The sequence below is a fragment of the Bradyrhizobium sp. 26S5 genome, from assembly GCF_036923295.1.
Taxonomy (GTDB): Bacteria; Pseudomonadota; Alphaproteobacteria; order Rhizobiales; family Xanthobacteraceae; genus Bradyrhizobium; species Bradyrhizobium septentrionale.
In genome coordinates, this window is sequence record NZ_CP145948.1 from 8,626,396 (window position 1) to 8,740,701 (window position 114,306).

General features: G+C 60.7%; 105 protein-coding genes, 2 tRNA genes and 6 pseudogenes (1 of these 113 only partly in view). 50 read left to right on the plus strand and 63 right to left on the minus strand.

The window, feature by feature from the left end:
* Positions 1-27 precede the first annotated feature (27 nt).
* Positions 28-1,071, minus strand: a complete 1,044-nt coding sequence (locus tag V5279_RS40830; protein ID WP_166073103.1) for an IS110 family transposase — start codon at positions 1,069-1,071, stop codon at positions 28-30.
* Positions 1,072-1,719: 648 nt separating this feature from the next.
* On the opposite strand from V5279_RS40830, the gene V5279_RS40835 reads away from it, so the two are divergent.
* Positions 1,720-3,255, plus strand: a complete 1,536-nt coding sequence (locus V5279_RS40835; RefSeq protein WP_338692445.1) for a hypothetical protein — start codon at positions 1,720-1,722, stop codon at positions 3,253-3,255.
* Positions 3,256-3,291: 36 nt separating this feature from the next.
* Here the strand turns inward: V5279_RS40835 and V5279_RS40840 are convergent, their stop codons facing one another.
* The 4 genes from V5279_RS40840 to V5279_RS40855 all read right to left on the minus strand — a co-directional run bounded on the left by V5279_RS40840 (position 3,292) and on the right by V5279_RS40855 (position 9,562).
* Positions 3,292-4,011 (minus strand): hypothetical protein, encoded by a 720-nt coding sequence (locus V5279_RS40840; protein WP_338692446.1) that lies wholly within the window; start codon positions 4,009-4,011, stop codon positions 3,292-3,294.
* A gap of 1,027 nt (positions 4,012-5,038) precedes the next feature.
* Positions 5,039-6,373, minus strand: a complete 1,335-nt coding sequence (locus V5279_RS40845) for an ATP-dependent helicase (protein WP_338692447.1) — start codon at positions 6,371-6,373, stop codon at positions 5,039-5,041.
* Positions 6,370-8,202 (minus strand): ATP-dependent nuclease, encoded by a 1,833-nt coding sequence (locus V5279_RS40850; protein WP_338692448.1) that lies wholly within the window; start codon positions 8,200-8,202, stop codon positions 6,370-6,372. The genes V5279_RS40845 and V5279_RS40850 overlap by 4 nt, the downstream gene beginning before the upstream one ends.
* A gap of 76 nt (positions 8,203-8,278) precedes the next feature.
* Positions 8,279-9,562: a DUF2130 domain-containing protein gene (locus V5279_RS40855; protein ID WP_338692449.1), complete on the minus strand. Its 1,284-nt coding sequence runs from the start codon at positions 9,560-9,562 to the stop codon at positions 8,279-8,281.
* A 137-nt stretch (positions 9,563-9,699) separates the two neighbouring features.
* Here V5279_RS40855 and V5279_RS40860 point away from each other — a divergent pair, with 137 nt between their 5' ends.
* Genes V5279_RS40860 through V5279_RS40885 form a run of 6 tightly spaced genes read left to right on the plus strand, consistent with a single transcriptional unit; the run spans position 9,700 to position 19,275 of the window.
* The gene (locus V5279_RS40860; protein ID WP_414645878.1) at positions 9,700-10,557 is read left to right on the plus strand and encodes a WYL domain-containing protein; all 858 of its coding nucleotides are present in this window, start codon (positions 9,700-9,702) and stop codon (positions 10,555-10,557) included.
* Positions 10,554-13,949 (plus strand): DEAD/DEAH box helicase family protein, encoded by a 3,396-nt coding sequence (locus V5279_RS40865; RefSeq protein ID WP_338692451.1) that lies wholly within the window; start codon positions 10,554-10,556, stop codon positions 13,947-13,949. The genes V5279_RS40860 and V5279_RS40865 overlap by 4 nt, the downstream gene beginning before the upstream one ends.
* Before the next feature lie 2 nt (positions 13,950-13,951).
* A complete protein-coding gene (locus V5279_RS40870) occupies positions 13,952-15,475 on the plus strand; it encodes a class I SAM-dependent DNA methyltransferase (RefSeq protein ID WP_338692452.1) in 1,524 nt (507 codons plus the stop codon).
* On the plus strand, positions 15,472-16,644 hold the full coding sequence (locus V5279_RS40875; protein ID WP_338692453.1) for a restriction endonuclease subunit S: 1,173 nt from the start codon (positions 15,472-15,474) through the stop codon (positions 16,642-16,644). The genes V5279_RS40870 and V5279_RS40875 overlap by 4 nt, the downstream gene beginning before the upstream one ends.
* Positions 16,568-18,355 (plus strand): AAA family ATPase, encoded by a 1,788-nt coding sequence (locus V5279_RS40880; RefSeq protein WP_338692454.1) that lies wholly within the window; start codon positions 16,568-16,570, stop codon positions 18,353-18,355. The genes V5279_RS40875 and V5279_RS40880 overlap by 77 nt, the downstream gene beginning before the upstream one ends.
* On the plus strand, positions 18,355-19,275 hold the full coding sequence (locus tag V5279_RS40885; protein ID WP_338692455.1) for a hypothetical protein: 921 nt from the start codon (positions 18,355-18,357) through the stop codon (positions 19,273-19,275). Before V5279_RS40880 ends, V5279_RS40885 begins: the two co-directional genes overlap by 1 nt.
* Before the next feature lie 708 nt (positions 19,276-19,983).
* Here the strand turns inward: V5279_RS40885 and V5279_RS40890 are convergent.
* Genes V5279_RS40890 through tnpA form a run of 4 tightly spaced genes read right to left on the minus strand, consistent with a single transcriptional unit; the run spans position 19,984 to position 22,969 of the window.
* Positions 19,984-20,586 (minus strand): plasmid pRiA4b ORF-3 family protein, encoded by a 603-nt coding sequence (locus tag V5279_RS40890; protein WP_414645972.1) that lies wholly within the window; start codon positions 20,584-20,586, stop codon positions 19,984-19,986.
* Positions 20,583-22,148 (minus strand): IS66 family transposase, encoded by a 1,566-nt coding sequence (gene tnpC, locus V5279_RS40895; protein WP_338692457.1) that lies wholly within the window; start codon positions 22,146-22,148, stop codon positions 20,583-20,585. The genes V5279_RS40890 and tnpC overlap by 4 nt, the downstream gene beginning before the upstream one ends.
* 51 nt (positions 22,149-22,199) lie before the next feature.
* Entirely contained in the window at positions 22,200-22,553 is a 354-nt protein-coding gene (tnpB, locus tag V5279_RS40900) for an IS66 family insertion sequence element accessory protein TnpB (protein WP_091968098.1), read from the minus strand.
* Positions 22,547-22,969 carry an IS66-like element accessory protein TnpA gene (gene tnpA, locus V5279_RS40905; RefSeq protein WP_338692458.1) on the minus strand — a complete coding sequence of 141 codons (423 nt, stop codon included), beginning with the start codon at positions 22,967-22,969 and terminating at the stop codon, positions 22,547-22,549. The genes tnpB and tnpA overlap by 7 nt, the downstream gene beginning before the upstream one ends.
* Positions 22,970-23,175: 206 nt before the next feature.
* On the opposite strand from tnpA, the gene V5279_RS47140 reads away from it, so the two are divergent.
* On the plus strand, positions 23,176-23,391 hold the full coding sequence (locus V5279_RS47140) for an HNH endonuclease (RefSeq protein WP_414645973.1): 216 nt from the start codon (positions 23,176-23,178) through the stop codon (positions 23,389-23,391).
* Between the two features lie 99 nt (positions 23,392-23,490).
* On the opposite strand, the gene V5279_RS40915 is transcribed toward V5279_RS47140, so the two are convergent.
* Complete coding sequence (locus V5279_RS40915; RefSeq protein ID WP_338692460.1) at positions 23,491-24,234, minus strand: HNH endonuclease signature motif containing protein; 744 nt, start codon at positions 24,232-24,234, stop codon at positions 23,491-23,493.
* Between the two features lie 446 nt (positions 24,235-24,680).
* On the opposite strand from V5279_RS40915, the gene V5279_RS40920 reads away from it, so the two are divergent.
* Positions 24,681-25,199, plus strand: a complete 519-nt coding sequence (locus tag V5279_RS40920) for a hypothetical protein (protein WP_338692461.1) — start codon at positions 24,681-24,683, stop codon at positions 25,197-25,199.
* Positions 25,200-25,687: 488 nt separating this feature from the next.
* On the opposite strand, the gene V5279_RS40925 is transcribed toward V5279_RS40920, so the two are convergent.
* The 5 genes and pseudogenes from V5279_RS40925 to V5279_RS40945 form a co-directional block, all read right to left on the minus strand.
* Complete coding sequence (locus V5279_RS40925) at positions 25,688-26,851, minus strand: hypothetical protein (RefSeq protein ID WP_338692462.1); 1,164 nt, start codon at positions 26,849-26,851, stop codon at positions 25,688-25,690.
* A gap of 1,670 nt (positions 26,852-28,521) precedes the next feature.
* The gene (locus V5279_RS40930) at positions 28,522-29,556 is read right to left on the minus strand and encodes an IS110 family transposase (RefSeq protein WP_338692463.1); all 1,035 of its coding nucleotides are present in this window, start codon (positions 29,554-29,556) and stop codon (positions 28,522-28,524) included.
* 417 nt (positions 29,557-29,973) lie between these two features.
* Positions 29,974-30,870, minus strand: coding sequence for an IS110 family transposase (locus tag V5279_RS40935; RefSeq protein ID WP_338692464.1), 897 nt, complete (start codon positions 30,868-30,870; stop codon positions 29,974-29,976).
* A complete protein-coding gene (ltrA, locus tag V5279_RS40940) occupies positions 30,867-32,183 on the minus strand; it encodes a group II intron reverse transcriptase/maturase (protein WP_338701670.1) in 1,317 nt (438 codons plus the stop codon). Before ltrA ends, V5279_RS40935 begins: the two co-directional genes overlap by 4 nt.
* A 491-nt stretch (positions 32,184-32,674) precedes the next feature.
* Positions 32,675-32,923: pseudogene (locus V5279_RS40945) on the minus strand (IS110 family transposase); the annotation flags it as partial.
* Positions 32,924-33,189: 266 nt separating this feature from the next.
* Here V5279_RS40945 and V5279_RS40950 point away from each other — a divergent pair.
* From V5279_RS40950 to V5279_RS40970, 5 genes and pseudogenes are all read left to right on the plus strand, one after another.
* Positions 33,190-33,861 (plus strand): recombinase family protein, encoded by a 672-nt coding sequence (locus V5279_RS40950; RefSeq protein ID WP_338692465.1) that lies wholly within the window; start codon positions 33,190-33,192, stop codon positions 33,859-33,861.
* Positions 33,862-34,131: pseudogene (locus V5279_RS40955) on the plus strand (recombinase family protein); the annotation flags it as partial.
* 6 nt (positions 34,132-34,137) lie between these two features.
* The gene (locus V5279_RS40960) at positions 34,138-34,830 is read left to right on the plus strand and encodes a hypothetical protein (RefSeq protein WP_338701897.1); all 693 of its coding nucleotides are present in this window, start codon (positions 34,138-34,140) and stop codon (positions 34,828-34,830) included.
* A gap of 50 nt (positions 34,831-34,880) precedes the next feature.
* Positions 34,881-34,964, plus strand: a pseudogene (locus V5279_RS40965) (IS5/IS1182 family transposase); the annotation flags it as partial.
* Positions 34,965-35,319: 355 nt separating this feature from the next.
* Positions 35,320-35,943, plus strand: a complete 624-nt coding sequence (locus tag V5279_RS40970) for a tyrosine-type recombinase/integrase (RefSeq protein WP_338692466.1) — start codon at positions 35,320-35,322, stop codon at positions 35,941-35,943.
* Positions 35,944-36,030: 87 nt separating this feature from the next.
* Here V5279_RS40970 and V5279_RS40975 read toward each other — a convergent pair whose 3' ends face one another.
* Positions 36,031-36,999, minus strand: coding sequence for a serine protease (locus tag V5279_RS40975; RefSeq protein WP_338692467.1), 969 nt, complete (start codon positions 36,997-36,999; stop codon positions 36,031-36,033).
* A 7-nt stretch (positions 37,000-37,006) separates the two neighbouring features.
* Positions 37,007-38,515, minus strand: a complete 1,509-nt coding sequence (locus tag V5279_RS40980) for a lipase family alpha/beta hydrolase (protein ID WP_338692468.1) — start codon at positions 38,513-38,515, stop codon at positions 37,007-37,009.
* Positions 38,516-38,682: 167 nt separating this feature from the next.
* On the opposite strand from V5279_RS40980, the gene V5279_RS40985 reads away from it, so the two are divergent.
* The gene (locus V5279_RS40985) at positions 38,683-38,904 is read left to right on the plus strand and encodes a hypothetical protein (RefSeq protein ID WP_338701899.1); all 222 of its coding nucleotides are present in this window, start codon (positions 38,683-38,685) and stop codon (positions 38,902-38,904) included.
* A 400-nt stretch (positions 38,905-39,304) separates the two neighbouring features.
* On the opposite strand, the gene V5279_RS40990 is transcribed toward V5279_RS40985, so the two are convergent.
* The 4 genes and pseudogenes from V5279_RS40990 to V5279_RS41005 all read right to left on the minus strand — a co-directional run.
* Positions 39,305-39,475, minus strand: a complete 171-nt coding sequence (locus V5279_RS40990) for a hypothetical protein (RefSeq protein ID WP_338692469.1) — start codon at positions 39,473-39,475, stop codon at positions 39,305-39,307.
* A 120-nt stretch (positions 39,476-39,595) separates the two neighbouring features.
* Positions 39,596-40,165, minus strand: coding sequence for a hypothetical protein (locus V5279_RS40995; protein WP_338692470.1), 570 nt, complete (start codon positions 40,163-40,165; stop codon positions 39,596-39,598).
* A gap of 32 nt (positions 40,166-40,197) precedes the next feature.
* A complete protein-coding gene (locus V5279_RS41000; RefSeq protein WP_338692471.1) occupies positions 40,198-40,881 on the minus strand; it encodes a hypothetical protein in 684 nt (227 codons plus the stop codon).
* A 34-nt stretch (positions 40,882-40,915) separates the two neighbouring features.
* Positions 40,916-41,029, minus strand: a pseudogene (locus V5279_RS41005) (IS1595 family transposase); the annotation flags it as partial.
* A 540-nt stretch (positions 41,030-41,569) separates the two neighbouring features.
* Between V5279_RS41005 and V5279_RS41010 the strand changes: the two are divergent.
* From V5279_RS41010 to V5279_RS41020, 3 genes are all read left to right on the plus strand, one after another.
* Positions 41,570-42,535: a hypothetical protein gene (locus V5279_RS41010; protein ID WP_338692472.1), complete on the plus strand. Its 966-nt coding sequence runs from the start codon at positions 41,570-41,572 to the stop codon at positions 42,533-42,535.
* A gap of 114 nt (positions 42,536-42,649) precedes the next feature.
* Positions 42,650-43,159, plus strand: a complete 510-nt coding sequence (locus tag V5279_RS41015) for a hypothetical protein (protein ID WP_338692473.1) — start codon at positions 42,650-42,652, stop codon at positions 43,157-43,159.
* Between the two features lie 60 nt (positions 43,160-43,219).
* The gene (locus V5279_RS41020) at positions 43,220-43,576 is read left to right on the plus strand and encodes a DUF3768 domain-containing protein (protein WP_338692474.1); all 357 of its coding nucleotides are present in this window, start codon (positions 43,220-43,222) and stop codon (positions 43,574-43,576) included.
* A 160-nt stretch (positions 43,577-43,736) separates the two neighbouring features.
* Here the strand turns inward: V5279_RS41020 and V5279_RS41025 are convergent, their stop codons facing one another.
* The gene (locus tag V5279_RS41025; protein WP_338692475.1) at positions 43,737-43,946 is read right to left on the minus strand and encodes a helix-turn-helix transcriptional regulator; all 210 of its coding nucleotides are present in this window, start codon (positions 43,944-43,946) and stop codon (positions 43,737-43,739) included.
* A 107-nt stretch (positions 43,947-44,053) separates the two neighbouring features.
* Between V5279_RS41025 and V5279_RS41030 the strand changes: the two genes are divergently transcribed.
* Together V5279_RS41030 and V5279_RS41035 are read left to right on the plus strand one after the other, a co-directional pair.
* Positions 44,054-44,968: a DUF4339 domain-containing protein gene (locus V5279_RS41030; RefSeq protein WP_338692476.1), complete on the plus strand. Its 915-nt coding sequence runs from the start codon at positions 44,054-44,056 to the stop codon at positions 44,966-44,968.
* A gap of 124 nt (positions 44,969-45,092) precedes the next feature.
* Complete coding sequence (locus V5279_RS41035) at positions 45,093-45,548, plus strand: hypothetical protein (protein WP_338692477.1); 456 nt, start codon at positions 45,093-45,095, stop codon at positions 45,546-45,548.
* Between the two features lie 32 nt (positions 45,549-45,580).
* On the opposite strand, the gene V5279_RS41040 is transcribed toward V5279_RS41035, so the two are convergent.
* From V5279_RS41040 to V5279_RS41055, 4 genes are all read right to left on the minus strand, one after another.
* Entirely contained in the window at positions 45,581-45,817 is a 237-nt protein-coding gene (locus V5279_RS41040; RefSeq protein WP_338692478.1) for a hypothetical protein, read from the minus strand.
* Positions 45,818-46,188: 371 nt separating this feature from the next.
* A complete protein-coding gene (locus V5279_RS41045) occupies positions 46,189-47,952 on the minus strand; it encodes a DUF927 domain-containing protein (RefSeq protein WP_338692479.1) in 1,764 nt (587 codons plus the stop codon).
* Positions 47,953-48,216: 264 nt separating this feature from the next.
* The gene (locus V5279_RS41050) at positions 48,217-49,101 is read right to left on the minus strand and encodes a hypothetical protein (protein ID WP_338692480.1); all 885 of its coding nucleotides are present in this window, start codon (positions 49,099-49,101) and stop codon (positions 48,217-48,219) included.
* Complete coding sequence (locus tag V5279_RS41055) at positions 49,094-49,360, minus strand: transcriptional coactivator p15/PC4 family protein (RefSeq protein WP_338692481.1); 267 nt, start codon at positions 49,358-49,360, stop codon at positions 49,094-49,096. Before V5279_RS41055 ends, V5279_RS41050 begins: the two co-directional genes overlap by 8 nt.
* A gap of 124 nt (positions 49,361-49,484) precedes the next feature.
* Here V5279_RS41055 and V5279_RS41060 point away from each other — a divergent pair, with 124 nt between their 5' ends.
* Together V5279_RS41060 and V5279_RS41065 are read left to right on the plus strand one after the other, a co-directional pair.
* Complete coding sequence (locus V5279_RS41060; protein WP_338692482.1) at positions 49,485-50,357, plus strand: hypothetical protein; 873 nt, start codon at positions 49,485-49,487, stop codon at positions 50,355-50,357.
* Between the two features lie 414 nt (positions 50,358-50,771).
* On the plus strand, positions 50,772-51,809 hold the full coding sequence (locus V5279_RS41065) for a tyrosine-type recombinase/integrase (protein WP_338692483.1): 1,038 nt from the start codon (positions 50,772-50,774) through the stop codon (positions 51,807-51,809).
* A gap of 65 nt (positions 51,810-51,874) precedes the next feature.
* On the opposite strand, the gene V5279_RS41070 is transcribed toward V5279_RS41065, so the two are convergent.
* From V5279_RS41070 to V5279_RS41110, 9 genes and pseudogenes are all read right to left on the minus strand, one after another.
* Positions 51,875-51,950: transfer RNA gene (locus V5279_RS41070), tRNA-Phe, on the minus strand.
* Positions 51,951-52,093: 143 nt separating this feature from the next.
* Positions 52,094-52,273, minus strand: coding sequence for a DNA gyrase inhibitor YacG (gene yacG, locus V5279_RS41075; protein ID WP_338692484.1), 180 nt, complete (start codon positions 52,271-52,273; stop codon positions 52,094-52,096).
* A 241-nt stretch (positions 52,274-52,514) separates the two neighbouring features.
* Positions 52,515-53,144: a Maf-like protein gene (locus V5279_RS41080; protein WP_166301471.1), complete on the minus strand. Its 630-nt coding sequence runs from the start codon at positions 53,142-53,144 to the stop codon at positions 52,515-52,517.
* A gap of 187 nt (positions 53,145-53,331) precedes the next feature.
* On the minus strand, positions 53,332-53,793 hold the full coding sequence (locus V5279_RS41085; protein WP_166301468.1) for a low molecular weight phosphatase family protein: 462 nt from the start codon (positions 53,791-53,793) through the stop codon (positions 53,332-53,334).
* 51 nt (positions 53,794-53,844) lie between these two features.
* Entirely contained in the window at positions 53,845-54,354 is a 510-nt protein-coding gene (locus V5279_RS41090; protein WP_166301465.1) for a UPF0262 family protein, read from the minus strand.
* A complete protein-coding gene (gene hisD / locus V5279_RS41095) occupies positions 54,351-55,646 on the minus strand; it encodes a histidinol dehydrogenase (protein ID WP_338692485.1) in 1,296 nt (431 codons plus the stop codon). The genes V5279_RS41090 and hisD overlap by 4 nt, the downstream gene beginning before the upstream one ends.
* Positions 55,647-55,878: 232 nt before the next feature.
* Entirely contained in the window at positions 55,879-56,307 is a 429-nt protein-coding gene (locus tag V5279_RS41100; protein ID WP_338692486.1) for a DUF2948 family protein, read from the minus strand.
* A 97-nt stretch (positions 56,308-56,404) separates the two neighbouring features.
* On the minus strand, positions 56,405-57,064 hold the full coding sequence (locus V5279_RS41105; protein ID WP_338692487.1) for an epimerase: 660 nt from the start codon (positions 57,062-57,064) through the stop codon (positions 56,405-56,407).
* Positions 57,065-57,104: 40 nt separating this feature from the next.
* A pseudogene (locus tag V5279_RS41110) lies at positions 57,105-58,042 on the minus strand (SDR family oxidoreductase).
* A gap of 113 nt (positions 58,043-58,155) precedes the next feature.
* On the opposite strand from V5279_RS41110, the gene V5279_RS41115 reads away from it, so the two are divergent.
* Positions 58,156-58,806 (plus strand): TetR family transcriptional regulator, encoded by a 651-nt coding sequence (locus V5279_RS41115; RefSeq protein WP_414645652.1) that lies wholly within the window; start codon positions 58,156-58,158, stop codon positions 58,804-58,806.
* A 176-nt stretch (positions 58,807-58,982) separates the two neighbouring features.
* Here the strand turns inward: V5279_RS41115 and V5279_RS41120 are convergent, their stop codons facing one another.
* From V5279_RS41120 to V5279_RS41140, 5 genes are all read right to left on the minus strand, one after another.
* Positions 58,983-59,807: an alpha/beta hydrolase gene (locus tag V5279_RS41120; protein ID WP_338692488.1), complete on the minus strand. Its 825-nt coding sequence runs from the start codon at positions 59,805-59,807 to the stop codon at positions 58,983-58,985.
* Between the two features lie 142 nt (positions 59,808-59,949).
* Positions 59,950-60,450 (minus strand): hypothetical protein, encoded by a 501-nt coding sequence (locus V5279_RS41125; RefSeq protein WP_338692489.1) that lies wholly within the window; start codon positions 60,448-60,450, stop codon positions 59,950-59,952.
* A 175-nt stretch (positions 60,451-60,625) separates the two neighbouring features.
* Positions 60,626-60,934, minus strand: coding sequence for a UBP-type zinc finger domain-containing protein (locus V5279_RS41130; RefSeq protein ID WP_166301447.1), 309 nt, complete (start codon positions 60,932-60,934; stop codon positions 60,626-60,628).
* Between the two features lie 169 nt (positions 60,935-61,103).
* Positions 61,104-62,801, minus strand: a complete 1,698-nt coding sequence (locus V5279_RS41135) for an FAD-dependent oxidoreductase (protein ID WP_338692490.1) — start codon at positions 62,799-62,801, stop codon at positions 61,104-61,106.
* 52 nt (positions 62,802-62,853) lie between these two features.
* Positions 62,854-63,063: a hypothetical protein gene (locus V5279_RS41140; RefSeq protein ID WP_166301441.1), complete on the minus strand. Its 210-nt coding sequence runs from the start codon at positions 63,061-63,063 to the stop codon at positions 62,854-62,856.
* A 317-nt stretch (positions 63,064-63,380) separates the two neighbouring features.
* On the opposite strand from V5279_RS41140, the gene V5279_RS41145 reads away from it, so the two are divergent.
* The 4 genes and pseudogenes from V5279_RS41145 (at position 63,381) to V5279_RS41160 (ending at position 67,695) form a co-directional block, all read left to right on the plus strand.
* Positions 63,381-63,455 (plus strand) — tRNA-Thr (locus V5279_RS41145).
* 648 nt (positions 63,456-64,103) lie between these two features.
* The gene (locus V5279_RS41150; RefSeq protein ID WP_029079852.1) at positions 64,104-65,195 is read left to right on the plus strand and encodes a peptidoglycan-binding protein; all 1,092 of its coding nucleotides are present in this window, start codon (positions 64,104-64,106) and stop codon (positions 65,193-65,195) included.
* 252 nt (positions 65,196-65,447) lie between these two features.
* Positions 65,448-65,788: pseudogene (locus V5279_RS41155) on the plus strand (winged helix-turn-helix transcriptional regulator).
* Positions 65,789-66,267: 479 nt separating this feature from the next.
* The gene (locus tag V5279_RS41160; protein WP_338692491.1) at positions 66,268-67,695 is read left to right on the plus strand and encodes a hypothetical protein; all 1,428 of its coding nucleotides are present in this window, start codon (positions 66,268-66,270) and stop codon (positions 67,693-67,695) included.
* A 42-nt stretch (positions 67,696-67,737) separates the two neighbouring features.
* Here the strand turns inward: V5279_RS41160 and V5279_RS41165 are convergent, their stop codons facing one another.
* Complete coding sequence (locus V5279_RS41165; protein ID WP_338692492.1) at positions 67,738-67,863, minus strand: hypothetical protein; 126 nt, start codon at positions 67,861-67,863, stop codon at positions 67,738-67,740.
* Positions 67,864-67,964: 101 nt separating this feature from the next.
* Here V5279_RS41165 and V5279_RS41170 point away from each other — a divergent pair, with 101 nt between their 5' ends.
* From V5279_RS41170 to V5279_RS41195, 6 genes are all read left to right on the plus strand, one after another.
* Positions 67,965-68,285 (plus strand): hypothetical protein, encoded by a 321-nt coding sequence (locus V5279_RS41170; RefSeq protein ID WP_029079854.1) that lies wholly within the window; start codon positions 67,965-67,967, stop codon positions 68,283-68,285.
* Positions 68,286-68,514: 229 nt separating this feature from the next.
* Positions 68,515-69,249 (plus strand): outer membrane protein, encoded by a 735-nt coding sequence (locus tag V5279_RS41175; RefSeq protein WP_338692493.1) that lies wholly within the window; start codon positions 68,515-68,517, stop codon positions 69,247-69,249.
* A 237-nt stretch (positions 69,250-69,486) separates the two neighbouring features.
* On the plus strand, positions 69,487-71,631 hold the full coding sequence (locus V5279_RS41180) for a methyl-accepting chemotaxis protein (protein ID WP_338692494.1): 2,145 nt from the start codon (positions 69,487-69,489) through the stop codon (positions 71,629-71,631).
* A 307-nt stretch (positions 71,632-71,938) separates the two neighbouring features.
* A complete protein-coding gene (locus V5279_RS41185; protein ID WP_338692495.1) occupies positions 71,939-73,003 on the plus strand; it encodes an MBL fold metallo-hydrolase in 1,065 nt (354 codons plus the stop codon).
* Between the two features lie 191 nt (positions 73,004-73,194).
* The gene (gene hemA, locus V5279_RS41190) at positions 73,195-74,424 is read left to right on the plus strand and encodes a 5-aminolevulinate synthase (RefSeq protein ID WP_166301420.1); all 1,230 of its coding nucleotides are present in this window, start codon (positions 73,195-73,197) and stop codon (positions 74,422-74,424) included.
* A gap of 113 nt (positions 74,425-74,537) precedes the next feature.
* A complete protein-coding gene (locus V5279_RS41195) occupies positions 74,538-78,047 on the plus strand; it encodes a PAS domain-containing hybrid sensor histidine kinase/response regulator (protein ID WP_338692496.1) in 3,510 nt (1,169 codons plus the stop codon).
* 63 nt (positions 78,048-78,110) lie between these two features.
* Here V5279_RS41195 and V5279_RS41200 read toward each other — a convergent pair whose 3' ends face one another.
* Positions 78,111-78,647, minus strand: a complete 537-nt coding sequence (locus V5279_RS41200) for an REP-associated tyrosine transposase (protein ID WP_166301414.1) — start codon at positions 78,645-78,647, stop codon at positions 78,111-78,113.
* A 63-nt stretch (positions 78,648-78,710) separates the two neighbouring features.
* The gene (locus V5279_RS41205) at positions 78,711-79,385 is read right to left on the minus strand and encodes a response regulator transcription factor (protein WP_338692497.1); all 675 of its coding nucleotides are present in this window, start codon (positions 79,383-79,385) and stop codon (positions 78,711-78,713) included.
* A 356-nt stretch (positions 79,386-79,741) separates the two neighbouring features.
* Between V5279_RS41205 and V5279_RS41210 the strand changes: the two genes are divergently transcribed.
* Entirely contained in the window at positions 79,742-81,367 is a 1,626-nt protein-coding gene (locus V5279_RS41210) for an MFS transporter (protein WP_175619786.1), read from the plus strand.
* 111 nt (positions 81,368-81,478) lie between these two features.
* Here V5279_RS41210 and V5279_RS41215 read toward each other — a convergent pair whose 3' ends face one another.
* The 3 genes from V5279_RS41215 to V5279_RS41225 form a co-directional block, all read right to left on the minus strand.
* Positions 81,479-81,952 carry a secondary thiamine-phosphate synthase enzyme YjbQ gene (locus V5279_RS41215; RefSeq protein ID WP_338692498.1) on the minus strand — a complete coding sequence of 158 codons (474 nt, stop codon included), beginning with the start codon at positions 81,950-81,952 and terminating at the stop codon, positions 81,479-81,481.
* Between the two features lie 184 nt (positions 81,953-82,136).
* Entirely contained in the window at positions 82,137-82,649 is a 513-nt protein-coding gene (locus V5279_RS41220; RefSeq protein WP_166301405.1) for a hypothetical protein, read from the minus strand.
* Between the two features lie 31 nt (positions 82,650-82,680).
* Positions 82,681-83,304, minus strand: coding sequence for a 2-hydroxychromene-2-carboxylate isomerase (locus tag V5279_RS41225; protein WP_166301402.1), 624 nt, complete (start codon positions 83,302-83,304; stop codon positions 82,681-82,683).
* A gap of 275 nt (positions 83,305-83,579) precedes the next feature.
* On the opposite strand from V5279_RS41225, the gene V5279_RS41230 reads away from it, so the two are divergent.
* The 5 genes from V5279_RS41230 to V5279_RS41250 all read left to right on the plus strand — a co-directional run bounded on the left by V5279_RS41230 (position 83,580) and on the right by V5279_RS41250 (position 86,174).
* A complete protein-coding gene (locus V5279_RS41230; RefSeq protein ID WP_166213672.1) occupies positions 83,580-83,951 on the plus strand; it encodes an AtpZ/AtpI family protein in 372 nt (123 codons plus the stop codon).
* 71 nt (positions 83,952-84,022) lie between these two features.
* A complete protein-coding gene (locus V5279_RS41235; RefSeq protein ID WP_166301396.1) occupies positions 84,023-84,772 on the plus strand; it encodes a F0F1 ATP synthase subunit A in 750 nt (249 codons plus the stop codon).
* 55 nt (positions 84,773-84,827) lie between these two features.
* Complete coding sequence (locus tag V5279_RS41240; protein WP_016847054.1) at positions 84,828-85,058, plus strand: F0F1 ATP synthase subunit C; 231 nt, start codon at positions 84,828-84,830, stop codon at positions 85,056-85,058.
* A gap of 59 nt (positions 85,059-85,117) precedes the next feature.
* Positions 85,118-85,684 (plus strand): F0F1 ATP synthase subunit B, encoded by a 567-nt coding sequence (locus V5279_RS41245; protein ID WP_166301393.1) that lies wholly within the window; start codon positions 85,118-85,120, stop codon positions 85,682-85,684.
* Positions 85,685-85,688: 4 nt separating this feature from the next.
* Positions 85,689-86,174, plus strand: a complete 486-nt coding sequence (locus tag V5279_RS41250) for an ATP F0F1 synthase subunit B (RefSeq protein WP_338692499.1) — start codon at positions 85,689-85,691, stop codon at positions 86,172-86,174.
* A gap of 111 nt (positions 86,175-86,285) precedes the next feature.
* Here the strand turns inward: V5279_RS41250 and V5279_RS41255 are convergent, their stop codons facing one another.
* The 6 genes from V5279_RS41255 to V5279_RS41280 form a co-directional block, all read right to left on the minus strand.
* A complete protein-coding gene (locus V5279_RS41255) occupies positions 86,286-86,924 on the minus strand; it encodes a hypothetical protein (RefSeq protein WP_338692500.1) in 639 nt (212 codons plus the stop codon).
* Positions 86,925-87,073: 149 nt separating this feature from the next.
* Positions 87,074-87,661, minus strand: a complete 588-nt coding sequence (locus V5279_RS41260) for a GNAT family N-acetyltransferase (protein WP_029079870.1) — start codon at positions 87,659-87,661, stop codon at positions 87,074-87,076.
* A gap of 189 nt (positions 87,662-87,850) precedes the next feature.
* Positions 87,851-89,140 carry a pitrilysin family protein gene (locus tag V5279_RS41265; RefSeq protein ID WP_338692501.1) on the minus strand — a complete coding sequence of 430 codons (1,290 nt, stop codon included), beginning with the start codon at positions 89,138-89,140 and terminating at the stop codon, positions 87,851-87,853.
* Complete coding sequence (gene thrC, locus V5279_RS41270; RefSeq protein ID WP_338692502.1) at positions 89,141-90,556, minus strand: threonine synthase; 1,416 nt, start codon at positions 90,554-90,556, stop codon at positions 89,141-89,143.
* 1,122 nt (positions 90,557-91,678) lie between these two features.
* Complete coding sequence (locus V5279_RS41275; RefSeq protein WP_338692503.1) at positions 91,679-92,305, minus strand: glutathione S-transferase family protein; 627 nt, start codon at positions 92,303-92,305, stop codon at positions 91,679-91,681.
* 392 nt (positions 92,306-92,697) lie between these two features.
* A complete protein-coding gene (locus tag V5279_RS41280) occupies positions 92,698-93,291 on the minus strand; it encodes a GNAT family N-acetyltransferase (RefSeq protein WP_338701675.1) in 594 nt (197 codons plus the stop codon).
* A gap of 151 nt (positions 93,292-93,442) precedes the next feature.
* Between V5279_RS41280 and V5279_RS41285 the strand changes: the two genes are divergently transcribed.
* Positions 93,443-93,724, plus strand: a complete 282-nt coding sequence (locus tag V5279_RS41285; RefSeq protein ID WP_338692504.1) for a hypothetical protein — start codon at positions 93,443-93,445, stop codon at positions 93,722-93,724.
* Between the two features lie 198 nt (positions 93,725-93,922).
* Here the strand turns inward: V5279_RS41285 and V5279_RS41290 are convergent, their stop codons facing one another.
* The 5 genes from V5279_RS41290 to V5279_RS41310 form a co-directional block, all read right to left on the minus strand.
* Positions 93,923-96,367 (minus strand): penicillin acylase family protein, encoded by a 2,445-nt coding sequence (locus tag V5279_RS41290; RefSeq protein ID WP_338692505.1) that lies wholly within the window; start codon positions 96,365-96,367, stop codon positions 93,923-93,925.
* 245 nt (positions 96,368-96,612) lie between these two features.
* Positions 96,613-98,115: a glycerol kinase GlpK gene (glpK, locus tag V5279_RS41295; protein ID WP_338692506.1), complete on the minus strand. Its 1,503-nt coding sequence runs from the start codon at positions 98,113-98,115 to the stop codon at positions 96,613-96,615.
* A gap of 249 nt (positions 98,116-98,364) precedes the next feature.
* Complete coding sequence (locus tag V5279_RS41300; protein WP_338692507.1) at positions 98,365-99,357, minus strand: SGNH/GDSL hydrolase family protein; 993 nt, start codon at positions 99,355-99,357, stop codon at positions 98,365-98,367.
* 14 nt (positions 99,358-99,371) lie between these two features.
* Complete coding sequence (locus V5279_RS41305) at positions 99,372-100,136, minus strand: SGNH/GDSL hydrolase family protein (protein WP_338701677.1); 765 nt, start codon at positions 100,134-100,136, stop codon at positions 99,372-99,374.
* Positions 100,136-101,401, minus strand: coding sequence for an OpgC domain-containing protein (locus tag V5279_RS41310; protein WP_166299386.1), 1,266 nt, complete (start codon positions 101,399-101,401; stop codon positions 100,136-100,138). The genes V5279_RS41305 and V5279_RS41310 overlap by 1 nt, the downstream gene beginning before the upstream one ends.
* Positions 101,402-101,688: 287 nt before the next feature.
* Between V5279_RS41310 and apaG the strand changes: the two genes are divergently transcribed.
* The 4 genes from apaG to V5279_RS41330 all read left to right on the plus strand — a co-directional run bounded on the left by apaG (position 101,689) and on the right by V5279_RS41330 (position 104,569).
* Entirely contained in the window at positions 101,689-102,087 is a 399-nt protein-coding gene (gene apaG / locus V5279_RS41315; RefSeq protein WP_029079882.1) for a Co2+/Mg2+ efflux protein ApaG, read from the plus strand.
* A gap of 348 nt (positions 102,088-102,435) precedes the next feature.
* Complete coding sequence (locus V5279_RS41320) at positions 102,436-102,714, plus strand: hypothetical protein (protein WP_338692508.1); 279 nt, start codon at positions 102,436-102,438, stop codon at positions 102,712-102,714.
* A 133-nt stretch (positions 102,715-102,847) separates the two neighbouring features.
* Complete coding sequence (locus V5279_RS41325) at positions 102,848-104,062, plus strand: radical SAM protein (RefSeq protein ID WP_338692509.1); 1,215 nt, start codon at positions 102,848-102,850, stop codon at positions 104,060-104,062.
* 183 nt (positions 104,063-104,245) lie between these two features.
* Entirely contained in the window at positions 104,246-104,569 is a 324-nt protein-coding gene (locus tag V5279_RS41330) for a hypothetical protein (protein ID WP_166299388.1), read from the plus strand.
* Positions 104,570-104,884: 315 nt separating this feature from the next.
* Here the strand turns inward: V5279_RS41330 and V5279_RS41335 are convergent, their stop codons facing one another.
* Positions 104,885-105,145 (minus strand): DUF1488 domain-containing protein, encoded by a 261-nt coding sequence (locus V5279_RS41335; RefSeq protein WP_084518382.1) that lies wholly within the window; start codon positions 105,143-105,145, stop codon positions 104,885-104,887.
* A gap of 335 nt (positions 105,146-105,480) precedes the next feature.
* Positions 105,481-105,687, minus strand: coding sequence for a hypothetical protein (locus tag V5279_RS41340; protein ID WP_338692510.1), 207 nt, complete (start codon positions 105,685-105,687; stop codon positions 105,481-105,483).
* Positions 105,688-105,999: 312 nt separating this feature from the next.
* Between V5279_RS41340 and V5279_RS41345 the strand changes: the two genes are divergently transcribed.
* From V5279_RS41345 to V5279_RS41365, 5 genes are all read left to right on the plus strand, one after another.
* On the plus strand, positions 106,000-106,383 hold the full coding sequence (locus tag V5279_RS41345; protein ID WP_338692511.1) for a response regulator: 384 nt from the start codon (positions 106,000-106,002) through the stop codon (positions 106,381-106,383).
* A gap of 94 nt (positions 106,384-106,477) precedes the next feature.
* Entirely contained in the window at positions 106,478-107,257 is a 780-nt protein-coding gene (locus V5279_RS41350) for a sensor histidine kinase (protein ID WP_166307580.1), read from the plus strand.
* A gap of 780 nt (positions 107,258-108,037) precedes the next feature.
* Positions 108,038-108,532: a hypothetical protein gene (locus tag V5279_RS41355; protein ID WP_338692512.1), complete on the plus strand. Its 495-nt coding sequence runs from the start codon at positions 108,038-108,040 to the stop codon at positions 108,530-108,532.
* Positions 108,533-108,559: 27 nt separating this feature from the next.
* Positions 108,560-108,931, plus strand: coding sequence for a signal transduction histidine kinase (locus tag V5279_RS41360; protein WP_338692513.1), 372 nt, complete (start codon positions 108,560-108,562; stop codon positions 108,929-108,931).
* A 23-nt stretch (positions 108,932-108,954) separates the two neighbouring features.
* Positions 108,955-109,182, plus strand: a complete 228-nt coding sequence (locus V5279_RS41365) for a hypothetical protein (protein ID WP_224741321.1) — start codon at positions 108,955-108,957, stop codon at positions 109,180-109,182.
* A 37-nt stretch (positions 109,183-109,219) separates the two neighbouring features.
* On the opposite strand, the gene V5279_RS41370 is transcribed toward V5279_RS41365, so the two are convergent.
* The 3 genes from V5279_RS41370 to V5279_RS41380 all read right to left on the minus strand — a co-directional run bounded on the left by V5279_RS41370 (position 109,220) and on the right by V5279_RS41380 (position 112,552).
* On the minus strand, positions 109,220-110,224 hold the full coding sequence (locus tag V5279_RS41370; protein WP_338692514.1) for an Hsp33 family molecular chaperone: 1,005 nt from the start codon (positions 110,222-110,224) through the stop codon (positions 109,220-109,222).
* A gap of 193 nt (positions 110,225-110,417) precedes the next feature.
* Positions 110,418-111,344 carry an ornithine carbamoyltransferase gene (argF, locus tag V5279_RS41375; protein WP_338701679.1) on the minus strand — a complete coding sequence of 309 codons (927 nt, stop codon included), beginning with the start codon at positions 111,342-111,344 and terminating at the stop codon, positions 110,418-110,420.
* Positions 111,344-112,552 (minus strand): aspartate aminotransferase family protein, encoded by a 1,209-nt coding sequence (locus tag V5279_RS41380; RefSeq protein WP_338692515.1) that lies wholly within the window; start codon positions 112,550-112,552, stop codon positions 111,344-111,346. Before V5279_RS41380 ends, argF begins: the two co-directional genes overlap by 1 nt.
* A gap of 496 nt (positions 112,553-113,048) precedes the next feature.
* Between V5279_RS41380 and V5279_RS41385 the strand changes: the two genes are divergently transcribed.
* Complete coding sequence (locus tag V5279_RS41385; RefSeq protein ID WP_029079894.1) at positions 113,049-113,561, plus strand: GcrA family cell cycle regulator; 513 nt, start codon at positions 113,049-113,051, stop codon at positions 113,559-113,561.
* A gap of 238 nt (positions 113,562-113,799) precedes the next feature.
* On the opposite strand, the gene phoB is transcribed toward V5279_RS41385, so the two are convergent.
* Positions 113,800-114,306: the 3' portion of a phosphate regulon transcriptional regulator PhoB gene (gene phoB, locus V5279_RS41390; protein WP_029079895.1), read on the minus strand. The gene runs 204 nt beyond the window's last position; 507 of the gene's 711 nt are visible here — the last part of the coding sequence; its start codon lies beyond the right edge, outside the window — the gene reads right to left on this strand; its stop codon occupies positions 113,800-113,802.

Genomic DNA, 114,306 nt, shown 5'->3' on the forward strand with positions numbered 1-114,306 from the left:
AGATATCTTTGACAACTGCTGTATTCATCAAGCGGCAGCCGTAGTCGTCGCTAGCGTCTCCGGATGCCGATAAATCCCGCCCCTGTTCAAGAGCGCCCAGGCAATTCGCGCTGTCTTGTTGGCCAGTGCGACCGCTGCCACCTTGTACGGACGTCTGGCGAGCAACGACTTCAACCATGGCGGCGCCCGATCAGCCTTCCGGGCAATTCGCAGGACGGATGTCGCCCCAAGAACGAGGAGGCTCCGAAGTTCGGGGTTTCCCATCTTCGAGATTCGCCCCATCCGCTCCTTGCCCCCACTCGAATGCTGTCGCGGCGTCAGTCCCAGCCAGGCAGCAAAGTGACGAGCGGATTTGAAGCCGCCGGGATCTGGCACCAGCGCCTTGATGGTCGCCGCTGTAATGGCTCCAATGCCGGGGATGGTAGTCAGTCGGCGCATGTCCTTGTCGGTCCTTGCCGCGGCAACAATGGCTCGCTCGAGCTTGTCAATCTGGTCCGCCTGAGCCTCGATCTGATCGGCAATTGCCGTCAGCGCGAAGCGCGCTGCCGCAGGCAAGCGGATATCTGCTACATCCCGTACGATTGCAACCAACGCCTCGACCTTTGTCCGGCCGGCGGCGGCAATGATGCCCAACTCAGCCAGATGCGAGCGCAGGGCGTTGATCGTCTGCGTTTGCTGTTTCACCAGAAGTGCGCGACTCTTCAGGACCATCATTCCGGCTTGTTGCTCGGCCGTTTTGATCGGAACGAAGCGCATGGTCTTGCGAGTCACGGCTTCGCTGATGGCCTCGGCATCCGCCGCATCCGTTTTTCCACGCTTCACAAACGGCTTGACGTAAGCTGGTGGGATCAGCCGCACTTCATGGCCGAGAGTTGCAATCTCGCGTGCCCAATAGTGAGCGCTGCCACAGGCTTCTATTCCGACAAGGCAGGCCGGCTGCTTCGAGAAGAAATGCAGGACCTCGCTGCGCCGTAGTCTCCGGTTGAACACCGGCGAGCCATCGGCACCCGCGCCGTGAACTTGAAAAATGTGCTTCGCCAAATCCAACCCGATGGTGCTAACCTGCTTCATGGAACGGTCCCTCCTTGTGGCGTTCGAACAACGACCACGTTTTAGCACGATGATGCTGTCGGAGCGGGCCGTTCCACCACATCAATCAGGATTTGAGCATTTCATTCCAACCCGTTTCGCCAGCCTCTCGACGATTGGTTTGCTGAAGTCATCCCTAGCCAAGCTGTCACCCCCTGTTTGCCGGATGCGTTGCGAGCCTTCGGCTGCTGATAGCTCGCAAGAGATGGGAAAGTCCGATCATTGCGGGCATAGGTTTTAGGTACTGTAACTATCCGACTAGTGCGGTGCGCGCTTGCGCGCTTCGGTTGCCTTGGGATGGAATTTTTGGAGGGGGTTGATATTAACTTCCAAATCAGAGCCAGTTTTTGTAATTATGTTGTTGCGGGCCATAGCCATCCTAGGCGCTAGGGATGGTGGGCGCGCAAGTGCGACCCGCATTTGCTAGGGACGACAGGACCCAAAACGGCCGCCCGCTCGGCACATGCAACTCTTCTGCAATCCTTGGTGGCTTGTGAATAGCGCGTATAGCGTGCAAACGAAGGATAGTTCGCGCAAGCGCCTGTGGATGGCTTGAACACGCCGCCCTCCAGCTTTCCAATGTGTCTCCCGAACTGCAATCCAATCCGTGCGCGGAGAGAAATTGAAGATATGCCGAAGCACACCCGGACCTTTCTTCCTGACTATGCCGAAGCGATCTTTCAACTGGCATGCGCCGAAGTCGGCGCTACCGCACAGCCAGTACCGCGAGATCGCCACGGCTGGGACTTCCTGGTCGAGTTTCCCGCAAAGGATGATCCCCGCTCAGCCGATCTCCATGATCCGATTTTGAAAGTGTGGGTTCAAGTAAAATCCAGTGAGAATGATGGCCGTAGCTGTAAGGTAACGCTGTCAAATCTGAAGAAGAGTGCTGCATCACGCGAACCTTGGTTTATCGTTTCGGTCGCGAAGGATGCATCGGGGCAGGCCAAAATCTACGCGACGCATGTATGGACCGACCTGATCGAGCGGACACTCAAGGCAGTTCGCAAGCATGACTTACAGGGTCATCGGTTAAACAAAACATTACTCACCATCGCGTTTACGGACGAAGACGAGCGCAGCGTGGGCGATCTGCTGGATTGGATGCGTGCTTGTGCCGAAGCCATGTCTAACTATGAGGAAGAAAAGAAGCGGATTTACACTTCCGTCGGCTTCGACGACGGAACAGCAGTCGGAACAATCAGTTTCGAGAATGTAAATCCGCGTACACTAGCCCGCGAATTTCTTGGCCTTGGCGATGGGCTGACAGCAAGCGGAACGATAACACCCAAGCGCTTCAACATGCTTGATAACGACAGAAAACAATCGTTCAAGAACGGCACGCTGTTTATCACGCCGACCTCACATCAGAATGTTGAGATTAGACTTCGAGGACGAAGTAGTTCGCGACCGCTTGTGATTTCCGGAAAAGCATTCGCTGTCGCCATATTTGCGGATAATCCATGGTATCGATTTTCAGGTGGCGGCATAGAGGTTATGACCTCCGAGAAGGAAGGTGGCACATTCGAACGCAGTTGGTCTAACGTGGGGCGCGAAAGCCTAGCGGACCTCCAAGGGCTTGGTGTCCTAAACAGTTGGCTTTCGGAAGGCTATGTCGATCTCCAAATTTGGTCGGACAAGGGAAGAGTTCTCGCATCGACGATCAGCGTCGATATTGATCAGGACACTCGCGGATGGTGGAAACTGTTCGCTGACGTGACGACAACCTTGGTCGAATTGGCCGGCGCGCGCAGCGATAAGATTGAGTTAACCGTCGGTGATATCGTCAACACGGATGAGCTTGTTCTTTTCCATCACATGATGACTGCACCATCTGTGCGCATATTATTTCAGCCACTCCTTCCAATATCGAAGGGTCTTCGTGCGGGGATATACTATGCGTGGGCCGATTTCGGAGAGGCAACTGCATATTGCCTAGTCGAGCGCAAATTGCACCGATCCAACCCTTTGGAAAGCGGAGAGATTGCGTTGGACTTCGGCCGTCCCCGAATTATCGAAAGTTGGATTGTCACAAACGCTGATGACCGGCAGCGCGCGACGATGCAAAAAGACTACGAAAGAGCAATACGAAAATTGGAAAACGGCTCGGTCATCGAGCTTGGCGACATCCGCAACTTTTGGTTCGCTCAATTGCAGGAAAAATGACCATGAGAGCGCGGCCTGTAGGCCACGCCGCAGCTTTCAAATGATGTCTCTAGATGCGGCTAGAGCAGCAAATCTTTCGAGTATCATACGCAAATCAGCCTGTTCTCGCTTCAGGTGGGGGTACACCTTGGCAGCTTCGAGATCGAACTTTTGCCAATCCGGCACGTCGAGCAATTTTAACGAGCGGATTGCGGGATCGAAGCAACTGAGCAATCGTCGCTGGATCATTTCAACGCGTTGGCAGCGGATTGCTTCGCTCGTGTCGGGGGTTCCGGAAACAAGCTCGATTGCGTCTCGCAGAACCGAGAGACGAAAATAAAACTGTGTCACTGCCAGCAGAATATCTGCGTCGAGCAGTCCAAGCTTCCCCGCAACAGCCGAGAATACCAACGGGAGTGACGGCATGAATTTGGCGTCTTCACTTACGATCTTCCTCGCGCCCCAATTCCTCCATGGTTCGATGTAGTCGTTCGCGCATCGTGCAACCCGATCAACGATCTCAGCATAGAGACTTGCTCTCATAGCTTCGATCTCTTGTTTCTGACGCCTATTATCGTGATACGTGACAGCGCCGAAGCTAATGGCGCTGCCCAAGATTGTACCCGCCAATCCAATCCAGCCAGCGCTGACACTGCTACCGGAGAGAAATATGACCAGCGCAGCGGTCGCTGCTCCCGCCAAAGATGCCAAGGCGGTAAAAAGAATTATGTCTTGCCGATACGGGCTCGGCGCTCTCGTTCCGAGATTTGAAATCATGTGCCGGTCGCCCTAATCGATGTGATGATGACAGGGTAAATCGGTTAGGCACTCGGCATCAAACCTTAAACGGCTCCGTGCGACCATTACGGTAGTTAGTCACAATTTCACTCGTAAATTCAATGCGGTTTTAGTCCTGCCGGGCCCACCAATGAGATCAATTGCTTGCAATGACGGGCGATTTTTCCGGGGACCGCTTCACCACCTTGCTCGTTGCTGCAAGCAATATGCGGAAATCGGCTCAGTCATGATCGCTAGGCGAAGGCCGCCGACATGCCCCAGCTAAACACTGGCCAGGAGCCGTTGGCTCCGTCCTCGACGGTGAAATGAAGATCCTTTAGGCGTTTCGCCTCCAGCATCCCTAGCATGTCTGAAAACTGCCCACGCGTGACCTGAAGCGAGAGGTGGAGACAAGGAAGGTGCTCGGCCTTTGAACAGGTGGCCAGCGTCCGGGAATTCCGTTTTCATGGGAGTCGGCGTCATGATCATTATCATGCCGGGCCAGGTGAAGCGCACGTCAGGCATCGTGAAGACTGCGGACATTATCACATAAGTGAACTCGACGGACTGCCTTGGTGGACCGGGCTGAACGACTTGTCCAAAGTTAACTGTGCAGCCTCCAAGGATTTCACCCCGCCAGCCGCCCGGCCTTACAGGAGGCAGTTTGAGCGAGGGCTTTGTCTTTGCGTCGCGCGCCATCTTGCTTCTCCTCCAATCGTGCTGCTCGGGGGAGAACGTCGATCTGCATCTTCAAGACTTCAAGAACGCGAGACTCTCATGACGGGTATGTCGCTGCCTGTCCCGCCCGTCTGCGGCTCAATCTCTTGATTAGACGGGCTGAACCTGACGGCCGATCAAAGCGGGTTCGAGCCCATCGATCTCTTGAGGAGCCTTAACTGCAATGCCTTGCAAATCACCATACATGCCGACGGTGGCTTCGATAACGCCCGGATCGGCCTTTCGCTTCGCTCATAAATGGGTATTCCAGCCGACGACCAATCTTGTGGCGAGTGATTTTAGGCGACTGTCAAGGAGCGAATGGCGCTCCTTTTAATCGCCCCTGCCCCAGCACAATCACCGTACAGTGCACTTGAGCGCGGGTGATGGCGTTATAGAGCAACCGGCGCAGGTGATCGGAACTGCCCACAGCGGTATGCGGCCAAAGCACAATGACGTTTGGAAATTCCCGATTCTTGGCGCGTTGGATGGTCATGGCAAGATGCCCCCGGTGCTGCCGGAAGCCCAGACGCGAACGGTTGCGCGCGGACTCCCGCACGAACTCGGTCACTTGCGCAGCGGTGAATACCGCGTGGCCGTGCACCCGGCGTAATCGGTCCATGCGGCTGATTGCCTGCGCGACGGGTGCGTATTCGGTCAGCGGCGTCAGAAGCGCGCGGAGGTCGGCGCAAGAGGCTGCTTCTGGCAAGACGATGTCAGCGAGCAACGCGTCGGCTTCTTCGTCATCGTGACGGTCCCATGTATGAGGATACGGACCGAAGGTCACGCCACTTTTTTTGTAGATTTGCTGTTTTGTCTGCACAGTTTGCAGTGCCGCACGAATAACCTGATTGTTTGAGTCCGGAGTAAGAATAACCACCGAACCTTGCCGTTGATTTATGTCATTGGCGATCACCCATGCCAAAAGACCGGAATTGTTGTTCTTAATAGATGCTTCTACGAGTCGAAAACCCGCGCCACTCCAAGATGTCCCGCTCTGAGCCGCCCGGGCCGTGAGAACCGCCCTCACATCCCGACCTTCGCGCACCGCTAGGGCGGCGGCAAGAAGCCCCTGTTGCGTCGTGCGCCGAACCTTCGTGAGACGATGTGTTTCTCCTGCGCCTTCAAGCCAGCCCATGAGAGGAGCCGTATCACGTCCCTTGTGAAGGCACTGGAAGGCGTCTGCCGCCGCGACGATCCGGCAAGACCGCGAAAGTCCTTGGAGAATGCGCATTCGGTGTTCGTCGAGGTCTTGCGCTTCATCGACCAGAACCAACGGGAATCTTCGCGCCACCCATCGGCGGACAGCTTCTTGTTCCAAGAGCGCAGCCGCCAGAGCGCACGGCTCATCAAACTCGTTTAGGAAGTTGGCCTGCTCCTGCATCTCCGGCGTAATCAGACTCCTGCGCCGCGCTGCCAGCATCCGGGCGAACACATCGAATGTCTGGCAATCAAAGCGCCTTCGGAAAGCCGAGTTATCGCCAAGGCGCGCGTCAAGACGACGGCGCGCGCCGTTCATAAAGGTAAGCGCCAAGAGCTTATGCCCGTCGCCAAGCACGCCGCCCTCAGCGAGTTCTCCCGCACGGTTCACGAGATTATGGGTTTTGCCCGTTCCGGCCGCGCCCTCGAAAAAATCGAATGTCATGGGGATGCAAAGCGAAAAACGTACATAGCGGCGGTCGATTCCGCCTGAATTCGTGTAAACAGCGGAACATTCGAGTTCGCTGGATCGCGCAATACCTCACACAGGGCATTGAGCAACTGCGCGGCGCGAGTCCGGCAAGCGGCATTGGCCATGAGCGTGACAGCGACGCTCTCATGAGTTGGTGCATAGGATTTCTGGGTGAGCAAATAGGAGGCGAGCGCCTGACGGTCGGCGAAAGGCATCCCGAGCAAGGTCCCAAGGGCGGGCAGCGTCTCGGCTTCGTCTGCGCCTGCAATCCATGAAACAACGTGCTCCATCGACCAGCCCTGTGGCCAGAACACGACGCAGCGTGGGGGCGGATTGCCAACCCTCACGGCGTCGAAATAGCCGCGCCCGTCGTTGTCCCCGTCAACGAGAATGCACGGGCGCGCATGAACGGCACTGACCAGCGTAAACGTGTCGGCGATCTTGGCGTCTATGGTCGGCACAACGCCAACGAATGTGGAGAGACGCGACGCTCCATCTCCGGCATCCTGCCACCCCTGATGCAGCTCAAGGGCGGTTTGCAGCGCCTCAAGCCACGCCACGTCCGAAACCCCTTCGGGGATCAACACACATTCGTGCATGAGCGCGGCCACCAGTTTCTGCCGCCATGCGTAAAGCAAATGCTGCTGGTGATTGGTCGGCTGCGCGGGGACGGCGTTCAGCAATGGCTTGGCCTTCAAGACGCCCTCCCGCGTTTCGATGAAAAGCGTATTGGGCGCAGGAAACAAGGCCGCCACGATGGGCGAATGCGTCGTGACAATCGTTTGGTCACAGAGCGCGTTAAGGCGGTGGACCAGCCGCTTTTGCTGCGAGGGCTGGATATGAAGCTCGGGTTCCTCAACGGCCAGCACAAAAGACTGTCCCGTTTCGGCCCGCGCCTTGCCAAATTGCATGAGCAGAAGAAGGCTTTGCAGGGAGACAAGACCCGTACCATGCCGTTGCGAGGGAAGGGTCGGTCCCGTTCCCTGAACGAAGTGCGGCATGACACTTTCCAGAACGGACTCGCTGTCAGTGCTGGTCAGTCGCAGTTGAAGCTTGGGCGCGCTGGCCATGAGCGAACGCAACTCATCGTTGGCTGCGCCAACGATCTCAGAAAGTCCCGGCTGAGTTTCGAGCCGCGCCTCTTCGGGCGGCGCCCAGAGGCGCTGCCGTTCGGCGCGCACGGCCTGCGCGGGCATCTCCCCGCGCGTTGCCACTACGCGGCGGAACAACTCCGAAGAAAAGGAAATCCAGCGATCCCATGTGCGCGAAGCCGGAACCAGAAAGAACCCCAATTCCTGTAGCGCTTTTGCGCGAATCGTGCGCAAGTTCGCGTCCTCTGCGAACGGATCGCCGAGCGTGGCTTCGTCATCTACGAAGAAGCGGATCGTTTCAGCTTCCAGTTCGTCCAGATCGAAACGCGCGGCAAACCCGATTTGCACGGCTAAGTCCGTATGCCGCGCGTCCGCGGTCGCGCTCAACGTCTTAGCGTTCGGATCGAACCATTTTTCAACGCCGCGCTCGGGGCTGAACCAAGAGGCGTGGTGATGCGGGTCATTGGGCGTGAAGCCCGTCACGGTGGCGATGCACAAGATTCGCGCCGTTTCATCCGGCGCGCTGCCGTGAAAATCATGTTCGGTAAGACGGCGCACCAGACGGTCACGCCCGAAAAGCAACGCCAACGCCTCTATGATCGTGGTCTTGCCACTATTATTCGGCCCAACCAGAACGGCGTGACGGCCCAGCGCAATATCAGCCGAGCGCGCTCCGCGAAAGCCAGATATTTTTAGGCGGATTATGTGCATCTTAATTCCTTCCCAAATCCGCCTCTACTCGATTGCCCGCGCAAGCGTTCGCCATCGCACCGTGTGGGACGAGCTTTTAAGAAATTTGCGAAGTGACCTCGACCTGGGCCTCGATCAGAGGGAGTTCGAGCCCATCGATCTCTTGAAGCGCCTTACCTGCAATACCTTGCAGATCACCATACATACCAACCGTAGATTCGATGACGCCCCGGATTTGGGCTTCGCGCTTTGCCCATAGACGGGTCATCGCTTTTCTTTCCTTGTCGAGGTCATCCTTCATTTCGGAAAATTTCTCGACAATTGCCTCAACTCGATGCCTGAATTTGGGACCCGTCAGATACTGATAGATCAACCCCATCTTGGTATTCTGGCCGTCCTGAGCCTGCCTCACCGCACCAGCCTCGATGAGCGATTGTCGCAAGGCTAAAGCCAACGGGACGGCATAACGAAAATCAGTAACCCAGATACCATCAACATAGCCAAAGGTTTCCACATTCTTTGGCAATGCCGTCGATACGAGGATAGCCAATTCAGCGCCTGCTGCGCGTTGATCCGCTCGCAATTTGGAAAGCCAACCATCCACCCAATTCTTGGTTCTCTTAGTTTCCCACAGCATGGCTCCGCATGTTTGTCCAATCGGCGTGGAGACACGCTGCACGACATCACCACCAAATTCTCCTTTGCGGACGGGCTCAATCGTATCGTGGGGAAAATTCGTGCGCAGAGTTGATTCCAATTCAAGCTCAAGAACCTCGCCTTGCAGTTGCTGCGATCCCTGCTCAGCCTTGCGCTTGAGGTCTTCGATCTGTCGTTGCAACGAAGAGATTAAATTGTCCTTTTCGGCAACCTTCAGCCGCTCGCCTTCCTCAGCTTCTGCTTTTGCCTTCTGTCTAATTTCAAGAATGGAGGCATTCACTCGCTTCTCAATTGTGAGGTCGAGTTCGCGTTTTGCTTCGTCAATCTCGCGCTGCTTGCGCATCACCTCAGCCTGAAGCTTTTGAGCCGCCTTTAGCTTCTCATCTCGTTGAGCGAGGAGCACTTGCAGTTCACTGACTTCTTTCTGCTTCGATTGCAGGTCGTCCGCCGCCGCATCCTTCGCCTTGAGCGCCTCTTCCGCAGCAATGGCCTGACGCCCTTCCCTGAGCTTCACCGCAACTAGTTGATCGACCGCCTGGCGAGCTTTCTCAACGGCGGCCAATTGCTCCTTGATGCTCGCCTCGCGCCGCAACACTTCGGCGTCCTTACGGGCAATCCTTGCCTCATACTCCTCTCGCGTTGCGCGAATCAGAGGTGCCGCGAGAGACTCAGTCAGCTTGATCTCGGTCGAACAAGACGGGCACGCAATTACCGGTTCAGTCATATCTGCCCCCTTCTGGGCCGCCTGGCCTGCTCGCGGGTGCGCAAAGCTCTTGACAAGGCAACATGAGGATAATAACTATATGGGAATAGTTCCAATGTCAATATAGAAACTATACGTATTTGGGGAGCTGGTCGGTTATGCGCTGGGGAGTCGAAAAGCGCTTGGAATTCATTGAGTTTCGCCTTTTTTGGGAAGGCGGAATCAATCGCGCCGATATTATGGAGCAGTTTGGCGTGTCCGTTCCCCAAGCTTCCAAGGACCTCAGCCTTTACGAGGAGAAAGCGCCTGGGAATCTTCACTACGACAAGCAGCAAAAACGGTATTTCGCCTCTCCCACCTTCAAGCCGTTCTTTTTGAAGCCCGCGGCAGACCGCTACCTGATGCAACTAGGATCCGTGTCGAGCCATGTGATTTCTACGGATGAAACCTGGCTCTCCGATATGCCAGACACTGACGCGATGCCGGTTCCGCATAGGCGCGTCGATGTGAACGTCCTGCGCGCGATGCTGGCCGCCGTAAGGAAGAGCCGGGCAATCGAGATTCTCTATCAATCAATGAACCGGACACGGCCCGAGCCAACGTGGCGATGGATAACGCCTCACGCCTTCGGCAATGACGGCCTGCGTTGGCATGTTCGGGCCTATTGCCACATCGATTCAAAGTTCAAGGACTTCCTTCTGTCCCGATGCCTCGATATTCGCGGTGATGGTGAGGCTGGCGCTGCGGCCGAGGACGATGCTTTCTGGAATGAAACCTTTCCCGTTGTATTGTCTCCAAATCCGGCACTCAGTGAAAGTCAGCAAGCTATCGTGGCGCAGGACTATGCGATGACCAGCGGCAGCGTGTCGGTCCCAGTGCGCAAAGCCCTTCTCTACTACTTTCAGAAACGGCTGCGGCTTGATGGGGTGGGCACCTTAGATAGACCACAAGAAACTCCGGTTGTTATTTCGAATCGTAAGGAATTTGCCCATGCCTTGGCGGAGGCGATGGCATGAAATCCGTGAACTTTGAAATTCTTCGTCCGCGATGGCCCGAGCTCGCAGAGCTTGGCGGCTTTGCTGAAGCCTACGCGCATGCTGATCCAGCGAGCGCCATGGTTAAGCTGCGCCTGTTTGCGGAGAACCTAACAAAAGACATCTATCGCGACCTGCGGCTTCCCAAGCCCGACCAGCCGACGTTTGTCGATCTGCTCAAGAACGCTGCCTTTGCGTCAGTAACGCCCAAAGTCGTGCTCGACAAGCTGCACGCCCTTCGCATCCACGGCAACAAGGCTGCTCATGGCGACGAGGCCAGGACGCAGAACGTGCTGTGGCTACTCAAGGAAGCGCACGATCTGGCTCGCTGGCTCCTCGTCCAGTATGGGAAGGCCAAGGCCAGCGACATTCCAGTCTTTAAGCAGCCGCAAGAACCCCAGGCGGCCGAAACGCGTGAGCGCCGCCAGGTACTAGAGAGGCTCGCCGCGCAAGAAGCGCAGATGGAAGCTCTGCTGCGTGAACTCGATTTGGCGCGGCAGGCGGTCACAGTCGCGGAAAAGAAAGCTGCGGAGCTGCAGGCGATTTCGGCGGAAGCACAAGCGGCGGCCGATGCGCTTGCCTTCGACGAAGCCACAACGCGCACCCGACTGATCGACAGCATGCTCGCGAGTGTCGGCTGGAATGTCGGGCCCGGACTGACTAGCACTGAACAAGTCGGCAAGGAGGTTGAGGTCAAGCATCAGCCAACCGACTCCGGTATCGGCTATGCCGACTATGTGCTCTGGGACGATAATGGAAACCCGCTCGCGGTCATCGAGGCAAAAAAGACTTCCGTTGAACCCGAGCGCGGCCGCCAACAGGCGAAGCTCTACGCCGACGGCCTCGAAAAGGCTTTTGGCCATCGCCCGGTCATTTTCTACACGAATGGTTTTGACATCTGGATTTGGGATGATGCGCAGGGCTTCCCACCTCGCCGTCTATTCGGATTTTACTCGAAGGACAGTCTGCAACACCTCGCCAACTACCAGCGCAAGGAGCGCAAGCCGCTCGATACGGTCGAGCTCAACGAGCAGATCGTTGACCGCCTCTATCAAGTCGAAGCTATCAAGAGAGTGGCCGAGCGTTTTGAAGGCAAGCACCGCAAGGCCCTCGTCGTGCTCGCAACGGGCACGGGTAAAACCCGCATCGCAATCGCCCTCACAGATTTGCTGATCCGCGCGGGATGGGTCAAGCGTGTACTGTTCCTTTGCGACCGGCGCGAACTCCGGAAGCAAGCCAAGAACGCCTTCAACGACTTCCTATCGGAGCCCATCCGAATCATCACCTCGCGCGTGCGATCCAACGCAAGCGAGCGCGTTTTCCTTGCTACATACCCGGCAATGCAGAAGGTCTTTCAATCATTCGATCCTGGATTTTTTGACCTCATCATCGCGGACGAATCCCATCGCTCGATATACAATGTCTACGGCGACATCTTCCGCTATTTCGACTGCCATCAGATCGGCCTGACCGCAACCCCCGTCGATTTCGTTACCAAGAGCACCTTCCGGCTCTTTGATTGCGAGGGCCAGTTGCCGACAGCGAACTACGATCTCGAACAGGCGGTCCAGGACGGCTATCTGTCCCCCTTCGAGGTATTCGAGCACACGACCCAGTTCCTGCGCGAGGGCATTAAGCTCGATATCCTGACGAGGGAGCAGATCGAGGAGCTTGAAGAGCAGGGCGAAGATCCTGCCCAGTATGATTTTTCCTCCGAGCAGGTCGATAAGGTCATCTACAATAAGGACACGAACCGCGCGATACTGCGCAATCTGATGGAAAATGGTCTTCGCGATGCTACCGGCCAGTTGCCCGGCAAGAGCATCATTTTCGCGCGCAACCATCAGCATGCGATCCTGCTTGCCCAACTCTTTGACGAGATGTACCCGCAATATGGCGGCAAGTTCTGCCAGGTTATCGACAACTACGATCCGCGCGCGGAGCAGCTAATCGATGATTTTAAGGGCGAAGGCACTAACAACGACCTGACTATTGCGATTTCCGTGGACATGTTGGATACCGGAATCGATATCCCGGAGATCCTCAACCTTGTCTTTGCGAGGCCGGTCAAATCGCCTGTCAAGTTCTGGCAGATGGTCGGGCGCGGTACGCGGCTTTGCAAAGACCTGTTCGGCACCGGTCAGCACAAGACGATCTTCCGCATATTCGATCACTGGGGGAATTTCGAGCGGTTCGAAGCGGGTTATCGCCCGGCTGAGCCTACGCAAAGCAAATCGCTCCTTCAGCTCGTCTTTGAGGAACGTCTGCTGCTCGCCGAAACCGCGCTCCAGAAGAGCGAGATTTCGGTCTTTGACATCGCCATCGATATGATCGCCACCGACATCGAGGCGCTTCCCGAGGAATCAATCGCAGTGCGCGAAAAATGGAAGGAGAAGCGAGCGCTCGCGCAGCCGGCCACATTGAAGACCTTTGCGCCGACGACCGTAGAAAGGCTGCGCCAGGATATCGCGCCGCTGATGCAGTGGCGCAACATACGCGGCCGAGCGGACGCATACGCGCTCGATCTGTTGATCGCTCGCATTCAGAACGCAGTCCTACGCAAGTCACCGCAGGTCGCGGATCTGAAGATCGACCTGATGGACCGCCTTGCCGCATTGCAGATGCACCTCAATCCCGTGCGCGAGAAGGCCGAGATTATCAAGCGCGTGAAGTCGGATGAGTTCTGGAATGGCATCAACGCCCAGGCCCTTGAGGAGGTGCGCGGGCCGCTCCGCGAGATCATGCACCATCGCCAGCGTGGCGGCGGCCAAGCGCTCCCGCCTAAGATCATTGATGTCACCGAGGCGGCCTCGTCGATTCAGATCAGTCGCCGCTCGGCGAGTCTGAAGGCGGTGGACATGAGGGCTTATCAGCAGATCGTTGAGGCAGAGCTGAAGAGGCATTTCGACACGAATCCAACGTTGAAGAAGATTCGTTCCGGCGAGCCAGTTTCGGAGGCTGACCTCAATGCGCTGGTATCACTCATCCTCACACAGAGCCCGAACGCGAGCCGTGATGTCCTGGCCGAATTTTTCAGCGCGACGGCGGAGCCCCTTCAATTTGCTATCCGCTCGATCATCGGCATGGACGCAAGTGCAATCCAAGCCAAGTTTGCAGAATTTGCACGTAAGCACCCGACGCTGACCGCGAAGCAAACGCGCTTTCTCGCACTGCTTCAAAACCATATCGCCCGCTTCGGATCGATCACGATTGAGAAGCTCTACGAAGCTCCCTTCACGGTCGTCGATGCCGACGGTCTTGATGGCGTGTTCGAGGACGAGACTGAAGTCAGCGACCTTCTCAACGTCATCCGGGCGTTTGGCCCGCCAGCCGAAGATGCAGCGGCGACCAATCCTAACGAAAGGTCCGAATAAATATGGTCACGGGTGAACTCAAGAGGCGCGTTGATGCGCTCTGGCTCGAATTTTGGCAGGGCGGCATCACTAACCCGCTGACGGTGATCGAGCAGATCACTTTCCTGATGTACGCGCGTCTGCTGGATATCAACGAGACACGCGACGAAAATCGCGAGAAGCGGACGGCCAGGTCGTTCCAGCGTCGTTTTAAGGATGACGAACAAAGCCTGCGTTGGTCGCACTTTCGGCATCTGGGAGCCGAGAAGATGCTGCCCGTTGTACGCGACCGAGTATTCCCCCATTTCAAAACGACCGCCGCAAGCGGCACGGCATTCGCAGAGTTCATGAAGGACGCGCAGTTGATGATCCAGAAGCCGAGCCTTCTGGTCAAAGCCGTCAACATGATTCACGAACTGCCGTTGACGGAGGGCGACACCAAAGGGGACCTGTATGAATATCTCCTTAGCAAGCTGACAACGGCGGGGATCAACGGGCAATTTCGAACACCTCGCCACATCATTCGCCTAATGGTGGATATGCTGGAGCCCAAGCCGACTGACGTTGTGGGCGATCCGGCCTGCGGCACCGGCGGGTTCCTGGTCAGTGTAATGCAATATCTTTTGGAGACAAACAGCTCGCCGCAAGGGATCATCGAAGAGAGCGATCCAGAAACCGGCGCAACCCAAAAAGTCTACACTGGTGACCTGCTCGAAGAGCACCGGGAGCACATTCGTAGCAGCATGTTCCACGGCTTCGATTTTGACGCGACAATGCTACGCATCGCCGCCATGAATCTAATGCTTCATGGCGTTGATGATCCGGATATCCATTATCAGGACACGCTCAGCGCCGGATTCACGGATCGCTTCCCAAAGGCGGCGACCGAAGGATTTGATCTTATCCTCGCAAATCCGCCCTTTAAGGGCAGCCTCGATTTCGAGGACGTTCACGCCTCGCTGCTGCGCCAGGTGAAAACGAAGAAAACTGAACTTTTATTTGTCGTCCTGATCCTGCGGATGCTTAATACGGGTGGTCGCTCTGCGACAATCGTCCCCGATGGCGTTCTATTTGGCTCTTCGGGCGGCCATCAGGCTCTGCGCAAGCTGCTGATCGATAGTAACCAACTTGAGGCGGTGATCTCCCTGCCGAGTGGCGTGTTCAAACCTTATGCGGGGGTTTCAACCGGCATCCTCGTGTTCACCAAAGGCGGTCGCACCGACAACGTGTTCTTTTACGACATCGAGGCTGATGGCTTTTCGCTTGACGACAAACGCGACCCAGTGGCCGAAAATGACCTCCCCGATTGTCTCAGCCGTTGGCGAGCACGCGACCCCAAGAAGGACACGGACCGGACCGCAAAAGCCTTCTTCGTCGCGGCCGAAGAGATTAGGGAAGCGAACTACGAGCTATCACTGAGCCGATATCAGAAAACCGTCCACGAAATGGAGGAGTATGATCCGCCACAGGTTATTCTAGACCGCATGAAGTCATTGAATGACGAGATTGCCGCTGAGCTCGCTGAGCTGCAGGAGATACTTGGATGACCTGGCGGCGCTCAGTGCTCGGAGACCATCTAGATATCTTGTCAGGCTTTGCATTCAAATCGCAATGGTTTAACGCGGATGGACGTGGGCTCCCCCTTATCCGAATCCGCGATGTCGTGCCGGGTAAATCCGACACATACTATAGTGGGCCATATCAGGAGCGCTATGTCATCACAGACGGCGATCTCCTGATTGGTATGGATGGGGAGTTCAATCGAGCCCGATGGCGTGGCGGGCGCGCCCTATTAAACCAGCGAGTGTGCAAAGTTTCCCCATCAAATGGCTCGCTGGACGAGCGATATTTATTCCACGTGCTTCCACAGGTTCTGAAAGCAATAGAGGATAAGACACCGTTCGTTACTGTTAAGCATTTGTCGGTTAACGACCTCCGCGAAGTGGAACTGTTTCTTCCTCCGATCAGCGAGCAAGGTCGCATCGCTGCCATTCTGGACAGAGCCGATGGGATCCGTCGCAAGCGCGTACAGACCCATGCGATGGCCAATGAATTGTTGAGATCGGCATTCCTTAATCTATTCGGCGATCCGCTCGCGAATCCCCACGGATTTCCTACCGAAGAGATCGCCTTTCACCTTAGCAAGCAGCGCACAGGCACTCAGTCCGGACCATTTGGCTCGGCTTTAAAGAAACACGAATATACTCGGGCAGGAATTCCTGTTTGGGGAGTAGACAACGTTCAGCAGAATGAGTTCGTTAACAATGCAAAGCTGTTCATATCCGAAGGAAAGTTTGACCAGTTGCAGCGATACGCGGTCGAAGCCGGCGATATTCTCATATCACGCGCTGGCACAGTCGGACGAATGTGCATTGCGACTCCGACAGTCGCGAAATCTATCATCAGCACAAACCTAATCCGAGTAGTTCTCGACAAGTCATCTTTGTTGCCGGAATATTTCGTGGCGCTGTTCACATACTTTCCTCATCGTCTTGGCGCGCTCAAAGCGAACAACAAAGACAATGCGTTCACGTTTCTCAATCCGAGAACTCTGAAAACGATTGAAATTCCGATCCCACCGATTGAGTTGCAAGAGAAGTATAGGCGTTTCAGTCAAGCGGTGGAGCGTCAGATGTCCCTTGAACGAGAACACCTGGCTGGACTCAAAACTCTATTTGCATCGTTGTCTCAGCGGGCCTTTGGCAACAACTTGTGAAGGTATTCTGATGCGATTGAACCGGATCGAGATAGAGAACTTCAAGGGTATTGGTGAGCGCCAGACCATCGATCTAAAACCAATCACGCTCCTTTTTGGACCAAACAGCGTCGGCAAGAGCACGATCCTCCAAGCCCTGCACTATCTGCGCGAGATTCTAGAGCGCGGCAACATCGATCCTGATGTGACGATTGCCGGTGGCCTCATCGATCTCGGCGGCTTTGCCACGCTTGTTCATAACCACGAGCTTCACCGCGCCGTCCACCTCAAAGTCACAATGGATTTGACGGACGAGCAAGGGGCAGAGGAACTCGCGCTCAATTCAGGCACCTCATTGAGCGATCCTGAATTCTCAGAACTTCCGATTCGCTACCTTGTCGGCGAAAGCGACAAGCATCGGGACTATGCGATTGTTCAGTCTGCGGCGCTTGAGGTCGAAATTCGCTGGAGTGAGCAGGAGAAGGCCCCGTATGTGGCACGGCTCTCGATAGAGCTTGACGGCGTCCCGTTCGGGGCAATTTTGTCACCACCTCAGACAGGGCGGGCGCAACTGACTGATTTCAATTTTGATCATCCATTAGTGAGGCCCGCACTTTATCGCGATGAGTATGAGGATGAGGACGCCTACAAACTCGCCGCTAGCTTTTCCCCGCTCGAAGAAGAGATAACTAGCCTGGCGCGCGAAGCCGCGGCGGACCGTTCGACACTGGATACACCGGACGACAAGCTGCGCATCGCGGTGAGAACAATTGCAGGCGCTCTGCCGAACCTAGATGGGGACCTTGCGCTCGATATTCGCGATCCCGATGCGAAAAAGGCGGAAATCGAAGGACACACGCTGCGCGTAATCGGGCTGCGCTCACTCCTTTCGGAAATGATTCTTGGGCCGGCCCGGATCATTCGTAATTATCTCGGGCGGATGACCTATATCGGGCCACTCCGTGAAATTCCAACACGCAGCTATCGGCCGCAGGTGACGCCGGATGAGGCGCGGTGGGCGCAAGGACTTGCCGCGTGGGATCTCCTTTACGCGGATCGCAAGGGTGACCTTATGCAGGAGGTTAATCTCTGGATCGCCGGCGAGACCCTTCTCCACACCGGCTACCGGCTTGAGCGCGTCGAGTTCAAGGAAGTGCCGGTGCCGAGTGTCTTTCATCAGATATTTGAACGCGGCCTCAACGACGACGATATCGGCGATCTTCAAGAACTCTATCAGAGCCTGACAGCTAGGACAGAGATAGCATTACGTGATTTCCAGAAAGGGATTTTGGTTGCGCCCAGTGATGTTGGAGTTGGAATATCGCAGATGGTGCCAGTCGTAGTGGCGTCGCTACGCAAGAACGAAGACATCTTAGCCATTGAACAACCGGAACTGCACATTCACCCGGCCATCCAGGTGGGAATTGGTGACTTGTTCATACGAGCCATACAACCGGATCTCGAGGGCCTACCGTTCGGTGGCAAGACTCTCCTTATTGAGACTCACAGCGAGCACATACTGCTCCGGCTGCTACGTCGCATCAGGGAGAAGACTGATGATGAACTGCCGCCCAGTCTAGCGGGACTTACGGCTGAGGAGCTATCGGTCATCTACGTCGAGAGCGACGGACAAGGCGTTCGCTTCCGACCGTTGCGTGTGGATGCAGAAGGAGAATTTCTCGATCAGTGGCCTAGCGGCTTTTTCGAGGAGCGGGCCGGGGAGCTCTTCTGATGCTCTACGAATATGCGGTAGAGCCTGCAGCGATTGGATCAAGCTGGCAGAACTTCCGCTATCTTTTCGAGAAATTTGGTTTCGACCGGGGACGGTTGATTTCGCGCTTTCCCGGAAAGTGGGAACGCGAAGTTTACGCCGCAGCAAATGCAATGAAGCCCCTTGAGCGCGCACGCTTGGAACTCGCCCTCAGGGAGGGGAAGCAAACGAAGTTCATCCGGTCTGGACGACCATACGATCCTGCGCTTGGAACCTGGTTTCAAAACGCTGTCGCCCAGCACGCTGTTGCACCCTTTCATGCCATAATCTCGGAACACAGCCCGGCCGCAGTGTCAGGCGTGATCACCGTCGATGAGGTGGACGAACATCATCCACTCATGATGTCGTCGCATACTTGGGAAGTCGAACGTGTCGGTATCACACTTGCCGCAGCCATGCGTCCACTCCTGACATCCGCCAAAACTATCCTATTTGTTGATCGGTTCTTTGATCTGAGTAAGGCCCCTTATCAGGAGACGTTAAGGGCTTGCCTTGACGTGATCAGCGCCGCTGGTGGGAACGAGGTGCGCTGCGAGATTCACTTTTGCGATCACGACAAGAGGCCGCCACCTGAAATTATCGCGCGTGAGGCCTGGATTGGTGGCATGTTGCCTGCAGGGATGTCGCTGCTGCTCTTCGGATGGAAGGAACGACCAGGCGGCGAAGACTTCCACGCGCGAAATTTACTGACCGACATCGGCGGGATAAGCGTCGAAGCCGGATTCTCAGCAGAAGGCGCACATCAAAAAGTCCAACTCGGTCTACTTACACCTGATCTCGTCAAGAGCAAATTGGATGCTCTGGTGCGAACGTCCGCCGTGTACGAGTTGGTTCAGCCCGTGCTGCAAATTCGTTCCGACGGCAGCGTTCACAGTGCCTGATCTCAACTGTCGCAGCCGCAATCTAAGGCGGCATTCGAAGAGCGGGCCGTAGTTCAATGGCACGACACTTTGCATAGACATTATTTATTGTTTGGAATACGCATGTCATCAAAGTCGAAGCGACCGCATGATCGGAAATGGCTGCTGGCCACCGCTAGAGCTGTGGCCGAGCAACTGAAGCAGCAAGGCAGAGGAACGCGACTTAAAATCCGTCTTCCACGCGGTACTGCGAGAACCAATACTGACGGATGGAGCGTGATCCTGGGTAATCTCGCAAGCGGTCAGCCCAAGTTGGAGATATGGTTAGACCGTTTCTCTGGATACCCTGATCGCAAATTGTGGGCGTGCTTCCATTCAGAGTCGCGGCAGCAGATAACCTCTATCACTAAACGCGTCTCACGAAAGTTATGGCCGGTTCGTACCGTCACGCCTGATGACACAAATGGAACTGCACACCTGTCCTTAATGGACCGATTGCGAGGCTCAGAGTTTGGGGTGCCAATCCTTGAGAAGTACCAAGGAGGGCGCACCTTCTATGGAGTTTACGACCCCACACGGGAGACAAGCGAGCGGGTAAACCCCCATTTTTGTGCAAGCGCTGTTGCTTTTTTCCAAGATGTCGCGGGGACCTTGCCACGCACGAAAACTACCGATGATGAGCATGATGGTAAGCGTAGCTCTGAGGCCCATTTGATTGACGCTTGACGTCTATTTTGAGCGAGTGGTGTGCCGGCGCGGCTTCCATATGTCGGACAACGCGTTGACAGCGGCCTCAAGCGCCTTCAGGTCGACGACGTTGGGATCGAACTGCTCCGGGCCCCAGAGGCGCATATGTTCGTGCTCCGGATGGGTGGCGTCGCTGATGGCGTCGAGGTATTCGGCGTAGCCTGGCGCACCGCCGACATCTTCCGGAGGACAACGGCCGGCGGCCTCGAGCAAGAACGGAAGTCCCTCTGTTGTCGTGTTGTCGAACCACTTTTCGAGCTTGATCACGTGATCCCAGCTGTCGCCGAAGTCGTAGAGATAATGGATCGTCTTCGCGCCGGTCTCTTGAACGATATTGGAGAGCCGCGTCTTGCGAGCATCGATGGGCTGAGGGCCAAAATCTCCATCGGGATCAGGGATACCCCAACGGCCGTCGCCAGCCAGGAACTCGAAGAGATGGCTATTCGTCCAACCAAACGCCGCCTGAAGCGTCAGATGCAGCCGATCAAGGCGCAGCGTGAGCGGCACGACAAGGCATCGCATCACCTCCGGTTTTACATCCTTGAGGGTCACCTTGATCCGGACCGCGGTCGTGTTCAGGCTCATGCCGCCAGCCTCGGATCGTGTGCATGCATCGTGTAGATCGACGCCCAAGGGAGCAGTTCGTCCAGTCGCGCCGCAGGCCAACCATTGACGAGCTTCGCGAGAACATCAGCGAGCCAGTGCTCGGCAGTGACGCCATTGAGCTTACAGGTCTCGATTAACGAAGCCAGAACTGCCCAATTCTCGGCGCCCTCGTCGCAACCGGCAAAAAGGGAGTTCTTGGCGTTGAGCTTGATCGGTCGCATCGCTCGCTCGACCGCATTGGTGTCCATCTCGATGCGCCCGTTATCAAGGTAGAGCGTCAGGCCGTCCCAATGGCGCAGCGCGTAACGTAAGGCCTTCGCCGTGTCGCTCTTCTGTGCAAGGTGATCAAGCTTCGCCTCAAACCACTGCTTCAAGGCTGTAGCCAGAGGTCGGGCATGCGCCTGCCTGCCAGCACGGCGCTCGGCATCCGATCGGCCGCGGAGCGCTTTCTCGACTGCGTAAAGCGCAGCGATGCGTTCAAGAGCCTCGCGGGCAACCGGAGCTGGCGCCGGAGCAGCCTCGCGCTCGATCTTCACAAACTGGCGCCTCAGATGCGACCAGCAGAATGCGAGCGTCCCGGACAGGGCGTCCGCACGCGTCTCTCGGGTCATGGTCTTGTAAGCCTGATAGCCGTCGCAATGGATGATGCCGCGATAGCCCTCGAGCAAGCGCAAGCCATGAACGGCCCCACGGCCCGGTGCATAGGCATAGACCACCCCAGGTGGGTCAGGTCCGGCCCAGGGCCTGTCATCGCGCGAGAGCGCCCAGAAGTAGCCGGTTTTGGTCCTGCCGCGCCCCGGATCCAACACCGGTGCGGGGGTCTCATCGACACAGAGCTTCGAAGAGGCGAGCAGAAGCTGGCGCAGACGATGCCACAAGGGCTTCAATTCCTGGGCGGCATACCCGACCCAGAAGGCGAGCGTGGAACGGTCCAGCGCTATTCCGTACGTCGCCAGCATCTGCGCCTGGCGGTAAAGCGGCAAATGCCAATGATACTTGGCATCGATCACATGCGCGACCAGTCGCTCGGTCGGCAATCCTCCCCTAATCAGTCGCTCGGGAGCGGCGTGCTGGAGGACGACGCCGTGACAGGCGCGGCAGGCCAGTCTGGGTCGGCGGGTAACGATGACGCGATACTGCGCCGGTACGACGTCCAGCCTCTGGCTCTCATCGTGACCGATCTCAAAAAGGGCGCCTTCGCAGCACGGGCAGCAGGTTGCAGCCGGCATCAGGGTTTCGACGATGCGCGGCAAATGCTCCGGCAACTGACCACGATTGGCTCTGCGCTCGGCAGCTCTCTTCTCGCATGTTTTGGGATTGGCACCATCTTCGGCTGCTTCGAGAGCCGCGACGGCCTGATCGATATCCTCCAGAACAAGCTGGAGCTGATCAGCGTCCAGCTTTTCCGAGGATCGACCGAACTGCGCATCTTTTGCAAGCTTGAGCAACCGCTCGAGCCTGGCGCAGCGATCCAGCAGAGCCGCGGCAAAGATACGCAACTCGGCCGGATCGCTCGGCAGCTCATCAGGCAAATCACTCATTGGCCCAAGTCTGCCATGCTTCGCGCCCCGATGCAGCGAAGATTTTACGTCCTACGCAAGTGCTTTCGGCTGCAGGATTCGAGGCGCGTGCATCCGCGTCCAATCCATGCCGGCCAGAAGTGCGGACAGCTGCGCGGCATTCATCCGCATCACGCCGGCTACGATGGGAGGCCATTTGAAGCCGCTGCCATCGAGCCGCTTCCAATACATCACAAGGCCGCTGCCATCCCAGACGACAATCTTCACCCGATCGGCGCGCTTCGCACGGAACACCACCGCCACGCCCTTCATCGGGTCATGGCCCAGCGTCTCCTTCGCCAACAGCGCCAAGCCCTCCGCACCTTTTCTGAAGTCCACAGGTTGCGTCGCCACGTAAATCATGAGGCTCGCGGGCGGCATCAGCATGAACGTGTCCGTCGAAGCGCCAAGAACACATCATTCAACACAGCAAGGCCAGGCGTCCCTCGCACCTCCACTCGTGCCCCCTGGAGTTCAACCGTCACTACGGCTGCTTCCGGCGACCCGGTGGGCTCTGCGGCTGCCGGTAGCGCCGATTCCGATACCACCGGCACGAACGACAACGTGTCCGCCGAAGCCGGCAGCACTAACTGGCCCAAACGCGCCTGGCGCCGCCAGTCGTGCACCTGCTGGGGTCGGCACCCATGGCGACGCGCGACATCTGTGACAATCGCCCCCGGCTCAAGACTTTCCGCGGCAATCTGTGCCTTCAAATCGTCCGGCCAGCGCTTTCGACCTGCGCCTGCGTACACTTCGATGCGCGGTGACAACGGTCGTCTTATGTCGTCCGAATGGTCATCCATTGTGAGCACCCTTGCAGAAGATGACTCTTCTTCTAGCGGTGCTCTCAGGATTGAGTACCAAAATTCTCTAGGGCCTCAACGCCACGCTTACGCATGATGTCTATCCGCAGTATGAAAATCGAAAACGTGTGGCTTCGCATCTAAAACGAGAACGAAGTCGATACTTGGCTACCGAGTGCAAGATTCGCGACAATTATCGTTGTCAAGTGTGCGAATTTTCATTCGAGAACGTCTATGGCAAGCTGGGGAGTGGATTCGCCGAAGCGCATCATGTCGTTCCACTCGGCCAATTGCGCGACAAAGTGAAAACCCGAGTCGAGGATCTGATCACCGTTTGCGGAAACTGTCACCGGATGCTGCACCGGATGCCGGGAAAGCGCGATGACGCGACGAAGCTTAACCGCGCGATTCGTAAAGCTTAGCGTTTCGTCGACTTTTCTCACGGGGAGTTGTTTCGAGAAGCCGCCCGAGTCCTCTTGCCATTTGTATTGGGCTATCCTGCTAGTAGTAGAATGGGGAAGTTATGCGCTGTCCAACTGCGTCTCCGCCTGAAAAATCCGGTCCCTGATTTCGATGTTGAACTTTGAACCGTCCCTGCCATGAGTGATCTGCGCATGACAGTTTGGACAGATCGCCGCAACATTTGCCGGATGATCGCTGCCGTCGTCTGCCAAGGCGACCAAGTGATGAATTTCCAGATAGGGCTCGCCGTTGCGACGAATGAAAGGGGCTGGTTTGAGGCATCCTTCGCATGTGCCATTCGAGCGAGCGAGGGCATATTCCGCCATTAGCCTGCTGCGTTCGCGTCGCATCGCATCGATGAGCTTACTCGGCACATCATCGACGATATTCTGATAAGCTCTTCGCCTGAGCTGAAGAAATCTCTCAGCAGCCGATTTCGGAGCAGTCTTGATTGAAAAATATTCGTATGCACGGCCGCTAATCGTGCCGGGCTGCTGTCGGGCGAAGACAAGTTTCTCAGCATCAGGTTGCTTTACCCGAAAAATGGTGTGGTTCTCGGCTCGCAGATACAGCTGTCCATTGGGGGTGCCGTCGCCATGATGCTTTTGCCGAACGTGTACGTCCGCTCTAAAGCGTGTCCCAATTGGGTTTTCATCGCGGAGATGCCTCGGAAATTCGACTTTCAGCCACCCTGGTAATACATCTACTGGTCGTACCCGCGGTCGGCTTACATAGCCGTCTCTGAAGGTCTCAAGGAGCACCCCCTCGAAGAAGTCTCCTTCCTTGGGGTCAATCTCATCCATGATTGGTCACCGGCAACATTGACGAGCTAAGACGATAGTTCCTAAGCTCATATCGGCACTCCTGCTACCGCCAATCATCGAAATTGCCTACCACGGCGCGCAGTCTAGGACGGCAGGGGCGGCTTACAAAAGCACCTTCCGAGCGGCAAGTGCAACTTGCGGCTGACAGGGATGAGATACAGCCTTAGCCTTCTTCTGACTTAGCATCGCGAATCATCACAACGCCCGCTATACTTGGAAACTGCCTTTGTAGATTTCTGAGCGGATCGCTGCCTCGCTTGGTTGGACGTTGCTCAACGGCGGCTCTGGCCAAATGAAAAATCGGCGGGAGCTCATGCAATGGTTGATCAAAAAGAGGTGGGAGGGGCAGTACCGCAGTAAAATTTGGTGATCGCCATCTAGTCCTTTGCTGTGGACACCAAATCGATTCAACAGAACCTGATAGGGTGGCCATTTACGTCAAAACGCAAAATTCTACTGTTACTGCGTCGTCGCTCTTGCGTCCGAAGGTCACCACCGATAACAGCGACACAGATTGGATAGACGTTCGTGCTCTCGAATATGTCATCGAGAATTACAAGACGCCGGATCTGAGCAGGGAATTCTTTGCGGTGGAACGTGATGGCCTGTGGCCATTAAACAGTACCGGACGATTTTTGCTGTTTGGATATCCGACTGAACGTCAAGAAGTCGATTACGAAGAGCCTCGTATTCGGGCGCATGTTGTGGAAGTTGGAGCAACCTATGACGGCCCGAGCAACTCGCCGCACGTGCATAGGGTAAAAATGGACCGTAAAGTTACCTTCCATGCAGATGGAATGAGTGGCGGGCCTGTTTTCTATCTTGGTCGATCTTCAGGAGCGTTCTTTGTCGGATTTGCAGGAATCATTATTCGCGGAGGCGCGACGTCGGAAATCATTCATTTCATCGACGCCAACTTCTTATGTGAGATGGCGGCCAAATAGGGTCGGGACCGGCGTGGTCAGTAGGCTGTGAGCCGACGATTGTTCGAGTCGGGGGAAGCGCTACCACATTCCCCCGACAGGATTTGATCCTTCCAAGTTGCAGATATTATTGTCAAGAACCGGCCCAATCATCAAGGTTCGCAGGCTTGACAGCTTCCTGCCTGCATACCGCGTCCCGCATGTTCGGGCTCGTGCTGCGTTCTGTCGTCCCTCCCCTTGGAGTATTTGGGCCAATCCAGCGCGAGCCCACGCCGTACAAACCATTCAACAAGATCAACACTGCCAATTGCGCACGTCGCGAGGCACAACAAGCCACACTCGCTGAATCGGACTCGATACCTTTTCGCCATTGTGATCACAGTTGCGCTGCTTCAGCGGCAAACGCTTGGATGTGAGGATACCCTAGGCGTCAGCCTGTCGGTGAACTCTACCCATTTTTGGATGAGGAGCGTCGCAGGTAAGCCGACAATCGCGACCGACGGTGCGGTTCACGACATTGCGATCGGGTCTTCTGGCTTCTTATTAGCATTCAAGAGTTCAACTTCTCTTTCAATGACGCGCGAACATATCCATCGCAAATAAGATAACAACCATCGCTCATCAGTTGTCAGACGATGCTTTCCGCGGTGGACGATTTGAGAGCGCACGTCGTAAATCCGCCTGAACTCATCGAGTATTTCCTCTCGTTGCTCTTGGCTATTTCCAATGAGGTACGCACATCTATTCCGCAGAAGCTCACTAAGCCCCATTTGGTCAGATGTCGCTTTGTCACCTAAGATGATCTCAATCACGATCATCGACTGTACATATCTGAGCAACTCGTCGGCACCGTGACTACCGTCAAAATACCACTGCGCCGCAAGTAGCAGGAATTCCGCCTTCTCCTGCTGCCGAAAGATGCCACGCATCTGTTCAAAAATACGCTCGCTCCGAATGTTTCGTCGTTTCGGCGTATTGATCGAATCGTTTACTGTCCCGAGACGGAGCGTATTCAACGTGGCCGCGACACTGTCATTCAGGTAAAACCGCTCAAACACTTCCCAAGATGAATCAGGCCGTTCTTGATGAACCACGAGAGAGGCGCGGGGACTTGCCAAAGTGGGCTGCACTCTTGTCTCAAGCAACTCTAGGGCTAATCCTAGCCCAAAGACTGATCGCAACGCTCTCTGCCCGTCTTGAAGCGTGTTTGAGCGGCCGTACATCCCGATGAATCCACTCACGCTGATTTGGAGGTAGAGCGCGTCATCCTCCCATTCCGCTTGCTCGATCACATGAGAGACAGACGCGAGCGCCGCTCCTCCGACCAATTTCTCGCCAAGGTCGCCAATCGTGTTTTCAAGCGGAAATGTCTTCCTAAATTGCGAGGTAGCGCGCACAATTCGAATGTCGGATGAAAGATTGATGACGTCGGTCTTAGGACCAATAATCGTATCCAATTCCTTAGGTAGACGAAGCGATAGCATGTACTTGCGAGGGAGGCCATCAAATGCATCGACTAACCTTGATGCTAGCGCTCTAACGTCCTTGAAACGTTCAATCGTCGTCAACGTCTTTTCCGTCCACTCTCCGGAAACGTATTCTTCATGGCGAAGCTCATAAGCAAGCGAATCTATCACAAAGTTGGTGAAAGGCCGCTCATCGATATAGCTCACCAATTGGTCATGAAGCTTTCCTTTAGTCGGGAGCACTTTCTCGACGTGATAAAGCAACATGTACGCTGGCTGTAGTTCAAGGAACACGCTATTCCGCACCTGAAAGTAGGGGATTGCTTCAGTAGCAAGAGCGTCGATTAGGCGAGACTTACAATCGGGGTGTAGGCTCAGTGGCATCGTTCACCTCAAGTCCTTCGTATCGAAATCCGCGCCCGCCATTGGCGGCGCTATGGCTCGGTTTGCGGATCGTGAGGCCGTCGGGGGAGTGCTTACTTAAGCTTCCCGCCGTGATCGCATTCGGTTCTCTTCCTAGACTCGATCTCGCATTGAATTCTGCACCCTAGCATATCTTGATACGACCGAGCTGAGCTTCAAAATTTCAACATCAACCCGTAGCCTGCCGATATTCTTCAGATGGGTCCAAAATCTCACGTCCGCAACTGAGAGCTGACTCTCCCGCACGGGGCCCCCGCAGGTGGTTGTGGCCATCTCGCCGGGATCTGCCGTCCCGGCATGCCGTCATCTGGATGTGCCGCCAGCTTGATAGTTAGCTATCAGCGCCCTCCCCAGCTACCGGCTCCGCGCCAACCGAAAGAGCGGTCTCATCAAGCCGCCCGCCGCTGACGGGACGGAGGGAGGCGGAGCCGACCGGAGGGCCGTCAGCGGCGGAGCCAACCTTCAACCGACATCATGAACCCTGGGGGCAGGATGGCGTTTGACAGTGGTAGGCACTGATCCCAGTTACGGGACTTACGACGGTCCGAGATTAGCCGAACGGAGACGGCTACTGCTCTTAACTTTGTTGGCACCCGATCCTCCGTCTCTATAGGGTAATCTTAGTTTTCTTCTCGTCTGCGCGACACTCGTCTGCGCGACGATCCCAAGAGGAGTCCGAGCACCAGCAAGCCGCATTGCGTGAAGCGGACTCGATACCTTTTCATCAAAAGTTATACAGTAGCACTTGAGGCTATGGCCGGGACCACGATTAAGCCGCGACCGGCGGCGCATGTGGCATTGTTGATCGGCAAATCAGCGCCGCCACCGGCATCCTCTCAGGCCCTGCCTGTTTGGTAGAACCCAAAGACTAGCTGGTCTTTCGATTTCCTTAGGCTGAGAGGGTAGGACGCCGAGCGAAGCGCAGAACGCACTTCTTCTCGCTTGCCACCCTTCCAACGCGGATACCGCTTGACCAATACATCTTTAGGTCCCTTGCCATGCTTTGCCATGGCTTGGGTCCTCCGCTGTCAGGCGGGTTACAGCCCGCCGCTCCGCTCGGGTACTCACGAGCGCGACTAGTTGGAGCCAGCGTTGGCTGGCGACAGATGGAGTTACCGGTGACGGCGCTGAGACTTTACGCGATTCGACTTAGATATTTCCAATGCACTGGCTCTCACCAGGGCGAACCGCGAACCGGTTCTTCGATATTCTTCCTTCTCAGCACTTCAGTCAGTGGTTCGCGGGCGGAGGGAACGCATTTGCCGATACCCGCGCGCCGTTATCGCGGCACTGGCCATTCTGAGGGTGATCCAGGTGGCGTACTCATCTGTGGACGCCCCGCGAGATGCAAGCGGTTTTTGAAGAAGATCGGCACGTAGTCGGATGCTGCCATCTGTCCGGCCTCTGATGGTGCAGCGATGAAGCTGCGGGCCACGACCTCAGGCCCGCCAGGCTCACGCCTTGACTGCGACCGGAGCTCTATAGTTTTCCTGCATTACAAGTAGCGCCCAGACGATCCTCGCCATCTTGTTGGCGAGCGCGACGGTTACCAGCATGCGCGGTTTGCGAGCCAGCATCTGTTCGAGCCAAGACCCCTTTGGCGCACCGCGTTTGCTTGCCTGTTGCACGACGGCGCTGCTGCCGATGATGAGCAGGCGCCTGAGCGTGCGTTCGCCCATTTTGGATGTCGCACCGAGCTTCTGCTTGCCGCCTGTCGATCGTTGAAGAGGCGTGAGACCCAGCCAAGCGGCAAAGTCGCGGCCCTTGGCAAAGGTCTCGGCCGGCGGTGCTAGAGCGGCGATCGCGGTGGCAGAGATCGGGCCGATGCCAGGAACGGTCATCAGCCTGCGCGATACTTCATCCTCGCGAGCACGTCGCGCGATCTCCTGGTCGAGATCCGCGATCTTGCCATTGAGACCGGCGAGCAGGTCTAACATCAAGCGGAACATGGCGTGGGCCGCTTCGGGAAGCGAGCTGGCCATCTCTTCTTCCTCGATAAGGTCGGCAAGCATCGCCACATGCGACGGGCCTTTGGGCGCGATCCAACCATACTCCGTGAGGTGTCCTCGAATCGCGTTGATGAGCTGGGTTCGCTGCCGCACTAACAGATCGCGGGTCCGAAACACCAGGCCCGCCGCCTGTTGCTGTTCGCTCTTCACGGCCACGAACCGCATGCTCGGCCGCTGCGCCGCTTCGCAGATCGCCTCGGCATCGATCGCGTCGTTCTTCTGCCGCTTCGCGAACGGTTTTACATAGGCGGGCGGGATCAGCCGCACTTCATGGCCAAGCTGGCTAAGCTGACGGGCCCAGTGGTGAGCTCCACCACATGCCTCCAGCGCTACGGTGCACCTCGGCTGGGCTGCGAAGAAATCCAGCAGCTTTCCTCGGCTGATTTTTTTGCTGAATACCGCGCCGCCCCGCCCATCCGCGCCGTGCGCGTGAAAAACGTGCTTGGCGATATCCAGACCAATTGTGATAACCTCTGACACGGACGCCTCCCTTAAGTGGTGCTCAACACCTCCACTTTGGCACATCGATGCCGTCGGCGGGGCGTCCACCCCATCATAAATTGTCGGTAATGTCCGCTTTGCTCTGACACCGACCGCCTTTGTGCAACCGCAGCAAATGACGCGATGGGCCATGTGTGGACGGCTCCGGGTTGGCAAGAAGAATCTTCACTTTGCGGCGTTGGTCGGAGCGGCCATGTGTTCGGCCTGTTTGCGCGGTTCACATGACCGCTGGCCATAATGCCCTCCGCGGATCAGGTCCCGATCAAAAGCACGCATTCGAAGATGCCATGGCCCATGTGGGTTGTCCTGATCGCCGGATCGACCGGCGCTGCATTAAGTGCTGTTCGCCCTCCCAACCGTTACGTCACACCGGATGTCCGGTGTAATGTCGTCTCGTCACGCCGCGAGAGCGGCGGGTTCATTGTAACGTTCGTTTCTGGCCATCATTGCCCACGCCATCCGGGCGAGTTTGTTAGCGAGTGCGATGGCCGCGACCTTTGTGGGCCGCCGGGCCAGCAACGCGGTGAGCCAGGGTCGATGCCCCGTGCCATGGATCTTGGCATAGCGGATCACGGCGAGCGCGCCAGCCGTGAACAGGCTGCGTAAATAGCGATCGCCTTGTTTGCTGATACTGCCAAGCTTGTCTTTGCCCCCGCTCGAGTTCTGCTTCGGCACGAGCCCAACCCAGGCCGAGAAGTCTCGTCCCGATCGGAAAGCCTTGGGATCGGCAATGCTGGCGACCAGAGCTGTTGCCAGCGCCGGCCCGACGCCGGGGATCGCGTCCAGCCGCTTGCTCGTCGCGCTTGATCGATGCCAGGCGATGATGTGTCGGTCGAACTCCAGGATTTGGGCTTTCAAAGCGCGCAATTGACTGCCGAGAGCCGTAAGACATGCACGGGCCACCTCGGGGAGCCGGTAGTCGGCTGTATCGGCGACGACTTCTAGCAATTGCTCGACACCCCTGCGCCCCACAGGGGCGACAATCCCGAACTCGGCAAGATAGGCGCGGATTGAATTGATGACGGCAGCCTGTTGGCGGATGAAGAGATGGCGCGCCCGGTGAAGCATCAGACAGCTCTGTTGCTCGACCGTCTTGGTCGGCACGAACCGCATGTTGGGTCTCGTGACCGCCTCGCAAATCGCTTCCGCGTCCGTGGCGTCGTTCTTCTGCCGCTTGAGTAGAGTCGAGGAGAGGCGCGGTGATGCGCTTGGTGCGCGTTCCGTTTCCTCTCCCCGCTCATCAAACCGGACGTGCAGTTTTCCCGCATCCGGCTTTCCGACAGGTTTTGTCACAAGGCGCACGTCGGCGACACTTTGCGCACGCGGTTCAGCACAAGTACGCCAGGGTTCCCATGGATCTGATCAGAGAACCGTCTGACGCCACGTCCTGGCGTCTTATGTCGTCTGCGCAGAAAGGCGAGCACGCGGTCGAAGACGTGTCGATCAACGGCGTGATGAGCCGTAGCAAGAGAGCCATAGCTGAAGTAAGCGGACCAGCCGCGCAGAAGGCGGTTCAGTCGTGCTTGTACTTCGGGCCAAGCGCCCTTGTTGCCCGGCGTCAGCAGTACGCTGACCTTCCTCTTGATCCGCAGCACGCTTTTCTTGGACGGAGCCGCGCCAAGATACCACCGTCCCCCATTGCGGAAGCGGCGGGGTCCGAGCGTGTACCCAAGGAAGTCAAAGCTTTCCAATCGGGCATTCTTCACCGAGGTTTTAGTCTCGTTGAGCGTCAACCCAAGCTTGGTCATCACCGCTTTCGTCCACGTCAATGCCTCCTCCGCGTGGCCGCGGCTGAGAATGACGAAGTCGTCGGCATAGGAGATAACCTGGGCATGGAATGCTTCACGCCGACCGCTGAGACGCCAATGTTTCAGGAACCGGTTCATGTAGATGACGGAGAGCAGCGGACTGATGACACCGCCCTGTGGCGTGCCACGCTTGTTGCTCTTACCGCCGCTCATGCACCGTTTCCCGTCGCTATCCCGCTCCTCGACCGGTACTCGCAGCCATAACTTAATCAGCCGCAGCACATTCCGGTCAACGATGCGTCGGGCCACCGATTTGAGGAGGTCCGAATGCGGGATCGTGTCGAAGTATTTCGACAGATCGGCGTCAACAACGTCCGTGTAGCCCCGGCACACAAGCCGGTGCACTTCCTTGACTGCATCGACCGCGTTACGACGCGGGCGATATCCATAAGCGCCGTCCTCAAAATCCGCCTCAAAGATCGGTTCCAGCACGATCTTTGCGGCAGCTTGGACGACCCGGTCCCGGATTGTTGGGATACCGAGTGGACGTTCGCCGCCGCCGGGCTTCGGGATCATCACCCGCCGCACCGGATCGGGCCGGTAAGTCTTCGTGACGAGTTCATCGCGCAGGCCGGCCAACCATGCTTCGAGTCCCGACGCGTCGATTTGCTCGAAAGTTGTTCCGTCCACTCCTGGCGCACCCGCGTTGGCGCGGGCCAGCTTGTAGGCATGGCTCAGAATGTCCTCGCGGCAGATCTTGTCGTACAGCACATAGAAACGGAAGGCAGGCTCCGCCTTCGCCTTGCAATAAAGCTTTCTCTGAAGGCTCCTGATCTTATCGGGCGTTTGTAGGCTCATCGCCAATCGACCCATTCCCTCGCCATCTTCAAAAGCGCACCTGAAGTCAGGGTCCTTTCCTCCGCCGGAATTACCCGGTTTCATCAGTACTACGACCCTGTCCGACTCCCGTCCGGTCCATCGACTACTCGATGCTGAAGGCGCGACCTTCGACCAAGACGGGTCTCCCCCGATTACCCGCACTACCTTTCCGGCGTGCCGTGCCCATTACCCCGGTGAACCGGACAGGTGCATGCGTCGATTGCTTCCCTGTCAGCGCGGCCTTCCCCGCCATACGATCGGGTCGGCATTCACATCGTAACTTTCGAGGCGTGCTCAGGCTTCACTCACGTTACGGCCCGCTGGATTGCTCGGCCGCCAAAAGCGACCTTTGTCACGAGGCTTCGATCCGTCCGATTGCTCGTCCAAACCGCTCGTCAGCTACCAGATCAATCGACAATTCTCTGGGTGGATCCTTCCTCCACTGGTAATGCGCGCCGTCGGGGCGCACCGTAGGGCTTCACATAGGCTGGCGGCATCAATCGCACCGTATGCCCTAGCTCCTGCAGCTCGCGGGACCAATGGTGGGATGACGCGCAAGCCTCGATCCCCACCAGGCACGGTGGCAGCTTCTGGAAAAACGCCAGGACGTGGCCGCGCCGCAACTGACGGCGTACGACCACTTGGCCCGCTGCATCAACGCCGTGTACTTGGAAGACCGACTTCGCAATATCCAGACCGATCGTCGAAATTGACTGCATAGGCTGCTCCTCCGAATCGTGAGAGCCTCAAACGGCGCCCAATCCTTGGCACTCTTGTGCCGGTGGAGGAGCCGTCCACAGCATCATGAGCGGAAAAGCCCGCATTCCACTACAGCTCACTTCGCACGCCGCAGCGTGTTTTCAAGAAGTACGACATAGCAATTGACCGTTCCGAATACGCTTTTCGGTGGCGCGGACCTGATGACGCGCCTAATGGTGCGAGATGCGCCAAAAGGCGCGAGATGACATCGCCGCGCGGAGGCAACATGGCGAACGCCCTTGTTGTGCATGCGAAGCGTCTGCCTCAGTCGCAAAAAACGCTACGGGCAGCGCAGTATGTCCGCATGTCGACGGATTACCAGCAATACTCCATTGAGAATCAGGCATTGGTCATCGCGACCTACGCCGAACTTCACAAGCTAACCATCGTCCGTACCTATCGAGACGAGGGTGAAAGCGGCCTCAAGATCGAAAACCGAGTTGGCCTTACCGAGCTGGTCGCAGACGTGCAATCGGGGCGCGCTGACTTCGCTCATCTGCTTGTCTTCGACGTGAGCCGGTGGGGACGCTTTCAGGATGTTGACGAGAGCGCGCATTACGAGTTCATCTGCCGCAAGGCGGGCGTCAAGGTCGCTTATTGCGCGGAGCAATTCGACAATGACGGAAGTCTTCTCGCCAGCATCATGAAGAATATTAAGAGAGTTATGGCGGCTGAGTTCAGTCGGGAACTCTCCGCCAAAGTTTTTGCGGGGTCAATCCGACTGACGCGTCGCGGCTTCAAAATGGGCGGCCCTACCGCTTACGCGCTGCAACGACGTCTCGTCGATGATCAATGCAGACCGAAGGGTATTTTGACGGTCGGCCAGCGCAAGTCTTTGCTCACCGACCACGTCAAGCTCTGCCCCGGAGCGCCTGATCAAGTCGAAATCGTGAAATGAATTTTCCGCGAGTATCTCCGTCACAAATCGCAGGCGACCATTGCCCGAGAGCTCAACCGGCGTGGGATCATGAATAGCCAGGGAAGACCGTGGCTTTGAAAATCGGTCGGCGAACTCCTCAGGAACGAAGCCTATATCGGCATTCTTACCTACAATCGCAAAAGCAGGAAGCTTGGCGCCAAGGTCACGCGCAACCCAAGGGAGCTTTGGATCAGAAATGAGGATGCCATCGAACCCATCATCCACCGCGACGCATTCCGGCGGGTGCAAAAGATCATGGGCGAGGCGCGCGTCAGCATTCCCGAAGAAGAAATGTTGCTTCGCCTTCGCAAGTTGCTGATGAAGAAAGGCAGACTGAGTAAAACGATCATCAATTCAAGTCCCGGCCTGCCATCCATGTCTTCGTATCTTATTCACTTCGGCACGTTGCGGAACATCTATCGGCTCATCGGGTACAACGGCAATCAAGACTGGTTTGACAAGTACGCCGCGCATCAACGATGGGTCGGCCTGCAGCTTGGCAATGCTGCGCGCCTTCGAGACGCCTTCGAGAAACTTGGTCGCCATGCCACCCTCAACGCTTCGACCGAATGTCTTCGAATCGATGATGCCGTGAATGTCGTCTTTCGGGTCGCAAGATGCCGCAACTACGAAAGCAAGCCCTTGCGCTGGACGCTGCACTACCGCGTGAGGTGGCCGAAGGGATGGGTTGTGGCGGTCCGGCTGGACGAGAAGAACGAAGCGATCTTCGACTACGTCTTGATGCCCTCGACGTGGCTCACCTTCAGCCATCGTATGTTCTGGTTCTCCAAGGAGGTCTATAAGGGCCACACGATAGACCGCTTTGACACGTTCGAAGCGCTGTCACGGTTCCTAATCGAACGCATCGGCAAGGAAAAGCCTTCGCGGGTCATTAAGGCGCTGCCGCGCGCTCCCGTGGCAAGCCTAAGAAAGACGAAGGGCCCTTAACCGACAGAATTCAGCATATCACTCAACGCCAACCAGCGCCATGGATGGGATCACGCGGCGGCTTGACGAGCAAAATCCCTGCGGTGGTCGATAGCAATGGTCCGCCGGTACGTCTTGCGTTGAGCCCCGGCGACGCGCTTACGACAGGCTTGTGGCAAACCACCTTGCCTTCGTCCAGCTCCGGCTATGGCTGGCGCGTTATGAGTCTGCGCGCTAACTCAGGCAGATAAGTCGGCTGCAAACGATAAGCTTTTCATACAAACTTTGCCGATCAAGATGCGCGAGTTGCCGCTGCCCTTCTTCAGGATCTCCAACAAAGGCAACACTCGATACAAATTCACCAACATGTTTACAGTTGATCTGCAAACGACCTACTTGTTGACATAGGCTCGCAGTCAAACGAGCTGCATTCGCGCTCAGAGTTCAGCATCATTATCGTTCGTAAAACAGCCGTTCTTCGAACAGTTCACTCAGAATCGAGCATCGAACATGGCAAAATCAGCCTCAAACACTGCCTCGCCAATCATCAAAAACCGAACAGTAGTGACTCCGCTTCGGCGGAAAAACGCCGAACTTCGAACGCGCGAGTATTTGACTGACGACGAAGTGCAGCGTCTCACTGCAGCCGCCAAAACCAATCGCCACGGCCATCGCGACGCGACCATGATCCTGATGGCCTACCGGCATGGTTTTCGTGCCTCCGAGCTGACCGATCTTCGCTGGGATCAGATCGAATTTGCGTCGGCCGCTTTGCATGTGCGAAGAGTCAAACAAGGCACTCCGAGCACGCACCCGATGTTAGGCGATGAGTTGCGTGCGCTACGCAAGCTTCAGCGAGAACAACAACCCAAATCGACGTTTGTCTTCACGTCGGAGCGCGGCGCTCCGTTCACCACAGCAGGATTTGCTCGAATGATCGAGCGCACAGGCGTCGCGGCGAGACTGTACTTCAAGGCTCATCCACATATGCTGCGACATGCTTGCGGCTATGCCCTCGCCAACAAAGGCCACGACACGCGCGCGGTCCAGGCATACTTGGGGCACAAGAACATCCAACACACTGTGCGCTACACTGAACTATCGCCTACCCGATTCAAGGATTTTTGGCGTTAGGCGTGTGATGCTCATATTGATGTTGACCGTATTTTGCTGGGCGAAGGCGAGTCCGAGCGCGTCAGCGAAGAAGGGATCATCGGCGAGCTATTTTGGAGTACACAGAATTTCATCAACTGAATAGCCGCATTTGTTTCCGCCAAAGGTAGCCAGGCGTGAGATTTTGTAGTTCGAGCAACGGCCTTTCGCCCACTCCTCAACATTGAAATAACAATATTGATACAGAGCATCCGAGGGACACGGTCCCTTATATTCGCCAGAGCATATCTTGTACGCTACAGTCACTGGCGGAGGACTTGACGGCAAGAACGGCGTGAGAAAGGGGTGAACGGCAGTAACAGGGGTCGCCTCAAACGAGCCTCCATTGGCCCCACGCGCAATCCCCACTACCAGGCCAGATTTCAAGTCCACCCACGCCCCCCCACTCTGCCCCGGCTGCGAGGGTACGGTGGTCTTCAATGTCACAGGCGAACTCACTTGGCCTATCCCCGTCACGGGCGGAATGGGGAGTTGGGATTTCTCCGCTTCAAATGCTAGCAGCACTATGTCATGCAATCCGCTAATGTCCGCGTAAGACTTCGCCAAAGGTAACGAGGGGTAGCCGGATTGGTTGATTTGCAACAATACAAGATCAATGCCCGGAAACGGCGGGCCCGGGTTTACCTCATTGCTACGCAGAACCAGGCTCCCCTTCTCGTCTAACCCAAAAAGTGAAATCTTCCGAACAATGACACCGTTCTCGACCAGCCAATCTGGATTGTTGCTTGGAACAGTTTCGTTAGATCCGATGACGTGGGCCGCAGTAAGAAGTATGCTCATGTCTTGTCCGGAGAACACAAAGAACCCGCTGCCCTGAATCTTCTTAGTGTCTCCGTTCGGATCTCGGCCCTCAACAACAAGTTTTACGATTGCCAATTTACTTCGCTGAATTATTTCCTGCAAAGCTTGAACGGTACTTTGACTTCCACTTTGTGCAGTTGCTGCGCTAGGCACGAAAATAACCGAAATCAACAGCGCAATGAACCAAGCGACGTGTGAACGGATAACAGCGCCCATTTTGCCCTCATGGTTTGACTACGACGAACAATGATTGATACGTTCGAATGCCAGGTAACTGCCAATTGACCTCGTAGGTGCCCTCTTCGGGCAGACTGGGGATGGTCGCGACTAAGCGTCGCACCTGCTCGTCAGCCCCCTGCTGCTCTTCCGCTAAGATTAGAGAGGGCATTGCCCTTCCATTTTTGGAAATCCAAGTTTGTAAATTTCTTAGATCCGCCCGACGCCATCCGTCATCGCCACTACGTAACGAGATCCCAATCTTGATCGGCTCACCTACAGTGGCCGTCCGAGGATCCACTTCGAAGCGGACAGAGCTCAGTTGAACTTTTGTGTTCTTCGCATCAACCAATTGCTCGGAAAAATCGACGGGGCCTTGATGGAATTGCTGATCGGAGAGCGCAAGTCTCAAGATGAGTTCGGGCTGACTTCCCGAGAATAGGGAATCGTGCTGCATACGCGAAATCTGCACCTGCTTGGGAACGCCATTTGTAGCGCTCTCCAACAAGACTGTTCCGTCGCCAATATTTGCAACGTGCCCAGTGATAAAGCCATTTGCAGGGTCGAAAAATACACGAGACCACGTATCGATAAATCCGTTTCCGATAAAGCGGATATCCAAAGATCGCTGCGGATCGGCAAAGATGGGCTGCGCCATGAGTTCTTTCAGGCGTCCAGCCGATTCCAATTTTCGAGCAAGGGACTTTAACCCTGGCCCAGACCGGAACTCGCTTGGTAACCAGCTAAAGCGAGTCCACTCTTGAGGATCCAGAATCCTTATATAGGAGGCGCCTTCGGCTAGACCGGTTTTGCTCAAGCCACAACAATCCGAATACCTCGGCAATAACTCATAAGTTGATGGAAAGGACAGGATTGTTTGTTGAATTTGCGCAAGCCCACCCGACCATCTGTTCGGCCATTTTTCGAAGCCGTTCCAGAGCCTTTCAAAAATGACGGCCGAACCCAAATGAGGCGTGCCAAGCATGATCAGATTCTTTACCCGATCCGCCCCGCCCAACGACTGCACATAAATACGAGCAATTAATCCGCCCATACTATGCGCTACTATATCGATCTTCGTTGAGTTGTTCGGAAAGCGCCTCTGGATTTGCCTTTTGAGTTCCTCTGCATTGTCGAAGTTGCTCAAGCGCCAATCGTAGTGAAAAATAACGATATCGTCTTTGGAATATCCAAATTCCGGCTTTCGTAGCGTCGCGAGGAGGTCGGCATATATGTTTGTCTCCCAGAAAAATGGGATAACCGAAATCTCTTCTATCAGTCCGCAACTATGGATTTCTGGATCCCGGGTCGCGGGATCATCTGGAAGCCTGAGCGCCTGCAACCTAGGAAGGCTGTACGATAACGCATCGCCCCAGAGCAGGTTGTCTTGAGGCCCCTTACACAGCTTTGATCCCATGATGCCGGGAATGACTACGACCGGACGAGGTGCAGCGTGGGCGGAACCGCCAGACAGTGTCACAAGAAGCCAAACGACGAACCACGTGAGCATCCGCATTGGAGGCTCCATAATGGAGATTAAGTTCTCAAGACAACTCTAAATATGTCTAATGCTATAGGTGGTCAAGGAAAGATGCACCACCGCAGCGTGTGCAATTGGCGTGGGAAAGCGTAACCCCGAGGTTCGAGGATGGGATCTTCCGCTGGCCGAAGATCGAGGACGGCGTGATGCGTCTGTCGGCGGCGCAATTGTCGGCGCTGTTCGCAGGCTCCGACGGCGGCGCCGAGCACTGGGCCACCATCGCCTCCCTGGTCGAGCTGAACGACGTCGATCCGCTCGCTTACCGACCGACGCCTCACCGGACGGTTACCCTAGGTCGTCAGATATCTTCGTCGTACGGGAAGCGGTCCGACCATTCACGTAAGAAGTTCTCGAAAGTGTCGTAAAAACCCAACGGCACGGTTGAGTAGAAGATGCCGACGTGAAGTGTGAGCGGCGTCCACTCTGGCGAAGGTAGAGGTCCTAACGGTTTCAAAGGGTCCGAGAGCGATTGGCAGCCGACAGACCGAAGTACGACGCTTGCGAATGGTTCAAATGTTACGGTCGGATCTTTCAACGCGTCAAGATAACCGGCCCTGCTCTCTCTGGCCCTTCTCTCAAAGTCCGCGCCTGTTGTGTTGCCCTCTGGAGCTGAAGGGTTTTTGCGCTTGCCCCCTTCGTCCGATAGTTTGCATTGCTCCCCCGATGCTCGCGAGAGTGCGCAACGTATGGGACCGGCTACCCTACGGCTATTGGAATTGGTGAACGACTGAGGGCCCTGAATGAACTAACATCGCTCGGCGGGCGTCACATCATCGGCGGACGCGCGACTACAGGGCCATTCTGCTCTAACTCGATGCGAGCCTTACGTACCAACGTCGCAACGCCTTCCAGGACAATTCTGCGCTGATGTTCCGGTAGCTTGTCCGCGTTGTTGACCAACTCGCGAATGTATCTCAGTGCCTCTGCCGTGGTCATGGGCTGTCCTCCCAAACTGCTCCAATAGCGCCACTCAGCCGATGACCGCCTCCTCATCCGCTTCGATCTCACGAGCCTTCAAATGAAGGCTTTCGATTGTTCCGCACCATCAGCATCGGCTCAGCGCGCGTCATTTTGGCTGTTCTCTCTGCGATCTGCCGCCTTGAATAAATCGTCAGTCTCTTGCTCTTTCCGCTTTGCGGCCCGTTCCACCCGTATTCGAGATTGGTCGGCTTTTTGCCGCGCCACCTTTTGTAGTTTTAGATCGTGGTTCGGAACAGAGCGTAGCTTTGCATTTTCCGTTTTCGGCCACGTTGCTGGTATGTGCCAGAAGGTGCCGGGCTTTGCGGCCTCCATCTGTTTCACGATCATTGGCCACCAATGCAGCAAAAGCGAGCATTTGTGGAAGTATCCCCATTGATTCCAGCTATTTTCGAAAAATATGACGACCACGCCCTCATCAACGAACGCCAGACGTTCATGAGGGTTTGTCTTCATCTTGGTATTACCAGAGATCACGACCTTGCCACCCGATTTAGCAAATCTTCTGACCCACGGGGCGTCGCTGCGCTTCAAGTAGTCAGGGTCATGTGTCTTGGGATAGTAGGTTTGTGCTTTTTCAAGAACGAGATCCGAGCTTAATTTTAGCAACTGCTTATCCGTGGCGAAGGTTTGAAAAACCTTCACCATTGTCGGTGGTATGTGCTCGTCAAAAGCTACCTTCAAGCGGCCTTATGCAATGCTTGCTCAAATTTAATTGCTTCTCGAACTTCTTTTTCCGTCACCTCGTACATCCAAGCCGCCGCCTTCGCGCTATTCTCCGCCTTTGCAGCGGCGGCTATCGTGGCGGTTGGAATATGGCTGCGCTGTAGGATGGGCTGCCCAAAAGAAAAGGACGGATGTACTACAACGTTTGGCGCAATCTGGCGGCGCGGTCGCCACGCCGTAGCTTCGCCCCTCGGATCATAGATGACGTCGTCCTTTAGAGATTTCATCACAACCGGATGCATCTCATAGTTCTTGCTGCGGAGATCGTAGATGTCCTTGACGCCATTGTTGCGCCCAATCTGAGCAACGATCTTTCTGCCGTCTGTTCGGAAGACGACTTCCGTCGCGAAAGGATGAGGATGATCTAGGGAATACCGAACTTCACTCATAATCGCGCGGATATCCTGCAGGCGCACGCCAGCGCCGTGGAACAACGCAACGAAGCGAAGCTCCATCAGATTATGAAAACTGACAGCCACCTTGCCCTGGATGCGGCCAAGATCATTTACGATTACGGGCTGTTGTTTGCCCTTGTGACCGCCGACCCAGATACGAACAAGCTGCGCAGGAGCTTCTACAAGCTGCGCAGCGTCCGGCACGGAGTAGATGCCAGATTCGAGTAAGTCGGTGCCAGCCATCACCTTCGACCGCTTTCCTACGAGTCCCGGTAGGTCAACTTTTCCCAACAATATCGCGAAGCGACCCGGTTGTGCGAGCTCCATTAGACACGCCGAAGCTCATTCGTTCGTTATACCTGAAATCGAACTCAGCCAGATAGCGCTTCAGGTCCTTGGGGGAAATGGCTGCGTCCGTGAGACTAGGACGTCTTCAATTTGGCAGAGCCAGGCTGTGAGCCTCCTCGCATGAGGCCGCGGCCTCCTTCTCTGGGGCGGCCGCGCACCTAAATGGCGCAAGACCGCGCCGCCGCCGTTGTGCGACACGAATCTGCTCGTCAGCAGCCTCGCCGTTTGGCTAAATCGCCCAGACCGAACTTCGATGGCCACTCGCTCAAATCGAGCGCAAATGGCCTAAAACGGCATATTATCGAGCAAAATCAATGATTTATGCATCTATTTAAGCCTTGAAAGCCACATTTTTTGATGTCAATCTACTAGCAAGCTGATTTGCGGCATTGCGCTGACGCAATGCCAAACGAGCGAGGACGCACTGGCCTTCACCGCTACCCCGGCAGATGCGTTACGGAGGCCGTACAGCGCGCTTCCCAAGCTGGTCGCCTAGGCAGTGGGGGAAAGCCGGACCAGCTGCAAGCGGCCCGGCAAGTCTAGAAAGCCCCGACTTCGTAGCGGGGGTGCCAGTCGCCGGTCTATGGATTGTGCGGTCACACTGGTCGATACCGTTTGCCGCCTAGCTGGCGCAGAAAGTCTGATCGGCGCAGAATCCAACGACCTACGGCGCGCGATTCTAAATCACGACACGCCCCGACTGTTCGAACACCTACTGGAAGCGTTTTCGCTGCAGGGCATCAGTGATCATGCAGCACGCAGCTACATGGGTCATCGCGGCCGCCCGACCTGGCGCGACCTACAGCGAGCGACCCTTAGACCTCCGGCCTGCTCCAAGCTGCGCTGCTACTGGAGCTTTCACGGTTGCGGCTATCGGAAGGACGGTCGGACGTGCGCGGAGCCGGAGATTCTTACTTATTGTTCACTGCCTCGACACGACCTGCGCAATGGACGTCTGAACCAAACAACGTACTCGCTCTTCCTGTTTATCCGCGATGTTGCCGAAGGCAACTTGGTCGATTGGATCGACCAAACGCTTGATCGAGCAAGTTTGAGCGGCAGGGCCATACAACGCGCCTCGCGGATGAGGAGCGCATTGATCGAGCCGCTGCGAAACGTTTTCGGCGTGTCCGACAAATTGTTGAATATGGCTCTGTCCGATATCTTGATGGCCGCGCCGTCGAGCAAACCTACCTGGATGGAAGCAGGTTCGGGCATGATCGCCATCGATACGCTGGTGCACAACTTTCTATCGCGTACCGGCATTCAACCCAGGCTCGGAGCGAAGCACGTTTTTGGACCTGCCTGCTACGGAACGGGCGGATGCGCAGATATCATCGCCCGGATCGCTACGCGAATTGACGCAAGCCAATACGACCCAAACTACCCACGTATCTTTCCAAGATTTGTCCAGCACTCAATCTGGAGATGGTGCGCTCAGCTTGAACTCGGGATTTGTAACGGCAACACCATCGATGATCGTTTTCGATGCAGCAACAAGGGTTGTCCATTGTTTTCTCGCTGCGAACGCGTGGCTCTGCATGCCTGACGCAAGGGCCGCGGGCTAAGCCACGTCCAACGACAGACACGACTACTAACCATCAATCAGACCACCAAATGAGGCCCGTTGCGGGCCTCTTTTGATTCCAGAGGAGAGCCTTGCATGTCCAAAAAGCCAACAAGACCCAAAGCTAAGAAACCTTCGGCCAAGACCATCATCATGTTCGGACTGGATAAAGATCGCAAACCGCACGCGGCACGGTTCATCGGTGAGAACGAGGCGCTGTTGGCAAGAGCCGCGGCGGCGATGGGTCTGCGGCTAGCTGTACCGGTTACCGGAAAGCACTTCGAAATCGCGAACAAACTACCGGCCGGTCGAATTCACGCCACTGGTAATGGGCTGGTGCCGAATATCGATCAACAGCTCTATGACCAGGTAAATACATTAGTAGGCGGAGAGCCCGGCGCAATTTCCGCAGCTCTTCCCAAGACGTGGTCACAGCTAGCGCCCGGTCATCTCGTCATCGCACAGGACACGGTCGATGATGGTTGGTGGCCCGCGATTATCACCAAACGAAGCAATGACATGCTGACGCTGAAGTGGCGCGACTACCCAAGCGCATCTGAATTCGTGCGACCGGTCAGCTCGGTGGCATTGCTGAACAGCGATTGAAATCTCCCCTTCCTACCGATCTCCGTGGCTCAGGTCGCTAACACGGCATGAGCATTTCGTTTGACCAACAAACCATGGGCACGCAAAATGGACGACCCGAAAGAACTTATTCGCTTTCACAATGACGAACTTCGCCGCGACCTAACTCGCGGTGCGGCGTTCATGACACCCGGCGTAGCGGCTCTTGGTCCCGAAGTGGCTGAGCGGATCTTTAAAACAATCTCGCTCTACGATGATTTCTGTCACGACAACGACCCTCACGAAGAGCACGATTTCGGATCATTCGTTGTTGAGGGCCGCACAATATTTTTCAAGATTGACTATTTCTCGAAAGACATGACGATGGGGTCTCCCGACCCATCTGACCCATCTGTAACCGAACGCATCATCACCATTATGCTGGCCGAGGAATACTGAAACGCAGCACTCGCATGGCTTCGGGGCTTATGGTTCGGTAAGGCCGATTGAGCTACGCCATCGCGTCGCTTCATTTCAGAATTAGGCGCGTCCGGATCAGCCGACCCAGCGGCCGTACCGACTGGTCACGCTGATGCTGATCCATGAATACCGGAATCCGCTAGTCCGAGAGCAGCTTACTCGGGTGGATCGAGAAGACCTTGGCAATCCTAACTAGCACGGCCAAGCTCGGATTTCTCTTACCTCTTTCAATCCCACCGACGTAAGTCAGGTCAAGCCCAGCTTCAAATGCGAGCTGTTCCTGCGTCAATTTTTTCTGAAGCCGCAGTCGGCGAACGTTCCCGCCCACGACCTTCGCCCAGTCCGTCATTGATGGATTGGGCCCGATCAGGCATATAGTCTCTAGGGAATATAGTCCCTATTGCCAAATACCTGAGTTATTTCGCCCGAAATTCAACGAGCCTTTTGGGGGCATCAATGTCAGCCAACATTCAACCTCCTCCGCTACCGCCGGAGGATCATTGGTATTACGTCGAAAATCGCATTCAGGAAGGCCCGGTCACGGCCGGTGCACTTCGGGCCTTGCTCAGCGACAACATCATTGACGCGGAGACTCAGGTATGGCGCACGGGCTGGCGAGAGTGGAAGCCGATCCGAGAAACAGAGTTAGCGACTGGCGAGGACGCGCCGCCCAAACGAAAAGACGCCTTATTGATCGCGGACGCTCAAGCCGATCAAATGGACGAGGAGTATGAATTACACGACGCCGACGCACCACCCACCACCGAACGAATGATTGATTGGACCCAATGCTGCAAATTGCCGGTTACGTTCTCGGTCATTGGTCTATTCATTTTGAACTATGTTTTTCAGCAATTTGCGATTGAGAAGAAGCCGCTGAGTACGTTTTTTCCGACCACAGGACCGGACCTATTTGTACTTCTTCTCGCGGTTACGTACGTCATGGTAGGCCCCGTTGCCCTTATTTCGCAGCTATTAGGCGTGACGTTCAATGCCGCGAAAGACACGCTTTCTTATCCGCTTTACGTATTCCGCAGAAAGATCCGATTGTCGGAAATTCGCGACGCAAACAGTCAGACGATAACCAAGCCAGCCTTTCAGATTACGAACACCATTATCGGGATGGTCTCTGTCGGGCAGATAAAGGGCTTAGGGACCACCAAACGATATTTTGCCAACATGTCCGGAGACTTCGGTTCTCGCCGAATTGTCTTTCATACAAAATCGAAGCGCGACCAATTCTTCAGCTTGCTCCGCCGCTACGCTCCTCAGTGCCGCATCACACGATGGTACAGAGCTGAATCGTTGCCCCCTTACTTAGAGAACGGCAATGTCCATTTGCGAATTAAGTTTATAGGCGCGCCGCGATAAAGCACGAAAGATCCGATTATTCTCGCCTCGAATGTCGCTTAAAATGTCGCCTTGAGGAAAAGGGCGCTCCAGTATTCGCGTAGACGCTAATTTTCAGCATCGCTTTTCAACGGGAGAGATGCTGATGAAGTCTTCGCGCAGATCCTTGCTTCCATCCGAGCGCAAAATCGTCGACCGGATCACCAAGATACGAAAGACGGCTGACCGCGTATCCAGGAGTAAACGCCGGTTCGCTGAGTATCGATACCTCCGAGCTGTTCTTCGAGGCTACCAATATCTCGCCGATAACGAGCTTCTTCCGGCTATGCTGGAAATCGCACCTGCTATCCTTACTGTTCCAGTGCGTGCCAATTGGCATCCGCTGCGCGTTATTATCGAGGCCACGATGTGGACGGAAATCGACCATCGAACGCGCAGCAGATGGACTCGGGCTCTGCAATACGCGCTCGCAAGGGAGGTCGATCCTGATCAGCTCCCGAGATTTATCCGGGCCAATAATGGAATCGCTGGGTGTGCCGAATTGGCAAGTAAAACCCGATCAACACGCCGCCAAGATAAGTCAGATCAAAATCAGCTTTGAACGCTAGGCCATCCTCCTTGACACTCGCCGATTCAAAACGCCTTGACGACCAGGTTTCGCTTACCCGACACCGTTTCAATGAACTGGCCAGAGTTATCTACCTGCACGATGGTTTGTTCTTGCAGGTACTCGGAGAATTTGCGTTGGAGAAATGCGATCTTCGTTGGGTGTAACTCAATATGCGGCGGCGTGATGATCCGAAATTCGGATGGGCCCACATGCAAAAGTTGGTAGGCCTCGATTCCAGCTTCGTCGACAAATGAGCACAAGCGGTACTCAGAAAAGTCCAAACCCGCAGCGGTCTTGATGGATGTCGAGTGCCGACCAATTAGGTTCGAAACTCGGGGAAATGAGCTACCACACGGGCAATTGCCATGCACTGCAGTGACAACATCTGACGTGTCGTACCGCAATAGCGGCATTGTGCGAGCAGTAAGTGACGTCAGGATTAAGTTCCCGGTCCGTCCTGTCAGGGTAGGTTGGCCCTCTGAATCGACAATTTCCGAGTAAACAAGCGCAGGATCCAAATGTCCTTTACAAGATGATTGGTCATCGGATGCATTTGCTCGGCGTGGCACAGTGGACCGGCCCTCGGGACCACCGGTAAGCGTAGACGCTGGCTGGCGCGTACCCTTTGCGTTCACGAAGCTCCTTCCCTGTCTAGCAGACTCGCGAGCTTTCTTTCATCGATACACCAGAGGCGGATGCGGTTAGACACCGTTCCTTGCCGCTCGATCTCAATACGCTCTTGCACCGTTCCAGCGTGCCCATGACCTTCTTCCATCAGCCCAGAGGCGATCAGCGCGGTGGTGAATTTTGCCTTGCTCGCAGACGATCCGGCAAAATCAGAAAGTGCTTGGTCGAGAAGGCCGATCTTTTTCCTTCCCTTCTTTCGATAGCGGAGCGCGAGGCAACCGCCAGTGAGGACAACAGGCGTGCGTCCGTTGTAATCAGCTACGCGACCCTTCTGCTTCAACAGACGGTCCAGCCGACGGGCTTGCTCGATGAAACGATCATGCTCGGTCGTGACGGCCCGACGCGCCCGCCGGTAGCAGCGGCTGGCCGCACACAAGGGCAAACTTTGCTCCCAGGGAAGGATGCCCGCCTCGATCCCAATCATCATGGCGGCGTAGATGTAGGCGAATTTGTGCGCGAACCGGATTTCCCAACCCTCGTCCTGCGGTCCGATCTGGTTGATGAACTGCTGGACTAGTTCCAGAATCCGTTGCGACCGGTCGTGGGTCATCAGGTATTGTACCCATTGCGGTATGATATGGCCGTGATGGTTCTGGTAGCCGCGTTCGAGCTTAGCGATCAGCTTGATGCTGCGCTTGGCACGCTTCTCGGCCCCGCCCTCAGTCAAATCAAAGATGCCGCCCTTCTTGGAACTGGGGACCCGAATGTTGAATAGACGAACCTGATCGCCGGGAGTCATCCTCCAACCGCAGTCCGCTGCCAACGCGGAGATCGGTCGCGGGCTGCTACTCAAGCCGAAGGTACTCCAGAATAACTGCGGAAACTTGGTCTGATCGAGGCCGCGCGAGATCCGCTTCGAGCGCCCGCCGGGTACGGTATGAACGATGCTCTTGAGCGTCTTCACGAAGACGCTCGATCCGTCTTCGGCTTTCTCGGTGTCGTCCAACACGAGCAGGAGATCGTTACTATCACTTGCGGTTTCGGCAAGGCCGCGTCTGCTAAAATCTAGGGTCCCGCCCCGTTCAGGCGAACCGGCGAGGCTCATGGCGGCCAGACTGAGGGATGTCTTGCCGCTGCTGCTACGGCCAGACAGGTTGAAGACCGCCGTCTCTGTCAACTGGCTATGTTCCTCGCCCGTTTGATCACGGCGCAGCTTGATATAGGTTGGCAGCGCAGCAGCGAGGGCCACACCAATGCCAAAGGCCAAGTAGCTCGAATGTCGAGCGAGTTTCAGGAGCTTCGCGGTTCCACGGGGGGTACCTCGCACGTCTGTGAATGTCCGGCCGCCTGCGCTGGTTGCCGAAGGGATCGGTTGGCGTCGTCCATCAGCGTAAATGACCTCGCTGTATGTTGCGAAGGTGCCGATGTCGATAAAGCCGGTGCGTTCCGGCACGAGTTCGAAAGGGCCGGCATACGACGAGACCAGCTTGGTCACGAACTCGAAGCGCGCCTTGTCGGAGGAGCCGACGTTCTTCGGAAAGATCGGCAGACGATTCGATAGCGTATCCAAGAATGTCTTCTGATGGCGGAGTTCACTCTGCTGGACCATGATCTTGCTGATGCCGCCGCCCTCGGTCGGGAATGAAAGTTCGACAGACGCGGGTCCGGTGAGCGTGCCGAATCGAAGCCGACGGATAGACCATTTCGGTTGCGACAGACTGGGGCTTTGCCTTTTGGGCGCGTTGATGGTGCCCTTATAGGTGGTCATAAATTTCTCCAGTTATCAGGCCGCGGGCACGATGCCGCCAGCACTGGTCGGGTGAGCAATTTTGAAGCCGGTGCCGGGCCAGCCGCGCGGCGTGTCTCACGTCTCACATGCCGACACGCGATGCTGCAAACCGCCTTTACGCCTTCATCGGCACGCGCCGCTGGCACGGATGGCCAGCGGCGATGAGTGCAGTTCTGTCATTGCGAAGGCGAAAAAGGGTGTAAAAGGCTCATATTTGCCTTTCCGCCCTCTCATTTCCGGGGATCAGGCGATCCGCGTGCCTACGGTCTTGGGCGCACGTTCCTCGATGGAGGCCGTGGCCCCGCGATTCATAAATTGCGCCCACCGCAGGACGAGGCGACCGTGCAAACCAAGCTCATCGAGGTATAGGGCCAGCCGCACCCTCTCTTTGGATCGGAGGCGCTGCTTATCGGTGGCACGGCAGGACCGCATTCCATTCTTGGTGAACCGCTCGCCATCGTCAGTGGCCACGCGACGCCAGTAGTTCGGCTTGAGCATGTAGGCCAAGGCATCGGGGTCACCATCCCATATTTTGACCTTAACCGGCCGCGGGATCTCCTCGGTCGCTGGGAACTGCTTACGCAATTCCTTCTTGAGCCTGTCCATGTCGGTCGTTGTGGTCAGTCCGTAGACGTGTTCGGACCAATGGGGCTTGTAGCGTGCGGTGTCGTGTTCGTTGAGGCTGTAGTCCAGAGCCCCGACGAACCAGGTGACACCCGCACGACCGAGCCGCTCTTTCCATCGGCGCACGTTGCGAACGGCATAGGCCGGAGCCAGCTCCTTAGGCTTGCAACGACCATCGGCTGGCACGATGCTCACGCAGACGAGGTGACCGGCCCCTTTCTGCTTGGCTAGAAACGCTGCTGCCGTGCTGGCGAATAGCTTCTGACTGGCGCGGGCACATTCGGCACATGCGGCCGATTTACAACGCCTGCTCTTGACGCAGGCTTCCAGCGTGTCGGCCAACGCCTGCGCCTTTTCATTGTCCTGGTGCTTGCTACGGAGCAGCCGAACCAGTTTCTCGCGTTCTCTCCTATAAGGCACGGCTGCAAGGCCAACGGAGTAAAACGGCTCGATCAATGCGCCGTCGAAGCGACCAGGGTTGAACGGGATCGGGGATTTACTCACGGCCGCCCTCCTCTACCCTGGCGATCTCTTCTGCCTTCTTCAACGCCTTCCTTATTTTGAGCGCGTGCTTGGCCAAACCCAGGCTGACGCCGTTCTTGCTCGGCCGGAAAGTCTCGCCCGAGCTTTGGTACCAGACACGAATGTTGACGATGGTATGGCCGTGATATTTTCCGAGGCTTACGCGAACGAGTTCGTTCGGGCCTTTGGGCCACTCGGCGACGACGTCCGAGGGCGCGTGAGGTGAAGGTTGGGAGGTCATTGGTTGGCTCCTAATGAATGGAGCTACCCATCTATACTTCCGCGTCGGTCAGGTCCAAAGAAACGCTGCGCGTTTAATCCCCTCTGCTTTTGCTATTTTCCGTGCACCAGGGATTCGAATCACCATGAAGAAGAGCAAACCGGTCCGAAACAGCGGTCGTCCGGGTAAGCCGCATCGCATCACGCGACGTCAGCATGATCTGCAATATGTCTATACCTTGGATCGCGATTTTCCTGCCGAGTTCAAGGCGATCAGTCAGCTGGAGCCGTTGAAACGATGGATTGACGAAAATGGCCTCGATGAATTTCGCATTCGCCTCGGCGCAACAATCTCCGTCTTCCGTTCAAGGTATCAGGACAAGAACTACAATCTCTTGCAGCAAAATTTCAGCGTACCTCCAATCGCCCCGGCACGATCTTCAAAGAAGAAGCCTCCTAGCACCGAACTACCCTATTTTAAGCGCATCTCCGAAATCTGCGATGCGCTGAAGACAGCTACAACTTCCCTGCAGACCGCAGCCGAACGGCTCAGATTTGTAGACATCACTCACATGGAGCAGATTTTGACTGCGGCACGTTCAATTCCAAACAATCCGATCAGTATGGATAATCCGTGGGGACAGCTCTCCCAGACCATATACTACCTCGCGACGATGGTGCTCGCGCTTCAGTGGGGCACAGGAGTTATAGCGGGTCCGCGAAAAAGGGGCCGACCTGCTGCTGGTTACGTTTGGCCTGCTCTGGAGCTCGCCGAGCTCTGGGCAGAATTTTCCGGAACGCCAATCAAAACGCCTCGTCAACCGGTATTGGGGAAGAGCGGACATAAGGAGTTTTCAGAGTACTCAACTAAGTTCGTCCATCTCGGACTGAAAATGATCGATCCGGAAATTTTAGAGGCGGAAGTCGTGACCGCAATCACAAATGCACGCGCCCTGCAAAAGCAGATCGATAGCATTTCGATAGAGGACGCCATTTCAAAATTTCTTTTCTCTGACTAGCGCCCGCATCGCGAGGAAAACACCTCAAATTTTGCTGTTTTACTACGCACCAAATCATTGGCATTCGTCGCTCCACAAACTTAGCCTATCGCTGGCGGTTGGATCGTCGGCGCTGTGCGCGCAGCAGGCGCGACTTCGCGATCTCGGAATTAGCGTTTAGATGAACGTTGGACCAACAGATGCAGGTGAGGCATTGCACCATCGAGCGACGCTTGCTGACGCTTAAGGAAGCGGCGCATTATTGCGGCGTCAGTGTTCCGATGTTTCAAAAACATTGTCCCCTCAGACCCGTCGCTCTCGGTCCAGGACCTCGGCTTCGCCGTTTCGACCGCCAGAATCTGGACCAGTGGATCGATGATCTCGGAAATGGGCAGCAAATAGAAAAGGATTGGTTAGCCGAACTGGAGCGAAACCATGACGGTCATCAGAGTTAAAGGGCTGAAACGCTACGTCTCTAAGGGGCGCATCTATTGCTACCATCGCGCAACTGGCACGCGGCTCAAGTATGAATTTGGCACGCCGGAATTTATAACGGAGCTAGCTTCGATAGAGCGCAAGCATAAGAAGCGAGAAGCTCTGCCAGGCACTCTCGGAAAGCTATTCGCATATTACAGAGCTTCACTGACTTTCGCTGACTTAGCTCCAGCAACGCGGCAGGGATACTCACGGATGATGAACCTGCTTAAGCCAATAGACGAGATGCCACTGATTGAGTTGACTCCGCAATTCATTGCCGGTCTACGTGATAGGATCGCGGAAAAGCACGGTCGAAGACAAGCGAACTACGTGATGGCCGTCGTGTCGGTGGCCTGTGAGCACGGCAAGGAGCACGGCATCCTTCGCGATAATCCTGTCAAGGGGGTGAAAAGAATTCGGCGTTCGCGAGTCGCGCCAATAGCCAATCGGCCATGGACAATGCTTGAGCGCCGAAACGTGCTCGCTCATATAACCGAGCAGCTGAAACTACCGGTTGCGTTGGCGATGTTCACTGGCTTGCGCAAGGGTGACGTGCTGTCGCTAAAGAAGAGTGCGTTCAGGGATGGCAAAATCTGGCGGCGCACGAACAAGACCGGGCAGGAGGTCTCACTTCCGATCCACTCTGATCTCGTCGAATTGCTCGATAGAGCGCCGCCGCACGATGCCATAACTGTGGCCGCAACCACCAACGGCACGCCGTGGACCGAGAGTGGTTTCAATTCGAGCTTTATCAAAGCGATGGCCAAGCTGAAGCGTGATGGCTTGATTGGGGACGGGTTGACGTTCCATGGCCTGCGCCACAGCTTCGGCACGATGCTCGTTGAGGCCGGTTACGACATCGACACCGTTCGCCGCTGGCTTGGCCAACGGACCGTCGCGATGGCGGTCCATTACACCGAGAGCGCCGACACCTCGGATCGCATGCGCGATGTGGTCGCAAAGCTCGACCCGCTGGGGAGCAAATCGCGAACATAATTGTCTAACTCTCGACCGGAAGTGTCTAACTCGGGCGCTCGATGCCAGTTAAGTGATTGAATTCATGGTGCCCAGGGGCGGGATCGAACCACCGACACTGCGATTTTCAGTCGCATGCTCTACCAACTGAGCTACCTGGGCATACTCGCGGGGCCGAAAAGGCCGCAGCGAGCGGGCGGTTTATAGAGAGGTCGGGGCGCCGTGTCCACCCGCCTTCGCCAAAGGTTTCGGCGCGGCGAGCCCGGCCTGTGCACTTTCCCCAACTTGTTGGGAAATCTTGGCTATTACCCGTCCTCTACGTCGTCCTCGCTGCCGGGGACGACATAGCGGCCGGTCAGCCAGCGGTTGAGGTCGACGTCGCGGCAGCGCGGGGAACAGAACGGGAGAAAAGCCTGCTGGGCGGGCTTGCTGCAGATCGGGCAGGCGCGCGCGGTGGCAGGGGGTGTTCGGGCTTGGTCGGTCATGGCTGGGCGGAGTTTACACCAGTTGGCGATTGAGAAGGCGACTGCGTGTTCCACGTTCGCCGCTGGCCCACTTCCCTTCTCCCCTGGTGGGAGAAGGTGGCGCGCAGCGCCGGATGAGGGGTTTCTGTCCGCGGAGGCAGACCCCTCACCCGGAATTCAAGCTGTCGCTTGAATTCCGACCTCTCCCACAGGGGGAGAGGTGCAGTGCTAATGCGGCGCCGGAAGAGAGACTCGTCAGATCTCACACCGCGACGGCGTTGAGCCAGCCGTGGCGGATCGGAAAGCCTTCACCGCCGAGCAGGGTCACGGTCTCGTAGAGCGGCAGGCCGACCACATTGGTGTAGGAGCCGACCAGCTTGACCACGAAGGATCCGGCGATGCCCTGCACGGCATAGCCGCCGGCCTTGCCGCGCCATTCGCCGGAGCCGATATAGGCTTGGATATCGTCGTCGCTGAGCCGCTTGAAGCGCACCCGCGTCTCCACCAGGCGCTGGCGGAATGCCTCGCGCGGCGTCACCACGCAGATCGCGGTGTAGACGCGATGGTTGCGGCCCGACAAAAGCCGCAGGCACTGCGCAGCCTCGTCGACCAGATTGGCTTTCGGCAAAATGCGGCGGCCGACCGCGACCACGGTGTCGGCGGCAATGATGAAGGAGCCGCGCAGATCGTCGTCGAGCTGCACCGATTTCAGCGCGGCGTCCGCTTTCGCACGCGCCAGCCGATTGGCGCAGGCGCGCGGCAACTCGCCCCGCCGCGGGGTCTCGTCGACATCGGCCGGACGCAACGCATCGGGCTCGATGCCGGCCTGGTTGAGCAGGGCCAGCCGCCGCGGCGAACCGGAAGCAAGAACGAATTTGGGACGGCCTAGCATGCGGGCTTTTGGGCTGAATCGGGGGGACGGACGCGGGCGGAACCTATCGGATGGGGCATGGATGCACAACCTTGGAACCGGCTGCGAATCGCGCTTCCCCCGTGGGCGACAAGGCCCCATAAGCACAGCTGTTTGTCAGTCTGGCGACAAGGGGCGTTCTGCGAATCGGAGCACGCCTCGCGAAGCCTCACAGGTTCGCCGCGCCCTTGGCAAAACGGCGGCGGATGCGCAGCAACAGGCCGTCGCAGACCTCGCGATAGGCAGCGAGCTTCTGCTCGCGTGTCCCCTCGGTGCCGGTCGGGTCCACCGTCGGCCAGTATTCGACATCGGCCGCGACCGTGCGGGTGAGGTCGAGCGCCCTGTGGTGGGCCTCCGGCGCCAGCGTGATGATCAGGTCGAAGTTCAGGCCTTCCCAGTCCTCGAGCTCCTCGAAGGTTTGCGGCTTGTGGGTGGAGATGTCCTGGCCGAGCTCGGCCATCACGGCGATCGCGAACGGGTCGAGCTCGCCCTTCCGCACGCCGGCCGAGCGGACATAGAGGCCTTGCGGGAACATCTGCTGCAGCAGGCTTTCGGCCATCGGTGAGCGCACGCTGTTGAGGCCGCATGCGAACAGCACGGCCTGCGGGTTGCGCGCGCGCGGCGCTTCCATGCGATCAGGCTTTTTTCGACCGGGGCGCGCCCCCGTCAAGCGTCATTCCGATCATTGCCCGCCCTCACCCTTCCAGTGCAGCACAGTGATCAGCGTGAACAGCCGCCGCGCGGTCTCGAAGTCGACGCGCACCTTGCCCTTGAGCCGCTCCTGCAGCGTGCGCGAGCCCTCGTCATGGATGCCGCGGCGGCCCATGTCGATCGCCTCGATCTTGTCCGGCGTAGCTGTCCGGATTGCCTGATAATAGCTGTCGCAGATCATGAAGTAGTCCTTCACGACGCGGCGGAACGGCGTCAGCGACAAGAGATGCGCGACCACCGGCGCGCCGTCCTCCTTGCGGATATCGAACATCAGCCGGTTGCCGGTGATCGCGATGTGCAGGGTGTAGGGCCCCGGCCCGGCGCCGCCTTCCGGCGCAAACAGATTCTGCTCGACCAGGTCGTAGATCGCGATCGCCCGCTCATGCTCGATGTCGGGCCCGGAACGGCCGATCGATTCCTCGTCGAGCGTCACCGCGACGATGCGATTGTTGGAATCCTCGTCGTCTGGTGGCTTGTTCATGAGAGGTTGAGGCGCAATCCGACGGAACGTGAATGGGCATCGAGACCCTCGGCCTGGCCGAGCGTCATCGCGGCGGGCCCGAGCGCACGAAGCTGATCCGGCCCGCACCTCAGGATCGAGGTTCGCTTCATGAAGTCAAGCACCCCGAGGCCCGAGGAGAACCGCGCCGAGCGCGCGGTCGGCAGCACATGGTTGGAGCCGCCGACATAATCGCCGATCGCCTCGGGCGTATTGGCCCCGAGGAAGATCGCCCCGGCATTGCGGACCTGCTTCGACAGGCCCTCGGCGTCCGCGGTCATGATCTCCAGATGCTCGGCCGCGATCGCGTTGGCGAGCTCGACCGCGTCGTCGAGCTTTGCGACCATGATGATCGCACCGAAATCGTCCCACGAGGCCCGCGCGATCGCCGCACGCGGCAGCGTCGCCAACTGTGCCTCGACCGCGCGCTCGACATCGGTGGCGAGCCGCGCACTGTCGGTGATCAGGATCGACTGCGCGCTGACGTCATGCTCGGCCTGCGCCAGCAGATCGGCCGCGATCCAGTCGGCATTGCCGGTGTCGTCGGCGATCACGAGCACCTCGGACGGGCCGGCGATCATGTCGATACCGACCTTGCCGAACACCAGCCGCTTGGCGGCGGCGACATAGGCGTTGCCGGGGCCGACGATCTTGGCGACCGGCGCGATCGTCGCGGTGCCATAGGCCAGCGCCGCCACCGCCTGGGCGCCGCCGACGCGGTAGATCTCCGAGACGCCGCCGAGACCTGCTGCCGCCAGCACCAGCGGGTTGAGCTTGCCGTCCGGCGCCGGCACCACCATCACCACCCGCGGCACGCCGGCGACCTTGGCCGGCACCGCGTTCATCAGCACCGAGGACGGATAGGCCGCGGTGCCGCCGGGCACGTAGAGCCCGACCGCATCGACCGCGCTCCAGCGCCAGCCGAGCTCGACGCCGGCGGCATCGGTGAAGCGCTCGTCCTTCGGCAGCTGGCGGCGGTGAAAGGTCTCGATCCGGTCGCGCGCGAATTTTAGCGCCTCGACGGTTTTGGGGTCGCACGCGGCCACCGCGGCGTCGATTTCGGCGGCGGTGATGCGCAGGCCGGCGGCGTCGATGTCGAGCCGGTCGAATTTCTTGGTCGCCTCGAGCAGCGCCGCGTCGCCGCGAGCCGCCACGTCGTCGACGATGGCGCGGGTGGCGCGCTCGACGTCGGCCGATACCTCGCGCTTGGCCGCCAGGAAATCGCGGAAACGCTGGTCGAAATCGGCGCTCTGTCGGTCCAGGCGAACGGGCATGGCGGCTTTCTGAAGAGGATTCTGGGTCCCTGCTCAATGGCGCGGCGGATAATGGCCGTCAACCCTTGCCAGACACGCAATCCCACCGTCGTCCCGCCCACCGTCGTCCCGGCGAAGGCCGGGACGCATTACCCCTGAAGCCCGCAGCTGGAGCAGGGTGGGCCCCCCAGCGTCCCATAACAAATGGCATTTGTGATTATGGGTCCCGGCCTTCGCTGGGACGACGGCATATTTACCCCGCCGCCACCCCGAGATCATCCGTGCCGAGATCGGTCAATTCGCACTCCAGGCACTCGACATCGAGCCGCAGCGCGGCGCCCTGGCCGAACATCAGGAGCGCGCTGCCGCCCGGCGGGTCGGAGGCATGGAATTCGATCCCGAGCAGTTCCAGGCTGGCCCCCGGGGCCTCAAGGTCGATATTGCGCGACTTGCATGCCAGCACCCGGTCGAACCTGAGCGCGGCGATCAGCCGGCGCGAGCAGGCGCCGCCGGACAGGGTCTGCTCCCAGTCGAGCCGGTTCAATCCGACCACCAGGCGTTTCTCGTCCTGGCGCCAGACGATGTCGGCGGGCTGAACGCGGGCGTCCTGCACATGGGCGGAGATCACCGCAAGGTCTTCGGCATCGAGGGCGATCAGCTTCAGGGGAGCAGGTGGGGACATGCGGCAGTTATAACGCCTTTAGACCCCCGAGGTACCACGTGGCCCAAGGAAATCCGGAGCAAATCCGGCTCCAAGGGAACCGGGTCCCCGGCACGGCTCAGAGGCTGTTGATGTCCTCGCTCTCCAGCACCGGCCGGGGGTAGCCGTCGCGGACGACCTTGAGCATGGCGCGGCCGAGCTGTTCCGAGGTGGTCATGTAGGCGGGGGCGAGCCGGACCAGAAGCGACAGCAGCGGTGAGGTCGCGAGATAGATCGCCTGCACCCAGGGCGTCTTGGAACGCACGCCATGCAGCGGCTGGATGCCGGCGGGCCGGAACATGTAGGCGGCCTTGAACGGCAGTTTCAGCAGGTCGTTCTCGGTCTTGCCCTTGACCCGCGCCCACATCAGCGAGCCCTGCTCGGTGGAATCGGTGCCGCGTCCGGTGACATAGGTGAACACCATGCCGGGATTGAGCCGCGCCAGCGTCGTCGCGGCGGCCAGCGTGACGTCGTAGGTGAGATGGCGGTAGCGCGCCTCGTCCATGCCGATCGAGGAGACGCCAAGACAGAAGAAGCAGGCATCGTAGCGGGTCAGCTGCGGCTCGATCGCGCTGTAATCGACGAAATTGTCGCAGGTCAGTTCGACGGGCTTGGCATTGCGCTGCCCGGTCAGGCTGCGCCCGACCGCGAGCACCCGCTCGACGCCGCCATCAAGCAGGCATTCGCGCAGCACGCCCTGCCCGACCATGCCGGTCGCGCCGAACAGGATGATTTTCATCTCGATTGCCCCTCGATGCCGCCTTGCCGCCCGATCGCGCTCAGGCGGCGGTGGCGACCTGATCGAACGATACACCGGTCAGCATCGCCGAGACATCCCAGAGCTGCTCCGCCACCACGGTGTCCCTGGCCTGCGGATGATCCGCGCCGGCACCGGCGGGCCCTTCAATTCATAGAACCAGTCGGGCCCGTAATAGCCGCCGGGCTCGGCTGCCGGCGAGGTCGCCGCGAACAGCGTCGGCAGCGCGCCCGCGGCCGCCGAATGGCTCATGAAGGGCTGCAGATATCGGCCGAGCCGCCACGACAAGCTGTCGGTGCCTGGTCCGTTCGGGATCAGCTCGGTGCGCGCGTAGCCTGGATGCGCGGCATTGCTCATGATCCCCCAGCCATTGCGCGCGCTGCGGCGCTGCAGCTCGAGCGCAAACATCAGCATCGCAAGCTTCGACTGGCAGTAGGCACGCCATGGCACATAGGCGCGCTGCGACTGCAAATCGGCGAAACTGATCGCGCCGGTGCGGTGGGCGAGGCTCGACAGATTGACGACACGGGTGTTTTGGCCGCGGCGCAGCTGCGGCAACAGATGCGCGGTCAGCGCGTAGTGGCCGAGATAGTTGGTGCCGAACTGCATCTCGAAGCCGTCTGACGTGACCTGCCGTTTCGGCAGCGCCATCACGGCGGCATTGTTGATCAACAGGTCGAGCGCATCGTGGCTGGCGGCAAAGCGCGCGGCGAAATCCGCGACCGATGCGAGGCTCGCGAGGTCGAGCGTTTCATAGGTGACCGCGGCATCGGGGAGCTGCGCGCGGATCCGCGCCAGCGCGTCCTGCCCCTTGGCGCCGTTGCGGCCGGTCAGCACGACATTGGCGCCGGCACGCGCCAGCGCGAGCGCGGTCTCATAGCCGAGCCCGCCGGTTGCGCCTGTTATCACCGCGGTCCTGCCGCGCTGCCGCGGAATGTCTGCAGTGCTCCAGCCGGTCATGCTTATATCTCCTTGCGACACGAATCGGTTCTGACGGTTGTTGTCGGTCTTGCGGGTTCCAGCCGCATCCGGTGAAATGTGCACTAAGTGCATTTTTGCAAGAGGTGAAAAATTTGAAGCGCCCTGCGCCCGCGCGCAAATCTGCCAAGCCCCGGCACTCCAACGAGAATTCGGCGCCGCCCGCCGCGACGTCCGGCCTGCGCGCGCGCAAGCGGCGGGAAACACGGGAGCGGTTGACGCGGGCGGCGATGGCACTGTTTCTCGAGCGCGGCTTCGAGGCGACCACGCTCGACGACATCGTCGCCGCAGCTGATATCTCGCGCCGCACCTTCTTTCACTATTTCGCGTCGAAGGAAGACGTCGTGTTCGCCTGGCAGGAGGACGGCAGCACGGCGCTGATCGCAGCGGTCGCAGCGCGCCCGGCCACCGAATCCATGCTGCAGGCCGCGGAGAACGCGATCGCCGAGATGGTGCGGCAGCTCGATCCGCGCGAGGCGGTCGCACTGGCAAAGCTCAAGCGCGACAATCCGGCGCTGCAGGCCCGCGATCAGGTGAAGTACGAGAAGCTCGAGCGCGATCTCGCCGACGCCTTGCTCAAGCGCGCCGGCAACAAGGCCGACCGGATGAGGGCCCGGCTGGTCGCAATGATCACCACCGGCGCGATGCGCGTCGGCGGCGATCTCTGGGCCGCCGACGGCGCCCGCGAGAAGCCGGATCTGCTCGCCAAGCGCATCTTCGCCGCGATCCGCGCGATTTTTGAGTGAGCGTGCGGAGCGACAGGATCTCTGCGCTATTCGTTAGGCGAATTCTGGTGAGGTGAGCACGCTGGTCAGGCTCCCCCTTGCGGGCCCCGCAAGGGGGGAGGGAACCTTGCCGCTGGTGGCTCCCTTACGCGATCGAAGTGAAGCTGCGTTGCCTGGCGCAAGAGAACAGCGTCACATCAGCCCCTGATGAACGCCAGCAGATCCTTGTTGATGGTCTCGGCTTCTGTGGTCGGCATGCCGTGCGGAAAACCCTTGTAGGTCTTCAGCGTGCCGTTCTTCAAAAGCTTGGCCGAGAGCGGGCCGGAATCGGCGTAGGGCACGATCTGGTCGTCGTCGCCATGCATCACCAGCACCGGGACGTTGATCTTCTTCAGGTCCTCGGTGAAGTCGGTCTGCGAGAACGCGACGATGCCGTCGTAATGCGCCTTGGCGCCGCCCATCATGCCCTGCCGCCACCAGTTCTGGATCACGGCCTCCGACGGCTTCGCACCGGGCCGGTTGTAGCCATAGAACGGCCCGGCCGGCAGATCGCGGTAGAACTGCGAGCGGTTGGCCGCAAGTTGCGCCTGCAGGCCGTCGAACACCGACTTCGGCAGGCCGCCGGGATTGGCTGCCGTCTGCAGCATCAAGGGCGGCACCGCGCTCAGGATCGCCGCCTTCGCCACCCGGCTCTCGCCGTGGCGCGCGATGTAGTGCACGACCTCGCCGCCGCCGGTGGAATGGCCGACGTGGACCGCGTTCTTCAAATCGAGATGCGCGGTGACGGAAGCGAGGTCGTCGGCATAGTGGTCCATGTCATGGCCGTCGCCGACCTGGGCGGAGCGGCCGTGGCCGCGGCGGTCATGGGCGACGACGCGAAAGCCGTGCCCCGCGAAGAACAGCATCTGGGCGTCCCAATCGTCCGACGACAGCGGCCAGCCATGGCTGAACACGATCGGCTGGCCCGAACCCCAATCCTTGTAGAAGATGTCGACGCCGTCTTTGGTGGTGATGGTGGGCATTTGATTGCTCCTCTTGTTGCTGATCCTTTGGTCCGGACACGCAGGCGTAGACGGACCTCGGGCGATGGCGCGTCGCGGACGCGCCATCGCACCTCATCTTCTATGCTGTGCGTCGCTTTGAGACGACGTCACCCGCCCTGGATCAGGCGAACGTGACCGGCCTGAACCGGCGCCAGGCACCGATGATCATCACGGCGAAGAACACCAGCACGACGCCCTGCACCACCGCAAACACCGGGCCGGCGGGCGGATTCGGCGGCACGGCCGGCGCCAGCGCCTGCAGCGCCGGCACCTTGAGGAAGCTCTGGATCACCAGCACGAAGACGTTGAGATAGAGCGAGACCATTGCGGTCACGACATAGATCGGCCGCCAGGCGCCTTTGAGCTGCATCGCATACAGCGCGATGCAGGCGATCGCGAGCAGCAGCAGCGAGAGGCCGCCGATGATGTGCGACGGCAGCAGCTTCTCGGTCACCAGCGGCGGGATCACGAACCCGGTGGCGCTGGTCAGGATCGTGAACACGAGGAAGATCGCGGTCAGCCCCGGCATCGCCCGCGAGCCGAGCAGGCCGAACATCACGATCACACCGGCGACGATTGCAATCAGGCTGATAATGACGTGCACAAGCACCAACGTCGTCATATGGCGCACTCCCCGTTGAGACCCGCACCACGTTACGATGCATCCTCGAAAATTGCTACACGGTTCGATGGCAGGATGACCGGCATCTCATGACATTTCGCCGACGCCGGCTGTTGCCGAAAATGTTCGCAGCGCTGTCGCAGAACGCGGCACGTGCGCCTGGTGAGACATTGAATCAATCATAGCGCGGGATCGGCCCATTATGCGGCGTCTTGCGCTTCGACAGATCGAACAGCACCTCGTCGACATAGCACCAGCCCCAGCCTTCCGGCGGATCGTAGCCCTCGATCACGGGATGGCCGGTGGCGTGGAAATGCGCCGTCGCATGCCGGTTCGGCGAGTCGTCGCAGCAGCCGACGTGGCCGCAGCTCCGGCAGATCCGCAAATGCAGCCAGCGGCTGCCGCTCTTCAGGCACTCCTCGCAGCCGAGCGCGCTCGGCGTGACGTCCTGGATGCCGGCGATGTGGGTGCAGCCTTTTGACATTTTGGCCTCTCTTTATGCATCCCTGTTCAATCCGTCATCCTGAGGTGCGAGCGGAGCGAGCCTCGAAGGATGAATCGGCCACAGACCGAGCCGTGCATCCTTCGAGGCTCGCCGAAGAGGCTCGCACCTCAGGATGACGGGGATAGAGCTACCCCAATGGATCCTTCTCTCACAGCGACGGACTGCCCGCGTCGGCGAGATAGCCATGCAGGGCGGCGACGACCTGGGCGCCCTCGCCGATCGCGCCGCCGACGCGCTTGACCGATCCGGAGCGGACGTCGCCGACCGCGAACACGCCGGGCACCGTGGTCTCGAGCAGCGGCACGGCGCGCGCGCCCTCGCCGCTCTGCACGCCGGTCATCACGAAGCCGCCGCGGTCGACCAGCACCCCGCAACCCTCGAGCCAGCCGGTGGCCGGATCGGCGCCGACGAACAAAAACAGATTGCGGATATCCATGGTGAACTCGTCGGGCGCGAGCCGGCTGCGCCAGCGCACGCGCTCCAGCGTCTCCGCGCCTTCGAGCCCGATCACCTCGGTGTTGAACATCAATTCGATGTTCGGCGTCGCCTCGATGCGCTCGATCAGGTAGCGCGACATGCTGGCCCCGAGCCCGCCGCCGCGGATCATCATGTTGACCCTGCGGGCATGCGCCGACAGGAACACCGCCGCCTGGCCTGCGGAGTTGCCGCCGCCGACCAGCACGACGTCCTGGTTGGCGCAGAGCCGCGCCTCGATCGGCGAGGCCCAGTACCAGACGCCGCGGCCCTCATAGCTCTCGAGATTATCGATCCCAGGCCGGCGATAGCGCGCGCCGCTCGCCACCACCACCGACCTGGCGCGCAACGTGTGCCCGCATCCGGTGGCGAGCGCGAACGCGCCCGACGCCTTCGTGCAGTCGAGCGATTTGATGGAGACCGGGATCAGCATCTCGGCGCCGAATTTCTGCGCCTGGTTGAAGGCGCGCCCGGCGAGCGCCTGGCCGGAGATGCCGGTCGGGAAGCCCAGATAATTTTCGATCCGCATGCTGGCGCCGGCCTGGCCGCCGAAGGCGCGGGAATCGAACACCGCGACCGACAACCCTTCCGAGGCCGCATAGACCGCGGTGGCAAGCCCGGCCGGGCCGCTGCCGACCACGGCGACATCGTAGAGCTTGTCATGCGCGCTGTTGCCGATCATGCCGAGCGCCATCGCAAGCGCGGTCTCGGACGGATTGCGCAGCACCGTGCCGTTCGGACAGACCACCAGCGGCAGCTCGGCGCGCGTCGGCGAATAGCGCGCGACGAGGTCGGCAGCGTCCTTGTCGGTCTCGGGGTCGAGGAAGTGGTGCGGCTGGCCGTTGCGCGCCAGGAAATTCTGCAGCTGCGCCATGTTGCCGACAGACGCAGGGCCGATCAGCACCGGCCCGCCGGCGCCGCCCTGGATCAAGCTGACCCGGCGCAGGATCAGTGCGCGCATGATGCGCTCGCCGAGGTCGGCCTCGGCAACCAGCAGCGCGCGCAGCCGCTCCGGCGGCAGCAGCAAGGTCTCGACAACACCGTCGGCATGGCCGTCGACCAGCGCGGGGCGGCCGGAAAGCTGGCCGATCTCGGCGAGGAATTGGCCGGGCCCCTGGTCGATCACAGGCGTGACATGGCCGAGGCCGTCGCGCTGGGTGATCGCGATTGAGCCCGACAGCACGACGAACATGCCGGGCCCCGGCTTGCCGGTTTCGAACAGCGCCTCGCCATCCCCAAACGACCGCGGCTCGCCGAAGCGACGCATCCGCTCGATCTCATGCGCCCTCAGGGTCGGAAAGGTCTGCTCATGGCGCGGGAAGGCGTAGGCGGTTGCGTTCAGCCGATCGATCGTCGTCTCATCTACAGCCATGTCGGCGACCCGCTTCTTTTGCAACGCACGTTCTTGCAACACACGAGCCGGGTTAACGGCGCGGCTCGTTTCCGCCAGCGTCATCCAGCGAGCGGTCATCTAAGGAGTCCTCGGGCCCTTCGGAAGCCACATCCTCGCGACCGCGCGCCTGCGACTTCCGCCGCTTCAGGTTTTCGCGCAGCGCCAGCTTGAGACGATCCTGTCGTGAATCCTTCACGCGGGCCCCGGCCTGCCCGCCGCCCTTGTCTCGATCGCCCGTCATTGCAAAACTCTCGAACCGCCGACGCCTTAGCAAGCTGAGCATAGACAATGGCTGGCGTCGGCGCACCCTGCCCGGTCGGCCAGTTGTGCTCGATGGCATGATTCGGCGGGCGGCCGAATCAGGAGCTTTCCGACTGATCGGGAACCCAATCTAGCCGAAATCGGCCGGATTGGTCGGAATCGCCGGCGAGGAACGCCAATTTCTGCCGATTTCACGGGCAGCAGGGACGCTGTTTCGCTTGCGCGAAAGGGAGGCCTGTGGCAAGAACCGCCCGCTTGGACGGGCCCTTGGGGCCGATTCAAATTTTTCCCGGGCATGCTGCCGTAGCTCAGTGGTAGAGCACTCCATTGGTAATGGAGAGGTCGACAGTTCAATCCTGTCTGGCAGCACCACCTATCCTATTGAGAGGCCTGGATCCTCTTGCGATTGCAGCACTAATCCCGCTCGTTTGCCACTAACCGTCGCCACAACAGGTTTGGTTTGGGTCACCCGACGAAAGCTACTTCGCGGGCATAGAGTCGATCATCGCGGGGCGCCTCGACGACCACGAGCCGCCATTCTTATCTGGCGACAACCGTTTTGCCTGGTTGATCTGCTAGACACACCCACGATCAAGCCGGCCCGAAGGGCCGCCGCGGAACGAAACTTTCTCCGCATCGGCGGGGGCGGATTTTCGCAATAGACCATCGGTCTTCGGCTTCGGACGATATACATCATCTCGACTAATCGATTTGAAGATGCACGCGGAAGGCGAGTTCTTCTTTTTCGCAGATGTGTTTGTCGACTTCCTTCTTATTACAGAGGGAGAATAGGCGCTGGGTCGCGGCGACAGCGGCCTTGTCGCCTGGTTCCGGCGCGGCTTCGACTACACCGCGTCGGCCGCCCTGAGCACGCGGCAGACTGCGCTACGCACCCGCCAGCACGACAAGCTCAGGTCGAGCAAAGTTGCCACATGGACTTGCAGGCGAATTTGTGTAGACCGGTAGTGCCGGTGCAGTTCGACTTGAGAACTGGGCCGGCATCGCCTTGGGGCACAGCCAATGGGACGCTTGCGTTGCTACTGTTTTGATCAGAGCTGCCGCGCGACCGCTCCCCGCGTCGAACCGGATAATCAGGTCGCCTTGCCCGTCGTGGTCGGCCGTTCCGTGGGGCAGGGCGGTGCCAACGTCCGCAACGATGTTCTCACCATCCAGCAGGCACTGAATGCGGTCGGCACCAGTCAGGGCGGCCCGACGCCACGCCTCGCAACGGATGGCTTGATGGGCCCGTTGACGCGCGCGGCGATCGGCAGGTTCCAGAAGCAGAACATCAGTTTCGTCGATTTCCGCATCGACCCGAACGGGCCCACGATTCAGGCGCTCAATCGCATTTTACGCGCCTCGTTGCCAATCCTGGCGAGCGGATCATCGAGATCGCTCGCGCCCCGCAGCGGTGTCGGCCAGGTTGCGCCGCCGGCGCCGACCTTCACCGTCACGGATGAGATGATGGAGCAGATGTTCGAAGACACCTTGCCCATCTCGCGGGCCTGCGTGAAGAGCGCGCTGCGCACGCTGACCGCGGCGAAAGTAATGGGCACAATCGAATCTCCGGCCCAGACGCTCGTGCGCAAACACTTCGCGGTTCTGCTCAGCGATCCGCCGCCGCCGGATTTTGTGCTGATCGAGCGCACCTTTCGCGCCATCGATCGCGAGCTCTCGGTCGCCGCCCTGAGTCCCGCTACGACTTTCATTAAGTTCCCGTTTACGCTCTCCTTTAACGAGATGGCGGAATCGCGCACGCTGGCGCTCGCGATTTCGAACGGCGTCACCATGCGCGGCGAGACCGTTCAGCTCGACCGGACGAATGGCACATCCGCCACGCTGCGGGCGGATGCGGTGGTGATCGCGCCGGTCTATTTCTTCGCGTCGAGCGACCTGCAGATCGGCACGCTCATCCACGAACTCGCGCATTTCGTGGGGCGGCCGGATGGCCATCCCGATTGCATCGACGATCCGCCGGACAGGTCATCGAGCGATGCCTCCCTGGCACGGTTGCCGCCGGATAGGCGGCCGCGCATCGCGGAGTTCTACGCGCTGTTCGCCTTCGAGGCACATTTCGGACGCAGCATGTTCCGCGTGCTACTCCAGTTCTGAGGCGGGCTGGCTCGCTTTGCTATCCCAATAAAATTCAAACTGCGACACCACCGACCCCATCCACACAAAAACCTCACGCTCTTCGACACACCCTTGCCTCCTCCTGTTCATTGCCGGCTGACGCATGTCAGCGGCCTGATCCATCTGGAGAGCAGTTCCCGCGTACAGTAAAAAATTGGCCGGTACTATCCTAAAGCGTAGTGTCAACGATATGCAGAAGCAGAGGCGGTATGATCTGGTCCCGGCTGCTCGATGGAAGCAGCGGTCAACTTGATCAATGGCAAGTGGAAGTCGGTGATCCTCTATCACCTGCTCGACGGGACTCAGAGGTTCAACGAACTGCATCGGCATTTGGCCGGTTGCACGCCGCGCCTCTGACCAAGCAACTGCGCGAACTGGAGGAGGATGGGCTGATCCAGCGGATCGCGTATCCGGTCATTCCTCCGAAGGTGGAGTACAGCCTGACCGACGAGGGACGCTCGCTTGGTCCATTGCTGCTGCAACTCCGGGATTGGGGCCAGGGCTGGCTGAACCGACGCGGCCGCAAGACGCTCGCCGATCGGACCCACGACCAATCCGGCGCGGCTCACTAGCGGGGCGCTGGCAAACTACTCGCGACCTCTCTACATCTGCACATCTGCCGTTTTCGACGGCTCAATCCAGTCCACCGGGTTTTCCACGAATCAAGGATCGCGCCGCACGCCGCCAGGCATTTCGTGAGCAGATGCACGACGGCACGGTGCGTCAGATCATTGGCGGAGACCGCGAAGTGAGCGCTGGCATCCACGCAATGCAGACCATCATCCCGCACGGGCAAATGGGCTTGATATCGCCCCTCGGTTGCGCTTGCATGAGTTGCAGGCCAAGGACGCGCTGAATGCCTGCTAAGCGAGCACCCGAGCCCAGCGGAACTTCAAACCTCAGGAACTTGGCTCGCACCAGCGTGGCGCCCGGGAGGCACCAGCGAGAGCGAATGTCAAGTTCGCAAATTTGGTGAGCGGAGACCGCGCGGAAGTTGAGAGAATCAGATTATTCACGTCAAACCGCTTGATCGCCACGACGAGAAACCCGAGTGCAATCCCCCCGCTACAACATTTTGCTGCTGTGCGCAGCAGCAGCCCTGAAAACCAATACGGTATCGGACCATATCCGAGCGTTTCGCCAATACAGCCAGCATAAATATACGATCGTGGATTCGCTGGCGTTCGATGCGATCGGACCAGATCTGGATGCCTTTGACTGCCTGGTGTTTCACTATTCCGTCGTGATCTCGATGGAGAACTATGTTCCCGCCTCGCTCCGTGACAAGATCAGGCGCTTCAACGGGGTCAAGGTCGCGTTCATTCAAGACGAATATCGATTTATCGATCGTCAAAATGCTGCATTGGCCGATCTGCAGGTCGGAGCGATTTTCACCGTTACGAACTCGGACGTCACCAGAAAAATCTATCGGGACCCGTTCTTCGACAAGGTACGTTTCGAGCATACTTTGACGGGATTTGTACCCGAGCATCTGTTGACGATGGACGTGCCGAATTATTCGGAACGTCCGCTCGACGTTTCGTATCGCGCACGCAAGGCTCCGCCTTGGTACGGATACTTCGCCGAGGAAAAATGGCGAATAGCCGACAGATTTGCCGCTGATGCAGCGCAGTACAATCTGGTCTGCGACATCGACACGAGCGAAACGTCCCGAATCTACGGCGGCTCCTGGGTTGACTTCATCGCGAGCTCGAAGGCCGTTTTGGGGACGGAGAGCGGGGTCAGTTTCATCGATTTCACCGGGGACGCCCAAATCCAGGTGGAACGCTTCTGCGCCGAAAATCCCGATGTGTCCCACGAGGTGGTGAGACAGAAACTTCTGGGAGACGACGACGGCAAGATCGTTATCCGGGTGGTTTCTCCCCGCATTTTCGAAGCTGCTGCGCTTCGTACTCTGATGATCCTCTATGAAGGTGACTATTCAGGTGCGGTAAAGCCGTGGGATCATTACGTCCCGCTCAGCCGCGACCACAGCAACATGGCGGAGGTGGTCTCGGTCATACGAAATCCTTCGAAGGCGCAATCCATCATCGATCGTGCGTTTCACGAAGTCGCGCTGTCTCCGGCGTGGACTTTCAAGCGAATGGTCGAGCGATTTGACAAAGTCGTCGTCGACGAAGCGCAACGGGTTGAGCTTGCGCGCAATGCGATTCCCGGGGCGCTCGCCCCCCTGGAACTCGCCATCAGCACGCGCGGACTGGAACTGACCTCACGCGGCCGATATTTGGAAGAACATGTTCTCCCCGTCTACAACAAGCTGATAGAAGACCATCAAGGGCTGGCCAACGCCTACGAAAGGCTGGCCACAGACCACCAAAGGCTGGCGACGGATTGCCAACGGCTAGCCATGGATCAACAGAGCCTGGCCAACATGTCCATCAAGCGCTTTGCCTATACGTGGCTTCGGCGAACCCTCGGTTCCGTCAAGAGAAAATTGACCTCGCCCCTCGGCAACTGAGGACTGTCTACGGCAGAAAGTGCCCTCGTCGGGTTCGCAGGATCAATGCGCGAGCAGCACGCCCACGCCGCCGATCGTCAGCACGACGTAGAACGCGAACACACTGCCGACCCATTTCCAATCGATGTGTCCGTGTTCGGGGCTGAGGCTTTCGATGATGCCGTGCATGATGGTTTCCTTTAGAAGTCGCATGCGCGGCGTATAGCCCGCACCCCGAGCACGTCATGTGACTCACTTCACACTTTGCGATCGCGGAGCGGACTTAAAGCGTGACCGGCCCAGAACTGAAGAAATTGCGCAAACATCTCGGCGAGGCGCTTGGCCGCGAGCTGACGGCGGCCGACATGGCGAAGCTGTGCGGGTTGCCGGCCGCCGGCGGCGCCGAGAAGCTCCGCAAATGGGAGGTCACCGGCCCGACTCCGAAGGTCGCCGCGCTGCTGCGCGTGCTGGCGATGGCGAGCGAGCACTATCCGATCCTGGAGAAGTTCGACGTGTTCGATCGCCACGACGTCCCCGTCAAGGACCGCGCCGCGCGCCGTCAGGCGTTCCGCGAGCAGATGCGCGACGACGTGCGCAAGCGACTTGGTTAGCAAGCGGCTTGATTAGCAGCGGGCGGGCGTCGCACGCGCCGCGTTAAGCCTTCCTTCATTCCGGCTTAAGCGTTCGTTAGGCACAACAAAACGTTTCGCCGCAAAGGCTGCGACTTAACGCTCCGAGCGGTCTTCCGGTGACAGCATTTTATTCAAATGCGGTCTATCTCGCCGGCCATGGACGGCGCCATGTCGCTGCGCCTCCACGACTTGTCCGGAGACTGACCACATGAAGAAGATCCTGCTTGCAACCGCAGCCGCCGTCGCCGCCTTGAGCGCGACCGCCCAGGCCGCCGACCTCAACCGGGGCTATTACCAGAAGGCGCCCGCGCCCGTTTACGCCGCTCCGCTCTACAACTGGACCGGCTTCTATCTCGGCGGCCATCTCGGCGGCGAGTTCTCACAGAACAACACGTTCAACGGCCTCGCGCTGTCCGACTCCAGCGCCCGCTTCATGGGCGGCGTGCAGGGCGGCTACGACTGGCAGCTGTCGCCGATGTGGGTGATCGGCCTTGAAGGCCAGTATTCCTGGGTCGGCAACCACCAGCTCAACGCGATCTTCCCCGGCGGCTATGTCTACAACAACAACCAGCGCGGCATCGCATCGATCACCGGCCGCGTCGGCTACACTTGGGGCCCGGGCCTGATCTATGTGAAGGGCGGTTACGCCTATTCCGACAACAACGAGACGGTGACGCTCGGCGGCGCGCCGGTCGGCTTCGCGCTCACCGACAATCACAGCAACGGCTGGACGATCGGCGGCGGCGCCGAATACATGTTCGTGCCGAACTGGTCGGCCAAGGTCGAGTACCAGTATTACGACTTCGGCGACAGCCGCTTCACCGTGCCGGCCGCGCTGGTGCCGTTCGGCAGCTTCCACAACGACGAGCACACAGTGAAGGCCGGCCTCAACTACCGCTTCAATCTCGGCAACCTCGGCGGCCCCGGCTACGCGCGCTACTGAGACCACGCGCCACAACCAATAATGGAAAGGCCGGCTTGCGCCGGCCTTTTTGCGTCCGGTCGCGTGCATCGATTCCGCAGAGCGAACCAAGCCAGTGCTCCCGCACGACCGCCCTGAAAAATCCCGCGGATCGTCGCAATTTTCCCGATTTTGTTAACCCGCCGCACCGATACTCCCGCGCCGGGGAAACATCCAAGAGTAGTGGCCAGGGGTAGTGGGCCAGGGGGCACGGGGGCAATGGCGTTTCGGTTCAAGCTCGGCAAACTCAATCTCAAGCGCATCGGCCTGCCGCAGATGGGCGTCAGGGGCAGCCTGTTCGCGGCATTCGCCGTGATCGCAGGCATGGCGCTCGTGATCAGCGCAGGCGCCGGCATCGTGCTGCATCAGCTCGGCGGCACCATGACCGATCTCAGCGGCCGCGACATTCCGCGGCTTGCCGCAAGCCTGCAACTGTCAGCGCAGAGCGCCTCGCTCGCAGCGCAAGGTCCCGGCCTGCTCGCCGTGCAGAGCGAGGATGCACTCAACGATCGCACCAAGAAGGTGAAGGAGGTCGCGCAGGCGACCCGCGCCAAGCTCGGCGAGATCATCGAGCTCGGCGCCGACAAGTCCGTCGTCAGCGCGCTGCAGGAGAACGTCAAGAACACCGACGAGGCCACCAATAGCCTGATCTCGGCGGCGCGCGAGCGGCTCGAAGTCGGCGCGCTGCGCGACAAGCAGTACAATGCGCTGCGCAAGGCGCAGACGGCCTTCGTCTCCGCCGCGAGCCCCGCGATGCTCGACGCGCAAACGAGACTCAACGCCATCCTCGGCGCCGCCGACGTGTCCGCCGATGACGCCACCGAGGCGGCCCGCACCGTCGGCCAGATCAGCAACGTGCTCGCCGCCGGCAATCTGATGGCCGCCGACATGACCGCCGCGCTGTCGGCCAATTCCAGCGAGACGCTCGATGCGATCGAGGCCGAGTTCAAGAACGGGCGCGAACGCATCAAGTCCAACCTCGAGGACCTGCCGAACAATCCGGCGATCGTCGCGGTGCGCGACACCGCCGAGAAGCTGCTCGTGCTCGGCGAAGGCAAGACCGGCGTGTTCAAGATCCGTCAGAAGGAGCTCGACGCGATCGACTACGGCCAGACCATTTTGGAAGAAACCCGCAAGCTCAATGTCGGGCTCGGCATCAGCGTGCAGCAGCTGGTCGAGGCCGTGCAGAAGGAGACCGACACCTCGACCTTCCAGGCGCGGCAGCAGATCTCGCTCGCGACCACGGTGATGATCGCGCTCGGCGCGCTGACGCTGGTCGGCTCGTTCCTGTTCGTCTGGCTCTATGTCGGGCGCAACATCCTGCGCCGGATCCGCGGCCTGCAGCGTTCGATGCAGCTGTTGTCCGACGGCGACCTCGACACCGAGATCCCGCAGAGCCGGCAGCGCGACGAGATCGCTGTCATGGCCGACGCGCTGCAGGTGTTCCGCGAGAGCATGATCGAGGGCCGCGAGCTCACGGCAAACCAGAACAAGGACCGCACCGCCAAGGCGGAGCGCACCACGCGCATGGAAGCGCAGATCGTCACCTTCGAGTCCAATGTCCGCAGCGCGCTCGGCAGCCTGCAGACCGCGGCGAACTCGATGCAGTCGACCGCGCAGAGCATGTCGGCGACCGCCGACCAGTCGAGCGCATTGGTCAATGCGGTGGCCTCGGCCGCCGAGGAGACCTCGGTCAACGTGCAGACGGTGTCGGCCGGCACCGAGGAGCTGTCGTCGTCGATCTCGGAGATCGGCCGTCAGGTCGTCACCTCGGCGGAGATCGCCCGCAAGGCGGTCGAGGAAGCCAGCGCCACCGACAGCACGATGCAGGGCCTTGCCGACAACGCCGCGCGGATCAGCGTCGTGGTCGACCTGATCCAGACCATCGCCTCGCAGACCAACCTGCTGGCGCTCAACGCCACCATCGAGGCGGCGCGCGCCGGCGAGGCCGGCCGCGGCTTCGCCGTGGTCGCCTCCGAGGTCAAGAACCTCGCCAGCCAGACCGCGAAGGCGACCGAGGAAATCCGCCAGCAGATCGTCAGCATGCAGGAGGTGACGACCACGGCGGTTTCCGCGATCCGCAACATCTCGAGCACGATCGGCGAGATCAACGACGTCACCACCGCGATCGCCGCCGCCGTCGAGGAACAGGGCGCGGCGACCCGCGAGATCGCCCGCAACATCCAGCACGCCGCCGGCGGCACCAGCGAGGTGTCGAGCAACATCGTCGGCGTCTCCACCGCGTCAGCCGAAGCCGGCGCCGCCGCCGGCGAGGTGCTGAGCGCCTCCGACGCGCTGCGCCGCGAGGCCGACGTGCTGCGCTCGGAGATCGACGGCTTCCTGTCGAACATACGCGCGGCGTAGGAATAGGCCCCGGATAACGCTTCGCTCCATCCGGGCTACGCATGCTTTGACCTCCCCTTGAAAAGGGGAGGTCGCTTTGCTCGTTAGAGCAAAGCGGGTGGGGATCTGCTCTCTCGGCTTGCAGCGTCGCCCGCGGCTGACCCCCATCCCAACCTTCCCCCTTTCAGGGGGAAGGAGAAGAGAGAGATCCGGATGAAGCGCAGCGCAATCCGGGCTACGGAATTCGGCGGCCTCTCCACCCGATTCTCCGGACGACTATCTGATTTTTCGGCTGGCGCGGCGGGCAATGTGCCGCTAAGCCGATAGCATGCATACGAAGACCGACAGCCTGCCCTCCTCGGCGGAGGCATTGCGATACCCCTGGGAGAACCATCCCGGCCACGATCAGGTCGTGGAGGTCGCCCCCGGCGTGCTGTGGGCGCGGCTGAAGCTGCCGTTCCGCCTCAACCATGTGAACGTCTATCTGCTCGCCGACGGCGACGGCTGGACCATGGTGGATGCCGGCTTCGGCAACGAGGAGTCGATCGCGGCCTGGACCACGCTGTTCGAGGGACCGCTGAAGCACGTCAAGGTCACGCGGCTGATCGTGACCCACTCGCACCCCGACCATGTCGGTCTCGCCGGCTGGATCACCGAGCGCTTCGGCTGCCCGCTGTTCATGTCGCAGGTGGAATATCTGCAGTCGGTCTATCACCAGAACCGCGGCACCGAGGAGCGGCGCAACGCGCAGCGGCTGTTCTTCCGCCGCCACGGCATGGACGAGGACCTGACCGAAAAACTGCTCGGCCGCGGCCAGGACTATCTGAAGCGCGTCTCGGTGCTGCCGCCGTCCTATCATCGCCTCACCCATTGCGACGAGGTCGTGATCGGTACACGGCGCTTCAAGGTGATCACCGGCGGCGGCCACGCGCTCGACCAGGTGATGCTGTATTGCGCGGCCGACAAACTATTCCTGTCCGCCGACCAGGTGCTGAGCAAGATCTCGCCCAATGTCAGCGTCTGGGCGGTCGAGCCCGAGCAGAATTCGCTCGGCGAATATCTGGCATCGCTGGCGAGCCTGACCACCACCCTGCCCTACGACGTGATGGTGCTGCCCGGCCATGGCGTGCCGTTCTACGGGCTGAAGACCCGGATCAAGCAGCTCGCCGATCACCATGAGGAGCGCTGCCGGCTGATCGCCGAGGCCTGCCGCGAGGTGCCGCAGACCTCCAAGGAGCTGGTGCCGGTGGTGTTCCACAAGCACGTGCTGGACGAGCACCAGATGGGCTTCGCTGCCGGCGAACTGGTTGCCCATGTCAACTACATGCTGGTCGAGGGCCGGCTGACGGCCGAGATGGCCGCCGACGGCATGCTGCGCTTCAGGACGACCTGAGCGCCCGGCCCCGGGGCGGCCATGCCGCGTCCCGGCGATTTGACCGAAATCAAGGCGGATAGACCCCCGCTAGGGCAATTTGCCCAACTGCCGCGCATGCCCAGATGTGAGCCAATGCATGGACATTAGAGCTGGAAAAGCTCTAAGAAGAGGCAGCTTTTCCGGTCAGGTTCCGCTTTCTGGGTTCGCAGATGAATTACAGCCAGTTTTTCCAAACCGCCCTCAACCGCCTGCATGACGAGCGGCGCTACCGGGTGTTCGCCGACCTCGAGCGGATCGCGGGACGCTTCCCGCACGCGACCTGGCATTCGCCGAAGGGCAGCCGCAACGTCGTGATCTGGTGCTCCAACGATTATCTCGGCATGGGCCAGCACCCCAAGGTGGTCGGCGCCATGGTCGAGACCGCGACCCGGGTCGGCACCGGCGCCGGCGGCACCCGCAACATCGCGGGCACCCACCATCCGCTGGTGCAGCTCGAGGCCGAGCTCGCCGATCTCCACGGCAAGGAAGGCTCGCTGCTGTTCACCTCGGGCTATGTCTCGAACCAGACCGGCATCTCGACGCTCGCCAAGCTGATCCCGAACTGCCTGATCCTGTCGGACGCGCTGAACCACAATTCGATGATCGAAGGCGTGCGCCAGGCCGGCTGCGAACGCCAGATCTTCCGCCACAACGACGTCGCCCATCTCGAAGAGCTGCTGATCGCCGCCGGCCCCGACCGGCCGAAGCTGATCGTCTGCGAGAGCCTTTATTCGATGGACGGCGACGTCGCGCCGCTCGCCAAGATCTGCGATCTCGCCGAGAAATACGGCGCCATGACCTATGTCGACGAGGTGCATGCGGTCGGCATGTACGGCCCGCGCGGCGGCGGCATCGCCGAGCGTGACGGCGTGATGCACCGGATCGACGTGCTCGAGGGCACCCTTGCCAAGGCGTTCGGTTGCCTCGGCGGCTATATCGCCGGCCGCGCCGAGATCATCGACGCGGTGCGCTCCTATGCGCCGGGCTTCATCTTCACGACCGCGCTGCCGCCGGCGATCTGCTCGGCCGCGACCGCCGCGATCCGCCATCTCAAGACCTCGAACTGGGAGCGCGAGCGCCACCAGGACCGCGCCGCCCGCACCAAGGCGATCCTGACCGCCGCCGGCCTGCCGGTGATGTCGAGCGACACCCATATCGTGCCGCTGTTCGTCGGCGATCCCGAGAAGTGCAAGCGCGCCTCCGACCTGCTGCTCGAGGACCACGGCATCTACATCCAGCCGATCAACTATCCGACGGTCGCCAAGGGCACCGAGCGGCTGCGCATCACGCCCTCGCCCTACCATGACGACGGCCTGATCGACGCGCTGGCCGAGGCCCTGCTCCAGGTCTGGGACCGGCTCGGCCTGCCGCTGCGCCAGAAGTCGCTGGCCGCCGAGTAACCCTATCCCTCTCCGACCCCGAATTTGGGCCGGTCGTGCGATGCGCGGCCGGCCCTTTGCGTTATACTCGGGGCAACCGGCCCGTTCTTGGCCGGGACAGGAGATAGGCAGCGATGCTGCACGACTGGGGCGTCATCGCCACGGCGTTCGCCTACATCGGATTGTTGTTCTTCATTGCCAGCCGCGGCGACCGGACGTCGCCGGGCGCGCGCGGCCGTGCCAGCCAGTGGATCTATCCGCTGTCGCTGGCGATCTACTGCACCTCCTGGACCTTCTTCGGCTCGGTCGGCTTCGCCACCCGCACCAGCATCGACTTCCTGGCGATCTATATCGGCCCGATCGTGATGATCGGACTGTGCACGCCGCTGCTGCGCCGCGTGATCGCGCTCGCCAAGTCGCAGAACATCACCTCGATCGCCGACTTCATCGCTGCGCGCTACGGCAAGAGCCAGGCGGTCGCGGCCACCGTGGCGTTGATCGCGATCATCGGCTCGGTGCCCTACATCGCGCTGCAACTCAAGGCGATGGCGTCATCGCTGGAGACCATCCTGAGCGAGGACCAGGCGTTCTCGAAGATCCCGATCATCGGCGACATCGCGCTGATGGTGACCTTGGCGATGGCGGTGTTCGCGGTGCTGTTCGGCACCCGCCACACGGACGCCACCGAGCACCAGCACGGCCTGATCCTGGCGATCGCCGCCGAATCCATCGTCAAGCTGGTCGCCTTCATCGCCGCCGGCGCTTTCGTCACCTTCTGGATGTTCTCTCCGGTCGAGCTCTATGAGCGCGCCCTGAAGACGCCGGAGGCGGTGCGCGCGATCGAATACGTGCCGTCGATCGGCAATTTCCTGATCATGACGCTGCTGTCGTTCTGCGCGGTGATGCTGTTGCCGCGCCAGTTCCACGTCAGCGTGGTGGAGAATTCCACCAGCGCCGAGGTCAGCCGGGCGCGCTGGCTGTTCCCGCTCTACCTCGTCGCGATCAATTTGTTCGTGATTCCGATCGCGATCGCGGGCCTCGTCATCTTCCCGTTCGGCGCGGTCGATGCCGACATGTTCGTGCTGGCGCTGCCGATCGAGGGCAATTCGCAGCTGCTCAGCCTCGCCGTGTTCGTCGGCGGGCTGTCGGCTGCGACCGCGATGGTGATCGTCGAATGCGTCGCGCTCTCGATCATGGTCTCCAACGACATCGTGCTGCCGCTGGTGCTGCCGCGCAGTGACGACATCAGCGCCGGTCAGAAGGATTTCGGCGATTTCCTGCTGAAGGCGCGCCGCTTCTCGATCTTCGCCATCATGGTGCTGGCGTATTTCTACTATCGCGCGCTCGGCAACACCCAGCTGGTCGCGATCGGCCTGCTGTCGTTTGCCGCGATCACCCAGCTGGCGCCGGCCTTCTTCGGCGGCCTGTTCTGGCGGCGCGCCACCGCGCGCGGCGCCATGGCGGGCATGCTGGTCGGCTTCGCGACATGGCTCTACACGCTGTTCATCCCGAGCTTCCTGGAGACCTCGACCACAGGCCTGATGCTGCTGCAGCATGGACCGTTCGGGATCGAGGCGCTGCGGCCGCAGGCGCTGTTCGGCGCCGACCTGCCGCCGCTGCTGCACGGCGTGCTGTGGAGCCTGGCGCTCAACATCCTGACCTATGTCCTGTTCTCGCTGGCGCGCGCGCCGTCCGCGATCGAGCTGTTGCAGGCCGATGTGTTCGTGCCCAACGCGTTGGCGCCGATCGCGCCGAGCTTCCGGCGCTGGCGCACCACGGTGACGGTGCAGGACATCCAGAGCACGGTGACGCAATATCTCGGTCCCGACCGCACCCGCGAGGCCTTCGCCTCGTTCGCCGCCGATCGCAATATCGTGCTGCAGACCTCGGCGCCGGCCGATTTCGAGCTGCTGCAGCATGCCGAGCGGTTGATCGCCTCCTCGATCGGGGCCGCGTCCTCGCGCCTCGTGATGTCGCTGCTGTTGCAGCGGCGCACGGTGTCGGCCAAGGCCGCGCTGAAGCTGCTCGACGATTCCCACGCCGCGCTGCATTTCAACCGCGAGATCCTGCAGACCGCGCTCAATCATGTGCGCCAGGGCATCGCGGTGTTCGACGCCGATTTGCAGCTGATCTGTTCCAACCGCCAGTTCTCTGAATTGCTCGGGCTGCCGCCGCATCTGGTGCAGCTCGGCATCCCGCTGCCCGAGATCCTCGAATTCATGGGGGCGATCAGTCCGCCGCCGGCCGGCGACAGCGACAGCCTGTTGCAGCTGCGGCTGCGCGCCTACACCACCGAGGGCGAGCCCTATCTGGAACGCTTCACCGACCGCCATCTGGTGATCGAGGTGCGCGCCAACCGGATGCCGGGCGGCGGGCTCGTCCTCACCTTCTCCGACGTCACGCCGAGCTTCGAGGCCGCCGAGGCGCTGGAGCGCGCCAATGCGACGCTGGAAAAGCGCGTGCGCGACCGCACCGAGGAGCTGACGCGGCTGAACTCAGAGCTCGCGCTCGCCAAGGGCGTCGCGGAAGACGCCAACGCCTCCAAGACGCGCTTCCTGGCGGCAGCCAGCCACGACATCCTGCAGCCGCTCAATGCTGCGCGGCTCTACGTCACGAGCCTGGTCGAGCGCCAGAACGGCGGCGAGGATTCACGCCTGGTCGAGAACATCGACGACTCGCTGGAAGCGATCGAGGACATCCTGGGCGCGCTGCTCGACATCTCCAGGCTCGACGCCGGTGCCATGACGCCGGCGATCACGAGCTTCCGGATGGCGGACCTGATGCGCTCGCTGGAGATCGAGTTCATGCCGATCGCCCGCGACAAGGGCCTCGATCTGCGCTTCGTGGCCTGCTCGCTGCCGGTCGAATCCGACCGCTCGCTGCTGCGCCGGCTGCTGCAGAACTTCATCTCCAACGCCATCAAATATACCCCGCGCGGCCGCGTGCTGATCGGCTGCCGCCGCCGCGGCGATAAGCTGCAGATCAGCATCTTCGACACCGGCGTCGGCATTCCGGTGCAGAAGCGCGGCGAGATCTTCAAGGAATTCCACCGCCTCGAGCAGGGCGCCCGGATCGCCCGCGGCCTCGGCCTCGGCCTGTCGATCGTCGAGCGGCTGGCGCGCGTGCTCAATCATCGCATCGCGATCTCGGCCAATGTCAGCGGCGGCTCGGCATTCTCGGTCACGGTGCCGATCGCGACCGCGGTCAATCATACCGCAGCCGTCACCAGCGCCACGCCGCTGTCGAAGACGCCGATGAGCGGCTCCTTGATCGTCTGCATCGAGAACGATCCCGCCATTCTCGACGGCATGAAGACGCTGCTGACGGCGTGGGACGCCGAGGTGATCGCGGTGCTCGATGCCGACGGCGCGATCAGTGCGATCGAGGCCGCCGGCGGCCGCGTCACCGGCGTGCTGGTCGACTACCATCTCGACCGCGGCAACGGCGTCGCCGCGATCCGCGATATCCGCCGCCGCTTCGGCGACGGCATTCCGGCGATCCTGATTACCGCCGACCGCAGCCCGGCAGTGCGCGCCGCCGCACGCGAGGAGAACATCGCAGTCCTCAACAAGCCGGTCAAACCAGCCTCACTGCGCGCCTTGCTCGGGCAATGGCGGACGCAACAGATGGTGGCGGCGGAGTAACGAGGGCAACGAGAAACCGTAGGATGGGTGGAGCGCAGCGATACCCATCACCTTTCCGCTTGCTCAACTCCTCTCGCCAAACTCCCCATCCAGACCAGAAACGTCCCCGGCCCAATCCTCAACATAGACACCCTGCTGCACAAGGCGGTGGAACGACGAATGCGGCCAATCGCTCACACGTGTCACAAGCCCATGTTTGACGGGGTTGATGTGAACGTAATCGATGTGCCGAGTAAAATCGGTCTCATCACGGATCGTGTGCTCCCAGTATCGTCGCTGCCAGATACCTCGTTCTCCCTTGCCAGCGCGGCTAGCCGAGACCGGCTCACCGCCAGCCAGCTGTCGAGAGAATGACGTTTTGATGAGCCGCCATCGTGTCGAAAAATCTGCATCTCCGTCCGGCAGGGTCCAGACAGTGTGCAGATGGTCGGGTAGGACCACGATGGCATCGATAGTGAACGGATGGCGTCGCTGGGTCTCACGCAATGCCGTCCGCAATCTATCGACATTTTCGGTCAGCAGCCGACGTCGCCGATCCGCCAGATTAACGGTGAAGAAGAAACAGCCTCCGGCAATGAAATTGCGGCGGTAACCGGTCATACTTCCACGCCCGGCCGCCAAAATGATGGGTATCGCTGCGCCCCACCCATCCTACGCGTTCCATCACGTCGATGGCGTGCCCTGGCGCCACTGGCCGCCGGCGATCTTGGCGGCGGCGATCACGGCTTGCGTCCGGCTTTCAACGCCGAGCTTCTGCAGGATGGCCGAGACATGGGCCTTGATGGTCGCCTCGGACACGCCGAGCTCGTAGGCGATCTGCTTGTTGAGCAGCCCCTCGGACAGCATCATCAGCACCCGCACCTGCTGCGGGGTCAGCGTCACCAGGCGGTCGCGCAGCCGGGTCATGTCGGGATCGCCGCCAGCCGACAGATCGGTGTCCGGCGGAACCCAGACGTCGCCTTCCATCACCTTCATGATGGCATCGCGCAGCGTCTCGACGCCGAAGCGCTTCGGGATGAAACCGGAGGCGCCGAAGTCGAGCGAGCGGCGGATGGTTCCGGCATCGTCGCTGGCGGAGACGATGACGACCGGGATCGCCGGATATTGCGCCCGCAGATAGATCAGGCCGGAGAAGCCGCTGATCCCCGGCATGCTCAGGTCGAGCAGAATCAGGTCGACCTCGGAGTCCCGTTCCAGGAGCCCGGTCAAATCCTCAAACGATCCGGCCTCGCTGATCGTGGCCGAACTCACGACGCTCGACACCGCCTGACGCAACGCATCACGGAACAACGGATGGTCGTCGGCGATGACAAGATGAGTATTGGCAGCAGCAGTCATCTCAGTCCCACTAAGCGGATTTCGGCAAACCCGCGCCGTTCGGTTGTCGCCCGCGCGGCAGTATCACGCAAGGGCTCGATAATACCAGATGCCAACTCAGTTAACCCGCTCAGCTTGTGCGCCGCAATAGACGCACGCGGGGGCGTTCCATCTCGACCTTCCTCCACAAGATAAGTTCAATCCTGAAAAGGCCAAAAGTCTTATTGGGGCGGGTTTCACTGCGATGTTACCCTTTAACTCAAGCTTGGGGCTTATTCGGGCCCAACCCGGCAGACGGGAGCGAGCATGGCAGCAACAATTCGGGGGGAGCTTTCCAGATGTCCACAATGACTGCAACTTCGGCGCGGCCCGCCGGCATGACCAAGGATGAGCGTTTCGTCATCCTCGCGTCGTCGCTCGGTACCGTGTTCGAGTGGTACGACTTCTATCTCTACGGATCGCTGGCCGGCATCATCGGCGCGCAGTTCTTCTCCGACTATCCGCCGGCGACCCGCGATATCTTCGCGCTGCTGGCCTTCGCCGCCGGCTTCCTGGTCCGCCCGTTCGGCGCGATCGTATTCGGCCGGGTCGGCGACATCGTCGGCCGCAAATACACCTTCCTCGTCACCATCCTGATCATGGGTCTGTCGACCTTCATCGTCGGCCTGTTGCCCAACGCCAAGACCATCGGCATCGCGGCGCCGATCATCCTGATCTCGCTGCGCCTGTTGCAGGGCCTTGCGCTCGGCGGTGAGTATGGCGGTGCGGCGACCTATGTCGCCGAGCATGCGCCGCAGGGCAAGCGTGGCTACTACACCTCGTTCATCCAGACCACGGCCACGCTCGGACTGTTCCTGTCGCTGCTGGTGATTCTGTTCACCCGATCCATCATCGGCGAAAAGGACTTCGCGGAATGGGGCTGGCGCATTCCGTTCCTGGTGTCGGTGCTGCTGCTCGGCATCTCGGTCTGGATCCGGCTGCGGTTGAATGAATCGCCGGTGTTCCAGCGCATGAAGGACGAGGGCAAGGCCTCCAAGGCGCCGTTGACCGAAGCCTTCGCGACCTGGAGCAACGCCAAGATCGTGATCCTCGCGCTGTTCGGCCTGACGATGGGCCAGGCGGTGATCTGGTACACGGGCCAGTTCTACGCGCTGTTCTTCCTGCAATCGATCCTGAAGGTCGACGGCTACACCGCCAACCTCCTGATCGCCTGGTCGCTGTTGCTCGGCACCGGCTTCTTCCTGGTGTTCGGCGCGCTGTCGGACAAGATCGGCCGCAAGCCGATCATCCTGGCGGGCTGCCTGATCGGCGCACTCACTCTGTTCCCGATCTTCAAGATGATCACGACCAACGCCAACCCGGCGCTGGAAAAGGCCTATGAGACGGTCAAGGTGCAGGTGGTGGCGGATCCCGCGGGCTGCGGCGATCTGTTCAACCCGGTCGGCACCCGCGTCTTCACGGCGCCTTGCGATACCGCCCGCGCCTTCCTGGCCCAGTCGTCGGTGAAGTACTCCACCGTGCCAGGCCCGGCCGGCTCGCCGGTGAAGATCATGGTCAACGACAAGGAGGTGCCGTACACGGACGCCAAGACGTCGAACCCGCTGATCACCGCGGCGGTGCAGGCGGCGGGCTATCCGAAGCCGGGCGACGCCGGCATCGTGAAGATGTCGAACCCGTTCGACGTCTTCCGTCCGCAGGTAGCCGCAGTCATCGGCCTGCTGTTCATCCTGGTGCTCTACGTCACCATGGTCTACGGACCGATCGCGGCGATGCTGGTGGAACTGTTCCCGACCAAGATCCGCTACACCTCGATGTCGCTGCCCTATCACATCGGCAACGGCTGGTTCGGCGGCCTGCTGCCGGCGACCGCGTTTGCGATCACCGCCTCGACCGGCGATATCTATTCCGGACTGTGGTACCCGGTGATCTTCGCGGCAATCACCGTCGTGGTCGGCGCATTGTTCATTCCGGAGACCAAGGACGTCGACATCAGCAAGACCTGATCGGTCGACATCTCGATCAAACAGCATCGGCCGCGGAGCGATCCGCGGCCGATGTCATTTGAGAAGCCAGATCGAATTGAAAGCCAGGTCGAACTGAAGCGGTCGAACGCGTCAGCGCGTGGCACCGATGAATTGCAGCACGATCTCGCGCCGGTGCGGACGGGCGCGATGCTCGATCAGATAGATGCCCTGCCAGGCACCGAGCGCCATTTCATCATCAAGCACCGGAATCTGCAGCGAGGTCGCCGTCAGCATGGTCTTGATATGCGCCGGCATGTCGTCGGGACCTTCGGTGTCGTGGCGCCAGCCGCCGTCTTCGGGTGCGGCGCGATCGAGCGCCGTCATCAGATCGACCAGCACCGTCGGGTCGGCATTCTCCTGGATCGTCAGCGAGGCCGAGGTGTGACGGATGAACAGCGTCACCGCGCCCTCGCCAGCACGCACCTCGCGCAGGAATTTTGCGACCTCGCGCGTGATGTCGGTGAAGCCTGCGCCAGAGGTTTCCACCGTCAACCGCGACGAGACGATGCAGGTTGCAGCGACCGATGATGGCGCCGAGCGCGACATAGTTCTCGGTGAGTTCATCTGTACTTTCTCGACATGTCGTCCCGGCGAAGGCCGGGACCCATACTCCGCGGCCCTTCGATTTCTAAGGCTCGGAGTTGATACCTTTCGTAATCAATGTGCATCGGTGGCGATGGGTCGCGGCCCCCGTGCGCAATTGCGCACTAGGCCAAGACGACGCTGTAGAGACAGCGCCAGCACAAAATCAAATCTTGCCGCCATTGACGTCGCGCTGCACGCGGTTGGCCATCTCGATCAGCCGCCGCCAGGCTCGCTCCACGAACGACATCACGCGATCCATGTCGCGGTCGCTCGGCAGCGGAATCTCGATCTTGCGCTCGCCCTCGGCGATCTTCGGCTCGGCCTTCTTCAACGAATCCGATTTCGGCAGCGCCTCGTCGGTCTTGGCCGGCGGCGCGCGCGCCGCAAGCTCGCCCTTCAGTTTGTCATTGTCGGCCTGCAGGCGCCCGATCTCGGCGTCCAGCGCCGCGCGCTCGTCGGGCACCATGTAACAGGCCCAGCCGGCGCTGGAATTGGTGCAGGTCGACACCGCGCCGGTGCGGGTGTCGAGCCGCAGGAAGCCGTCGCCAGCCGGAGACAATGCGTAGCGACCGTTCTCGGTGTCGGGCGCGGTTTGCGCTGTCGCCGCGCCGCTCGTGATCAAAACGGCCGCAACAATTGCGATGGACGATTTTGAGAGCGACGACGCGATGGGCATGGCTTGCTCCGCCTCAACCTGATTCCTGCCCCTAGACCACAGAGCTATAGGGCTTGCGGCCTGACTTCAACGCGTCCTCGAGCAATTCGATCCGATCCTGGCCCCAGAAGACTTCGCCATCGAGCACATAGCCGGGCGAGCCGAACACGCCGGTGTTGAGTGCATCCTGCCGATTCTGCTCATAGGCCGCGCTGATCGCATCAGAGGGTGAGCGCTCGACAAGCTGCCGGCCGGGCAAGCCGGCATCGTCGGCGAGCTTCACCAGCGTGGCGGGATCGGCAAGGTTGAGCTCAAGCTCCCAGACCGCGGGGTAGGCCCGCTGCAAAAACGGCTCGGGGTCGAGACCCGCCTCAAGCGCCGCGATCACGACGCCATCGGCCAGGCGGCCGTTGAACGGCCAGTTGGCCGGCTGCAGATGGAAATTCAGCCCGCGCTTGTCGCGCCAGCGCTGCAACTCGATCATCCGGTAGCGCTGCCGCACCGGATGGCGCTGCGCGAGCGGCAGCCCGCCGGTCTCCGAGAACAAATCGACCAGCAGCACGGGCCGATAATTTACCTTGAGATCGTAAGTGCTTACGAGCCGAACGAAGGGCTTGTGGCCGATATAGGCCCAAGGTGATTGCAGCGAGAAGTAGTAGTCGATTGGGCGCGGCATGCGGAACCTTGACTGCACGAGAGCGGGAGACTTTCGGTGATCCCAGCAGAGCAGGATAAGCCGCGCAATATCGCTCAATGCCACGCAAGCTGTTGCACTGCGATCACTGTGTCACTCTGACCTTGAATATCTCCAAATAAATCCAACAGAATCAAAGCAATAACTGGTTACGACGCAATCTTGACTTGATTAGACGCGGTAAGTATGGTCCGCGCGGCTTTTGACGGGGACGGGCGCAATTTCCATCATCCGCGGCATCGGTTAGTGTTTGCAGCATGGCTGAAAGCACCAACGACGGCGCAGATGGAAGTCGCGATCATTCGTCTCCCGACGAAGCTGCGCTTTCCGCAAGGCTCGGAAGTCTCGATCATCGGTTGTCAGAAATTCGCGACAGCCGCAGGAGCAAGACTGATCAATCCGGTACTGAAGGCGGGGACAGTGCGGCCAGAGCTTCGGCGATGGCGCTCGGTTTTCGTCTTTCCTCGGAGCTGGTCGCGGGCGTTGTCGTCGGGGCGGCGCTTGGCTGGGGGGTCGACCGTTTGCTGTCGACGTCGCCATTCGGATTCATCGTGTTAACGCTGCTCGGCTTTGTCGCCGGCGTGGTCAACGTGGTGAGGTCCGCGGGCGTGGCCTCGGGCAAGCGCTGAGCGCTGACGGAAGTCACGACATCTGAAATTCGATTACCGGCACGATGGCCGGTGGACCAAGAGCCGCGCGGATGAAAATCGACCCGATCCACCAGTTCAATATCGAGCCCCTCTTCACGCTCGGCCACATCGGCAATCACACGATCGCCTTCACCAATTCGACGCTCTTCATGCTCATCGCGGTGCTCTTGATCGCGCTGCTGATGCTGGCGAGCGGCCGGGAACTGGTTCCGGGACGGTTGCAGTCGGTCGCCGAAATCTCCTACGAGTTCGTCGCCACCACGATTCGCAGCACGGCCGGCGCGGAAGGCATGAAGTTCTTCCCGCTGATCTTCTCGCTGTTCATGTTCCTCTGCGTCTCGAACCTGGTGGGCGTGATCCCCTACACCTTCACGATCGCGAGCCATCTGATCGTGACCGCGGCGCTTGCGCTGCTGGTTTTCTTCACCGTCCTGATCTACGGCGTCTACAAGAACGGCCTGAAATTCTTCAGTATCTTCGTCCCCCACGGCGTTCCGATCTACATCCTGCCACTGGTCATGTTCATCGAGATCCTGTCGTTCTTCCTGCGGCCGGTCTCGCACAGCGTTCGTCTGTTCGCCAACATGCTGGCAGGCCACATCGCGCTGAAGGTGTTCGCGGGCTTCGTCGCGATGCTCGGCTTCTCGCTCGGCGCGCTCGGCTGGTTCGGCGGCGTGCTGCCGCTCGCGCTCACGGTGGCGCTGTACGCCCTCGAACTGCTGGTCGCGTTCCTGCAGGCCTATGTGTTCGCGATCCTGACCTGCATCTACCTCAACGACGCCATTCATCCGGGACACTAAGCGGTCCGGGGAATCTCCACCCACCAATCTGTCTATCTTTCTCAAGGAGCTACAAATGGAACCGGCAGCAGCAAAACTTATCGGCGCGGGCATCGCGTGCATCGGCATGGGCGGTGCGGGCGTCGGCGTGGGCATCATCTTCGGCAACTACCTCGCCGCTGCGGTGCGCAACCCCTCGGCCGCGCAGGGCCAGTTCGGCAACCTGATCTTCGGCTTCGCCGTGACCGAAGCGCTCGGCATCTTCTCGCTGCTGATCGCGCTGCTTCTGCTGTTCGTTCCGCTCTGAGCGGCACCCCGTCGCGCCGCCCCTTCGGGCGGCGCGCATGACAGCAACAGGAGAACACCATGGCTGAGAGTCATGGCGAGGCAAAAGGCCAGAAAGCCGGCGCCCACACCGAGACCGATGGCGGACATCACGGCGGAGCCTTTCCGCCGTTCGATTCGTCCAATTTCGCCTCGCAGCTGGTGTCGCTGGCGATTGCATTTGTCGCGCTCTACCTGATCGTGTCGCGTATCGCACTGCCGCGCGTCGGCGGGACGATCGATGCACGTCAGAACAAGATCGAGGGCGATCTGGCCGAGGCGCAGAAGCTGAAGGACGAGTCCGACGCGGCGCTGAAGGCCTATGAAACCGAGCTGGCGAACGCCCGCGCCAACGCGCAGGCGATCGGCAACGAGACCCGCGAGAAGCTGAACGCGGCCTCGGAAGTCGAGCGCAAGGCGCTGGAACAGAAGCTGGCGGCCAGGCTCGCCGACGCCGAGAAGCAGATCGCAACGACCCGGACCAACGCCATGAGCAACGTCCGCGGCATCGCGGCGGATGCGGCCGGCGCCATCGTCCAGCAACTCGCCGGCGTCACGCCGGACGCGAATGCGGTCAACAGCGCCGTCGACGCGTCGCTGAAGGGATAGGCCGATGTTTTACGAACCGGAAACCTGGGTTGCGATCGCCTTCGTCATTCTGATGGTCGTGTTCGGCTACCTCGGCGTCCATCGCACCCTGCTGACCGCGCTCGATCACCGTGCCGAGCGCATCAAGGCCGAGCTCGAGGACGCCCGCCGTCTGAAGGACGAGGCCAACAAGCTGCTCGGCGAGTACAAGGCACGCCGCGCCAGCGCGGAGCGCGAGGCCGAGGAGATCATCGCCAACGCCAAGCAAGAGGCCGAGCGGATCGCGGCCGAGGCCAAGACCAAGATGGAAGATTTTGTCGCGCGGCGGACCAAGACCGCCGAGAGCAAGATCGCCCAGGCCGAGGCCCAGGCCGTGGCCGATGTCCGCGCCGCTGCGGCCAACGCCGCCGTGACCGCCGCCTCGACCATCCTGTCGCAGTCGGTCAAGGGCTCGGTTGCCGACGACCTGGTCGGCAAGGGCATCGCCGAAGTCCGCTCCAAGCTGAACTGACGCGATCACAATTCCTTCCAACAAAGGCCGGCGCGAGCTGATCGCGCCGGCCTTTTTGCTTGTCCAAATCTGTCCGTTCAGAGCACTAGGCGCCTCGTCACCGCGGCCGCGCTACTTCTTCTTTGGCGCGCGGGGCTTGGGCTCCGGCTTCAGGGCCTGCGGGTCGAAGCCGATATAGAAGATGTAATCGTCGTTCTCCGCGGCCGTCGGCGCCGGATAGACCACATCCTCGGCGACCAGGCTGAACGGCACACTGCCGCTCTCGTCCATCTGCACGGTGGTGGTGTAGGCCTTGGTCATGACCGTCCGCTCGCCGATGCCGCCCTTCACCACGGCGACGCGCAGCGGCACCTGGACGGTCGGCGGCGCGCCCGAGGGCCCGGCGATCACCCGCCCCTGGATCCCGATTTTGGCGGTGATCTGCCCGCTGTTCAGGCCGCATTGCCGCGCTGTGCGCGTGATCGAGGCCAGGAACTTGACGTCGTTGCCGACCGCCTCCTTGCCGTTCGCGGCCACGGAATAGGTCGAGGCCCCGGCGCGGATCTGCACCGGCGGACAGGTCAACTCGGCGTCGGCGTCGTTGAGCTGTTTTGGCGCGGCCGGCTTGTCCGAATCGGACGAGCCGCCGCCGAACAGGCTCTTGAAGCGGTCGCTCAGCGACTGCGCCGAGCCGACCGACGGCAGCAGGGTGGCACCGAGACCGATCGTTACCGCCGCCGCGAGCGCGAACCTGATCACCCTGTCACCCATGCGATATCCTTAAGCCTCCAAGTGGTCTCCGAGTGGAGTTCCCCGTTTCGCGCGCGTTATAGCAAGCCAATGGCGGCGAACCCAAGGCATCTTGCAAGGCATGGGGTGGTCCGGCCATCAGCCGAAAGGCGCAAGACAAGTCTCACGAATCAGCCGCGGAAATCCTCGTGCAGCAGGCCGAACAGCAGGTGGTCCTGCCAGATCCCGTTGATGCAGAGATAGCGCCGCGCCAGGCCCTCGCGGGTGAAGCCGCACTTCTCCAGCACCCGGATCGACGACGCATTGGAGGGAATGCAGGCCGCCTCGATGCGGTGCAGATTGAGCTCGCCGAACAGCGAGGGCAGCAGCACCCGCAGCGCCGTCGTCATGTAGCCGCGATGCGCGTGCGGCAGGCCGACCCAGTAGCCGATCGTGCCGGCCTGCACGATGCCGCGGCGGACATTGGCGAGCGTGATTCCGCCGATCATCACCCCGTCCGATTCGCGGAAGATGATGAACGGGTAGGAACGGTCGGCGGCAATATCCTCGGTGTAGCGGCGCAAGCGGCGGCGGAAGCCGGCGCGGGTCAGGTCGTCGGACGGCCAGATCGGTTCCCATGGCGTGAGATAGGCGCGGCTGAATTCGCGCAACTGCGCCCATTGCGGGAAATCCGACATTTGCGGCGCGCGCAGCAACAGCCCGTGACCGCGCGGCATCAGTGCAGCGGGTCCACTAGACGGCAAACGAAACAGGGCCATGGCCCAACACTCCCCGCCAAGCTATTCCCCCTCGCCCCGCCCTTGCGGGGAGAGGGTTGGGGTGAGGGGCTCCGTCCACGAGCGAGCCGATCGCTGGGACCTGTACCCCCTCACCCGGATTGCACCGGACGATGCTTCGCATCGCCGAGAGCAATCCGACCTCTCCCCGCAAGCGGGGAGAGGTAAATCCTAGTGCAGCAGCGACTTTGCCTTCGACTTGGTCAATCCTTCCGCAAAAGACACCGCCGTGTCCAGACCCCTGCCGCTCCCAAGCGCAACAACAGCGGGCCGGCTGCGCGACAGCAGGGCACGGGCGGCGTTGCGGCTCGATTCGACTGAGACCGCATCGATCCGCGCCACCAGTTCTTCCACCGTCTGCGGCCTTCCATAGGCTAGCACATGGCGTGCCAATTGCTCCGCCCGCGATGAGCAGCTTTCCAGCGCCATCAACAGCCCGGCCTTCATCTGCGCCTTGGCGCGGGCGACCTCGGCCTCGGTCAGGGTTTCCACCGCGTCATTGATGACGTCGACGATCACTTCCATCATTTCCGGCGCGTCGGCCGGATCTGTCCCGGTGTAGAGCCCGAAGAAGCCGGTGTCGGTGTAGGGCGCGTGGAAGGTGTAGATCGAGTAGCACAGCCCGCGCTTCTCACGCACCTCCTGGAACAGCCGCGACGACATCCCGCCGCCGAGCGTGTTGGTGAAGACCTGCAGCGAGAATAGCGACAGGTCGGTCTGCGGCACGCCTTCGAGCGCCAATGTCAGATGCGCCTGCTCGAGATCGCGGTGCACCACGCGCGAGCCGCCCTTGCCGAACATCGCGGCTTGCGGCTTCGGCGCCGGCGTGGCGTCGAAGCTCGAAAACTTCTGCGCGACGTCCTCGACGATGCGCTTGTGATCGACGGCGCCGGCGGCGGCGACCACCATGTCCGGGGCGCGGTAATGCGTCGAGAGGTAGTCGCGCAGCATGTCGCGGTTGAAGGCCTTCAGCGTCTTGGCGGTGCCGAGCAGCGAGCGGCCCATCGGCTGGTCCGGGTAGCAGAGCTCGTTGAGATGCTCGAACACGACGTCGTCGGGCGTATCCTGCGCCGCGCCGATCTCCTGCACGATGACGCTCTTCTCGCGCTCCAGCTCATCCGGCACGAAAGACGGATTGGCGAGGATGTCGGAGAGCACGTCCAGCGCCAGCGGCACGTCGGCCTTCATCACCCGCGCATAATAGGCCGTGGTCTCGGTCGAGGTGCCGGCATTGAGGTCGCCGCCGACCGCCTCGATCTCCTCGACGATCTCGCGCGAGGAACGCCGCGCGGTGCCCTTGAACGCCATGTGCTCGAGCAGATGCGAGATGCCGTGCTCGTTCGGCTTCTCGTCGCGCCCGCCGACGCCGGCCCAGACGCCAAGCGCCGAGGTCTCCAGATGCGGCATGCTGTCGGTGACGACGGTCAGGCCGCTCGGCAGCTTGGTGATTTCAACGCTCATTCAGGCAACTCCTTGCTTGGCAGCACGGCTGACCGACAGCACGAAGCGCTCGACCTCGGCAGAATCATTCTTCATGACAGTCATCTGTTCGGACTTGGTCATCAACCCTCCGAGCCAGGCCGGCAGCTGCGGACGCACCCCGCAGGCGGCCTCGACCGCGTCGGGGAATTTCGCCGCATGCGCGGTCGACAGCACGATGTTCGGGATCCCTGAGTCCGAGGTGTCGCGGTCGGCGACCGCGAGCGCGACCGCGGTGTGGGGATCGACCAGATCGCCCGCCTCGCGCCAGGCGGCGCGGATCGCCGCCGCCGTCTCGGTCTCGTCGGCGCGGCCGGCGTCGAAATCGCGGCGCACCGCGGCCAGCGTCGCATCCGGCAGCACGAAGCGGCCGGACTGCTTCAGCGAGCCCATCAGGCGGCGGACCTGCTCGGCGTCGCGGCCGCTGGCCTCGAACAACAGCCGCTCGAAATTCGACGACACCTGGATGTCCATCGACGGCGAGGTCGTGGCGTGCACCTCGCGCACCTCGTAGATGCCGGTCTTCAGGGTCCGGGCGAGGATGTCGTTGACGTTGGCAGCGATGCGCAGCCAGCGGATCGGCAGTCCCATCCGCTTGGCGACGTAGCCTGCGAAGATGTCGCCGAAATTGCCGGTCGGCACCGTGAAGTCGACGGTGCGCCGCGGCGAACCGAGCGCCACCGCCGCGGTGAAGTAATAGACCACTTGCGCGACGATGCGCGCCCAGTTGATCGAGTTGACGCCCGACAGCGCCACCTGGTCGCGGAAGCGATGGTTGTTGAACATCGCCTTCACCAGCGCCTGGCAATCGTCGAACGTGCCCTCGATCGCCAGCGCATGGACGTTGCCGGCGCCGGTCGTCGTCATCATCCGGCGCTGCACCTCGGAGATGCGCCCGTTCGGGAACAGCACCACGAGGTCGACATTGTCGAGCCCCGCGAATGCCTCGACCGCGGCGCCGCCGGTATCGCCCGAGGTCGCGACCACGATGGTGGTGCGCTGCGCGCGCTTGGCCAGCACGTGGTCCATCAGCCGCGAGATCAGCTGCATCGCGACGTCCTTGAACGCCAGGGTCGGCCCGTGGAACAGCTCGAGCATGAACTGGTTCGGCCCGACCTGGTCGAGCGGCACCACGGCGGGATGGCGGAACGTGGCATAGGCCTCGTTGGCCATGCGGCCGAGCTCGGCGTCGGAAATCTCGCCGGCGACAAACGGACGGATGATCTCGACCGCGACCTCCCAATAGGGACGGCCGAACAGGGCGGCGATGGTCTCGGGCGAAAGCTGCGGCCAGGTCTCGGGCACGTAGAGCCCGCCGTCGCGGGCAAGCCCGGTCAGCATCACATCGCAGAAGCCAAGCACCGGGGCCTCGCCCCTGGTCGAAATATACCGCGTCAAACCGCCCTCCAAAGGCTTCGATCCGAGCCTTAAGCCTTTGATATCATGGAATTATCTAGTTCGCCGCATGCGAACCGGATGAGGTCACCATAGAAGATCGGGCCCCCAATGGGTAGCCCGAAGCGCGCGTCCCCGGGGTCGCGCGGGGTGGTGAATTGCCTCGTGATGGAATGGATTGCGCGGATCTCTCTCCGTCCGTCGTCCCGGCGAAAGCCGGGACCCTTAACCACAGCACGTGATGGCGAACGAGGATCGCGGCTCCAGCGTGCGCAAAAATTGAGATTTGGGGTAATGGGTCCTGGCTCTCGCCAGGACGACGATGAGAATGGTGCTCGATTCAACCTGTCAAACAGCTCGTTCGGTGTCATCGCCCGGGCTTGACCGGGCGATCCAGTATTCCAGAGACGCCAGTGCTTGAGCGGATAGGCCGCGGCGTACTGGATCGCCCGGTCGAGCCGGGCGATGACAGTGGGGTGGGGACACAACTTCGCATTCTCGCGACATGATTGTCCGAGCTTTGCTCTTCGTTCCGCCCTCTCTTGAACAGAGGGCGCAGGGAAAGCCGGGTGCCGATCGCACCCATGGGCCCCGTGCAAAGGTAGAAAGCACGGGGGTAGGACCACAGGTGTAACCGGAGCAATCCGGCTTTCCCTGCGCGATGGGTTACGGCTTACTTCGTGCTCTCCCCGGCGAGACTTGGCTTGTTTGTCACCGCCTTCGCAAAACGCGTTCGCGTGTTGCGACGAGACACCTGCCGCTAGGGCGTCAGGACCACACGACTTCACCGTCCGCCTCGGTCGCTCTCGTCGGTCACGACCTCGGCGTCCACCGCATCTCACACCGCGTTCATGACGACCGCGAAGCGCCCCTCAATCGGGTGAGACGGCGGCGTTTATAGCACCGAGTTACATTTCTGATAAAGCGAATTATTTTCGCGTGAAGGGCTTGCGCCGTCGGGCAACTCAGTGGCAGGGGCGCGCGCCTCCATCCACTCGTCATTCCGGGGCGACGCGAAGCGTCGAGCCCGGAATCCATCCATCCACAGAACCCGCGGCCTGATGGATTCCGGGCTCTCGCTTCGCGAGCCCCGGAATGACGATGGAGAGAGAGCGGCGCTATCCCCTAACCGCTCGGCGGCGCCAGTGGTTGCACGATCTCCTGGAACGGCGGCAGCGCCTCGCAGCGTGCGGCGTGGGCCTGCAGCGCGGGATAGCGCGCGTCGAACAGATGCGGATGCGCCTCGCCGGTGAAGCGCAGCGCGCAGGCGACTGCGATGTCGGCATGGCCGATGCGATTCTCCAGCCAGTACGGCGCCGGCACCGCCGCCCGCTCCTTCTCCAGCACCGCGAGCACGCCTGATATCTGCGCCTCGCAACGCTCGACCCAAAGCTTGAGCTGCTCCTTGCGCAGCACGCGCTCGTAGATCAGGCTCACCGCCTTGTCGGCGAGCCCGGTCGCGAGCGCCGTGATGCGCAGATGCTTGCGCCGCTCAGGCCCGGAGCGCGCGATCAGCGCTTTCTCCGGCCCGACCAGTTCGTCGAGATAATCCAGGATCGCACCGCTCTCGATCAGCGCTTCGCCATCGTCAAGCACCAGCGTCGGCACCCGCCGCACCGGATTGTAGGCCGCAACCTTCTCCGCATCGCCGAAGGTCGACCACGGCTTGTGCTCAAAGGGCAACCCATAGAGCCGCAGCGCGATCGCGGTGCGGCGGACAAAGGGCGAGTCGTACTGGCCGATCAAAAACATCCGTCATCTCGTCGGTCGTGCCGCGGCAGGCCACTGCCCTCGAAAGCAGAGCTTTCGAGGTGTGCGGCCACGCCGGGGTCAGAGGTTGCGCTTTGCACCATCCTAGATGGGCTGCGCGGGGTTGCAACCGGCCGGGTCATTCCAATGAGGCATTGCCTACCGCCGATTCTGCTGGTGCTCGCCGTCAACTGTTGCGGCAGAGCGGACCGTGTTTTGAAGTCGAGCAGCAGCCACACTCGATGTCGTCCCTGCGAAAGCAGGGACCCATTACCACCGGCTCCCGTTGTGGCAAAGGCTGGAGCCCCAGCACAGTAACCAACTCAGTTCGGTGGTTATGGGTCCCGGGTCGCGCTCCCGCTTGCCCGGGACGACGGCAGAGTTTGGAGCAACAGCTATGCAATCACCGGCACATGCCTCGCCGCATCGCGCGGCAATGTGCCGTCAAGGCGCGGATCGTCGGCCACTTCGATCTGCCGCTTGAACGGACGAAACCCCGAGCGCTGGTAGAACGCGATCGCGGAGGGATGGTCGAAGGTGCAGGTGTGCACCCAGACGCGGCCGACGTCGCGCGACCAGGCGATCTCGAGGGCGCGGTTCATCAGGAAGCGCGCGGCGCGGGTGCCGATGAATTTTGCGGTGACGCCGAAATAAAGCAGCTCGCATTGGCCGGGCTCGCTGAAATCGAGTTCGAGCAGGCCTTCATCATGGCCCTCAACGACCAGCCCGTAGAGCTCGATGCCGGGCGCGTGAATGACGGCGCCGAGATCGGCGTCATCGAGCCCCGTGCGGGTGAACCACAGCCACTCCTCACCGACGCGGCGGTAGAGATCGCGATACCAGTCGAGTGCGGGCGGATCGACCTTGCGCAGGCGCCATGCGCCGGGCGGATCGTCGCGGCGCGGCGGGCGCTCGGTAATTTCCAGATGTGTGACGACGGCGGCGATCTTGCCGTGGGGGATGTCGGAGTACCCGTCGGGTAGCAGCATCACGCGACCTTTGTTTCCAATTATCGGCGGGAAATATCCGCGTGTCTCGCGGCAGATGCAATGCAACGCTGCGTAACAATGTTACCGATTTGTCAGTCGGCGTTTTGGCGAATCAGGCGCTCGATGTGGAGAGGCCACCGGAGCAGACATCGTGTCGCGCCATCACACGCTGCCGCCGATCATCTATACGCCGCCACCACCGAAGCCGAAGCCTGCGCGACGGCGGCGTGGCATCGGTTACGCACATGGGACGGGTGCGGCTGGTGAGGCCGAGGACGTCGAGGATGGTGCGCCGGTGCGCGGCACTCAGGTTGTGCCGCAGCACGCGCGCCCGGTCGAGACCGTCGAGCGGCGCGCGCCGTCACCGAACGGCAAGCTCAGCGACGACACGCTGCGCGCGATGCTTGAGTTGCAGGAGAAGCAGGTGAAGTAGTCGACGGTATCGGCCACATATTCACTGTCGTCCCGGCCTAGTGCGCAATTGCGCACGGGGGCCGGGACCCATAACCACCGATGCCGATTGCTTTTGCGCGCTGGGGCCACAGCGCCGTTCAACAACGCAACCCTGTGGTTATGGGTCCCGGCTTTCGCCGGGACGACAGTGGAGTTTTGGGCGGCCACCAGCCTTCCTTCACCTTGGCGTCAGCGTGATCGCCTCCGCCGTTGCGGCCTCTACTGCGCCGCGGCTGTAGAGCAGCGGCACATATTGGCCGGTCGCCCACAGCGGCGCGAGGTCGCGGTAGTGGGCGTTGAAGGGATCGCCGGATTGGCCTGGGGTGTTGATGGTGCGGCTCGCATCCCAGTTGCCGACATCGAGCACCATGCGGAACGAGGCGCCCGCGGTGAGCTGATAGTCGGAGCGGCGATAGGTGGCGGCGCGCGGCACGTTGGCGGCGCCGCCATAGGCGAGCGGGCCGACCGACATCTGCGCCGCGGTGGCCTTGTCGGCGAGCGGCATCAGCGCGTGATCGAACTTTGCGACATGCAGCCGGCCCCAGCGCCAGGTCGAGGCATCGCCCCCGAGCTTTGCGGTGACGTCGGCTACGGCCGCGCCGAGGCTGTCGCGCAGCACGCGGTCGCGTTCGGCGGCGGGATCGCTGCCGAGCGCGGCGTCGGGTTTTTCGAGATAGCCGACGATGGCGGAAATGCTGGACGCCTCCGGCGCGATCAGCTCGGCCACTTTCGGCGCCGTGGTCTTGAGCAGGACGGGGCCGAGATGGTTTGCGATCCAGACCTCGTAGACCGCAGCCGCGGCGCTATCCGCCGCGTCGCGCGCGTCCCACGCCTGCAACAGGTCGAGCCCCTTCTTCACGTTGGCATCGTCGGATGACAGCGGCTTCAACAGCGCGACGAGGCGACGCGCGAGCATGCCGGTGTCGTCGTTCTGCAGCGCCATTGCGTCCGCCAGCGTCACCTTGCTGTTGGCTTGCAGCACCTCGGTGATGCGCTGCCAGCGCGCGCTGTCGGACCATTCGAACCCGACCCGGCGCTCATTGACCGGATAATCCGCCGGCAGGTTCATCTGGTTGGCGGTGGCGATGAAGCCCTGCTTCGGCTGATAGAGCTTCGGCAATTCGTCGAGCGACAGGAAGCCCTGCCATTCGTAGCGGCCGTCGCCGGGCACCGGCATCAATCCATCGAAGCTCGTGCGGCGCGGCGTCTTGCCGGCGGCGACCCAGCCGATATTGCCTGACGTGTCGGCATAGACCTGGTTCTCCGACGGCGCACCCCAGCGCCGCATCGCGCCGAGGAAGCCTGTCCAATTCTTCGCGGTCATGTAGTCGGAGGAGCCGAAATAGGCCGAGGTGCCCGGCTCGAACCAGATCGAGCGCACCGCGAAGGCGCGCTTGTTCGCATCGTCGACATAGATCACCGGGCCGTGGCGGGTGAACTTCAGCTCGAGGTCGCGGTCGGCCTCGCCCTTCACCGCTTCCTTCTCGTGCACGATGCGCATGTCCTCCCAGCCCGTGCCATAGCGGTACTGGTTCGGATTGTCGGGATTGAGCTCGTAGACGTAGATGTCTTCCTGGTCGACGTTGAAGATGGTCAGGCCGAACGCGATGGTGTCGTTGTGGCCGATCGAGATGCCCGGCAGCGCCGGCTCGCCGGCGCCGATCACGGAGATGCCGGGCGCATTGAGGGCGACGATGTAGCGCAGCGACGGCACCGAATGCTCGCGATGCGGATCGTTGGCAAGGATCGGACGTCCCGTCGCGGTGCGTGAGGCCGCGATCACCCAGTTGTTGGAGCCGATGGTGTCGCGCTGCTGGTCGGCCGCGGCGAGGAACGTGTCGGGATCATGCGCCAGCGCCGCCTTCTGGTCCTTTGCTGCTGCGAAGGCGACCGGGCGCGTGGCGAGGTCATAGGCCGCGAGCACGCCCTTCGGCACGCTGCAGGGATCGAGCCCGTCGGGGATTTTCGTGGTCCACGCCGGCTCCAGCTTGACGCGGAAGCGATCGGCATCGAGGCCTGCGGCACAGGCGACCTGCGAACGCTTCACCTCGGAGGCGACGTTGCGGGTCAGGCCGTGGCTGCGGACGCGCACGACATCCTCCGCCGACCACAGGTCCGGCATCGTGCCTGCGATCCTGAACTCGATCGGCAGCGGCCGCTTGCCCGCCTTGACGTCGGCGACATAGGCGTTGACGCCGGCGACGAAGGCCTCGGCATAGGATTTCGCCTTCGGACCGTAGGCGGCCCATTCCGCATTCATGTCGCCGCGATAGAGGAACAGCCGCAGCGCCTTGTCCTGCTCGGCATAGGCGGGGCCGAAATCCTTCGCCAAGAGGCCGAGCCCGCGCTTGCGCCAGAGATCGATCTGCCAGAGCCGGTCGCGCGCGGCGTTGAAGCCCTGCAGGAAGAACAGGTCGTGCTCGTTGCCGGCATAGATGTGCGGAATGCCCCAGACGTCGACCAGGATCTGGCCCAGCGCCGTCAGCCCGGCAACGTCGGTCTTGACCTCGCGCGCCGCCACCAGCGGGCTCGCCTTCTCGCGCGCCGCGGCAGGCGCGGCCAGCATTGCGGCACAGAGCGCGGTGCTGAGCAGTCTGGTGACCCGGTTGAGATCCGCGTTCATGTTGTACTCTCCGATGGTTGTTATTGGTTGACGCGTTGCCGACGTGTGAGACCATCACCGCGAAGAAAGTGCGTCCCCTCTCCCACTTGCGGGGGAGGGCTGGGGTGGGGGTGTCGCCGCGATGGGACCAGTCATTATGCGGAGAGAGCCCCCACCCGGATTGCATCTGCGATGCAATCCGACCTCCCCCGCAAGCGGGAGAGGTGCAGCGAGCCTGCCGCACGAGCGAGCAAACCTCACCCGCCCTATTCCCCCTCGTCGCTCGCCAGCACGCCCTTCACGGCGCGCGCCCAGCCGGCGAGCTTGCGGTCGCGCGTTGCCTCGCTCATCGCCGGCCTGAAGCGGTGCTCGAGCCGCCAATTGTCGGCGAACTTTGCGGGCTCCGGATAGACGCCGGCCTCGAGCCCGGCGAGATAGGCCGCACCGAGCGCCGTGGTCTCCTGGATCATCGGGCGGTCGACCGGGGCGTTGAGCAGGTCGGCGAGCCGCTGCATGGTCCAGTCCGACGCGGTCATGCCGCCGTCGACGCGCAGCACGGTGTTGGCGGCGTTGGCCTCCGGCCAGTCGGTGCGCATCGCAGCCCACAGATCGAAGGTCTGGTAGCAGACGCTTTCCAAGGTCGCGTGCGCGAGCTCGGCCGGGCCGGTGTTGCGGGTCAAGCCGAACAGCGCGCCGCGCACGCGCGGATTCCAGTAGGGCGCGCCCATGCCGACGAAAGCCGGCACCAGATAGACGCTCTGCATCGAGTCGGATTTGTCGGCAAGCGGCCCGGTCTCGGCGGCGTGCTTGATGATGCCGAGCCCGTCGCGCAGCCATTGCACGGCGCTGCCGGCGACGAAGATCGAACCTTCGAGCGCGTAGGTGCGCTGGCCGTTGAGCTGATAGGCGATCGTGGTGAGCAGCTTGTGCTTCGAAGCCACCGGCGTGGTGCCGGTGTTGAGCAGCGCGAAGCAGCCGGTACCGTAGGTCGACTTCATCATGCCGGGCTCGAAGCAGGCCTGGCCGATGATCGCGGCCTGCTGGTCGCCGGCGATGCCCGAGATCGCGATCGGACCGCCGAACAGATCAGCCGTGCTCTCGCCGAAACGGGCGGAGGAATCCTTCACCTCGGGCAGCATCGAGCGCGGCACGCGCAGCAGCTTGATGAGGTCGTCGTCCCACGCGCCGGTGTGGATGTTGAACAGCAGCGTGCGCGAGGCGTTGGTGGCGTCGGTGGCGTGCACCCGGCCGCCGGTGAGCCGCCACAACAGATAGCAGTCGACGGTGCCGAACAACAGCTCGCCGCGCTCGGCGCGTTCGCGCGCGCCCGGCACGTGATCGAGGATCCAGGCGACTTTCGTCCCGGAGAAATAGGGGTCGATGATCAACCCGGTCTTGGCCGAGATCGCCGGCTCATGGCCTTCGGCCTTCAATTTGGCGCAGATGTCGGCGGTGCGGCGGTCCTGCCAGACGATGGCGCGGTGCACCGCCTGTCCGGTGGCGCGGTCCCACACCACGGTGGTCTCGCGCTGGTTGGTGATGCCGATCGCGGCGATGTCCTTGGCCTTGAGGCCGGCCTGCTCCAACGCCTCGCGGCACACCATCACGGTCGAGGTCCAGATGTCCTCCGGCTCGTGCTCGACCCAGCCGGAGGCCGGAAAATGCTGCGGAAATTCCTGCTGCGCCACCGCGGCGATGGAGATGTCGCCGCGAAACACCATGGCGCGCGACGAAGTGGTGCCCTGATCGATGGCCAGCACGAAAGACATGAGCGTTTCCCTTGAGGCGTCTTCCCGAAGGAGATTGGTTCAGGCGCCAAGGGAGCGGATTACCGCGGCGAGGTCAAGATTGAGGGCGAGTTTGGTGTTAGACCCGTCATCCTGAGGTGCGAGCGGAGCGAGCCTCGAAGGATGCACGGCCACCAGCGGGGCCGTCGACCCTTCGAGGGCCGCTGAAGAAGCGGCCACCTCAGGGTGACGGTGATAGAGCGGGCGCCGGAAGAAGAACACTACGCCCGATCACATCGGCCGGTAGGTCCGCACGTCGCCGGGGACGTTGACGCCGATCTTGATCGCGCCGACCGAGCGGATGATGTCGTCGCCGAGCAGCTGGGCGAAGCAGGCGTAGCCCCAGTCGTTCATGTGCAGGCCGTCGGCGGTGACGAAATCGTTGATCGGGATCGCCTGCCGCTCGTGCCAGTCGCGCATCACCTCGAAGCGCGGGAAGATGCCGACATGGCGCAGCGCGGCGATGCGGCCGAGCAGCTTCACCATGCCGCGCGCGCTTTCGGGACGCTCGGTGACGCGCGGCGAATATTGCGGATCGACCAGCACGACGTCGGCGCCGGAGGCCTGCAGCCGCGCCACGCCGTCCTCGACCTGTCTTGCGGTCTCGGAGGGATCGAGGTTGCGCAGCACCGCGTTGGTGCCGACCTGCCAGATCACCATGTCGGGATGCACGTCGATCACTTCGGTCTGCAGCCGCGCCATCATCTCGGGCGCGTCCTCGCCGCCCTTGCCGCGGTTGAGCACGGTGATGTCGGCGGCGGGATATTGCCGGCGCAGCTGCCCGGCGAGCCGGTTCGGATAGGTGAATTGGGGCGACGACGAACCATAACCTTCCGTCGAGGACGAGCCGAACGCGATGATGACGACCGGCTTGCCGGCGGCGAGCTTGGCCGCGACATGCGGCAGCGAGCCGGTCGAATTCGGCACGTCCTTGGGCTGCTGGCACGGAACGCGGTGGAAAATGTCGCTGGCGGATCTGGCGACCTGCCTCACCTTGTCGAACGCCTTCGCGGCGACGCCGGGCTGCTGATTGGCCGCATCGGCTTCGATGGCGGCGGCCTTGTCCGCATCGGGCCGTGCGGCCTCAGACTTGGCACCGGGCGAGAGCGCGGCATGCTGGTCGGCCTGGCCGGTCTGCGCGCGCGATGGCGTGACCGGCACGAGCAGCGCCAGCACCGCAACGGCGCACCCTGCGGTAGAGCGAAAAGGGAAGGCAAAACGCATCAACTCTGCTTCCTCTAATTCTGCTGCACCGGACCCAGATGGGCCGCATCGATCACGAATTTCGCAAGGGCCCGGCCGAGACAGGCGTGAACCTTCTTGGCCAGGTCGACACCATGCGAGGTGCTGAACAGGTCAAAATATCCGGCGTCGCTCCATTGCTTCATGATCGCGAACCGGTCGAAAAGCGGAACGTCGTGCTGCTGCGCCACCACCTTCATATTGTCGAGATATGGCGGTGCAGAGATCATCGTCTCCGTACGCGGGCTGTATTGCAGATTGACCAGCACCACGTCAGTCCCGGCGCCCCGCAACGCAACAACGCCGTCGTTGATGGCGGTACGGAAATCGTCGGGATCGACTGCTCGCATAGCATCGACCGTGCCGGTCTGCCAGATAACCAAAGTAGGCTTTTTTGCTTCAACAAGCTTAACAAGGGTTCCCGCGGTCTCCTCGGCGGTGCTCTTTCCCTGTAATTCTACGGATAGATCGATCACAGACGACGGCAATGCCTCCTTGAGCGCCGCCTGCAGCGTGGCCGGATAGGCGCTCGCCTCATTGCCGGGAATGGTCGAGGAACGGCTGCCCACCACGAGCACGTTGAGCGGCTGGTTGGCCTTCACGGCATCCATGACCTTCGGCAGCGAGCTCTCGGTCGAAAGCAGATAGGCGGGCACGTCGCAGGGCGGTGCCGGCGGCTCGGCGGTGTCGCCTGCGCGTGCGGGCGCCGCCGCCAAACAGGCGGCCAATAGCGTCAGGCCCAGCAGCGTCCGCGCGGACATCATGCTCCCCCTCCCGCCATATCGGCGTTGCCGCCGGCGCCTTTTTTCGAGGCGCCTTTGTCGGCGGAGTGTTTGTACCACGAAATAATCCACGCCATGCCGCACATGATGAGGATGCCGCTGACGCTGATCAAGGCGTGCAGTGCGGCACCGCCAGATACTTCGGCAAGCACGAAGTGACCGGCAAAGGCGAGGAAGACCCCGAGACAGAATATCTCAAGCGAATGCTGGCCACACAGGATCAAAGGTCGCAGCCAGGGCGATTTCAACCCCGGCCAATCCCGGGGCAGGAAGCGCACGGTGAGGGCTGCGAGCGCCAGGAAATGCGCGAACCGCAACACGTCCAGGTCGGTCTTGTTGATCGGATACATCCATTGCTCGATCACCTTCGGCATGATGTGGCCGAGCTGCGGCACGTACCAGGTCAGCGTCACGAAGAACGCGGCGACCAGATAGACGATGCAGATCCACATCGTGATGTTCGACGACAGGATGCGCGACATCCGCCGCGCGCCGCCGAGCGCACACCAGGCGCCGAACACGAACAGCAATTGCCAGGCGAACGGATTGAACGCCCAGAAGCCGTTCGGATAGGCCGACAAATAGAGGTCGAACTGCCAGGTCACCGCGTAGAGCACGACCGACAGGCCGAGCGTGACATCGGGTTTCCATTTCATCAGCCACAGGATCAGCGGCAGGAACAGCATCAAGACGATATAGAGCGGCAACACGTCCATGTTGACCGGACGGAAGCGCAGCAGCAGCGCCTGGACGATGGTGACGTCGGGCTGCTTGAGGAAGTCCATGATCCCCATCTCTTCGGTGTAGAGCGGGTTCTCGAACGAGGTCGCCACATAGGAGATCTCGGCGAGGAAGATCGTGAACAGGAAGACATGCGCGACATAGATCTGCCAGACCCGGCGCAGGATGCGCGCGGTCGCGATCACGAAGCCGCCCTCCAGCATGGCGCGGCCATAGACGAAGGCCGCGGTGTAGCCGGAGATGAAGATGAAGATCTCGGTGGCGTCGGAGAAGCCGTAATTGCGGATCGTCAGCCAGGTCAGGAGATTGGTCGGCAGATGATCAATGAAGATCAGCCACAGCGCGAGCCCGCGGAACAGGTCGAGCCTGAGCTCGCGCTCGCCGGTCACCGGCAGCGTGATTGCAGGCGCCGCGGCCTTCGCCTTCACCTCGGCATCGGCTTTTGCCTCGGCCTTGGTCTCAGCCACCGGCGAACCGGCTATGGGATCGGCAATCGAGCTCATCAAACACCGTATCGGCTGCGGACGCCCCGCAGGCCGTGCTGAAAAGATAATACCGGTCCACGACTTCCGGAGAAAGCCTTGCCGACAAAGCACAGAGTGCGGCGGCATGCCGCCGCGCTTTAGAGCGGAACTATGTTGAAACCGGGATGAACGGCCGGCCCCGGGACCGGCTTTTCACGGCCTGCCCGGCGATTGGTTCCGGCTGACCAATTGGCTATGGTGGGCGCCTGTTTGCGCATGATCCGGACGAAAGCGGATTTTGCGCCGAGATCATCGGATTGAGCCGGATGTACCGCGCCGTTACCCGCCAGATCGAAGTCACCGTCGAGCCGAACTTCATGCCGGAGCGCTCATCGGTCGACCGGCGCGAGTATTTCTGGTCCTACAAGATCGTGATCGTCAATGCGGGGCCGGAAACGGTGCAGCTGCGCACCCGGCACTGGATCATCACCGACGCCACCGGCCGCCGCCAGGAGGTGCGTGGCGAGGGTGTGGTCGGCGAGCAGCCGGTGCTCGCGCCCGGCGAGCGCTTCGAATACACCTCGGGCGTGCCGCTGCCGACCGCCTCCGGCTTCATGACCGGCAGTTACCAGATGGTCACCGAAGCCGGCGAGCGCTTCGACATCGACGTGCCGACGTTCTCGCTGGACAGCCCGAGCCCGGACGGGAAAAGGGTGTTGAACTGAGACACTTCTCCCCGGCGACAACGTCGCTGCGAGGGTGCGCGTCCACAAGACTTCAGGGAGCCAGTCCGCACGCTCTCCGTCACTCTGGAGAGCAATCGCGACGAAGCTGTGACGGTCAAACATGGGTTCGCACTCTCGCGGCGCGATCCAACACGTTGGTTTGCTTGCATCAACGCGCGCGTGGCATAGTGCGCAAGCGTATCCGGAAATTGGCGCCCTAAGGGATTGGCCCGGGCCGACCACGTTGCCTCTGCGACAAAAACGGTATATTTTGCTGTTGCTCAGGCGGTTCAATGCGCCGGGCTTCGGTCGATCCCTGCACCGCGCTGCGAATACAGGAGCGTGACCATGCCGATTACGACGCTGAAGGTTTTGGCGAGCCTCATGCAACTCCATGGGCCGGACGCAATCATTCAAAGCGACCATCAGGGTATCGACGCATTGCTGAGCGATCTGCGCGGACAGGGTGTGCAGCAAGGAGTCGTCGCCGACGAAGCCGTGGTGACCCAAGCCGCTTTCAGGCGTGGGGGTTTTGCCAAGGGGGCGAACGCAGGCGCGTTTCGCAGAGCGGCGTACGCTCCGGGCGTAGGCGCGTTTCGCCGAGGCGGATTTGTTCGAGGGTACTAGAGCATTTTCGGTTCTGATTGAATCAGAACCGAAGCTCCAGCTTTTTGTTTTGACGCGTTTTCTTCACGCGAACCGGTATCCACTTCGCTCGAAAACGCTCTAGCTAGCTCCTTCAACCAGTCTCGGTATCGGCATGTCAGCGGACGGTGCAGATTTTGCCGCTTTCCAGGATCAGCCGATCACGCAGTTGCTGGTCAAGGTTGCAACGAGATGTAACATCGATTGCTCCTATTGTTACTGGTTCCGCGACGCGTCCGTTTACAGCAAGCCCAAGCTCATGAGCCCGGACGTGCAGCAGCAATTGCTGCAGCGCATAGAACAGCACGTTCTCAGATACGCCCTCGTCGATTTTCCCATCATTCTGCACGGGGGTGAGCCGCTGCTGTGGGGCGTAGAGAACTTCCACCGCTTTGCCGAGGCCTGCGAGGATATTTCATCACGGACCGGCTGCGAGATACCCATCGCGGTCACGACCAACGGCGTGTTGATCGATGACGATTGGCTGGCCTGCTTCGAGGCCCACAACATTTCGGTCGCGATCAGTCTGGATGGGCCGGCGCACATTCACGACACGCACCGCAAGACGTTCCAGGGTACGGGCACCCACACCGCTGTCGAACGAGCCGCTCGCATGCTGGTGTCGCGCGAGATTGGCGTGATTGCCCTGGCAGTCTGCAATCCCGCTTATGCTCCGCAGCAATATGCCGATTTTTTCGCTGCGTGCGGGATCTCCAACTACGACATCATGATCCCCGACGCGACGGTGGACGAGCAGCCGCCATCCATTGCCGCGTTCTACAAGGGCTTGTTCGACGTGTGGCTGGAGGCGAATCGCGCCACACCGACGACCAGTATCCGCATCATTTCCGACATGATCACCGCCCTGCTCGACAACAATTCACCGACCGAGGGCGTCGGCCACAAGCCCGTCGAGCTTTGCACCATCATGACCGATGGCACCGTGGAGGCGCACGATGTGCTGCGGATTGCGGGCGACGGCTTCACGAACACCAGCTTCAACATCTTCGATCATGCGATCGACGCGGTCAGGAACGAGCCTCGCTGGAAAGCCGCGCGCGATGCTTCAATCAATCTTTGCGCGAAGTGTCGGCAATGCAAGTTCATGAACGCCTGCGGGGGAGGCTATCTTCCGCACCGTTTCTCCAAGGCGAACGGCTACGATAATCCTTCGGTCTATTGCGACGATCTCTATGCGATGTTTGAGAACATGCAGTCCGTGCTGGAAAACCATCTTTATGTCAGCAAGCCAGACGGCAGTCGCGTCAATGTGCGCGACACTTTGGCAGGCGCCGTGCTCGTGAATGCGAGGCACCATATTTCAGAATAATAGAAATAGTTCCGAATTTTCTGATTTGCTCGACGGCCAGTCAACTCGCCATCATTCGATGTGCAATTGCGCATGGGGGCGGCGCAGCCGCCACGCGATCAACGGAATCGACCGGTCGGCGCCAAGAACCAATGCCTCGCGAGACTATTGGCTTCCTGACACAAGCACTTTTGGAGGATTAATATGAAGAATCTCGCGATTTATTTGGCGGCCGGCGCAAGTGCCCTTGTGATGACCGCCACTACCACGGCTTACGCCGGACCGCTTTCACCCGGTGCGTCCGTCGCGCCGGAGAGCAATATCCAAAACGTTCGCATGGTTTGTAATGAAGACGGCCGTTGCTGGCGTGAACGTGGCGAACGCCGCGTCATCATCCGCGAGCGCGGTGATTCATACGGATATGCGCCTCGCGAGCGCTACATCGAGCGCCATGACTATGAAGAGCGTGGTGGCATCGGGTTCCGCGCGCCGGGCGTGAGCGTCGGAATCGGGACCGACCGCTACTGAGGAAAACCGAAAGCGTCAGAAGGGCCGCGGAGAAATCCGCGGCTTTTCCTTTTGGCGGCGTTGCAAACGGCGAGGACCTGGTCTGTCGGCCAACTGCCCCCGCCTTCACATGTGAGGGGCACTGGCGCCTCGCATGCGCTCCAGGAGCCAGAAAGCCCCGATCGCAACGAACGAGAGAACGAAGATTCCTCCACACGCCAGGAAAGTCTGTACGAAACTCGTATCCATGACATCCTCCAGTTGATCGCTTGCAAGCTCGACCAACGCGCTCAATCTGCCAGATTGTCCCGCGTGATCGGATCGACGGCGCCGATTTCAGAAGTTCGCAGCGACCAGGTCGTAAGAACCCCTGCTTCCGCGAACATAGACCCTGGCAGCGGCGGCACATATCAGATCGCGGTTGGCATCGAACGCGTTCAGAAGGCCTGGCTCGTCGAGGTAGGCATCCGATTGAATGCGCTTCAAGGCGCCTTCGGTGACGAAGAACGATGCCTCAATAGCACTGTCATATCCCCAAAACCGCACGGCGCGCCGCGTCTGGTCGTATGAACGACTATGATTTGGAAACTCAATCATGGATGAGGCCTATCGGGTTGTTGCCATAGCGTGTCGTGACCCGTGACGCGCACATTGAAGTGACGTCCGTCGAGACCGGGGACAAGATTTGGCGGCTAAGGCTTCGCGCTTCCGCAAAGGGGATGCTGTAACAATACAGTTGCGCTACTACTCAGGTGGCTACTCCGCTAACGAATGACAAGCCCATTCGCACTAGGCCGCCACAAATAGATCGCGATTCGCCTTGTTGTCGGGCGGAAGGATCACTACGTCTTTGGTATCACCGCGCGCCCCGGGCTGTTACCGGTGACTGAGAGTGTTGCGCTCCCGCCTTGACCAAAACAGGCGGTCACATGTCAGATATCTCCAAATTCGATCTTCGCGGGTTGCTCGTACCACCGGTGCTGTTGCCGATCTTCTTTGTGCTGCTGATCGCCGCCGCGGTCGCCATTCAATGGTGACCCACCGCCGCGCGCTTTCGCCGCAGGCCGGATCGCCTCCGATGAAACAAACCGAATCAAACGCTGGCTCACGATCTCGATGATCCGAGCGGTGGTCGCCATGGACGAGGCGCGCGAAGCGCCGATGCAGGAGCTTCTCTGCGGCATCGCGGCGCACCGGCCGATTGAGGCGGCGTGTTGCGGTGTGCTCGCCCCCGACTGAGCACCAACACGCTAGTGACCCGCAGGAGCAGGTGCGCCGTTTGCCGCCGGCCCGAGATAGCGAAGTCCATTCGCGGCGAGATTATTGCATCATTTATCAGCTGGCCGAGGATCATATAGGCACCGAGATGCTTGTCCCAGGTCGACTGCCTCGTCCAGTTCAGGGCAGTTTCGATCTCTCAAATCGCTGCGAGCGGCGTTCCAGGCGTTCTAATGGTACTCGATCATTCAGGCATTCCAGCTGTTGTGCTCATTGTCGAGGACGAGATGCTGCTTCGCATGCGCGCGGTAGAAATGGTGGAAGACGCCGGCTATACGCCAATTGAGGCCATGGATGCCGATGAGGCTGTCGCCATCCTGGAATCCAGGTCCGATATCGCGCTGGTATGCACCGACATCCAGATGCCCGGCAGCATGGACGGCCTTGAACTTGCACATGCCGTGCACGGGCGTTGGCCGTCGATCAAGATCATCGTGGTATCGGGGCAATCGAACCTGCCGAGCCTTCATCTTCCCGCCTGCAGCAGGTCCTTCGCCAAGCCACTCGATGCCGGGGAAGTGATAGCTGGGATGCATGGCATGATCGGCCACGCCTGATGCGCTCGCGTTTTTCGTGCCGGATACGTCCAGATTCGCCTGATTGCGCAGAAAACATTCGCCGAAGAGCCAGCTTCTAATGATACGGTCGATGATGTCTCCAGCCGACCTCCGCACAGACCCGCGTGCTGCAAGCAGTGTAGCACCGCAGCAAGACGTTCTGGCGGAAGAGAATGTCAGCCTTCGGCTTCTCCTCGCGCAGGCCGAGATCGATGCCCAGAGTTTGCTGACCGCGGCCGGCATTGACGCCAAGGAGCGCGAAGCAGCCGACAAGCTGCAGAAGGTGATCCTCGAGGAGTTGCACCACCGCATCAAGAACACGCTCGCAACCGTCGGTGCCATTGTCTCCCAGAGCCTGCGCAACCTGGAAGGGGTTGAACACGCGCAGCACGCCATCGAGGGCCGGCTGCTGGCGCTCGGGCGGGCGCACGATCTCCTGCTGCAGGCAAGATGGAGCAGCGCGGATCTCGGCACGGTCGTCCGCGGCGCCACCGAAGCATTCAACAATCCGGATGAGCCGAAGTTCTCGATTTCAGGACCCAATATTCGCATGACGTCGGGCGCCGTCATCGCCATCGCAATGACGCTCAACGAGCTCTGCACGAACACCACGAAGTTCGGCGCCCTGTCCGCCCCACAAGGGCGGATCGACATCAGTTGGAGGCTGGATCAACCAACACAGCGCTTGCATCTGACATGGACCGAGAAAAACGGACCGGCAGTCCACCTTCCGGAAAGGCGCAGTTTCGGGACACGGCTGATCGAGACGCTCGGCAGGCAGCTGCGCGGCGACGTGCGGCTAAGCTATGAGCCGACCGGCTTCGTGTATGCATTCGACGCACCATTGGCTTCTCTGACATCGTCAACCGCATAGGGGACGTCCCGAACCCACCCGCTAAAGTCGGGATATGACGCTCGATGACGAATTAAGTCGACTACCGGGCATAAGGGGTATTTACTGCGGTCATCACCGCTCCGCCTCTGGCCGATATCGGTGACTGAGAGTGCTGCAAGCTCCCGCCAGTAATCAGGAGAGCTTTGTGCCGATTGCCCAACACAGCGAGCCTGAACCGCCGCCTCATGACCTGCTGGCGATGGAGGCCGTGAGGACAAGGGATGCTGCGAAGCCATTCCTGCCCGGCCTTCAGCGCGACGCGATGCTTCGCAAGGCGCCTGATCGAGACCGCCTCCCACATCAATGATTGGCTGACATCTCCCGGCCTGCGAACGCCGTGCTAGAGCGTTTTCGAGCGAAGGACACCGGTTCGCGTGAAGAAAACGCGTCACACTGACAAACTGGAGCTTCGCTTCTGATTCAATCAGAACCGAAGCTCTGCGACGTTGAGGACAAGCCGCCCCATGACGAGGCGGACTGAGGCCGCCATTGATCGGATGCCGAAGGGCATGGCCTCCGGTCGTCTCTCACCAGGCAACGGCGTCGACATCGGCTCCAACCTGTTCTTCAGGAACAGGCGACCGAGGTGAACGTTATTGTTGTGCAGATATTCACGCGCGCCATCCGACTTGCTTATGCCCGGTGGTTTGTGGCGTTGGTGCTCGTTATTCGACCCATTGCTTCCCATATAAAAGATCATCCTCGTCGGCCATCGAGATGGGTCGGAATGCGCGGAGACCTCCAACGAAAGGGCCCGCCATGTTCAAATCTCAGCAGTATCGTGCCAAGGCAGCCGCATATGGCGAACTGATCAAACGTTCGAGCGGTCAGGGCGAAAGCCGCGAGCTTCAGGAGCAGCAAGACCGCCTCGCTTCGCTCGCGGACAACGAGCAGCAACTGGCGGACGATTTTGACGACGCAGTGAACGTTGCGGAGCAGGACCGCTCCCGCGGCGCGGCCCTCGCCGCCGAAGAGGAGTACGTTCTGCGGTGTCTCGGCGCGGCCGTCATCATGCAATGGAACGTCCTGCCGAAGACGCTGCAGCGGGAAATCTTCGACACCGCCGGATCGGTCGGAAAGCTGTTGGAGACGGCGGAGCTCCGCGGGCAGATCGCGCGCTTCCTGCACAAGCACAAGGATGATGCCGGTCGCGACAAGACTCTGGAGGCGCGTCAGGACGCGAGATCGCGCGCTGCGGCTTTGTCGCGGTGGGACAATGAAGGAGGTGCAGTCCCCGACGGACTGCCGATGTAAGCAAACTGCAACAATAGGAGATTCGTTATGTCACTTACCCGATTTGACGTCGATGACGGACCGCACAGCATGGACGGGCTGCGACTTCTCGCCCGGGATGGAAATGAACGGATCGAGGCGTTCATCGGCCGCAAGGTGATGGACGTCTGGGCCGAGTCTGTCGAGCACCGCGGCGGACACCAAAGCCTGTTCCGCGATCAATACAATGCGCTTGGCAGACTGAACCTGGCGGCGATCGAGCGGATCGTCAGTGCGAAATACCAACGCGGTGCTGCGTTCAACCGCCAGCATCCCTATGTCGAGGTGCTGTTCTCGGACATCACCGACAGCGGGGAGACGCTGAATCTGAGCGAACTCGTGCGCGAAGTCTTGCCGCCGGCGTTTCACCGGCTGAGTTGAAGGTCGATCCAGGAGGAATTCCCATGATGAAGAAATCCCTGCTCTCCACTGACGAACCAGAGAAGAAACCACTGCGCGCCGACCGGCCTCCTACCGAAGGTTTCGTGATCATTGTCGACAAACATTTCAAGTCGGAGTTCGACAACGTCGAGGCTGCTGAAACGGCTGGCCGCAAACTGAAGGCGGCTTATCCGATGCTTCAGATCGAAATCTATGACGCCGTCAGCAAGACCCGCACCTTGCTGAGCTGACAGGCCTCGTTACCGGGCTTTGTGGTCGGTCTCCCGCCTACTCGGCGCCGGCTTCCTGCGGCGTGAACTCGTAGACCGACGAGCAGAACTCGCAGGTGACGACGACCTTGCCGTCCTTGACCATCTCGGCGCGATCGTTCGGCGCAAAGCTCTTCAGCATCGACGACACCGCATCGCGCGAGCAGGAGCATCGCGCACGCAGCGTCTGCGGGTTGAAGACGCGAACGCCGCGTTCGTGGAACAGGCGGTAGAGCAGCCGTTCGCCGGACAGATCGGGATCGATCAGTTCGACGTCCTCGACGGTGGAGATCAGCGACTGTCCCTCGACCCAGGCGTCATCGTCCGGCACGTGATGCGTGGCCGTGCCCTCCGGCGCATCGCCGGGGTGCAGATCGGCCTGCTTGGCGCGCTCGGGCGCCTTGGGCAGAAATTGCAGCAGGATGCCGCCGGCGCGCCAGTGCAGCTTGCCGCCCTCGCCGCCGCGCATCTCCTCGCCGACCGCAAGCCGCACCCGGGTCGGAATCTGCTCCGAGCGCAGGAAATATTCATGGGCCGCCTCTTCGAGGCCGCCGCCGTCGAGCGCGACCAGTCCCTGGTAGCGGCTGGTGGTGTTCGCGCCCTGGTCGATGGTCATCGCCAGATGGCCCTTGCCGAGCAGCTCGCCCGAGCTCTGGCCGGTCTTGAGGCGCGCCTCGTCGTAACGCGCATAGGCACGTAGCCGGTCGGGCGCCTGGAAGTCGACGATCAGCAGCGAGACCGGACCGTCGGTCCGGGTCTGCAGGATGAAGCGGCCCTCGAACTTGACCGACGAGCCAAGCAGCGTGGTCAGCACGATGGCCTCGCCGAGCAGCTTGCCGACCGCGGGCGGATAATCGTGCTTGTGCAGGATCTCGTCGAGCGCGGGGCCGAGCCGGGTCAGCCGGCCGCGCAGATCCAGCGCGCCGACCTCGAAGGCCAGCACGGCATCGTCGACAGGAACCGCTGACGGCGCGCGAACCGGCGCCTCGGGCGTGATTTTGATGTCGGGGGATTGTGAAACCATGGCGCTCTATCTGGGGTCTCGAACCATGAAATAAAGGGGTTTACTAGGCACTCGTGTCCCGGACGCGGTGCAGCGTGCAACGCTGCTCCGCGGGGCCGGGACCCACACTGGGTCTCGGCATGGATCCCGGATCAGCAGCGCACCACGCCGCAAGAGCGGCGCGCTGCGCAGCATCCGGGAAACGCAGATATGCTCACGCGACCGCGTCGAAACACCAGGCCAGAATGCCCTTCTGCGCATGCAGGCGGTTTTCCGCCTCGTCGAACACCACGGATTGCGGCCCGTCGATCACCTCGTCGGTGACCTCCTCGCCGCGATGGGCGGGCAGGCAGTGCATGAACAGCGCGTCCGGCTTGGCGAGCGACATCAGCTTGGCATTGACCTGATAGGGCTTCAGCACGTTGTGGCGGTGCTCGCCCTCCTTGTCGCCCATCGACACCCAGGTGTCGGTGACGACGCAGTCGGCGCCGCGCACGGCGGCTTCCGGATCGGTGCCGAGCATGATCGGCGCGCCGGTCGCCTTGATCCAGTCGCGCATCGGCTTCTTCGGCGAGAGCTCCGGGGGGGTCGCGACATTGAGCTGGAACTTGAAGCGCTCGGCGGCATGTGCCCAGGAGGCCAGCACGTTGTTGTCGTCGCCGGTCCAGGCCACGGTCTTGCCCTCGATCGAGCCGCGGTTTTCCTCATAGGTCATGAGGTCGGCCATCACCTGGCAGGGATGCGAACGGCGGGTCAGGCCGTTGATGACGGGAACGGTGGCGTGGGCCGCGAGCTCGAGCAGCGCGTCATGGTTGAGGATGCGGATCATGATCGCATCGACATAGCGCGACAGCACGCGCGCGGTGTCGGCGATGGTCTCGCCGCGGCCGAGCTGCATCTCGGTGCCGGTCAGCATGATGGATTCACCGCCGAGCTGGCGCATGCCGACGTCGAACGACACCCGGGTGCGGGTCGACGGACGCTCGAAGATCATCGCCAGCGTCTTGCCCTCGAGCGGCTTCCTGCCCTTCTCATGGGCCTTCAGCTTCGCCTTCATGGCGGCGCCGGCGGACAGCATGTTGCGCAGTTCGCCGAGCGGCAGCTCGTTGATATCGAGGAAGTGACGGACCGGCTTGCTCATCATCCCGCCGCCTTCTTCGGCTGGGCCGCCGCTAGCGCAGAGCAGGCGCGCTCGAGCGAGCCGATCGACTGGTCGATCTCGGCCTCGGTGACGATCAGGGGCGCCAGGAAGCGCACCACATTGTCGCCGGCACCGACGGTGAGCAGCTTCTCGTTGCGCAGCGCAGCGACGAGGTCGCCCGAGGGCACCACGGCCTTGACGCCGATCAAAAGGCCCTCGCCGCGCACTTCCGCCAGCACGGACGGATAGCGGTCGACGACGGAAGCGAGCTTCTGCTTGAGCAGCAGCGACATCTTCTGCACGTGATCGAAGAAGCCGGGTTTCAGCATCACGTCGAGCACGGCATTGGCCGCGGCGACCGCCAGCGGATTGCCGCCGAAAGTCGAGCCGTGCGAACCCGGCGCCATGCCCTCAGCGGCCTTGGCGCTCGCCAGCACTGCGCCGATCGGGAAGCCGCCGCCGAGCGCCTTCGCCAGCGACATCACGTCAGGGGTCACGCCGGTGCGCTTGTAGGCGAAAAGATCGCCGGTGCGGCCCATACCGGTCTGCACCTCGTCGAATGCGAGCAGCAGGCCATGCTCGTCGCACAGCGCGCGCAGCGCCTTGAAGAACGCCTGCGGCGCCGAGCGCACGCCGCCCTCGCCCTGCACCGGCTCGATCAGGATGCCGGCGGTATGCGGGCCGATCGCCTTCTTCACCGCCTCGATGTCGCCGTGCGGCACCTGGTCGAAGCCGTCCATCGGCGGGCCAAAACCCTCGAGATATTTTGGCGAGCCGGTCGCGGCCAGCGTACCCAGCGTGCGGCCATGGAAGGCACCTTCGAAGGTGATGATGCGGTAGCGCTCGGGATGGCCCTTGGAGAAGTGATAGTGGCGGACCAGCTTGATCACGCCTTCCATCGCCTCTGCGCCGGAATTGCAGAAGAACACGAAGTCGGCAAAGCTCTGCTCGCACAGCCGGGCGGCCAGCGCCTCGCCGTCCGGGCTCTTGAACAGGTTCGACATGTGCCAGAGCTTGGTCGCCTGTTCCTGCAGCGCCTTGACCAGATGCGGATGCGCATGCCCGAGCGCGTTCACCGCAACGCCCGAGGTGAAATCGAGATAGCGGTCGCCGTTGGTTGCGATCAGCCAGGCGCCCTCGCCGCGCTCGAAGCCGAGATCGACCCGGGCGAAGACGGGGAGCAGATGCGACGAGGCGCTGTTGGTCATGGCGTTCACTGCCGGTTTGAAGCCGACAATTGCCGGGCGGCTTGACGCCAGTGCAGCAACGGCCAGCTTCGGAAAACAAAACGGCCGCCTTTGCGGGCGGCACGTACAGGCATTCTATGCTGCGGCCAGTAGGTGTCAATCGCCAGCAGCCGGCCTTTGCCGACCTTCCTGCGATGCGGAACGAGCGCAATCCGGAGCATTCCGGTGCGGTGGAAAAGCCTCATTGCAGTGCTTAACTTTGTGGGAACATGTGGACGCACGGCCGCGGACTCTTGCGCCAGAGTCACGCCATATTGTAGCGTTTGGCCTGTCGGGTACGACATCTCGTGCGGCAGTACTGGACCCTCTAAGTAGCCTTCGTGTCACACGTAAACGTTCGGGCTCAAAACCGCGCCCGGCGAGGGCTAAGGGATTCTGGCCGCTGGGATTTTGACCCGGATTTGGCTCGCAGCGTCGCTCCAATGACTGGCCGGCGCCATGCGAAAGGAAGAATGCGATGACTGTATTGACCTGGTCCGACGATCGCGTCGAGCAGCTGAAGAAGCTCTGGGAGTCTGGCCTCTCGGCCAGCCAGATCGCCGCGGAACTTGGCAATGTGACGCGAAACGCCGTGATCGGCAAAGTGCATCGGCTCGGCCTCTCCGGCCGCGCCAAGGCCCCCTCCACGGCGGCGCCGCGGCAGCGCAAGGCCCGCCCCGCCCAGCACATGATGCGGGTGGCGCGTCCGGTCTCGCGCGGCAACACCGCGCTGGCGCATGCCTTCGAGGTCGAGATGGAGCCCGATCCGATCTCCTACGACAACGTGGTGCCGATGAGCCAGCGGCTGTCGCTGCTCGAGCTGAACGAAGCCACCTGCCACTGGCCGGTCGGCGATCCCTCGAGCCCGGAATTCTTCTTCTGCGGCGGCAAGGCGCTCGGCGGCCTGCCCTATTGCGCACACCACTCGCGCGTCGCCTACCAGCCCGCCGGCGATCGCCGCCGGCCGTCGGCGAAACCGCAGATCAAGTGAGCACTCGGGAAACTGGCGTAGGACTGAAAAAGAAATCCCCGTGAAAGCGGGGATTTTTTTGTGGCTCGTCGCCCGGATGCATCACCGGCGTCGTCCCGGCGCAGGCCGGGACCCATAACCACGAATGGGTGTTGTTAGAAAGCTGTCTGGCCACTTGCCCATTGCGCCGGCCGCGGCGTATGGGTCCCGGCTTTCGCCGGGACGACGCCGTGTTGCGGCTTGTGAATGCCGCGCGGCCTTACGGCTGCGGCTCGGCCTTCGCGAAGCGGTCGTCGAGCGCGTAGCCGGCGCCGCGCACGGTGCGGATCGGATCCTGCTCGCGGCCCGGATTGAGCAACTTGCGCAGGCGGCCGATATGCACGTCGACGGTGCGCTCGTCGATATAGATGTCGCGGCCCCAGACGCTGTCGAGCAGCTGCTCGCGGCTGAACACCCGGCCGGGATGCTCGAGGAAGAATTCGAGCAGACGATATTCGGTCGGCCCGAGATCGATCGGGCGGCCGGAGCGCGCCACGCGGCGCTTCTCGCGGTCGAGTTCGATATCGCCATAGGTCAGCACGGTGGCAAGCCGCTCCGGGCTCGCACGGCGCAGCAGGCCCTTCACCCGCGCGAGCAGCTCGGGCACCGAGAACGGCTTGACGATGTAATCGTCGGCGCCGGTGGCAAGCCCGCGCACGCGCTCACTCTCCTCGCCGCGCGCGGTCAGCATGATGATCGGAAGCTGCTTGGTCTCGGGCCGCGCCCG

Bases quoted from the DNA above. Each gene is read 5' to 3' on its own strand.
- V5279_RS41220 (WP_166301405.1), bottom strand. From the start codon at position 82,649: ATGCCCATCGCGTCGTCGCTCTCAAAATCGTCCATCGCAATTGTTGCG.
- V5279_RS40875 (WP_338692453.1), top strand. From the start codon at position 15,472: ATGACCTGGCGGCGCTCAGTGCTCGGAGACCATCTAGATATCTTGTCA.
- V5279_RS40990 (WP_338692469.1), bottom strand. From the start codon at position 39,475: ATGACCACGGCAGAGGCACTGAGATACATTCGCGAGTTGGTCAACAAC.
- V5279_RS41060 (WP_338692482.1), top strand. From the start codon at position 49,485: ATGAAGAAGAGCAAACCGGTCCGAAACAGCGGTCGTCCGGGTAAGCCG.
- argF (WP_338701679.1), bottom strand. From the start codon at position 111,344: ATGAGCAAGCCGGTCCGTCACTTCCTCGATATCAACGAGCTGCCGCTC.
- V5279_RS40870 (WP_338692452.1), top strand. From the start codon at position 13,952: ATGGTCACGGGTGAACTCAAGAGGCGCGTTGATGCGCTCTGGCTCGAA.
- V5279_RS41010 (WP_338692472.1), top strand. From the start codon at position 41,570: ATGGATTGTGCGGTCACACTGGTCGATACCGTTTGCCGCCTAGCTGGC.
- V5279_RS41180 (WP_338692494.1), top strand. From the start codon at position 69,487: ATGGCGTTTCGGTTCAAGCTCGGCAAACTCAATCTCAAGCGCATCGGC.
- V5279_RS41215 (WP_338692498.1), bottom strand. From the start codon at position 81,952: ATGAACTCACCGAGAACTATGTCGCGCTCGGCGCCATCATCGGTCGCT.
- V5279_RS41235 (WP_166301396.1), top strand. From the start codon at position 84,023: ATGAAAATCGACCCGATCCACCAGTTCAATATCGAGCCCCTCTTCACG.
- V5279_RS41065 (WP_338692483.1), top strand. From the start codon at position 50,772: ATGACGGTCATCAGAGTTAAAGGGCTGAAACGCTACGTCTCTAAGGGG.
- V5279_RS41230 (WP_166213672.1), top strand. From the start codon at position 83,580: ATGGCTGAAAGCACCAACGACGGCGCAGATGGAAGTCGCGATCATTCG.
- V5279_RS41310 (WP_166299386.1), bottom strand. From the start codon at position 101,401: ATGAGCTCGATTGCCGATCCCATAGCCGGTTCGCCGGTGGCTGAGACC.
- V5279_RS41025 (WP_338692475.1), bottom strand. From the start codon at position 43,946: ATGACGGACTGGGCGAAGGTCGTGGGCGGGAACGTTCGCCGACTGCGG.
- V5279_RS41185 (WP_338692495.1), top strand. From the start codon at position 71,939: ATGCATACGAAGACCGACAGCCTGCCCTCCTCGGCGGAGGCATTGCGA.
- V5279_RS41245 (WP_166301393.1), top strand. From the start codon at position 85,118: ATGGCTGAGAGTCATGGCGAGGCAAAAGGCCAGAAAGCCGGCGCCCAC.
- V5279_RS40855 (WP_338692449.1), bottom strand. From the start codon at position 9,562: ATGACTGAACCGGTAATTGCGTGCCCGTCTTGTTCGACCGAGATCAAG.
- V5279_RS40995 (WP_338692470.1), bottom strand. From the start codon at position 40,165: ATGGTGAAGGTTTTTCAAACCTTCGCCACGGATAAGCAGTTGCTAAAA.
- V5279_RS41300 (WP_338692507.1), bottom strand. From the start codon at position 99,357: ATGCGTTTTGCCTTCCCTTTTCGCTCTACCGCAGGGTGCGCCGTTGCG.
- V5279_RS41090 (WP_166301465.1), bottom strand. From the start codon at position 54,354: ATGAACAAGCCACCAGACGACGAGGATTCCAACAATCGCATCGTCGCG.
- V5279_RS41140 (WP_166301441.1), bottom strand. From the start codon at position 63,063: ATGACGGGCGATCGAGACAAGGGCGGCGGGCAGGCCGGGGCCCGCGTG.
- V5279_RS40890 (WP_414645972.1), bottom strand. From the start codon at position 20,586: ATGAGCCTGAACACGACCGCGGTCCGGATCAAGGTGACCCTCAAGGAT.
- V5279_RS41330 (WP_166299388.1), top strand. From the start codon at position 104,246: ATGAAGAATCTCGCGATTTATTTGGCGGCCGGCGCAAGTGCCCTTGTG.
- V5279_RS41205 (WP_338692497.1), bottom strand. From the start codon at position 79,385: ATGACTGCTGCTGCCAATACTCATCTTGTCATCGCCGACGACCATCCG.
- V5279_RS41380 (WP_338692515.1), bottom strand. From the start codon at position 112,552: ATGACCAACAGCGCCTCGTCGCATCTGCTCCCCGTCTTCGCCCGGGTC.
- V5279_RS41135 (WP_338692490.1), bottom strand. From the start codon at position 62,801: ATGGCTGTAGATGAGACGACGATCGATCGGCTGAACGCAACCGCCTAC.
- V5279_RS40835 (WP_338692445.1), top strand. From the start codon at position 1,720: ATGCCGAAGCACACCCGGACCTTTCTTCCTGACTATGCCGAAGCGATC.
- V5279_RS41265 (WP_338692501.1), bottom strand. From the start codon at position 89,140: ATGAGCGTTGAAATCACCAAGCTGCCGAGCGGCCTGACCGTCGTCACC.
- V5279_RS41340 (WP_338692510.1), bottom strand. From the start codon at position 105,687: ATGGCGACCACCGCTCGGATCATCGAGATCGTGAGCCAGCGTTTGATT.
- V5279_RS41325 (WP_338692509.1), top strand. From the start codon at position 102,848: ATGTCAGCGGACGGTGCAGATTTTGCCGCTTTCCAGGATCAGCCGATC.
- V5279_RS41130 (WP_166301447.1), bottom strand. From the start codon at position 60,934: ATGTCAAAAGGCTGCACCCACATCGCCGGCATCCAGGACGTCACGCCG.
- V5279_RS41150 (WP_029079852.1), top strand. From the start codon at position 64,104: ATGGGACGCTTGCGTTGCTACTGTTTTGATCAGAGCTGCCGCGCGACC.
- glpK (WP_338692506.1), bottom strand. From the start codon at position 98,115: ATGTCTTTCGTGCTGGCCATCGATCAGGGCACCACTTCGTCGCGCGCC.
- ltrA (WP_338701670.1), bottom strand. From the start codon at position 32,183: ATGAGCCTACAAACGCCCGATAAGATCAGGAGCCTTCAGAGAAAGCTT.
- V5279_RS40915 (WP_338692460.1), bottom strand. From the start codon at position 24,234: ATGGATGAGATTGACCCCAAGGAAGGAGACTTCTTCGAGGGGGTGCTC.
- V5279_RS41015 (WP_338692473.1), top strand. From the start codon at position 42,650: ATGTCCAAAAAGCCAACAAGACCCAAAGCTAAGAAACCTTCGGCCAAG.
- V5279_RS41345 (WP_338692511.1), top strand. From the start codon at position 106,000: ATGGTACTCGATCATTCAGGCATTCCAGCTGTTGTGCTCATTGTCGAG.
- V5279_RS41210 (WP_175619786.1), top strand. From the start codon at position 79,742: ATGACCAAGGATGAGCGTTTCGTCATCCTCGCGTCGTCGCTCGGTACC.
- V5279_RS41255 (WP_338692500.1), bottom strand. From the start codon at position 86,924: ATGGGTGACAGGGTGATCAGGTTCGCGCTCGCGGCGGCGGTAACGATC.
- V5279_RS41250 (WP_338692499.1), top strand. From the start codon at position 85,689: ATGTTTTACGAACCGGAAACCTGGGTTGCGATCGCCTTCGTCATTCTG.
- V5279_RS41165 (WP_338692492.1), bottom strand. From the start codon at position 67,863: ATGCACGGCATCATCGAAAGCCTCAGCCCCGAACACGGACACATCGAT.
- V5279_RS41200 (WP_166301414.1), bottom strand. From the start codon at position 78,647: ATGACCGGTTACCGCCGCAATTTCATTGCCGGAGGCTGTTTCTTCTTC.
- V5279_RS41225 (WP_166301402.1), bottom strand. From the start codon at position 83,304: ATGCCGCGCCCAATCGACTACTACTTCTCGCTGCAATCACCTTGGGCC.
- V5279_RS40980 (WP_338692468.1), bottom strand. From the start codon at position 38,515: ATGCGGATGCTCACGTGGTTCGTCGTTTGGCTTCTTGTGACACTGTCT.
- V5279_RS41000 (WP_338692471.1), bottom strand. From the start codon at position 40,881: ATGGCTGGCACCGACTTACTCGAATCTGGCATCTACTCCGTGCCGGAC.
- V5279_RS40975 (WP_338692467.1), bottom strand. From the start codon at position 36,999: ATGGGCGCTGTTATCCGTTCACACGTCGCTTGGTTCATTGCGCTGTTG.
- V5279_RS41365 (WP_224741321.1), top strand. From the start codon at position 108,955: ATGATGAAGAAATCCCTGCTCTCCACTGACGAACCAGAGAAGAAACCA.
- V5279_RS41320 (WP_338692508.1), top strand. From the start codon at position 102,436: ATGCCGATTACGACGCTGAAGGTTTTGGCGAGCCTCATGCAACTCCAT.
- V5279_RS41030 (WP_338692476.1), top strand. From the start codon at position 44,054: ATGTCAGCCAACATTCAACCTCCTCCGCTACCGCCGGAGGATCATTGG.
- V5279_RS40860 (WP_414645878.1), top strand. From the start codon at position 9,700: ATGCGCTGGGGAGTCGAAAAGCGCTTGGAATTCATTGAGTTTCGCCTT.
- V5279_RS40950 (WP_338692465.1), top strand. From the start codon at position 33,190: ATGGCGAACGCCCTTGTTGTGCATGCGAAGCGTCTGCCTCAGTCGCAA.
- apaG (WP_029079882.1), top strand. From the start codon at position 101,689: ATGTACCGCGCCGTTACCCGCCAGATCGAAGTCACCGTCGAGCCGAAC.
- V5279_RS41385 (WP_029079894.1), top strand. From the start codon at position 113,049: ATGACTGTATTGACCTGGTCCGACGATCGCGTCGAGCAGCTGAAGAAG.
- V5279_RS40970 (WP_338692466.1), top strand. From the start codon at position 35,320: ATGGCAAAATCAGCCTCAAACACTGCCTCGCCAATCATCAAAAACCGA.
- V5279_RS40845 (WP_338692447.1), bottom strand. From the start codon at position 6,373: ATGACATTCGATTTTTTCGAGGGCGCGGCCGGAACGGGCAAAACCCAT.
- V5279_RS41305 (WP_338701677.1), bottom strand. From the start codon at position 100,136: ATGTCCGCGCGGACGCTGCTGGGCCTGACGCTATTGGCCGCCTGTTTG.
- V5279_RS41350 (WP_166307580.1), top strand. From the start codon at position 106,478: ATGTCTCCAGCCGACCTCCGCACAGACCCGCGTGCTGCAAGCAGTGTA.
- V5279_RS41335 (WP_084518382.1), bottom strand. From the start codon at position 105,145: ATGATTGAGTTTCCAAATCATAGTCGTTCATACGACCAGACGCGGCGC.
- V5279_RS41100 (WP_338692486.1), bottom strand. From the start codon at position 56,307: ATGTCCCCACCTGCTCCCCTGAAGCTGATCGCCCTCGATGCCGAAGAC.
- V5279_RS41370 (WP_338692514.1), bottom strand. From the start codon at position 110,224: ATGGTTTCACAATCCCCCGACATCAAAATCACGCCCGAGGCGCCGGTT.
- tnpA (WP_338692458.1), bottom strand. From the start codon at position 22,969: ATGGATGACCATTCGGACGACATAAGACGACCGTTGTCACCGCGCATC.
- tnpC (WP_338692457.1), bottom strand. From the start codon at position 22,148: ATGAGTGATTTGCCTGATGAGCTGCCGAGCGATCCGGCCGAGTTGCGT.
- V5279_RS40885 (WP_338692455.1), top strand. From the start codon at position 18,355: ATGCTCTACGAATATGCGGTAGAGCCTGCAGCGATTGGATCAAGCTGG.
- tnpB (WP_091968098.1), bottom strand. From the start codon at position 22,553: ATGCTGATGCCGCCCGCGAGCCTCATGATTTACGTGGCGACGCAACCT.
- V5279_RS41055 (WP_338692481.1), bottom strand. From the start codon at position 49,360: ATGACCTCCCAACCTTCACCTCACGCGCCCTCGGACGTCGTCGCCGAG.
- V5279_RS41105 (WP_338692487.1), bottom strand. From the start codon at position 57,064: ATGAAAATCATCCTGTTCGGCGCGACCGGCATGGTCGGGCAGGGCGTG.
- V5279_RS41240 (WP_016847054.1), top strand. From the start codon at position 84,828: ATGGAACCGGCAGCAGCAAAACTTATCGGCGCGGGCATCGCGTGCATC.
- V5279_RS41035 (WP_338692477.1), top strand. From the start codon at position 45,093: ATGAAGTCTTCGCGCAGATCCTTGCTTCCATCCGAGCGCAAAATCGTC.
- V5279_RS41195 (WP_338692496.1), top strand. From the start codon at position 74,538: ATGCTGCACGACTGGGGCGTCATCGCCACGGCGTTCGCCTACATCGGA.
- hemA (WP_166301420.1), top strand. From the start codon at position 73,195: ATGAATTACAGCCAGTTTTTCCAAACCGCCCTCAACCGCCTGCATGAC.
- hisD (WP_338692485.1), bottom strand. From the start codon at position 55,646: ATGCCCGTTCGCCTGGACCGACAGAGCGCCGATTTCGACCAGCGTTTC.
- V5279_RS41045 (WP_338692479.1), bottom strand. From the start codon at position 47,952: ATGACCACCTATAAGGGCACCATCAACGCGCCCAAAAGGCAAAGCCCC.
- V5279_RS41275 (WP_338692503.1), bottom strand. From the start codon at position 92,305: ATGTTTTTGATCGGCCAGTACGACTCGCCCTTTGTCCGCCGCACCGCG.
- V5279_RS41280 (WP_338701675.1), bottom strand. From the start codon at position 93,291: ATGCTGCTACCCGACGGGTACTCCGACATCCCCCACGGCAAGATCGCC.
- V5279_RS41290 (WP_338692505.1), bottom strand. From the start codon at position 96,367: ATGAACGCGGATCTCAACCGGGTCACCAGACTGCTCAGCACCGCGCTC.
- V5279_RS40840 (WP_338692446.1), bottom strand. From the start codon at position 4,011: ATGATTTCAAATCTCGGAACGAGAGCGCCGAGCCCGTATCGGCAAGAC.
- V5279_RS41360 (WP_338692513.1), top strand. From the start codon at position 108,560: ATGTCACTTACCCGATTTGACGTCGATGACGGACCGCACAGCATGGAC.
- V5279_RS41080 (WP_166301471.1), bottom strand. From the start codon at position 53,144: ATGCTAGGCCGTCCCAAATTCGTTCTTGCTTCCGGTTCGCCGCGGCGG.
- V5279_RS41260 (WP_029079870.1), bottom strand. From the start codon at position 87,661: ATGGCCCTGTTTCGTTTGCCGTCTAGTGGACCCGCTGCACTGATGCCG.
- V5279_RS41085 (WP_166301468.1), bottom strand. From the start codon at position 53,793: ATGGAAGCGCCGCGCGCGCGCAACCCGCAGGCCGTGCTGTTCGCATGC.
- V5279_RS40960 (WP_338701897.1), top strand. From the start codon at position 34,138: ATGGGCGAGGCGCGCGTCAGCATTCCCGAAGAAGAAATGTTGCTTCGC.
- V5279_RS41125 (WP_338692489.1), bottom strand. From the start codon at position 60,450: ATGACGACGTTGGTGCTTGTGCACGTCATTATCAGCCTGATTGCAATC.
- V5279_RS40830 (WP_166073103.1), bottom strand. From the start codon at position 1,071: ATGAAGCAGGTTAGCACCATCGGGTTGGATTTGGCGAAGCACATTTTT.
- V5279_RS41175 (WP_338692493.1), top strand. From the start codon at position 68,515: ATGAAGAAGATCCTGCTTGCAACCGCAGCCGCCGTCGCCGCCTTGAGC.
- V5279_RS40865 (WP_338692451.1), top strand. From the start codon at position 10,554: ATGAAATCCGTGAACTTTGAAATTCTTCGTCCGCGATGGCCCGAGCTC.
- V5279_RS41355 (WP_338692512.1), top strand. From the start codon at position 108,038: ATGTTCAAATCTCAGCAGTATCGTGCCAAGGCAGCCGCATATGGCGAA.
- V5279_RS41120 (WP_338692488.1), bottom strand. From the start codon at position 59,807: ATGCCCACCATCACCACCAAAGACGGCGTCGACATCTTCTACAAGGAT.
- yacG (WP_338692484.1), bottom strand. From the start codon at position 52,273: ATGACCGACCAAGCCCGAACACCCCCTGCCACCGCGCGCGCCTGCCCG.
- V5279_RS40850 (WP_338692448.1), bottom strand. From the start codon at position 8,202: ATGCACATAATCCGCCTAAAAATATCTGGCTTTCGCGGAGCGCGCTCG.